Below are 105,860 nucleotides of genomic sequence, written 5' to 3' on the forward strand. Positions count from 1 at the left end.
TGAAATTTAAAAGAAGATTGTTCGAATCATTAACCTTTTTAATTACTTTATCAATAGCTATATATGCACTAGCCCTTATAATAATCTTGTAATTAAATTTAATAAAAAATATTATGAAAAATAAAAACAACATACAAAGACCTGGATTGAGAAAAAAATTCTTCGGAAGTAAAGCTTACTTAAGAAATATTCAAAAAAAAGTAAAAACTAGCCTAAGACCTAAAAAAGCCAATATGATTTAGTTCTTACTCAATAAACTTCGTTATAAAAAATTAAAAACATAAAAGAATAATCTCATGAGAAAAAAGAAGAAGAAATATATTTTTAAAGCATTGTCTTGGGTTGAAAAAAGACCTACAACAATTGTAAAATCGATAGCTGAAGGATACGAAAATCCAAAAACATTTACCAGCAAATCAACTAATGAAAAAATACAAGCAGATTTAGCATTTACTACCTATGGTGGAGCTAAACATTATTCGATTATTGCGTTAAAAAATAACAATATTAAAAAATTAGTGGTAAAGTGGAAAGTTTTAAGTTTTATGGCAGGAATTAAAAGAGGGAAACTTCACTTACTAGCCCCAAAAGGACATAAAGCTTTCACGAAAAGGTTAATAGAGCGCCATAACATAAATGCAGTAGTATATACTATTTAAATAACGTGTATCTGCAAACAAGTACTACAATTATTTAAATAATATATTTCAAATATGTCCTTTATAACGGTAAAAAATTCTTAACCTAGGATAAAAACAAAAATTAAACTGAAATAAGTTATTAAAAAACTCAAAATAAAAAAATACACTAACTACTGAGAAATATTTTATTAGGAAATCTTAAGCACAAATACAGCTTTCAATAATCTTAAACCTAAATAGTAAAAAAACTATCTTTTTTTTAAAATAAAAACATGATATCAATAGTACTGAAAGGCTTTTATTTCAGAAACAAAAAACCATCCCTTATCAAAAACATATAGCATATGAGTTAATCAATCTACTGTTATGACACGCGTTTCATACTTTCATAACCTATTTTTACAAAATAGTTTTAGATTGAGTGAAGATGAAAAAACGACAAGCAGATAAGATTATTTTACTCAGCATTTCAATAATACTTGCATTTGCATATACAAGTTACACCGTAAAATCATCCAAACTTGATTTAACTGGATGCTGGATTGAATCATTCAAAAATAAGAACTATAAAAAAGATTCAATAACAATCTACACACCTTGTAAACAGAATTCTTTATTACCAACTGAAAGATTTCGCTTTAAAATAAATTTAAGAAAAAATGAATCTTGTAATTATTATTTATTAGATAATAATAATTCGCATAGTATGCAATCAGGCACTTGGCTGTATAACAATAAAAACTTTATGCTCATAATCAAAAATTCAAATAATGAAATCGTAAAACTTTTTAAAGTGATAGAGATCAAAAAAAACATGCTTTATTTAGAGCTCAAAAAGTAATATAGAATAAGAAAAGTATGATAGAATCTCAAGAATTAAAAATTGATAAAACTACAAAAGACGAAGCGGTTGAAAATTCACCTATGTCACATTCTGAAATTTTGAGAGAGCAAGTATCAGAAGCACTAGATATATATGGTAAAACACATTCTAGTATTCTGTTAAGTTCTTTCTCCGCAGGCTTAGAAATCGGGTTTAGTTTTCTATTAATCTGTGTAATGACATCTTTTTTTAGTAATGAAACAAATGAGGCTGTAATATGGAAAATAAATTCATTTATATATCCAATTGGATTTATTCTCGTCGTTTTAGGTAAATCTATGCTGTTCACCGAGCAAACATCATTACTAACGTTACCTGTGTTAAATAAAAAATCAAAAATAACAGATCTTTTTAGATTATGGGGATTAGTACTTACTGGCAACATTTTTGGAGGAATGCTAATAAGTATTTTGTCCATATGGATCGGTCCTCGATTAGGTATCTTTACTATAAACATTGTTGAAAAAATTGCAGAACACGTACTTCATGAAGATCTAACAGTGATTTTTGTAAGTTCAATTCTAGCAGGTTGGCTAATGGGACTATTATCATGGTTGCTCACTTCTTCTGATAGTACAATTAGTAGGATTCTAGTAATTTATATAATTACAGCGGTAATAGGCGCTATGGGCTTACATCATAGTATTGTAGGAAATATTGAGGTTTTCTCAGGATTAATGGTATCCAAAAAAATTACAATACCAGAATATCTTTCCTTTCAATCAATTGCTATCGCAGGAAATGCAATTGGTGGAGTTGTATTTGTAGCTTTTTTAAAACACAAAGCTTTTGCCTATAACGGAAATAATTAATAATCATAGAAATAAAAATTCAATGAAAACAGTTTTTGAATACACTAATGTAAATGCAAGTGACCGATTAGAATCTCTTGCGGAAGAAAAATTAAACAATCTAAGTAACAAATATCCTTTTGTTATTCGAGCAGATATTTTTTTTAAAAAAGAAAATACAAGTGATCAAAATGGTCATGTATGTGGTATCCGTTTAAGTGCTCCTGGTCCAAGATTATTTGCATCATCAGACGAAAAAAGCTTCGAAGAAGCTATATCAAAAACTATACGAGATCTTAATGATCAATTAGAAAAACGAAAAGATAAAATGAAAACTTACTAAAAACACACACTATGAAACTATTATTTGTGCTAACATCACATGATGAATTAGGTGATACAGGAGAGAAAACAGGATTTTGGATTGAAGAATTAGCAGCCCCATATTATTACCTTGTTGACAAAGGCGCTAAAGTAACTTTAGCTTCTCCAAATGGAGGTCAACCCCCAATTGATCCAAGTAGTGATAAACCTGAAAATCAAACAGAAGCTACTAAACGATTTCATGATGATGAAAACCTACAGAAAAAGTTAAGTCAAACAATACAACTCTCTAAAATAAATGCACAAGACTACGATGCCATTTTTTACCCAGGAGGTCACGGGCCGTTATGGGATTTAGCAAATAATAAGGACTCAATTAAACTATTGCAATCATTTTATGAAAGCAATAAACCTACTGGGTTAGTATGTCATGCACCAGCAGCCTTAAAGAACGTAAGAACTGCCGATGGTGAATTTCTTGTAAAAGGAAAAAAAGTAACTGGATTTACGAATAGTGAAGAAGCTGCAGTTCAATTAACAAATATTGTCCCTTTTTTGGTAGAAGATATGCTTAAAGAAAATGGAGGGATTTTTAGTAAGGCAAATGATTGGGAATCATATACAGTACAAGATAAGAATCTTGTTACTGGTCAAAACCCAGCTTCTTCAGAAGAAGTGGCTGAAAAATTATTCAACATGTTGAATAATTAATTTTTAAAAAAATATGTACTATTTAAAAATGCAGGATGAAGTTTTCCTGCATTTTTTTTCAATAAAACACATTAAAACATAAACCAAACATGAAGTATATATACTATGTTTTTTTTAACATTTATAATGTTTTTTTCTGCAATATCTTTTCTTTTTTATGAATCTAGTTATCTACTATCTAATCATATGAAAAATGAATTTATCAGGTTTGGTCTCGATAACAAAAGAAATGTAACAGGCACACTACAGATACTTGGTGGTTTAGTAATGATTATTGGGTATTTTTATTTTGCAGGAGCCAAACGTTTAATATACTTATTTCTGCTATAATTTACATTGTAATGATTATATAATTCATCAAAAGTAATTTTAGATATTATCATTTAATACATTCATTTTTTTTCACTTGCATTTAACTAATTTATAATGATAACTTTTGATAATATGTTTGTTTAATCCACAAATACCAATTGAGATTCAAAAGGTTCTGACCATTTTGATACTCTATCTATAGCTGGTATTAGCGTAGCAAATACTTCGAATTTTCTAGTATATATAGAAGTGTTATCCTGTAGTTTACCTAATTTCATTGTCATTGGTGTTTTGATAATTTTACTTGTCTTGTTCGCTTCATCTGATTTTATAAGTACACTTTGCTTACACAAAAAATCATCTTTTCTTTCATTTCTTGCGACTCTAAACACTTTTGTATCGTCCCAATTAGAAATCAATACTGGAATATCCTTTTCTCCATGTACATCATATACAAAAAGATGTAATAGATATTCCATGTTTCCTGAGATATCTAAAGAATGAAATTCAATTTGAGTCTTAACTATTATTGTATTGGTCCTATGATCGTCTACTTGAACATATTCTGGAATCTTGTCAAGGGTTACTTCAACTATTTTTGCCATATTATTATTTTATAAGGTTAAAAAAGGAACCAGATTTTACCCAGTTCCTTTTTGAAAAATCACTCTCACTTCATCACACGTATCAAACCACTATTGGCTCGCCATAAATATTGCTTGTCTATATTCTTTAGATATTACTAAATAGAGTGATCCTATTTATTTAATTAGGTGTATACGCTAATAAATACTCTATGATTAAAAAACGTCTAAAAAAATTCCAGATGCAATCACTCCTGTAATTAGTAAAATTAGTACAGCTACAATAAACTTAGTTCCTAATTTCGTTTTAGTATTTTTTTGAAAAATATAATCTCTACGTTCTTCTTCTTCTTCTTTTACAAATTTCATTTTTATGTTTTTTAAATTAAACGTTACTTATTTTATATATACTGTCTTTTTATTAACGAATTCTAAAATTCCTTCTCTGGAAAGTTCTCTTCCGTATCCCGAATTTTTAGTTCCGCCAAAAGGTAATCTCGGATCTGATTTCACCATTTCGTTAATAAACAATGCACCATCTTCAACATTTCCTATTTGTTTTCTAGCCTCTTCAATATCATTTGTGAATAGCATTGTACCAAGTCCAAAAGTAGAATTTGCTGCCATGTTGATAGCTTCTTCTCTAGTTTTTACTTTTATTATCGAGGCTACTGGTCCAAACACTTCTTCATCAAAAACTGGCATCCCAGGAACGACGTCTACTAAAATCGTCGGCTCAAAAAATGCTTTATCCCGTTTATTACCTATTAAAACCTTAGCTCCTTTTTGAACAGATTCATCTACTTGACGTTGTATTTCTTCAGCAAGATCAACTCTGGCTAACGTTCCTAGTTCTGTTTTAAGATCTAATGGATCTCCTATTCTAATATCACTTAGTGCTCGTTTGAATTTCATCAAAAACTCTTCGTAAATACTCTCTACGACAATAAATCGTTTAGCTGCTATACAACTTTGTCCAGCATTTTGTAGTCTTGATTTGATCATGCTATCCATATAAGTTTCAAGATCAGCATCTTCCCAAACCACACAGGCGTTGTTACCTCCTAGCTCTAATACTGTTTTCTTGAGGTTTTTTCCTGCTATTGCGGCTATAGCCCGACCAGCTTTCTCACTACCTGTTAGGCTTACTGCCTTTACCCAATCGTTTTCTATAATGGTTTCTACTTGTTTATGAGTAACAAATAAAGTTTGAAAACAACCTTTAGGGTATCCTGCTTCTTCAAAAAGACCTTGAATAGCTAGAGCACATCCAGATACATTATTTGCGTGCTTAAGCAATATTGTATTTCCGGCAGTTATTGTTGGAATAGCAAAACGTATTACTTGCCAAAAAGGATAATTCCAAGGCATGATACCTAAAATTGAACCTAGGGGATCATAACTAACAAAACTTTCCTGTCCTTCGGTTTCGATTAATTCATCCGCCAAAAATAGTTCTGTATTCTTTTCATAAAAATCAATCAACCAAATACATTTTTCAATTTCAGCAATACTTTCCCTGTAGGGCTTACCCATTTCCATAGTAATAAGATTTGCATATTGCTCTTTTTGCTGATCCAATATACCAGCCATTTCTGTTAAAAATTTAATTCGATTTAGCAAAGGTTGTTTTCTCCAATCTAAAAATGCTTCTTTAGATGTTTTCAACATAAAATATAATTCATCATCATCGTACATTTCATATTCTTTCAAAACCTCTTCAGTAAAAGGATGTATAGTCTTTATTATATTATCCATGGTATATACCTTTATTTGTTGTACAAATATAAATTCGTAACCATTCTTACATTAACGCTATTGAAATAAATGTTAATTCGTTTACGAAAATTCATTTACGTTAACATCCCTATGATTTGAGTCAAAAGCAATACTTGTTTTTTAAGAAATTTGTAATGAACAATTAAAAAATATAAACAATGAGCAATAGTAGTAATACATTTTTAGGAATTTTGGCAGGAACAGCAATTGGTGCTACCTTGGGTATTTTGTTTGCTCCAGATAAAGGGGTTAATACAAGAAGACGAATAGCAGATGAGGCTCAAGCAACCAAAGAGCAATTGGCTAAGGAAGCATCTAATTTACAGCATACAATTGCAAATACAGTTTCCAATCAAAAAGAGACATTAGACACAAAAATAGAATCTTTGGTTTCAGATGCGAGTTACAAGGCCGATGATGTGATTAGTTCTCTTGAGAAAAAATTAAATGAATTAAAAGTAAAAAATAAAAAATTACAGAAATCATAATGGGAGTTCTTAATGTCGTAAACGAAAAATCAAATAAAGCCTTTGATTCAGGAGAATCTTATGTAAAAACCTCTCAAGAATATTACAAACTCAAAGCTTTTCAACAACTAGCGAAAGCATTTTCACTCTTGAGCAAGCTAGCCATAATTGGTGGCTTGCTTTTTCTTGGGTTAATATTTCTAACTGTATCTGGAGCAATTTGGCTAGGCCAGATTATAGGTAGTGCTGCATTGGCTTGTTTAATAATGGCCACTACACTTTTTGTTTTTACAGGAATTGCCTATTTAATTCGTAAACAAATTGATAAAAATATAATTAAAAAAATGTCTAAAGATTTTTTTGACTAATCACATGAAAAAAACATATACCTCTTTTAAAGAAATAGAACAAGATTTGCGTAAACTGAATTTACAACGTCAAATACACCTTGAAGAAGTTAAGCTCATAAAATCAGAGTTCAAAGAAGAATTACAACCTTACCAATGGGTTTCTACAATTTTTAGTGCCGTAAAAAAATATGGCACTTTCTACCTGATCAAAAAACTTTTTAAATAGTGATTTTAAGAAACTACCTCTACTTCATCTACAGGCAGCTCTGTTCGACTCTTAAAATCATTTGGGCTTATATCGTACTTTTCTTTAAAAATTTTTGAAAAGTAACTCCTGCTACTAAAACCAATTGAATATACTATTTCCGATATATTCATTTCGGTAGTTCTGATAAGATCTCTTGCAGCTTCGAGTCGCACATGACGTATATACTCTGTAACTGTTCTAGCATATAATAATTTAAAACCTTCCTGAAGTTTTGCTTGCGGTAGACCAGTTTCTTCTGATAACTGATCTAAAGAATAATCTTTTGCTACATCTTTAATTATCCTTTTTGCCAGATTACGTATTAGTTTTAATTCTCTTTTCAATAGTGATGTCGATAAAACTTCTTCTTTCATCGCTCGATCATGTTGTTGTATATGCATGGATAAAATCTGATAGATCATTCCCTCTATCTGCAAAATTCTAATCATGCCTTTTTGTTTTATTTTTCGTAATGCATCTATTTTATCCGCTAATTTTAAGTTAAACGTACCAAAGTAAGCGAAGGCATTTTCATGATCCTCATCAATAAACACTTTATAAAGTTTTTCATTGAGTTGAGAAACATTGTTTAAACGTTTTTTTAAGTATTTTTTTCTAGAAATCTGAATTACATTAATTTCTAATTTCTCTTCTTTAGGAAAATAACCGTAATTATATCCACCATCTCTACTTGTTATAATTACAGATTGAAACTGTTCTAATGTATGTATATCTTTTTGATAGCCAAAACGATGACCACAACTACCAGATAAACAATACGCAAAATGGATTGGATTATACTCAGAAGCATCCATAACTAGAACATATTCTTTATGAAATATAATATCATATTCTAGAAGATTTACACCCCAGTCAAATGTAATAAAACGAATAGTCCCATGAGCATTAAGGTTATTAACAGTAAGTATATACTCTCCCCATCGCTCTTCAATTTTACCACCTATTACTTCTTGAATTTGCCTAACAGTTCCTTCTGTATCTTTGGCAGTTATATTTATTTTATGAGCTATATTTGAATCAATGTGCATGAGCAAAAATTCTTAAGATGAATTACTTTTGTTTAACTAAAATACAAAAATAATAAACAAAATTAATTATTGATCTTTTCTTATCGATATTTTAATAAGATACGTAGAAATACGTTAAAAACTATTAGAAATCAATTATATATAAAAAGCTCCCTGAAAAAGGAGCTTTTTATATATAATTGAAAGTCTGTTTTTAGATAGAATCAAATGCATCTACAAAAAAATAGTCCCTGTCTTCATTATTAACAAAATAAAGTCCTTCTCCAAAAATATATTCTACGTTTTTTTTATCTACAACAACTTTAAATCCTCTATTTGTTGGTTGTAATTCAAAACTATCATTACTATCCTTATTATACCTTAGTACTATGTATTTGTCATAATCATCATATTGATCATTATCAATATAAATTAATTTTGTTACTTGTGATAGGCTTTTCTTTCTCTCCTGATTTAACTTCCCTTCTTCAGTAGACTTTAATTTTATAGGTGTTTTACTTGTTTTATATATTGTTATCTTATAAGGAATAGATTTTCCATCTTTCTTGAATTCGAAAGTCTTGGTAGTTGTAGTTTTGATTATTTCTGTATTACTTTGGGCGATAGCTCCTTGTAAAGTAAATACAATTAATAATGTTGTAATAATTTTTATTATTTTCATAGTGTAAATTTTAAATAGTTTTTCTTTTTATTATGCTTGGCTAATCATACTGGTATCCAAATGATCTGAAGTATTTTTTGACCAAGCGTTTAACATCCAACTTGATTTTTCTAATTCTCTTATATAAGCTCCTATCAAATCTATAGTTCCCTCATCCTCTGATTCGTTTGCATGTCTTAGAATCACACGCATCTGAGTCAATAGTTTTTTATGATCCCCTAGAAGTTCTTCAACCATTTCTACATCTTTCATCAAGGGTGTAATTTCTTCTATACTAGCCATTTTAATATATTCTTTAAACTGACTTACCGGATGGTGTTGTAAGGTTAAAACACGCTCTGCGATTTCATCTATCTTAACTTTAGCATCATTATATAATTCTTCAAACTTTACATGTAAGTCAAAGAAATTCTTTCCTAAAATATTCCAGTGAAACCCTCTTAATTTTTGATAATATATATTGTAGTCCGCTAACAAAATGTTTAGCTCTAATACTACAGGTAAAAGCTTTTTCTCATTCATATTCAAATAATTCATAGCAATTTTTTTAGATTAATAATATATTTAATTGAACAACAGGATAATCATATCCCTTATTATTCATTACAAAGATACCATGCATAAGATGTCATCTTTTGCTCATATACTATTTATCTTAACTCTATCGTAAGGAAAGAAAATAATGGATAAGAGTTTTAAAAAACAATTCTAAAACTTCAAAACAATACATGTGAAAATTTCTACAAGATTAAATGTATTATTATAAAATTGTAGCAACACCATTGTTATTCAACTAAAGGTTCTAGGTTAATATAGCTGTAATTGATTTCGCCTATATGTTTATATTTGGTTTCGCGATCATGAAGTTCGCCCCAGCCAAAATTTCGATCAATAGTTTCATCTCTAAATTCTGATAATAAATCTTCTGAAAGCAATATATATTCATCTATTGGAATTTTATTTTTTAATAGTCTGTGAGCAATTATAACATCTTCCCCCATAAGTTTTATGTTTTTACCTATAGGAACTGCACTAATCTCCTGACCATAATGTAAAACAATTTTTAAACCAAGAATTTCTGGAATATTGATTCCTTCATTGTGATTTTTATATTGTTTATGGAGTATCTTTAATTGGTCATAAAACTCAGTATAAAATAACCTACATTGATAAACTAACTCTGCGAACGTTGGTAATGGTCCTGTTTTGTAAAATAAAATTGCATCTCCTTCAATTTCTGAAACTTTAAGGTCTAATTTATTGGCATAGATTACTCTATTTAGTAGTGAAGGTATCACTTTAGCACTTAATTCTATATTAGTAGTGCTCATAAACTGAGTAAAACCACTAATATCAGGTATACATAATAAGGTAGGTGTTGCTTCCATATATTGAAGAAATAGAATTATTTTTCTAATAAGTCTAAGATACGTTTTAGATCATGATTATTACTTATATTATTCTTTAAATCGTTTTTTAAAGCTATAATTTCATTTTGTATTGCTTCTTTATGCCTCGGATAAATTTCTTTGCTATTTCTAATAAAAATCAAAGCGTTCAAAAGTTCATATGAAACTGCACTATCTGCTTTTGCATAAATACGAATTGGCTCAATTACAATACGCATTAATTCTAAAGCACTAATTTTATTATGAATAACTACAATTTGACAATCAAAAATGTCTTTTATCGTTTTTGGCTTAATTTTTAATGCTTGGTGTACTAACTGTCCTAATTTAGAAATAGCGTTAATTGCTGTTCCTGGGTCATTAACACCTGGTGACAATGCTTTTACAGCCACTTCCGTCAATTTTATCATATTACCTACTCCGCTATCTTTATCATGCCTGTTAGACAATATATAAAGAGATGTATAGAGTGATTTTAGTTCTTCTTGAGAAATAGGTTCTTTAATACGAATTACAGGGTCTCCTTTCCAAATATGTTGATCTATATATGGAACTATCTCTAGTATATTGTTTTTACTTTTCAAAGAATCTTGTGCCAATGCGATATCAAAAGATCGATAATAACCTGTTGTCTTACTACGAATGATTTTCCAGTGCTGAAATGAAGTATTTTGATTTTTGAAGTTTATGTCCTCTTGTTCTTGTTCTTCTTTTTTTAATAATTTATAACCTGATACATAAATCTTATCTATAATATTATGTATTTGTATTGATTGAGATATACTATGAATAAAATAGACAAACAACCCAATACAAAACGCTCCCAATACTGCTGCTATCATTACAGAAAAACCCACTGCATTTTTAGAAGAACCATAAGCACCTAAAGACATTAAAATAATTATCGTGTATAATATTGTTCCTATATAAAAACCTAATATGATTTGATGTTTTTTATTTGAAATTAATCCTGGTAAGAGTCTTGGAGAAAAGTTAGAAGAAGCCTGATTTAAAACCACCATAACCATTGTGAAGCTAAAAACAGTTAACGATAATATTCCTCCAAACAATGTAGAAAGAATTGTTCTAGCCGTTTCGTTGCCTTGAACCAGAAGGAAAGGCACTTGTTTTTTAAATGTATTGATTATTTCTAAATTCTCTAAAAACAATAAAATGATTGCTAAAAAAAAGAACCCTACACTTATTAATATTGGATAAAATGCAATACTATTTACTATTCTACTCTTTGTTTTTTTAAAAAGTTTCAACGTTGATTTCATAGTAGTCTATCTGTTTTCTAATAATAGTTTACCGATACTCTGGATTTTCAAAACCCCATCGAATATCGCCATCTCATTCTTTTCAAGAGTTTTCACAATACGAATATCCGTTTTGTTGTTTTAACAAACTTAAAAGATGTAACGGGTTGTATAAGTACAATAATGAACCATACCTCTTTTTGCTTTTTTATCATTTCGCATTAAAGCACAATTCATATACAAGCCTTTAGGGCCCGAAAAATCAGGTTTTAAAAAAAACTCATACTGTATCAATTTAAAGAATTGTTTCAAATACAAGGTCATAAATTAAAATCTAGTTTAAGTGCCCAATTACTATGTTTATTACCTCAATTACTATTAGTAGATCTTTGACAATATTTCAATCTAACGATCAAAACAGTCAATCAAAATTGTATATGCGCACAACTTATCAAAACATCGGCTATACTTTTGTGATATTAAAAATAAGGGCTGCTGTCTAAATATGAAACTCATAAAATATTTTACTAGAGCAAATGTAATCTGTTAATACATGGTAGTCCTTATCATTATTTAAACTAAAAAACCTTTTTTATTATGAAAAATTTTATAGGAATAACTATGATTATTCTTTTATTAAGTAGCTGTGATGTACAACAAAAAAAAGAAGCAAAATTACCCGATGTAGATATAGATGTAGAAACTAAAGCAGGTCAACTACCAACCTTTGATATTGATTGGGCTGATGTTAATGTTGGTACAAAAACAAGAAAAGTAACAATTCCTAAAGTTGTAATTGTAATGGAGGAAGAGGAAATCGAAGTACCTTACATTGATGTTGATATGCCAAATACTGGAGAAAAAGAAGAATTAACATTAACTGTAGAAGCTGAAGTTACAGATAAAGAGCACTCTATTGATATCAAGGAAATTATAGCGTCTAACGATAAATTATATGTTATTTCTGAATTAAAAGAATTAGATCAAGAGTTAGGTGATAAAAAATTAAGAGTATCCGATCGCATCATTTTGAATGCTCCCGATCTTAACGTAAAACATATTATCATGGGGGAAAAGCCAGATAGAGTGTTTAATGATCAATTTAAATATGTAAAAGATATTGATTCTTTTAAATCAAAACTTAAAAAATCTAAAGTGATTTTCTCTAAATAGTATATCTAATTCCAGATAGATATGGTTAATTGAAGAAATGGCCTCTTTATATTTAATTTAAGAGGCCGTTTTTGTTTTAAAAGACATTATAATGAACGCAAATTTTACAGACACAAAATTTATACTTCAGATTATCAAAATACCTGAAATGGTAATTGATAAATTAAATTTAGTTTACACAAATGATAAAAACTTGATTACAAGTGCATTAAAGCACACTGAAGGTTTTCAATATTTCTTAAATGATTTCACTAATTCAGAATACTCTATTTTAAAGCTATTAGAGAGTTATGCATCTACATTTTTAAAAACCATCAAACAATAAAAATTAATACTAATGAATAATAAACTAATCAATGCTTGGAACAAGATGTATGAAAAACTAGAGTCTTGGCTAGATTCTATAGTAATAAACTTACCTAATATTTTGATTGCTATTTTTGTATTCATTGTCGCACTTGTTGCCTCTAAATATATTAGCAAATTAGCAGAAAAAATACTTAACAAAAGTAAGCTGCAACCATCGATGAAAAACCTAATCTCAAAATTTATTTCTATAGCTGTAGTTATAATAGGGTTATTTTTGATTTTAGGCATTCTTAATCTAGACAAGGCATTAAATACTATTCTCGCTGGTGCCGGAGTTGCTGGTCTTGCGGTAGGTTTAGCTCTTCAAGGAGCATTAGCTAATACTTATTCAGGTATTATTCTTTCTTATATCAAACATATTAAATTTGGAGACTGGATAGAAACCAATGACTACCAAGGAGAAGTTATTGATATTGATTTACGTGCAGTTACTATAAAACAAGTAGACAATAATTTAGTATACATACCCAATAAACTAGTAGTAGATAACCCCATTAAAAATTACTCAACTACAGCACAATCACGTGTTATTTTAGAGTGTGGAGTCGGATATGAATCAGATTTACGATTTGTAGAAAAACTAACAAAAGAAATTATAGTATCAAATTTTGAAGCAGTTCAAGAAAAAGATGATGTTTTATTTTTGTGGAGAGAGTTTGGAGATAGCTCAATTAGTTATGAACTTCGCTTTTGGATTAACTCTACATCTGCTTTAGAAGTTGCTAAAGCTAAAAGTGAAACTATGATATTAATGAAAGAAGCATATGATAAGAATAATATTAATATTCCGTTCCCAATACGAACGTTAGATTTTCCTAAAGATTTTAATTTCAAAAAAGTAACTCAAGAAACATAAAAACCTATTTAATCAATCAAAAACAATAAATGAAAAGTATTAGCCCAAACATCATACGCCAGATATTTGTATTACTACTTATCTTCTTAATTGGAGGACTTATTTTTAGAGAAATTTTACCTTACCTGTCTGGTATACTAGGTGCAATTACTATCTATGTGATCTTACGTAAGTGGATGGTAAAATTAGTGCAAAAAGGTTGGAATTCAGACCTTGCAGCACTCACATTAATGTCTGGTTCTTTTGTTGGTATATTAATGCCAGTTATAGGGGTCTTATTCATGTTAAGTAATAAAATTGGTGATGTTACTGAAAATTCTAAAATAATTGTTATTGCATTAAAAAAACGTCTAGATACCTGGGAAAATCAATTTGGTTATGACATTAGTTCACAAATGGATCCAGAAGCGGTTTCTTCATGGATTACAGAAAATTTGCAAAATTTTGCTGGAGGGACATTTAATGTATTTATCTCTATTGGAATTATGTATTTTTTACTCTATTATATGTTTACTAATCGACGGAAATTAAGAGAATCTCTTTTTGATTACATCCCTATTAATGATCATAATTTGAAAATTATAGGTGATGAAAGTCAGAAAATGGTTAGATCCAATGCTATTGGCATCCCATTGGTCGCAATCATACAAGGCGTAGTGGCTCTTGCTGGTTTTTTGGTTTTTGGCATAGAAGATCCGTTTTTTTGGTTTGTAATTGTTACAATTGGATCTATGATTCCTTTTGTTGGAACATTAATCGCTATTATACCTGTCTTTATAATTACCCATTCTATGGGGCAAGTTTTTGAAGCATGGAGTATTTTAATATATGGTCTGATCGTTGTTGGCTCTTCTGATAATTTAGTTCGTTTATATGTTTTAAAAAGGTTAGATAACGTGCATCCAATAATAACTCTTATTGGAGTAATCGTTGGTGTTCCTTTATTTGGTTTTATAGGACTCATTTTTGGACCACTACTCATGAGCTTATTCCTAATAGTCGTTCAGATTTATAAATCCGAATATGGTAAATCAAACATTTTGGGAGATGAAAAATTATAAGAGCTCTATTATATACTAGTAACTATCGGTGAGATAATAGAAATATAACTGATCAGTAGCTCTCTATTGATTTTTCAATTCTCTTTTGTCTAAAATTTCAATCCCCTTTTGTATAACAAGAGAATTGGGCAATGTAATACTTCTGTTATCATCTGTATGTAAAAAAAAATAAAAACCGGTAATGTCTTTAACCTCTCCTGTCCAGTCAAAATCTTTATCTAAAATCCTAATACGATCCCCTATTCTTACGGGATGACTGAAAAATAAAATTACACTAGCTGTTAGATTTGAAAGAATTGACCATTGTGCAAAAAAACCGACACCTAAAACAGCTAAAATAGAAGAAACAAAGACTATAAATTGTTTATGGTCCACTCCCCAAATAATAGCCAAAAAAGAGATTCCTGTGATATAAAATATAAGATAACTTAAATTAAAAATAACTTTTCTGCGATTAGCATCTATTGATTTTACAAAACTAAATTTCCGTATAGCTCTTTTAGTAAAAAAAACTATTATTACCATTATTAAAACGAAAATTAAAGTGTAAAGTAGCTGCTGCTTATATATTAACATACGAGTAATTTATTATGAATACACATAAATTTATTTTTACAAAATAATAGAAACGCAATTGTACTGCTGAATACTTGTTTTTTTGATAAAGTAACAACATTAGACTAAATCAATACTATTTTTATTTCTCTCAAATTATCATTCTTTTCATCTCCACAATATTAATAAATATTGTTAATTCTTATTTGAAACAAATTGAAAAAAATACTTCAAATTAATATCTCAAATTATCAATACCATTAAACTAAATTGCAAATGCATTAACCCTCTTTATAGACTTATCCTATATTCATAATACCAATATAGATATACTATGGAAAAAGAGAACATTATCAATGCACTTGTAAAATGTGCTATTATCTGCAGAAAATCAGGATTTAATTGTTTAAAAGAAGATAATATAGACCCACTAAAAAGCTGTATTGAGATAAATGTACTTACTGCAGAAACCTGTGAACGTATTGTCGAGATAATGATTGTTTCTAACACTGTTAAACTAAATAAACTCATAAAACAATGCGAAAGACAACTTTTATTGTGTATGTCTGAATGTAGTAAACATGACAATGAACATTGCTTAATATCAGTCGAAGCCTGTAAAGAATGTGCAATAGCATGCCAAAATTTTATCCAAAACCAAACATTATGACTGATGTTAAAAGGCTATTATTACAGTAAATTATTTTTAAATTGAATTACTTTAGTTTTCTTTTTTTGGTTATCCTTCTCTTTTAGTTCTTCAATAATTTGACTACCATCTATCCCTTGAAAAATTAAAAATGTCATCAATCTAGTCGTTACTTCTAAAATATCCACAGGTATCACCTTATCTCTAGCTATAAGAGCACATTTATCTATAATATCTTCATCATACGACATACATTTCCTCACAACATGTATGTATTTAGAATTTTCGAGAACTATTTTTAGATCAAGCCTATTAAGTTTTTGAATTCCTTTTTTTACAAACAACATATCGGGTTCAATGTTATTAAAAACTAAAGATTCTGTTAGTTCATTTGCATATTTATTACGTTCTACACTTTGATGATTTAAAAATCTTTTTAGTTCCACAATCTGTAAAATCTCGGCGGCTTCATAATACATTTTTTCAGACTTAAAAGTCATTTTTAATAGTTCTTGTATTTCCTGATAATTTATCTTCATATAATTTCTATTTACTTATTCACAATAAATGCATGTATTACACCAGGGAGCCAACCAATTAAGGTAAGTAGTAGACTAATAAAAAAAGTACTGCTAATGCCATGCTTCAGAAAAACTGCTAATGGAGGTAAAAGAATATTTAAGATAATATTGAGTAAAGGCATATTGGTTTTATTTTATAAATTTATTTATAGAAATTTAATTAAAAAAAACTTATTAGGCTATTCTTTGATATGATTGAATACATAAGATCTGTACGTCAGTTTTGTAAGAAATTAATTTAGCTTAAACTCATGAAAACAGAACCCCCATCAGTCTATTTTCATATAGAACACTCTGTTTTTTGCTTCTACATTTCTGGTAACATTGTTCCTTTTAATTATTCTAATTAGTTTCTCTGCATATATTTCTTTTGCTATGCAAGAAGACACATCTAAACTCAAAATGTGTGTCATTCTAGCTATATTAAGAGGCCTGTAGCAAATTATATAACAAGATCTTTATATTAATTCATATTCATTAATCCTATTGAAATTATTCTTAACTCAAAACCATTATCAAATGCCTATATATCAGATAAAAGTAAAATCTCAAATGAGTTAATCTTTAAATTATCTGAGCAAATAAAAGCCTCTTTAGAAAGCTATTTTTGTGTTAAACTTTTAAATCAAAGAATTATGATACTTCAATATCTATTGCTTCTCGTAAGCGGATTTGCATCTGGAGTTATTTTGAAAGTTACCAGAGGAATTATGAAGGATAAAAATAAAAAATAGCATATACATATAGTAGAAGGAAGATTATTTCTACAAAAAGAAGATGTTAATCGGTAAACATCTATAAATAATTACTGTTCACTAAAAAAATATAATATATGAAAACGTATTCTGAAAAAATCGGAAACAAATTAAATGATTTACTGGAAAAAACTTATGATGCAGAAAAAGGTTTTAAAAAGGCATCAGAAAATGTTCAGCATGTAGGATTGAAAAGTTATTTTGAACAAAAATCACAAGAAAGACGTAGCTTCGGTCATGCCCTAAAGACTGAAATTAGCTCTTTTGGACAGGATGTTGATAAAGGAGGTAGTATTACAGGTAATCTACATCGTACTTGGATGGATGTTAAAGCTTTTATATCGCCAGAAAACGAAGAGTCTATGTTAGAAGAAGCAATACGCGGTGAAAAAGCAGCTCTCGATGAATATAGTAATGTTCTTTCTGAAACTACATTACCTCCTAGTACACAAACAGTTCTTGTTGAACAAAAAAATAAAATTTCAGACGGTTTAGCATCTATAAGTAAGTTGGAAGATCTAAAATAAAATGGACTATTCTTAAGAAAATTTTTAAAGACCATAGTTTGGAAACTATGGTCTTTATTATTATTTTACAGCTTTTCTTGCTGCTTTTTGAGCATCTTTAAAATCAATAGAGTCATCCGTCATTTCTTTAAAAGCTTTAAACCAAGCATTTTCAAAAATACTAAGTATAGTCATCCAAATATCGCCTTCTACCTTTTTCAAATCCCCTTTTAAGGGTATTTTAGTGGCTAGAGTATTATTTTTATGGTTCTTTACTATAAACTTAAAAAAACCAACAAATCCTTCCCAAAGTGTATCTAAAAAACTGTCTTCCTTCCCTATAAGTTTTACATCTACAAACATTGGTTTAACATATCCTTTTAAGAACCCATTAGCAATAGCGACTTCACTATAGATATTATATTTACCTTCTTTAAAATCAATACCTACATAATGATTTGTAAAATCATTTAAGGATTTAACTTTTGCATTTTCTAAAGAAAAAGACATGTCTATATCAGGAATTGTTTTTACGAGATCCATTTTTCCTTCTAACCTAACATGACCTTGCCCTATAGAAACTGCACTTGCCTTTAACACAGAAGGTAATTCTTGGTCAGGACGTACTATATTACGTAAATTGTCTGCTTGTAAATTTACTTGATTAAAATGCAAATCAATATTGGGATCAGCAGTTAATTGTAGAAATGCTATTTTACCGTTCTTAATTTTCAAATGATTTATCTCAATAGGCGCCAAGCTAGTTAATGCATTTGTCCAATCGTTTAACTGAGTTCTTTTTAAATTATCTTTTTCTTGATCTTCAAAAATATAAGTTAACTTTGGGCTAGTCATTATAATTTCACTCACAATTTTACCATGCAACAAAGATTTCCACTCAATAGAAATGTCGGTTTTTTCAAACAATAAGAATGGCACTTGAGTACCTGCATCAACTTTGTTAAGGTATAAACCATCAATTACATAAGCTCCTCTTAGTAATGCTATCTCTATATCATCAACATGTCCATAATATCCAGGGATGTTCTCCAATACATTATTTACGTATTTTTTCACATAATACGGTAACAAGAGTCTAGCTACTATCAAAAAACCAATAATCAAAACTGGAATAGATACTCTTTTCTTTTGATAAACATGCCTATTTTTATTGCGTTTCATCACTTACTTTATTAAAAATTTAATTATTAAAATCAAAAAAGAGGTTGTATGTAACAACCTCTTTTAAAATACTATTCAAAAAAACGTTTTAATAATTTTCAGCCAATAAGCAATCCTCATATAGCGCTACTTTTTTGTCTAATAATGCTAGACCTTCGCTACGTGTCGTATTAGGATTAATTTTAACTTTTTCCCCATCAGGAAGATGAACAACAAAAAAACCTTCTTCAAAAGAAGAAAGTTTAATTATTTCTCCATCAGATTTTACAGCACTCCACGACTTTTCAGAAGGACTGTAGACTAAATCAAGCTTTTCTCCTTTTCTTTTACCATCTATAATATTGATTTGCAGTCTGTTTTTGGTGGCAGTCATTTCAAAAGTACTTCCGTCGCGTTCAACGATTTGAGTTTCTATATCCCCTTCATCCATAGCTAAAGGATTTGAACCACTCCAAAACTCAATTAAGTTAAAAATAATTGCGTCTCCTAAAAAGAATAAACCATATACTGGTACGATATTTAACCCCCAGAACACAAGATTATTCACAAACCTACTGTCGGTCAAGTCGTTATTCCAATCCTTTAATCCGTTAAAGGCACTAAAAGAGCCTAGACAGCTTGTAAAAAGAATTGACGTAGATAACGCTAAACATATTGTTATTTTTTTCATGGTGTGAAATTTAAAGTTTACACAAAAGAAAAAAACATCATAACAATTGTTTAACTCATATAGATATTTGAGTAACTCATTTACCAATCACAAACAATTTATCTTATTGTGACCGATTTTTTTTGGTCTCTATACCAAATTGATTTAATTTGTTCTTGTATTTTTTAATTTGTACTCCTTAGGGCTATAATGGTACTTTTTTTTAAAAATCTTACAAAAGTAACTTCTACTGGTTAACCCAACCGAGTATACAATCTCGGAAATAGTTAAATCTGTTGACTGAATAAGTCTTTCTGCCTTTTCTAAACGTACATTTCTAACAAAATCAGAAACGGTTCTTTCAAACATAAATTTAAAACCTTCTTGTAACTTTGCTGGAGATAGGTTAGATTTATCGCATAAAGTTCTAATGGTGTGTTGTACTTCGGGATGTTTTTTAATAAAATCACTTAATTCAGAAATCAACTTCAATTCTACTTTTAACAAACTACTAGTGTTAGAGTTATTATCAATTTCTAAACAAAATTTTTCAATTTGTTTTGCCAGAATTAAATAATACCGTCCTTTTTGAGATAACGATTCAGAGATCTTATTCATATATTCCATACCGATAAGTAATTTAAGCTGTTCTGCTATTTTCAGACTATAATTCCCAGAATGAAAGTATCTTGGCTTATTATCTATATGTTGTAATAATCTTTTAAGTTTTTTATTAAATTGGTTTGAATCTTTAGAAAATTTAGCAAAATACTCTTCTTTATTCACGAAAATAATATTTAAAATCAATCGTTTCCCTCCTGATATTATAAAGCGATTTTCAAGTTCATTATCATTATGCACAACAGCTGTTTGAAATTGCTCTATTAAATGTGTTTCATTACTATCTTGAAACTGATGAGAACAAGAACCTTCAAGACAATATAAAAACTGAAGAGAAGAAGACCCTAAACAATTTATTGGAAACGTAATATCTCTTGTTGCCAAAATATTTAAATCAAAAGTCTTCAACCCTTTTTGTAGAGTTGTATATCGAACTTCTCCCGTACCAAATTGTTTTTTAATTTTAAATACATATATATCTTGTTCTTCCTTGACTTCTTCGTCAAAAAAGTATTTTAGAGTATAAAATTCTAAAGGAATAGAATCAAAATTTTTCATTAAACTATTCATAAGCCCATTTTTTATATGTTAAATTTTGATTTTCAAATAATTAACCAAACTAATCATACAAAATTAGTATGTATTAATTTGTTTGTTTAACGTTTTCGAGTATTTGCTTATCTTTTTAGGGCAAAACTTTAAACAATTTTTATTTCTGTCTTATAACTTATTGAATGCGTTAGTATTTAAACGATAAGAGACAATTTTATTAATCAAATTTTATTTACTTGCCATCCCAAAGTAAAATTCATGTACAAGAAAATTTCAAATATTGCAGAAAGAGAACTTATAGAAAAGGAATTGGGCGTTAGTTATAAATTCCCCAGACTTTACACTCCTAGTTCTGTTATAGACGGTTCACAAGAAACTACTTTGTCGGTAATTACGATAGATCAACCAAATCATATATCTTACGCTATTTGGGGACTTTTACCTGATAACTACGAAGAAGAATGGTCTAATTTTCAAAGGGCATTAGATACTTTAAACGTTTCCAAAGAACGTCTTACTGTTAACGGCATTTTTAAAGAACCTTATCAAAAAAGAAGGTGTTTGATTATTGTTACAGGATTTTTTATATATCATTTATATAAAGGGGCTTTGTACCCCTACTATGTATATATTGATCAAGAAAAACCTTTTTACATTGGGGGCGTTTATAATATATTAGAAGATGGATTTATAACCTGTTCAATGATAATGACTAAAGCAACCGGTATTGTAGGCCAAATTCAAAATTTAAATGAAAACATGCCAATTTTCGTATCAGACGATAACACTAGTACATGGTTAAATTCAAAAGCTGATATGTATGATATTAATGTCATTACCAATAGTGACAGCTCTTTAAATTTGAAAGCACATCCTATTGCTAAAGAGTTTTTTAAAAACAGTATTTCATTTGAATCTATGCTCGAACCTGTTTTTTATAAAGGTATACCTAAGTTTTAGTATTTCTATCATTATCTATCTCCAACTATTATTTCATCTTTTAAACAACCGACATCTATTTTCAAGGTCATAGGAATCACTCCATATTCTGGACCAACACCTTTTGTCAAAAATTCACCTAAATATTGATGTGCCAATTGTAAATTTTCAAAAATGTAAGTCCCGCCTATTGTATTAGTTTCCTCATTAGTGTAACAAAACAATGTAATTAAACCTTTAACATTTTGTAATATGCTCTTACGCCTTTTGGCGATTTCACATAGTTCTTCTGTAGATAAATCAGATTTAAATTTTAAGTTCACAATAGCTTTTGAATTCTCCATTAAAATGAATTTTGTTAAGTAAAACATCATTAAAACCTAACAGTGTTATTATACATTCTGTCAGGAGTAAGTTTTGGGGTAATTTTAATGTGTAGAATAGCTTTCGTTTGCATCAGAAAAACGAAATATTGACGTTACTACTCTTGTGTTTTTATTTTTTTTCTGTAATCTGTAGGCAAAATCCCGTATCGTTCGAAAAAAATTTTCGAAAAATAGCTTCTGCTCTTAAAACCTATATTATATACTATTTCAGAAATAGAATCATTTGTGTTTTTTATATAATCTCTTGATATTTCGAGTTTTAACTGTCTTATATATTCATTTACAGATTTAGAATACAATACTCTAAATCCTAACTGTAATTTTTTTGAACTCATACCAGCTTTAGTCGCCAATGATTGTACAGATAATGGCTCTGAAATATTATCAATAATAAATGCCGATAAATTATGAATCTTTTTAATATCATCTTTAGAGAGTGATTCTGGCAATGCTAAACCATTTTCATAATTATTATGTTCTAAAATTTGCATAGCAAGGATCAAATTAAGTTGCCCCTCGATTGAAAGCGTTCGTACTATCCCACTTTCATGACTTTCTTGAAGTTGTTTAATTTGATCTGCAATTCGTAAATTGTAATTGCCATAATGCTTATAAGGCGGTTTTTCGTTTTCTTCCGTAAAAGCCGAAAATAAACTTTTACTTAAATATGATAGATTATTATTTTTTTTCTTCGAATATTCACCAGATAGCACATAAATAAAATTAACTTTAACAGCTGCTGTTTTAGGAAAAATATAAGTCTCTTTAGAAAATTTTTTAGTAGAAATTATAACATTTTGATACCTTTCAAACGTATACGGTTTGTTTTCTACCGAAGTAGTATAATTAAGTTTTCCTTCTGATATAAAAATAAACTCTATTGGATTTGCGTCTTTAATTGTAAAAATAATACTAGTATCTTGTACAAAGTTAACATTGTAATCAACCAAAGAAACTCCCCAATCAAATGCTATAGTCCTTATAACACCTTTTCCTAGTTTATTATCAAACTCTAAAACATGCTCGCCCCAGTTATTAATAAGTTTTCCTTCTAAATATAAATTTAATTGCTCTAGTATTTCTGCACCGTCTATACTATGTATCTCAATTTTTTGCATTCTATAACTAAATTCTATACTGTACTTTATGTTTTGTACAAAGAAATTAGTTTTACGTTAAACAGATTAGCAATTTTGAAACATTTAATAACACTATTGATCAGTTTCAGGACTAGTAGATTGTTAAATTTTCACTGTAAATGTATTTAGTATACTGGTTTACAAGATCTAATTATGCCGATTTTGAATTTTTCTTTTTATTACGCACTTGATCTAAATATTGTTTTGGAGTAATACCGAAACGCTTTTTGAATAATTTTGTAAAATAACTTCTAGAATTAATACCTACTTTATAAGTTATCTCTGTAATATTCAAGCTAGTAGACTCTAATAAATCTTTAGCAGTATCAATCCTATATCCCTTGATATACTCATTTACCGATGTTTTATAAAGTTGTTTAAAACCATTTTGTAGGGTGTTTTGATTTAACCCTACACGCTTTGATAAGGTCACTATATTACCAATACTATCTACTTCATCTTTAATAATTGATACTGCTTGTTCAATACTTTCTATAGTTGCTTGACGTAAAATGAGTCTTTTATCTGGTTCATTAAGGTCATCCAGGTATTGTTGTAATTGGTGCGTTAAAATTTCATACATTTTACCCTCAAGATATACTTGACGCATGAAACCGGTAAGCTCACATTCTGTAAATTCAGAAATAAATTTAGAAATCTCTAAACTATAATAGTTTTTATAATAAAATTGATTAATCCCATTAACGTCCCTAAATAATTCAATAAGATCTTCATTCATATTTGGTAAAAAAGATTCTATCTTTTGTTCAAATAACTTTCTATTGATTTCTATACTTAGAATACAAATAGGAGTATTGGCGGGAATCCTAAACAAATGGTTATTTTTAGATGTACTTGAAATCATAGCATTTTCTAACCTACGTATTTCATGAAACTCTTCGTTATTTTCAAACTTATGATAAAACCCTGACTCTCTATTAAATAGAATTTTTAATGGATGAACTACTCCTTTTTCTAATTCAAAATGAAAATCTTTTTTCAATAAGTAATCAGTCTCAACAACTCCAATACCAAAATCAAATTGAAAAGATCTCATATATCCTGATCCTAATTCTTCTGGTATTTTTATACAATATTCATGATGCGACTGTTCATACTCAACACCCAAACTATTAGCCATATCTATGACTATATTTTTTACATTATGATCTTGAATCTGTATTTTTTTACTCATAAAATTAAATGTTGCCCAATGTTTGTCTAAAGATACCTCTTATTTTATACAATTTATGTAAAAACACATCACACATGGTAATGGAGTTAACAATCTTAGTGATACAGTTAATAAGTTCTTTCCTGTTTTAGGACATTTGTAGTGTAAGAATTTGACAATCAAATCACTCGTGCAAAAGAGTAAACATTAATTTTTAAACCAAAACATTATGTTACGTTACACTATCATTTTTATCATATTGGCAATTGTTGCTGGAGTATTTGGATTTGGAGGTATTGCGGCTGGTGCGGCAAGTATAGCTAAAATCCTATTCTTCATTTTTATAGTTTTATTTATTCTATCACTTTTATTTGGTAAAAGATTCAAAGCCTAATTAACAAAAAACAAAATTTATGAAAAAAATATTTTTATTATTCACAACAGCTTGTCTAATTATTATAACTACCACAAGCTGTAGAGAAAAGAAAACTACAGGAGAGAAAATAGAAGATGCCATAGAAGAAACCGGAGACGCAATCGAGGACGGAGCCGAAGAAGTTAAAGATGCAGTTGAGGATGCCACAGATGATAATTAAAATGAGAAAAGAATCTTTTTAATTGAATATAAAACGGATAATATCGGGTTGGACTCATTATCCGTTTTTTTTAAATCAAAAAAATTATATAATCAATGAATGAGAATAAATCACTTTTTTTTAAAAACTCTAAGTACTTTAAAGTTATTAAAATTGTAAGATTTTTCTTTTTTACATTATTTCTTTTAATGTGTCTCTATCTTTTTTTTGTTTTTGAAGCCATCGTGTAACATTATTTTTAGATTGATGAAATTAGATTTTAAAAACAATGAAAAGAAATACATCAATATTTACCGCCAGAAAGGGTATCTAGAAAATTATCGGATACATAAAGATCAATTGGTAGAAATATCAAATCTAAATACCTACTCCTCAAAACAAGTATATGTAATAGCTAAATATATGTTTGAAGATGTAAATAATCCTAATGATAATTCTATTTTATACATTTTGAAAACGAGTAGTGGCTCAAAAGGACTATTATTAGAAGACAAAGCAACAAAAAACTCATCTTTGACCAATTTTTTTGATGCTATACCAAATGAAAATATACAATACAAAGAAAACTTGTTTTAACAGTATTTATAGATTGTAATCGATGTTGTCCTTCTAAGAAACATCCGCTTCATTAGTCTTACAAAGTATTTAATAGGCTCGTCAGCATAAATACTTCAATCATTTCTGAGTTACTACCTGTACATCAAAAATCTTCTTTAATACAATTTAAAAATAGATTTTAAACTTTAAAATAAACAAGAACATCCGCTTAATCAATTTTATATATTTACATATAAAAACAATCATTAAATTTTAATAGATACTAAAGAAAAAATAGTACTATATTTATTTAAACGCATTTATAGTAAACTATATACTAAAATACATAACAAAATCCCAAAATGATCTTAACTATTATTTTATATAGTATACTAACTGTTTTATCTATACTACACATTATCCTTTATGGTTCTCGACCTACAAAATCCCTAAGCTGGCTTCTTATTGTATTAGTTTTTCCCATTATTGGTATTATTTTTTATGTAGTTTTTGGAATTAATCGAAGAAAATTTAAGTTTTTCAAACTTAAACAGACCGTTAGAAGGCGCTTATATGATGAAAATTTTCGAAATCGATTAGTCAAAAAACAAAAAATCAATTTTGAAAATAAGAAAAGTTCTAAGTTATCTAAATTATTACGAAATAGTTCAAATTTTGCTACCCAACCCGCAAATCAAGTTAAAGTACTCCAAAATGGGAAAGAAACTTTTGATTCTATTTTTAAAGAACTGCAAAAAGCTGAAAAATTCATACACCTACAATACTACATTTTTGAAGAAGGAGAATTATTTGACAGACTTTATTCTTTATTGAAAGAAAAGCTGGAAAACAATGTCGAAGTACGAATTTTATATGATGCGATAGGTAGTTATTCGTTACGTAAAAAAGCCATTAAAAAGTTTAAAGATATAGGAGCAAGTGTATATCCTATAATGCCATTACATTTTGGTAGTTTTTTGTTTACTTTAAATTATCGCAATCATCGGAAAATTATAATTATAGATGGTAAAGTTGGTTTTACTGGAGGTGTCAACATCTCTGATAAATATATTAATCCTAAATCAGAACTTGGTATTTGGGATGACACACATTTATATCTAAATGGTCCTGCAGTAGATAGTTTGCATCGAGTGTTTATCAAAGATTATTATTTTGCCAGTAATGAGGAGTTACTACTAACAAATAAATACCTTCCCGAAATTGAAAAACAAGGAGATGTAGCGGTTCAGATTGTAGCAGGTGGGCCCGATGCAGATCATCCCTCGATTATGCAGCAATACATTACCATGATTAATCTCGCTGAAGAATATATTTATATTTCTAACCCATATTTTATTCCAAACAATGCGATGCTTGAAGCTCTTAGAATAGCGGCTCTAAGTGGAGTAACCATTAAGTTATTAGTGCCAAAAAAATCAGATTCCTGGTTAGCTAAATATAGTATGCTATCCTTTTTTGAAGAACTATTGTTTCTAGGAATTGAGATCTACCAACAAAAAGATGATTTCCTGCATAGCAAAATTATTATAATGGATGGTGAAATTGCTTCTGTAGGTTCTGGTAATTTTGATCACCGAAGTTTTGAACATAATTTTGAAACTAATGCCTTGATTTATGACTCCCCTATTGCAGAAAGCATTTGTCAAGATTTTATTGCAGATTGCCAAGAGAGTGTATTATTGAAGTATGAAATTTATAAAAAAAGGGGGGTAAAACGAAAATTATCTGAAGGTATTGCACGATTCTTTAGCCCTTTATTATAATTAGCATCAAAGTATTCTTTTCTAATTTCTAAAATTCTGTTAAACCTTATTTAAACAACGAAATGAGTCAAAAACTGTGTTTTTTGAGTCAACGTTCCCTCTAAGCTCATTGTAATTTTGACCCAACAAATAATAAAAACAAAACATACAATGATGAAAAAAACAACTTTATTTTTAAGCCTTATTTTTTGTAGCATAACTTTACTAGCACAAGAAGTCGAAAACAGATTTCAACTAGGAGCTCGTGCCGGTGTCAATTTTGCAACCATCACAGGAGATGATTTTGAAGACCCAAATTCAAGGACTAGTTTTTATGCTGGTCTGGTTGCAGAAACTTTTGTAACCGAAAAATTTGCACTACAAGCAGAAGCTTTCTATTCTGGACAAGGATTTGATATAGAAGAAACAACCATTGCTGGGGTAACGGTAACACCAGACGCAGAATTTCAAATTGATTATATCCAAGTCCCTATTTTAGCCAAAATCTACTTGATAGAAGGACTTAATATCCATGCAGGACCACAATTTGGTTTCAAAATTAATGAAGAGATTGATACCGATCCTACAGGAGATGGTGGTGATTTTAATACAGATGCTATCAAAGATTTTGATTTTCAGTTGGCTGCTGGTGCAGAACTTAAATTAACTCGAGGCTTTTTTATACAAGCCAGATATACATATGGGTTTTCTGAAGTAGTTGAAGATACAGATGCGCATAATTCTACCTTTTCTGCTGGAGTAGGATTCATGTTCTAAAAACTTTATTTTAACACAACTCAACTACCAAAAAGACCTATCACTAGTTTGATAGGTCTTTTTATTATTCTAATTCAGTAGGATTAAGAAACCTATTATTTGAGTTAACCTATACACTTAGTTAATGTTAACTTGAAAAATACAATTACAACTTCATGAAAACAAAACAAAAGTTTCTATCATTAATAATGATCATAGTATCATGCACAACTGTCTTTGCTCAAGATGATCCTTTACAATCTGCTCTGTTAGGTTTCAAAGGAGGAGCAAATTTTGCAACAATTAGCTCTAGAAATCTAGAAGATCCTAGCTTTAGAAGTGATTTCTATGTGGGGTTAGCTATCGAGGCGATGCTAACTGATAAATTTGGTTTCCAAGTAGAAGCAATATATTCTAGACAAGGGCTTAAAATTAACCAACAATTAAGCAAAAGAAAAGAAATAGTTAGACTTGACTATATCCAAATACCTATTTTAGCTAAGGCTTATATAATTGAAGGGTTTAATATACAAGGAGGGTTGCAATTTGGATTTAAAGTAGATGAAAGTTCCCCGGTTACTTTCCCTTTAGAAAACGGTGTAGATTTTAATATTGATACTATTAGAAGCTTTGATTTTCAATTAACTTCAGGAATTGAATATAAATTTAAGAACGGATTTTTTATGCAAGCTCGATATAGTTATGGTTTTTCGGAAATTGTTGACGATTCAGAAGCTCATAATTCTGTGTTTTCTACTGGTATCGGGTTTATGTTTTATTAACTTATAGTTTTAGTTTCAACCCTGCCCTAATATATAGGCTATTTTGATCATTAATTGTTAAGATATCTTCTTGATTATCATTTCGCAATCGTATATCATTTATTAACGTAAACCCTGTGTAAGAATATACGACCAAGTGATTTGTCAAATATCGTTCATATCCCAAACCAGCAAGGGCTATTGTCATAGAAATATTATTGGCTACTTTTTCTTTTTGAGCTATTCCATCTGTTAAACTACGATTGTTTTGGATATTAGCAAAAAAACCATCTAAAGTTACAAACCCTTGAAAAGCATTTTTCTTTTTAAAATAGTACTTAATATTAGACTTAGGTACACCTACTGAAAATGACCAATTGGGATAAAATTCTCTGTAATAGTTGATAAAAGGTAATGGAAATGGTCTACCTGCTGTAGTAGAGTAACGTAATCCTAGAATAAGTCTCCAAGGTTTTATTCGTTTGTCATTAGTTTTGTCCTTTAAAAATAAAAGAGAGCCTGTAAATAATGCATCGTCTTCCTCTATTCCTTCTCCTTCAAAATTCGATGCAATAATTGCTCCTGCTTGTACGGCAATTCGCCAATTATTCTTTAACTTAAAGGTATATATCAAACTGCTTTCAAAAGAACTAAAACGTTCTAAATCACTAGTATCAAAAGTAGTCTGATCTCTAAAAATAAAATTTACATTTCTATACTCGATCCCTGGCACAAGATAAGCGCCTTTATCATTTAGCTTAATTGGATATTTTGTAAATATCCTAAGCCTTCTAAAAGAATTTTCGCTATTACGTTGTGGAAAAAAAGTATATTCTACTCTCGCCAAATCTGACACTTGAGAATGAGCAGGTATAATAAAAATTAGAATTATTATAACTATGAGATATTTCTTAAACATTGGATAATTTTAAAATTTAAAACCAAATGAAAATGAAAACCTGGCTCCGTCTTCTCCAGTGAATAAGTTAAAAGTACCACTCATTGCATTTGCACTATTAATCCAAAAACCACCACCGTAATCACTATGCCATTTATCTGAGGTATCATTTTTGGCAATCCAGACTCTACCAGTATCTCCACCAACAAATACACCAAGTTGTAATGGCAAAATTCTTGTCTTAAATTGTTTAAAGCTATATCGAATATCCGCACTGCCAGCTAATGAGGATTGTCCGGTAAAACGTTCTGTTCTATATCCTCTTAAAAGATTTTCATCACCTAATTTTGCTGCTTGGTAAAACTCATAATCCTTGCCTATATTAAACTGTCCTTGAGTAGCAGTTTTCAAAACTAATTTACGATTACGCGTTAAAGCATTGTAAAAACTAAGGTGTGGTTTAATATACCCGAAAGTACTATCTATTTCATCTACATTAGCTCTTCCTCCCAAATTAATCTCAAACCTCATTCCACTTGTGGGATTTACTGCCACATCATAACTTTCATATCGATAAGTTGCATCCAATCCTGCAAACCACTTCCGATTAAAAACTTCGGGATCTTGCAAGTTAGCTTCTTGGGTTATAAAACGACCAGGAGTATTGTCTACTTTTATACCTTCCATAGTACCTTTATATTCAAAATAACTTCCTAATCGTCCATTTTTAATTACTCCAAGAGATATTCCGTAGATACTCAATTTCACTCTATTAAAATCAAAATCTAACTCATCTTGATTATTTTCAGTTTCATTACCAAAACCAAAAAAGTTTTCAGCAAAATTGGGACTTGTGTATGTTGCATCGACCAATAAATTATAATTTCCTAAAATACCCGCAAACTCGCCACGATATCCTAAATCAAAACCTTGCGTAGCAAAATAATATCCTCCAGAAAAACTATGACTGCTTGAAAAAGGATTACGATGAAAACCATTAATCGTATATACCGCCATTGGTCCTATACGGACTCCATCATCTGGATTAAAACCAATCACAGGCAAAACAGAAGATGTAGTTAATACATTTTGATTTTTATCAAAATTATTGATTTGATAATTATCTGTGAATCTAATTTTAGCACCTCCTTTTTTATCTATTGTATTTGGTTTACTTTTATGGTCATACACCGCAATTTTTCGCCCTTTTTTGAGTCTATATACATCATTATTTTGTCCTCCAACAATATTTATTTTGATAGGGTTATCTGCTTTACCTCTTGATTCAAAAACATCGTCATCATCTAAACCATAAATCCATATTTCTTTTGTATCTTTTTTATCGAATATCTTATCACTTACTACAATTCCTTTTTTTCCGTTTTTAATTCTTGAAACAATTATTCTTGTTTTTCCATTTTTCATTCGCTCGATATCAATAAAATCATCCTTATCTGTCCCCATAACAATAGCTAAGTTTGTCAAGTAATTATAATATCTATCAGCAATATCTACTATATTTGCTCTTCTTCCTTTAAGATTTTTCATGATCAGTTTAAGGTCTTCACCTTTTGCTTCAGGAGGTATATTTTTAAAAGCATTTAAGATCGCTTCATCAGTTAGGTTTTCTTGTATGTATTTTGCTTGATTAAGCCACTCTCTTCTTCCACTATTTCTTATCAATGTTCGATCTAATCTAGTAGCAGATGCATTAATCCATTTTACATCTTTTAATTCTTCATCATAAATCTGAAACTGATTTGCAAACCCTAAAAGTCCTCTTAATGTACCAAGAAACCCTCCATCAAAATTAGAGAAAGCTTGATCTCTGTCTCGAGGAATAGGCTTAAAAACATGATCCCCATTCTCTAATTTATATTCGGCCCATCTCCATTGATCTTGATGACGATCCCAATCACCTATTAGCATATCAAAAACTCTTGCTCGAATATAAGAAGGTTCATCAATTTTATATTTTTCATCTCTACGAAGTCTTTCGTAAACATCTGCCGTACTTTCTATATCATCAGGTTTTCCAAAAGAAACTAAATCTTTATGGTGTTTTTCTGGTCGTTCTTCAATCATATATAATTCATTACCATGTTCACTATTATATTTTCCTAATGCACGCTGCTTAGGTACATAATATACTTTAGGATTTGTATGAAGAACACCGATTGCATCAGACAACTCGGGAATAACTGTAAATATATAGGGGTGCGCAGCAGTATAAAAATCGAGTAATATATCTTCTGAAATAGTATTCTCAAGCGACTCTTCTATGTAATTGTTTTGAAAAACTGTAGATTGTAGAAATTTAATACCACTTTTTTTTAATGCTCGCATATTGTATTGCTTGCCGTCTTTACTTCTAAGGCGCAAGGATCTTGTTTGATGTCCACCACCCTTTCTCACCACTTCTAATCCACCATATAGTGTATCTAAAATAGCAACTTGGGCTTGAATTTTTTTTCCATATAAACTACGATAATGATCTCCCCAAATACTCTCATAAAACTCAGTTTTCTCTGTACCTTCTTGTTCATAAACTGAAGCAGCTATAGTTTGCTTTTTTATTTCTGGTATAGCACTCACATCAAACTCAGGAATTACTTTATAAATTTCTTTTCTAAATAGTAATTTAGGTTCATTATTTTCACTCGCATAATACGATGCCCAAGAAGAGCCATTTTTAAGAATATCTAATTTCACAAAACCTTGTCCGCCATATGCAAAAAGTCCATCATTACTTAGCGTGGCATATGAATTTTTAGCACCTGATCCAGAAACAATTTGTTTGATTCCTTTGTGCTCTATATACTGCAAAGAATGTTCGTGACCTGATGCGAAAATGATTCGATTTGAACCTTTGGCCAATGTTTCTAATCTTTTTACTAGAGATTTATATTGTTTATTTTGTTTATCCTGTGTAGATATGCCTCCTGTCGTACGAATTTGCATTGCAAGCGATCCCAAAATAGGCACAGGTACTTTTTTTTGTGATGGATATAAATGTTTAACTGGTGCATATTTCCCTCCGTGTACACCATTTGTATACAGAGGATGATGAAGAGCAAAAAGGATTGTCTTATCTTGGTTTTTCTTAAATTCACTTTCGATTTCAAGAAACATTGCTTCTCTTGTCTTGATTTCAGGGCAATTATCATTAATAGTTGGATGTTTATCCCAATCCTCAAGATACCATTGAGAATCTAAAATAATTAGCTGTATATTCTCTGTGATCTCTATACTTTCCAGAGCGCACCCTTTAGAAGGGCGAAACACTTTTTTATCTTTCAATTTTTTTTCAAAGTATTTTTCTTCACGTTCAAGTCCCTTTAACCCTTCATTATACCAATCATGATTTCCAGGAATAAAATAAACTTGTCCATCAAAGTTTTTCACTGCATCTATTTGGGCATCCAAACGATGCTCTGCAATAGCACGGTCTTTTTTATCTTCTTCAGGCATTCCATCAGGATAAATATTATCTCCTAAAAAAATAGTATAATTTCCTTTTTGCTTATGGGTATCTAAATATTTTTCTAGTGCTAATAATGCCGGAGTGCTTTTTCCTTGGTTTGCGTATCCTGCATCGCCAATAAGGTAAAAAGTTTTTTCTATTTCTTGATTCTCTGATGTAGTAGATTTATCAAAAGGCTCTCGGTATTTCGGCTCGTAGAGAGCACAACTTGAAACTAAAATAGTAAGTATTATTAGGGTAATATATTTATAGGTCATAAGTTTGTTGTTTTAGATTGAATGGTTTTCTGAAACGAAATTTTCCCACTCGACAAACTTATCTTCAGACATCACGCGTTCCATTTTCACCTGTCCTCCTTTTTTCTTTTGTGCTCCGCTCCATTCCGAAAAAATTGATGATGGAATGGTAGTTACTTTAATTCCTTTTAGTGCTTTATTTCTGGCTACTTTATAATTTTTATTAGCTTTCTTGAGCACCTCATCCAAAGTGTCTGCCAATACTTTATTTTCTACTGAAGTTTCTGTTCCCAAATACCAATGGTGGTGAAACTCATCATTTATTCGAGTAGCGGCTAATGTAAATTCTGGAATTTCGATATCAAATTTTTCTTCTATTTGACGTAAGGCTGAATTCATTTTATTTACTGATAATTGTGAACCTACAACATTTAGGAAAAACTTAGTACGTCCGGTAATTCTAATTTCAGCTTTAGCTACATCGGTAAATTCTATAGTATCGCCTATGATATATCGCCAAGCCCCAGAAACAGTACTTATAAGCAACACATAGTCTTGATCGATTTCTACTTCGGCTAATGTAATTGAAGGCGCATCTTGTTTCAAAGAACCATCTTGATTAATATATTCTGGTTGAAAAGGAACAAATTCAAAATACACACCATTATCGGTAATAAGTTTCATCGCATCGGTTTCAGGACGTTCTTGATAGGCTATAAATCCTTCTGAGGCGAGATACGTATCAATAACCGTAATAGGGTGTTTTAATAAGTTATTAAAGCTTTTTTCGTAAGGTGCAAAAGCTACTCCTCCAGAAGTATAGACTTGCAAGTTTGGCCAAATATCATGTATTGTTTCAGCATTGTGATATTCTATAACTTTCTGAAGCATTAACTCCATCCAAGACGGTATGCCACTTAATGCTCCAATATCCCAATCCTTTGCTTTTTCTGCAATACGTTCTACACGTTTATCCCAATTATCAATTTTTGCAATGTCACGACCGGGTTTATAATATCCTTCAAACCAAAAAGGAATATTGCTGGCACTTATACCACTAATTTCTCCTTCAAGATGCCCATCTTTTTCTTGTAAATCTGTAGAACTACCTAACATCATTATTTCTTTTTCAAAGAATTCTGCAGGTAAATCAAAATTAGATAGCGCTTCTACTTGCTTAATTCCGGCATTACGAATTGATTCTATCATACTATTAGTTACAGGAATACGTTTGCTTTTTTTTCCTGTCGTGCCCGAACTTAACGCAAAGTAATCTGGACTTCCTGGCCAAGTAATGTTTTCTTCTCCATCAATAACTTTATGCCACCATTGCTTCTTTAACTGATGATAATCAAAATAGGGTACTGTCTCTGCATATGTTTTTTGTATATTTTTTGATTCAAGAATTTTGTTAAAATCATATGTTATCCCAAAATCTGTATTCGAAGCTGTTTTTAATAACATTTCTAATACTTTTTGTTGTTCCTCTATATGATTTGGTTCAGAAGTTAATGCTCCTTTTATCTCAATTGCTCCTTTTATAATTGATCCTATAATTGCCATGATTATTCTGTGATTTTTTCTAAAATTTCTGGATTACCTACTTGTTCTACTAAATCAATTCCTGTAAAAGCCACTATAAAAGCTACTACTGATAAAATAATCCCAATAGTAAATACGATATATGTAATTTTAAGTAAAGTGTATTTTTTTTTCAATACCAGCCCTAACAAATAAAGGTCTTTGGTAAGCATATTATATACGTAAGACTTATCATTAATAATTTCATCAATTGCCCATTGATATCGGTCATAAGGCATTTTATAGAAATTCCCAAAAAACAGTAAATTTACTTTTCTATTTTTGACCTGTTCTTTTGTAAACTCACCCCCTGTTACCTTTGGTTGTGTAGACATTATTGACAAAATAATAGATACTACGCTGAAGAGCACCAAAATTAAACTAGGAATCATTAAATGACGATTACTAACAGCGTCAAGCTTAGGAATTAGATTTGCTAATGCTAATGAAATAATAATTGCGTTCACCGAAAGCAAAATATTGGCTTTAGTATCTGCTATATCACTTAACTTGATATGGTTTCTAAGCGTTACTCTAAACAAGGTTTGTATACTTCTCTCTGGACTTTCACTTTTATATTTTGCTTTAAGTCTTGCTTTAACAATTTCTTTTTTTTGGTTCTTTTTATTTTTTTTCTGTTTTTTTAGAAGACTCAATAAGTTTTTGTTTTTTTTTGGCCCCCAATGTTCAACAGCATATCTCGTATAATATTGATGCTGCTCAGAAAATAATTTTACGTTTTCTGCTCTCCATTCTTTTCCTGACTGCTTCGATTTACCTTGATGCTTTAATTCTTCTAATAGTAATTCACTAACCTCTGTAAAATAATCCTTAGCTAAGTGTGAACTATCTGCATCTTTAATAATTTCTTCAAGAATAGTATTTGGTCTTTTTCCAAACTTTGTTGCTAGGATACAATTTTGTATACTCTCTATTTTTTTATCGCTTATTTGATATTTAGATAAGAAATCTGCTGCTATCAAAGCACTCTCTTTTTCATGGTTTTCTTCACCTTTAATGTATCCACTATCATGAAACCATGCAGCTATCTGAACAACTTCTGAGTCTTCATTACTAATATCTGTTTTTTCAATAATTTCTCGTGCACTTTTTACGACTCTCTGAGTATGAAGAAAATTATGATATAAACATGTTTTGGGTAATTTTTCCTTAAAGAGTTCGAATATGTAATTTTCCGCTTTTTCCAGTATAGCTGTCATTTGTATTCTTTTTTAATTAAATAATGGTTAATTGAGTATGTCCAAAAATTTTAACTAGCTTACTTCTTGTTCTTTAACTAAAAGCAATATTTCATCAGGAGATAAATATAATCTTCTAATACGTGCTTTATATTTTTCTGATAAGGAACTGTGATTAAGTATAAACCGTTTTGTTGCCAAAATATAATCTTGCATCGAATGTTTTATTGCATAAGTATCGGCTATTCGCTCTGCTTGTCGTATATAATTTGGAGAAATCAAATACTGTATCCCAAAAAGTACCAGATTAAAACTACTCTTTGTAAGATAATCCATAATATGACCTAACTCATGCCCTAACCAGCCTATTAATACATTTTCCGGGATGTCTTTTATATGCAACTCCATATTATCAATTTTAAAAGTCGTACTCATCAAAATGACATAAGCCCTTTTCTCTTTTGATTTGAAGATTGAAGACAATTTAGGTTGTGCCTTCATAAATGATTTTTTTAAAGTTGGTTTCAACTTAAATTCGATTGAAATTTCTTCTAATTCGGGATAATGCGACAAAGCTGTCCCTGCTTCATTGATAATTAGTGAAGGAATAATTTTATTTTTAAAGTGTATAGTATCGATTGAACCCATAATATGGTTTATAGTCACTATGTATAGACTAATAATTAAAATCGTTTTAAAAGTTTGCATTACTGTTTACAATATAGATTAGATCACATAGAGACATTAATGCATATGATAAAAAGGGTAACTCTTTTGATGGATGAGGCTCTTTTTCATTAAAAAAGAACTCATTTTTGTAAATTAGTTATTAAGACTAAGGCAAATCACTAAAAAACGTATCTAAATATTGAAGGCGATCGGTTAACCAGGATTCTATATAACGCAAATGTTCTGTTAACTTTATATCCGAAGGCCAAACTAATGCTTCTCGCTCGTAGACTTTGTTTTTTTCAAAAAAATCATATGTAGCGCTAACATTTCCCAATAGGGAATCGTTACTAAATTGTTGTTTTCTTAAAGAAAACCATCGGTCTTTTAGCCGTTGTCGATAATTACTGGGGTTTATTCTAAACAATCTATCAAATAGCCCATTACTTAAAATATCATTTGTAGTAGTAATTCTTTTTCCATCCTGAATAGTTCCTAAAACACCATCTAAATCCCAAGGTACATTAAAATAAGGCATTTTTCTGTTATATCTGGCTACATAAAAATTTTTTCCCAGATTATCTGTAGCTCGAACAAGATTAACGAATAAGAAATAATCAATAGCGTTATTTAAATCAAACTTTGTAGCAACTTTCTTTTTAAATACAGAATCTTTAGATTTAATCACAAATCTGGTAAACTTGCGAATATTTTTCCATTGCGCTCTATAATTTACAAAAGGGTATTCTACTTCGTAACCTGCCCAATGCGGAAAAATATTTTTATATTTTGGAGCCTTCATATATGCAGGAGCTCCATTATGACTTCCTGCTTTAAACAATTCGCCCCTAACCTTTCCTTTTTTGTGTTTTTTAAGTTGTAAAAGCTTCCTATCCACCTGTTCTGTTAGTGCATGAATCCCTATATATTCTGAATTTAAAAATACTTCTGTAAACATTAAATCAATACCACTTTTGGCATCTTTTTCAAGACTACTATATTGAAGATTATTGATCGACAACCATAGTTTATTACAAAAATAGGAACGTAAACGAAGTGGTTCGTTATATAAACCATCCAAAATCCAATCATCATCATCTCTTAAGTTTCCGAATTGCATATCTACAGGAGTTTCTTCTTCTGAATTTTGCCAAAACTCCAAGTCGTAGGATTTCTTTGGGAATTTTAATGAAATATTGCCTCGCAATTCAACACCTACTACAGCACTCTTACGACTATAATGATGAGCAAATGTAAATTGAGAAGGAACTTTTGGATCATCTTTCACCTTTTGATTAGTTATTATTTTAATAAGAGGTAGTTTTGTTATATATAGTTTAAAAATTTCATTGTTAATTTTCACATTATAATTTTTTGTAAATAACAAGGTGTCAACTGATGAATAGAAGTCAAGTTCCTTTCCAAACGTGATCTTAAATGTATCTGTATTAGATTTTAAAGAATCTGGCAACTTAAAATTCCAAACGATAATTTTATGTTTCTTGTCAATACCATAACTTTCCTCTTTGGGAATTATCTCACCTATATTTTGGGATTGTATTTGAGTATAACATAAGAAAGTAAATATGTATACAAATAATATGTGTGTGCTTAATTTCATTTTTTGTTAAACATTATTTTTAAAATACAAAGATCAAAACATAAAGTATTAAAATGTAACGCAATCCCTATAAGTTTTGCCCGAATCCATAAATCAAAGATCGGTTTATCGGTTTTTTTGTTACTTTAAAATTTATAATATACCTCTCTTTTATCTTGAAAAACCTAATAATAAATTAAAAACTACAAAAAGAACATTTAATCAATTACAAATCAAAACCACTGTCTTAAAAAAGGCATCATCAAAAACACCAATGTATCTGATAATCAAACACTAAAAAAACTTCAAATAACAGTAAAAACATACTGTAAAGTAGCTATTCGAATCCTGCCACCCCGACTAAATAAAACCGTTTAATATCATATGATATAAACGGTTTTTTTGATTCTGAATCTTTAGACATTGTAAAAGTATTGTTAATCTTTACTATTTTTTTAACTATTAGTTTAATACACTCACTCAATATAAGTACGAATTTAGAAATCAAAATATTTATTTAGCCCCCAAAAAATGTTCTTAATCGTGTTTTTATTGTCTTTTATCTAAAATCAAGGATGTTCAATAGTAAATATAACTTATTGATTTTGATGCATTAAACTTTTTAAGTAAGTTTGTTATTGGCATTGTTGCCGTTATATAAAAATTAATCTGGTAGTATTTACCACAAAAACAAATTTATTATGTCTTTTAAAGCTAAATTAAAAGTAGGAGGGAAAGAGTACAACGTACTAAGTTGTAGCTACGACCTAAATCAAGAAGTTGATGCAACAGGAAGACCTTCATCGATTACTCGAGGAGGTAGAATTAATCTTACTGTAGAATCTACAGGAGAAACTGACCTGTTTGAATGGCAATGTAGTAGTTTCGAGCGTAAAAATGGTTCTATCACATTTAGCAAAAGAGATACTGATGCTAAAATGAAAGAACTTAAATTTGATGAAGGATACCTAGTAAAATTCAAAGAACAATTTGATTCTACAGGTTCAAATCCTTTAGTAACGTCTTTTACAATTTCTGCTAGAGAAATTGAATCTGGACAAGGTAAACACATAAATGAGTGGAAATAATTGTCAATAAATCTTTTGACGATTATGATATATCTGTGAATTTTTAACATTTATAATAATTTAAAAAATATAAACCTCAAGATCAATACAATTGTATTTTGATTTTTGAGTAACAGATAATTCTCATAAAGAGGGTGTTTGAATTTTTCAATCACCCTCTTTTATGTTTTTTCAATAGTTTTGGATATATTAGCAGTATACTCGAAACTCAATAATCTTAAATTTTAAACATATGGCATCAAATAACGTAGGTATTGGTGGAAATGTATTAGATAATGATGCTAGCGAAGCATTAAATGAAATACCTCAAAATAGAACACTTGTAGCCGGGAAACTAACTCCAAATACTCCTATTAAGCCAGAGGCAATAGAAGGTCTACGAACTGTTGATGAAGTTTTTGATCATTTTTCTCCTGAGTTAAATCTTCAATTTGAAGATAAAGAAGGAGGTAGTGTTAATGAAACAATTCAATTTGATAATCTTGGAAGTTTCGGAAAAAAAGGAATCACTCAAAAAAGTGATTTTCTAAAAGGCCTTGAAATTGAAAGTGAACAATACAAAAAAATCATAAAACAACTTAAAACGAATAAAGTACTTAAGCAGGCATTACAAGATAAGGATGCAAAAGAATCATTGGTCACCACATTAGAAATGTTGATCGCTGAACTTAGTGCTGCTAAATAATTTTATATCCGTAGTTATATATGGCAAACACAGAAAAAAGTCAGGAAAATTTACAGGAAAGATCGTATCTAGAAAGGATTAAAGAAAAATCAGATGCTCTAGCTAAATATGGAGGATTTGATCTTTTAGAATCTGCTATAGATGATGTTCAAAATTTAAACCCTGAGCGAAAAGCTAGGAGAAAAATTTTTCTTACTGAAAATAACAAAAAGCAAGACAGAAGTGATCTGCTTAAAGTTTTGGAATTATGGAAAGACACACTTAAAAGTGATGGGGATGTCTTAGATATGATAGAAAAAGCAGAAGATAGTGCTCAACAATCCAAGACTGTATTAAAGAAAAATCTAAAGATTGCATTAGATGAAACGAGAGAATTAGAATCTTCGTACAGATCTGTAGCTCTTTTTTATAAAAATACCGACATCGCTGCTATTAAGAATGTGACTATTGTTAATGCAGAACTCGAACAATTAGCAGATTTAGATAACACCCGCTTTTTCGATTATATAAGAGAAGAAATTGTTTCAAAATATGATCGTTTAGATTTAAGAGAAAATTACTCTCTTTTGGTTATCCCAGGATATCTGGGATCGAAATCGGTAGTCGATAAATGGGGTAAAATGGCCTATGGAAATAAACTAACCTTAGTAACCGATTTTGCACACTTAGATGAGCCCGATGATGTTATGGAAATGTTTGAAAGTGCAAATCTAGCTAGTGGTGATGCGTATCTCTCTAATACTATTATGACTTGTAATTGGTTAGTAGGAAGAGAAAAAGAAGAGGAATTAGGTGAAGATGAAAGTCTGTATGTACCGCCATCAGGCGCACTTGCAGGAACGCTTTACAAAACATTAATGTCTCAAGTCGCTGCAGGTAAAAAACATGGTGGTCTAAGCGAGGTTGATGCTGTTAGATTTGATCTTAAAAAGAGTGAAATTGCAACACTAGAAGGACTTGGTCTAGTACCTATGGTTAATGAGTACGGTAAGGTTATGGCTTTTTCTGCCAAAACTCTTTTTAATGGTGATAATATAGGACTACAAACCTACTCTGTGGTACGTGTATTTGACTATATATCTAAAGTACTTATGGATTTTCTAAATAGAAGAGCTTTTGAGAACTTTAATACAACAACTAAAAATGAAATATTAAAACAAATTATAAAATTTTTAGATGGTGTAACTGGTCCTGGTAAACTTATAGAAAACTTTGATATTAAAAGGTTTGCTCAAGATGATATTGAAAAAGATAAAATCCATGTTGATATTCGCTTAAAGCCCTATTTTCCTGCTAAAAACTTTTTGATACGTATGGACGGTCAAAAAGGAGATGAAGGTACCGAATGGGACACAGATTACGAAGAACAATAGTAAAATGCAACTATTTTTTGGCGTAAAAAACGCCGTTAAATGACATTTTACATTATTTTATAGAAAAACCACTATAACCTATTTAATGTTTTCAAAAAGAAAACGAAACTGGTTATAGTGGTTTTTTTATATTGTATATTAACCTTAAAACCTATCTCAAATAACAAATTAAAATAGAAATACTATACTATAAAGATTGATTATTAAGATTACTTTTAGTCACTACTAAAATTATATTCTTTCAAGCTAAAATTCTTTTAAAGTGTAGTAAATAAACATCTTTTAATTTCACATATTTCATCTGTCTTACTCTTATACTACAGGCTTATTTACTATACTAGAAAATGTTATTAAGAACTTTGAAAATAAAAAGACTCCCAAACATTTCCTTCCCCACCTACTTTTCCATCCATACGTATCAAAAAGTTTTTAGCAGGAAAATAAGGTTCCATGTGTACATCTAGATGAATACGTCTTTTATCCTCGGTATCGCGTTCTAGTCTTTTTATTGAAAAACTTTCTATAAGCTTATCCGGCCCCGTATTATTATCTAGAAACTTCACTATTTCATTCATGATTTCTCTTCTAGTTTGCGTATTGAAATTTTCAAAAGTCCTCCTATTTAGATAGTCCATAAGTACTTTGGATACATAATCAAATACACGTACCACAGAATACGTTTGCAAACCAAGATTATCGCCGTTAAAAAGAGTTTTGGCAGAGAAGGCTATAATTTCTCCATTTTCATAAAACATAGGAATCAGTCCTAAACGCTCTAATACTGCTAAATCATTCTTTTTTAAGGCAAATCGAACACCATCTACACGATTTAATACTCCAAATTTATTTCCAGCCGATGCTTGTGATATTTGAGCACTATAAATTTTACCCGCCAAAGAAGTAGAAGGAGGAATATATAAATCATCACTCTCATTAATATTATCATATTTACTTCTTCCTACCAGCCAATTACAAGTCATAATAGTATTGGATAAAAATACATCTGATTTTATATGATTTGCAGATTCAAAAAACTCAACAATGTCATCAGGTGTATCAAGATGCTCAAAATCTGTAATTAGAAGAACTTTATTATTATGCACCATTCCTGACCACTTCTCCAAAACTTTATTATCCCCTAAGTACCCAGGTATAACCAAAAGAGAGTAATTTTCTCGTAAATCGAGACGATCATAAGCAGAATTAATTTCATTTTCAACTGCTTCAAAATAAGAGGTATCGTCTAAATCTTTAATTTGGTCCAGATCCGCATTAAGAATCGTAAGGTTATGAACTTCTTTTTCCTTAGCATTGTCATAAAATAATGCCGTTGACGTATATGATTTTTCGAGATCTCTTATAGATGTTGCGGTTATCTCAAGGTTTTTATTATAATTAACCGAAACATCCGTCATTCTACCAGATATATAATTCAAAACCTCTGATACACTCTTATTGCTTTCAAGGGCTTCTTCCCAAAGATCTAGAATAACCAGAAGATCTTCTCTAGAAGCTTTATTAGCAATAGAATTTAGAAAATTAGCCTTAATCTTCTTTTGACTTGGTCTAATCGAAGATAATTCTGGAATAATCATCTCCAAAAAATCAAAATCTATCACATTAGATTTCGGGGTTTCTACACCTTCAATATTTATATTATTTGAGATTTTATTATGCATTATAAGTTGTACTAGCTAGCGTCTTTAATTTCCTTTTTTAACTCCTTAATCATCTTCAATAAAGTTGTTTTTGATTCTGTATCTTCTATTATTTCGCCAAGAGATTCTTGTTTTTTAAAGGTATTAGCTATATTAAAATATGCTGTTTTTTTATATTCTAATCTTTTAAGATATTCACTTCGTTTTGCTATTTTCTGTATATCAAAATCACCAAGACTTTTAAATGCTATTGTCTCGCCAACCATATTTCCATCGATACCTTCAAAAAGAACATTTACATTAGGCTTAAAATATTTAAATACCGCTTCTATATCCTTAAGTTGATAAGTCATCTCTGGTCTTAAGGGTGACACATCGGTCAACTTCTCTATTAACAATGTTCTATTTGGAGGGACTTCCTGAACTCCTTCTTTATTTTTAGAATCAAAATTGATTGCCATGCTTTACTACTTTAATATTCTCTAAATATAATTGATTTGACCTAATAAAAATCCGTTATCTATAAAATATCTATCAACATATTTTAGTCGATTATTATTGTAAACGAATGAATTACCTAAGTTACTAAGCAATCTATTTTTACTTTGAAATGTACATGTAGAACTGAAATCAATTCACTATTTTTAGTGGCAAAAAAGTTTTTTCATTTAAAAACAAGTTAAATCTCATCTCAAAGATTTAAAAATCAAATGACTAAAACAAAAACGTATGGTTAATTTAGTAACAATCAAATAACTAAATTGTTTCCATATCATAAAAGTAGAAATTAATTTATTGATTCACACACCATCCACAATGCAAGAAATAGATAAAGCATTACATATTGCTACGCAAATTGCCACTGAATATCAACATGAAAATTATGGAGCTGCTCATCTCATAAAATCTGTTTTACATAAAGACTTTGCACTAATGCGTTTCTTATTTAATAATGACATAGATGTTCATTTTATTGATGAATGGGCAGATGTTCATTTAGAAAGTTATCCAAAGCGATCGCATCACCATAAAGATATCACTGCCGATACTTATGCAAATACTATTTTAGAAGAGGCTGAGGATGTAAAGTTAAAACTTAATAAGGACGAAGTAGATTTGTTATGCATTTTTATTGCTGCTATTACTCCAGGTGTGGGGTTTAGTTTTGATCAATTAAAATCTCTTCCGGTTTCGCATTCGCAATTAACCGCAACTCTTAGTAGTCAAAAACCTGTATCGAAACTTAAGAATTCAAAAAATGAAAATTCCTCATTAGGAAATGAAAATTTAAGTAAGTTCACAACGAATAAAGTTACAGAGGCTACAGAAGGTAAATATGATTTTATTATCGGTAGAGATCGGGAATTAAAACAGATTTCTGAAATCTTAAACCGAAAGTCAAAACCCCATGTCATTATATTAGGTGAATCAGGTGTTGGAAAGACTGCACTTATAGAATACTTTTCTGCCGCTATACATAATAAAAATATTGTGAGTAGTCTTCAAGAAGCTTCTATTTTTGAAATTAATACCGCTTCATTATTATCTGGAGCCTCTTATAAAGGTGAAATTGAAGATCGAATACAAAATATCTTTAAAGAAGCTAGAGCCTATGAAAAGCCTATTATCTTTATTGATGATTTTCATACGCTTCTCGAAGATAAATCTTCTAATAAAAGTATAGCCAATAGCATTAAATCTGAACTTAATGCAGGTGCTGTTACACTAATCGCAGCAACTACCTCTGAAAATTACAGAAAATTAATTGCTGTAGACGGCGCTTTGGAAAGAAGAATGGAAGCCATTCATATCGAAGAACCTAATGATGAGTTAGCCTATCGAATTTTAAAAAATAATGCCGAGATTTATACAGAGCATCATGACCTTTCAATTTCTGAAGAAGCCATAAAGGAAACAATACGGTTATCTAAACGCTATCTTAAAGAAAAAAGTCTTCCAGATTCGGCAATAGACTTAATCGATAGAACAATGTCTGCTATCAAAGTATCTCAACAATCGTTACCCGGCGATATAGAAGCACTTAAAAAAGAGTTTGAAAGCTTACAAGTGGCATCTGAAAAAAAGTCTACAGAACAATTAATTGAAGAAATAGATTGGTTCTTTATATCATTAACCAATAAAATAAGTCCAATTGTATTGGATCAATATCTAGACGAAAACCCTCTTGATCATAAAAGCTTAGATAAAAAGAAAGAAAGTATTATTGCCGTATTAAAAAAGATTAAAATACATGCCGAAAAAGATAAAAATGAAGTAACTGAAGAAGATCTTGCCGCTATGGTATCAACTATAACTGGGATTCCAGCAGGAAAAGTACAGACTCAAGAAAGAGAGCGTTTGCTTGAAATGGAAGATACCTTAAGAAAACGAGTGATCGGACAAGATATCGCAATCAAAACAGTTGCTGATGCTATAGTTGAATCAAGATCTGGATTATCCAAACCCGGACAACCCATAGGTTCTTTCTTTTTCTCTGGTCCAACAGGAACAGGAAAAACTGAACTTGCAAAATCGTTAGCAGAATTTTTGTTTAATGATGAACATGCAATTATACGCTTTGATATGTCAGAGTTTAAAGAAGAACATTCTGCTGCATTATTATATGGCGCGCCTCCGGGTTATGTAGGGTATGAAGAAGGTGGTGTACTGGTAAACAAAATAAGAGAAAAACCATATTCGATTGTTCTTTTTGATGAAATCGAAAAAGCGCATCAGTCAGTTTTTGATGTTTTCTTACAGATATTAGACGAAGGAAAACTAAATGACCGTCTCGGAAAAGAAGGGGATTTTTCTAATGCTGTGATTTTATTTACTTCTAATATTGGTTCTGACTTCATTTCAAAGACTATGGAAAAAGGAGAAGTACCAACATCTAATCAACTTACCGAGATTATGGCCGATTATTTCCGTCCTGAATTCCTAGGGCGTATTACAGAGATTGTTCCATTTGCCCCTATTTCTGAAAAAATAGCTGTTTCTATATTTAACCTTCATTTAAAGAAAGAATTACTTAATATGGCAGAACGTCTAGGCATAACCTTAAGTATAGATGAAGAAACAAGAAAACATCTTGCACTTAATGGATTTTCTCCAACATATGGTGTTCGCCCGTTAAAAGGAGTGATACGAAACCAATTAAAAAGACCACTAGCTAAAATGATTATTTCTGATGCTATTAAACCACCACAGACAGTACAAGTAAAACTTAAAGATGAAACGATAACTTTCGTTCCCGAAGACTAGTATGTCAATAAAGTATTTACTAATTTATAATTTGTTTTTTCTAAGTACGCACATAACAACGTATACTTGAAAGAAAAAACCGATTGATTATGATAAAATACAACAAATCATGTTTTAGTTTTTTTACACATTACAAACACCTAATAAACAAATAAGTATATTAAATTAAGGTTGCTTAAATTTATAAATATCAAGAACATTACCTTGTAACACATTACCCTTTTTTGTAAATTTAAAAAGCAAAAGTAAATCCTCTAATCAAGGATTTATTTTTGTTTTATATCTATAATTTTAAAAAGTAATATGGTGATGTTGCAGCAAACTTAATATACATACTCTATAGAAAAGTTCAGACGATATCTTATTCTATAGCTGTCTAAAAAGAGATAATAATATTAATAATTTACCAAAAAGTTGAATACTACTTATATCATACCTACGTTTATTTTAACTGAAGGTTCTGGGTATAAACAGATAAAGTGTTCTATATTCATATAATCATTTCAAGTATATTGGGAATTACAACGCATACGGAAGACATTTTTCTTAATTTTTAAGCATCTTTATATATGGCTACAAATACAAACGTACAAATCTATATAGGAAATAAATCTATACCTGTATTTAAAAGCTTAGTACTACATCAAGAAATAGATGCGCATCATGATTTTGAACTCATCTGCAGAAAAGACGTTTTAGAAAATACTACTTCAGAATTTTCTGGTGAAAGCATTAATTTTCTCGGAGAAATTTTCTTGTTACAAATTGAATCCGTCAATGGGTTTTCTGACAATGAAATCTTAGAATTTAAAGGTATTGTAACCTCTATAAATACCGTAAAAGGATTTTATCAAAAAACAGGAGATCTAATACACATTCTAGGAAAAAGTTCTAGTATTATTACCGATGATGGTCCACATTACGCATCTCATCAAGAGATTGATCTTTCTGAAATTTTAGAAAAAACTTTTCAAGGATATAATCAAAAGGCATTACAATTTCAATTTTCGCCAAAAAAATTAGCTCCAATACACTATAGTGTACAGCAAGAAGAAAGTTCTTTTGAATATGCAAGTAGATTGGCAGCTCAACATGGAGAATGGTTTTACTATAATGGGACTCAATTAATTTTCGGAAAACCAGAACAAAAAGATCCAGTTACCCTAAAATACGGTTATGACCTCTTAGAATTATCAACGCATTTAGAAACGATCCCTAACAGCTTCAAATATTTCACTAATGACTATTTAAATGACACTTTTCACGAGGTCAAAACAAAAGAAATAACTTCTAACATTAAGGGTTTAAATACTATCGTTAGCAAAAAAAGTGCGCAATTATATCATAAAGAAACACAGGTTTTTGTGCGGGCTCATGATGACCCCCAAATGAAATCAAGAATTGATGAGCAAGTATATCAACAAAAGCAAGCTGCCGAGATCAATCAAGTAAAAGTAAAAGGAAGAAGTAGTAACCCGGCTATTCATATCGGTAGTATCGTACAGATAGAGGGAGAAGTATCCTCTTACGGTAATTACAGAATTACTAAAGTAACGCATACTTGTAAAGAAAATGGTAGGTATGAAAACATATTCGAAGGAGTTACAGCTAGTATAGATGCATACCCAAAGACCTCGTTAGAAGCATTTCCTAAAAGCAAATCACAAACAGCAGTGGTTGTAGACAATGTTGACCCAGAAGGAATGGGGCGTGTAAAAATTCAATATGCATGGCAAAAAGAATCAGGAGAAACGTCTCCTTGGATACGACAGGCGAGTCTTGCAGGAGGACCAGGACAAGGAATGTACTTTGTGCCAGAAAAAGGAGATGAAGTTATTGTAGGTCATGAAGGAGGAAATGCAGAATCACCTATTGTACAAGGAAGTGTAACCAACGCGTCATCTGTACCAGAGAGTTTTAAAAGTGGTAACAATCATTTAAAAGCTATAAAAACACGAAGTGGGAATCAAGTAACGCTTAATGATGCCGATGGAAGTGTCACTATAGCCGACCCTAGTGGCAATACTATAATTATGGGAGGTAATGGAGAGATTACTATCAATGCGCCTAATAAGATTACCTTCTCCTCTACCAATATTGCGATTGAAGCTAGTAATAATGTGACTGTGAATGCAGGAAGTAATATTAATGCAAGTGCTAGCAGTACATTTAACACAAGTTCTGGTGGCAGTACTATTATTAATGCCGGAAGTAGTCTAAGAGCCAGTGCTAAATCAACAGCATCGTTAAAAGGGAAATCTGCACGAATTTCGGGTAAACATGTTTCCATTACTGCATCAGTTATGGCCAATATACAAGCAACAATTGCTCTAAGTTTAGCTGCTCTTGGTATAGGAGTAGTTGGATCACAAACAAAAATAGTTGGAAAAGACAATTGTTCGGTTAAAGGAAGTAAGGTTACTGTTAATTAAGAGGAGAATGGCACGAAAATATGTATTAAATGGAGAAGAAGTAACTTGTAGTTATGGCGTAGGAATTTCTGAAATCGTTGTTGTAAAACCTCTAAATGTATCTGTACTAGACGAACAAATTGCTACAGAAAAAAACTGCATTGTAAAAAGATTTGAAAGCTGTACATGCCCTGCTAACTATTCTAAAACATGTTTTCCCATAGTAAAAAAATGGGAAAAAGACAGCCTTACTGATACTGTGAGCAGTGAATCAGGAAAATTTTTGATTACACCCAGTCAAGCTATTTGCGAAATGTATAAAGGAGTGATTAAAGTGGAAACCACGGAAGATCTAGACGGTACAGAATGTAAAGATCCATCTGCCAATCAGGAAAATTCAAAAGACAAAAACACAGGAGCTCAAAAATCAAGTTCTAGTACTAATTCGAATACTCCCCAAGGTGCAGGAGAAAAATCTAACGATCCAAATGAAAAATCAGAAGAGGAGTTAAGAGCTGAGATTCGCAGAAAATTAGAGTCTGGTGAAGATATGACTGAGGAATTGACATTGCTAGCCAATAAAAAAACTGAGCGAGATAAAAAATTTGAAGAAGATACTTTAGCCTCGGCACAAAAGAAAATCGATGAAGGAGAAGAAGTAAAATTACTTTCAGCTGAAGAACAAAAAAGAAACTTTGAAAATAATCAAAAACTAATTGATAAAGCAAAAAAAGATGCAGATGATCTAGAGACTAAAGTAAAAAACACTGATGCTACACCATACCTAGAAGAATTGTATTCAAGAGAAGAAATGAAATCTTTTGAGGAGAAATTTAAAGAAAATATAAAACTATTTGGTGAAGATCTGGCAAGGCATTCAAATCCAGTCGATATCGCAAAGAACACGTTTCACTACTTTACAGGAGTTGGAGGACAAGTATGGGATGACGCTAAGGCTAGTTTTAACACTTTATTTGCTATGGGAATGGCCGCCGACGATGTTGCGGTGTTATTGTATGAAAGACATCCTGCTTACTTGGCGTATCTCTACAACAAAAAAGATAAAACAGATTATATCAATCAGATAGCCAAAAATAAAGTAGTTGATGAACAAATTAGTTTAGCTGTTGGTAAATGGGTGGAAAAACAAAAAAACTTACCAGAAAACATTGTGAATTCTGTAGGCAAAACACATGATGAGATATTAGCAGCTACCACCGATCAGGCTATGCATAAGTTTGGGCGATCTGTAGTGCAAGTGATTGGTGTTGGTAAAAAAGCAAAGGCTATTGGGCAAATTTTTAATAAGAAATTCTGGACAAGTCTAAACTTAAAGACAAGTGCCAAGAATTATGTTGCTGGTAAAGTTTTTGGTGAGATGGCCGCTAAATATCCTATTGCCAGAGATGTAATGAAGATCACTTCAAAATACGCTAATGCTAAAGACAAGGCTTTAGCCAGTAAAAAAGCATTGAGAGAACTTAAGGCTCTTGGTAAAAGGATCAATAATGGGACTGTAGCTCCTATGTTTAATGAAAGTCAAAAAACAAGTACTTCAACAAAGAAACCTCAGACAGATCAACAAACAGACCCAAATAAAAAACCTACAACACCGCAAAAAACTACTGGAACTGCACAAAGTACTAAGCAAAAAACGGTTGGTGATCCTGTAGATGTAGTTACTGGCACAGTAATTAACGATTATATAGATTTTGAAATTCCAGGAATTATTCCCCTGGAATGGAAAAGAATATGGTACTCAGATTCTGCATATCAAGGCCCCTTAGGGTATGGATGCCATCATAGCTATGATATTCAGTTAGTACAAAGACCTGATGATCTATTACTAACACTACAAGATGGTCGACCTGCCTTCTTTCCTAAATTATCAAAAGATAGTATTTCAACCTATAATGTCACAGAACAATTAACGCTTACTTTAATAGAAAATAATAAGTATGAATTGTTTGATCATCAAAAACAACTCACCTTTGCTCTTGAAAATAGATCGGGAGTATATCGCCCCACCAAATTGTTCAACACAGACGGTATTACTGTTCAATTTCAATACATCAATTCAACATTACATCGAATAATTGATACCGCCGGACGTGTTATCAAATTACATACTGATCAAAAGGATCGTATAATAAAAATTACACTTCACCATAAATCCAAAGATAAAACATTGGTAAATTATGGATATAATGAAGCAGGTGATATGATTTCCATGACGGATCCCTTAGGACAATCTACTCTTGCTAAATTCAAAAACCATTTGATGGTTTCTAAAACCGATCGTAACGGTTATACTTATTATTGGGATTATGACAAATTTCAAACTGGAGCAAAGTGTATTCATACATGGGGAGAAGGTGGAATGTTAGAGTATATTATTACCTACGGAAAAGAATATAATACCGTAACCAATGCTTTGGGACATCAATCTATTTACTATTACGAAGGAAACTTAGCTACAAAAATTATAGACCCTCTTGGTGGTGAAATCATAAATGAATATAATGAGGATCAAAATCTGGTTAATTTCACCGATGAAGAAGGGCTTCAAACGCAATATGAGTATGACAATAGAGGAAATATAATTGAAATAAAGTCCCCTGATGCTTCATCTATAGGATATGTTTTTGATGATAAAGGCAGATTACAATTAAAAAAACTTCCAGAAGGTGGACAACTTATCAAATCATATAAAAATAATCGTTTAGACACCATTGTTTCCCCTGATGGAATGATGACTTCTTTTGCATATAATGACAAAGGATTAATATCTACAGTTTTTGATAATCAAGATAATGAAACTCACCTCTTTTATGATGAGGACCACAATCTTATGCAAATACAACTTCCCAACGGAGCTGTTTCTTCATGGGAGTATGATGAGTGGGGACAGTGTATTGCCGCCATTAACCCAGAACAACATAAACAACAATTTCATTATGACATATTAGGACGGGTAACTCAAGTAAGATTACCGGATAATAATAAAATAAAGTTGAAATATGATGGTTATGAGCAGATTATTGAAGCTATTGATAATCAACGTACAGTAAAATTTGAATACACCCCCGTTGGAAGTCTAAAAACAAGAGAAGAAAATGGTAGAAAAGTATATTTTGGATATAATAAAGAAGATCAACTTAGTTCAATAATTAATGAAAAGGGAGAATCTTATCAGTTTACCAGAAATGCTAAAGGTGATATTATTAAAGAACAAGGGTATGACGATATCACACGTCATTTCTTACGCGATAAAGCAGGGAAAATTATAAGAGTAAATCGCCCAAACGATAAATTTAGCATTTACGAATATAATAATGGAGGGAAAATTTCTAGATTAGAACATTATGATGGTAGCTGGGCTACTTATGGATATAATAATGATGGGCTATTAGTAGAGGCTATTAATCACAATAGCCGTATAAAAATCGATCGTGATGATGCGGGTAGAATCATATCAGAAAAACAAGATGACAATAGTATTACCAGTATATATGGTGAATTAGGACTACGTACAGGGATTAAAAGTAGCTTGGGTGCCAACATCTCTTTTGAGCATTCGGCTATTGGCGAAGGCACAAAAACAGTAGCAAAAACTGGAAACAGCGCCCCTTGGGAAGCCAGCTATAAGTATAATAGCCTGGGTATGGAAACAGAACGTATTCTTTCTGGTGGTGTGATAAGTTCTTGGAGTTATGATACTGCAGGGAGACCACTACAACAAAAGGTAATCAATCATCGCGGAGAACAACGAAATCGTTCCTACCAATGGGATGTTAATGATAAACTAAAAAAGATTCATAATAATCTAACCGGTAGAACTGTTCGATTTACATATGATGATTTTAATAATCTAGCTTCTTCACAATACGAAGATGGTAGTTATGATTATAAACTTCCAGATAAAGTAGGAAATATTTATCGCTCAAAAGATCAGCAAGATCGAGAATACGGTAAAAATGGTAAGCTTTTAAAAACAAAGACTTCAACTTATACCTATGATGAAGAAGGAAACTTGATAGAAAAAAACACTTCAAAAGGAACTTGGAGATATCAATGGGATGCTAGTGGTATGTTACAAAGTGTCTTAAAGCCTGATAAAACCAAAATACTATTTGAGTATGACGCTTTAGGAAGGCGTACTGCTAAAATTGAAGATGTTACATTAAAATCAGAACACAATAGACCAAGCACCATTACTCGTTTTCTATGGGATGGCAATATACCATTACATGAATGGAAATATGACTTAAAAGATAGACCTAAAACTATTGTAGATACATCAGGAAAAATCTCTAAAGATGGTACAGAACCTGTGCAAGGATTAATTACCTGGGTTTTTGATCAAGGTACATTTAGACCATCTGCTAAAATTACTGAAGAGGATACTTATTCGATTATTACCGATCATTTGGGAACACCCATAGAGATGTACAATTGCAAAGGAGAGAAAACTTGGCAAGCAGAATATGATATGTATGGAAAAGTTCGTAAACTTGCTATTGGTTCATTAGCTGATTGCCCATTTAGATTTCAAGGGCAATATGAAGATCTTGAAACGGGATTGTACAACAATCGTTTTAGGTATTATGACCCAGAAACAGGGACTTATATATCACAGGACCCAATACGACTAGGAGGAAGTAATCCTAATTTTTATGCCTATACTCATGATACTAATGATTTTGTGGATGTTTTTGGGTTAGCAGAAAAAAAACGAACAGTTCTAAAAGAAAATCAAAAGGATTCAGTCAAATCTGAGAGTGAAGTTAGAGATAGATTAGAGAAACAGTATGATGATAATCATGAAATTTTAGAAAAGCCTAGAATATATATAAATGGTCAGTATACAGATAAAGGAAACCAAAAATATACGGTACCTGATTATATGATCATTAACAAAAAGACTAGTGATATTGTTGATGTAGTTGATGCAAAAAATGGTTTCGCTAATTTTACTACAAATCAAAAATTATTTTATCAATATGGAGGATATTTCAATGGGTCGTCAAGGAGTAGTACCTTACCAAAAGGTAGCGGAACAACAGATTTATCACCAAATAGTTTGAGAATAGTGCGAACAGATGTAGGTTCAGAATAACTACAATTATGATACACACAATTGCAGACTTTAAAAAAAGTATAGCTTTAAGAATAACTAAAAAGCTAGAGAGTGATGGTTTTAGATATTTTAAGACTAAAGAATTGTTTCAATCATCTAATAAGGAAGGTACAAATAAAATTTTCATATACCCTACCGCTAGAAGTAATTATCTATCTATTGAAATCAAATGTTTTTATGAATCAAATGAGATAAAAAAAATATTTAAAAAAGTTAACCCTGATCTTCAAAATCCAAGATTAAAAATGGGAACGGTTGGAGGTACGCTGAAGTTCATTATTGAAAAAGAATTTAATGAAGTATGGAATTTTTCTCACTCTACTATTACTTTTGATTTACCCAACTCTTTCGATATATTTTTAAATGATTTTATGAAATTATATCAAGAATACATTGTTGTTTTTTTTGATAAATGTAGAGATTCAAAATACATTCATTCATTGCTAAATACATATGATGCCAATTCTGTAGGTTTTGGAATCAATTATGAAAATAGAGTTTTAAAAGGGTTGCCTGCTGCTATTAATTCAGGAATCTCGTTATCAGAGTTTTCAGGTTTATCGGAAAAATATGAATCTGCTTTAAGAAATGATTCTTTAAATTATTTAGAAAATTATCTTACCATTAAAGACACATTACTTAAACAATTAAAAAAAGAAAACTAAAAAACGAACTATTTTATAGTGCGCTGTGAATGATGATATTATTCATCTATTGATCATTAAAAAATCAAAACGATGCAAACTTATTACAATGACATTCCAAGAAATATAAAATTCGAAAATAAATCGATGGATTTCTCTTTAATTACCGATCATTTTTTGGCATTGTCTGATCATGAGGCTTCCTATCTTAAAGTAATAAACATTTACAATAAGATACTTTCTTTTAATTGGAAAGCTAAAGACAAGTGGTTATTAGACATCCCTATTATACCTGGCAAATTTCATAAACAACGATACGCTACCAAAAATGAATGCGTGGCAATAATTTACGAAATGGATCAAGAAAGAAATATTGATGATTTTGAGAGATTTCTAGAAGTTCCTGTAGAAGAATTTACTCTTGACGAAATGTTAGTTTTTAAAGCAGAGGATGAAGCCTTATTACGAGAAGAAGAGCTACCTACAGAAATGCCTCCTATTTCTGAACCAATTAAACAACAAAAACAACTCTCTACCCAACCCAAGAAAAATCAAAAACAATCTTTTGTTATCGGTAAACAACTAGGATCTAAAAAAAGCCCCTCGTCTCCTACTCCTATTGACTCTAAACCGATGCATGCTAATTCAAAAAAAACAAAACCGTCTGATGATACTAGTTTTTTTCAGCTTTAGAATTCTTTCTTTTAATGATTTATTGCCCTAATCAAAATAAATTATAACAATTTAATCAGTTTTATGTATTAAAATAGCGTATTGTAACGTTTATAAAGTTCAGGGAATTATTTTTTAAACATTAAAACATTTTTATGAGCATCAAAAGTATTTATTATAATGATTTTTATATATTTAACCCCGTTTTTGGAAACCACTATTCTACCCTACTAGTTTTTAAAAAAAGCGTATACCAGCGTTGTGAGCTCGTATACTAATTACAACTATTTTAAGTCAATTAATTTTCACTTATTTGATTCACACAAAATAAAAAAAGCACTTAAATGACAAGATTTTTTTACTCACTTTTATGTATTAGTATTTTTTGTTCAGGTTGGTCTCAGAATGCTTCCGTAAAAGGAAATGTAATCGATAGCAAAACCAGAGAACCTGTTGCAGATGCACTCGTAATGATTGAAGGTACCGAGACACTTCAAAAAACCAATGTTCTGGGGGAGTTTTTACTAGATGAAAATGTTCCGATAGATAAAATAGCAATAACCATTACAAAAGATGGGTATAAGCTAAGAAGATTTAAGGTTCAAATTGTAGAGAATAAAGCTGCAACTATAAAGGATATAAATCTATTTCTTGAAAAACCAGGGGCTTCTAAAAAAGGAAAAAAAGAAAAAATAACATTCTCTGGCACGGCACTTACAGGAATTATTACAGATAGACAATCAGGAGAAGTAATCTCTGAAGCACGAGTAAGTATTGTAGGAACTTTTAAGACTACAAAAACAGATAGTGAAGGACGTTTTGCATTTGCCAGTAATGTACCTCCTGGGCCAAGATTGATTGAAGTCTCTAAAGATGGGTATGGTTCTAAAACTTATGATGTATTTATTGCCAATGGAAAAGTAGCAAATATCGATGGGATAACTTTAGGTAACGATATATATGATATTGAGAACTTACAAATCAACACCTTTTCTGAAGACCAATTACTAGCAGAAAATGAAGCGATTCGCAACGGTTCAAGATTTTACCAATCGTCTAATGATATCTTCTTAAAAACAGCTGCATACCAGTTTAGTTTATCTTTTTTTAATGTTAGAGGACAAGACGCTTCTTCTGGAGAAGTTCTTATTAACGGTGTTTCTTATAACAATGCTTTTGATGGTGCTCCAGAATGGAATACCCTAGGCGGATTAGAAGAAGTTACTCAAAATACAATGCTAAACTATGGATTAACGGCATCAAAATATGCCATTGGTGGAACTTTAGGAAGTCTAAACATTAACACTAGAGCTTCTCAATATCGTAAAGGTGGGAAATTATCATATTTTTCTTCAAATAGACGTTTCTCACATGGCGTAAATGCTACATATGCCACCGGAATGACAGAAAAAGGATATGCAATTGCAGTTTCTGCAACAAAACGAACAGCATTTGATGAAGGTTATTTTGATGGTACTCCTTATGATTCTAATTCGTTTTTCATTAGTGCAGAAAACAAAATAGATGGAAGTAACACCATTAATTTTACTGCATTTTTTACACCAACCGAACGAAGCGGAAGATCTGCAAACACTCGTGAAGTTTTTGGGCTTAAAGGTAATAGGTACAATAGCTTTTGGGGATTACAGAGTGGAGAGATTAGAAATGCCAGAAAACAAAACGTATCACAACCTCTTTTAATGTTAAGTCATTATTTAAATGCAGGAACCAATCTAAAATTATCAACAAACCTGGCTTATAGTTTTGGTACTAAAAGAAGAAGTCGTATCGATTTTCAAGGAGCAAATATAAATAATACAGGCGCTATTATTCCTTCTCCTGGCATAAACCCGGATCCAACACTTATTTCAAGATTACCGAGTTTTTTCCTTCTTGATGCTGATAATCCGGATTTTGAAGGCGCTTTTACTGCGAGAGAAAATTTTCAAAATGACGGACAAATTGATTGGTTCAACCTTTTTGACACTAATAGAAATAGTGGTTTAGAAAACGCTATCTACGCATTATACGAGGATGTTCAAAAACAATCTAATCTCACCATTAATACTATTGCCAATATTACTGTTAATCAAGAATTAACCATAAACGGCACATTAAGATATTCGCGACATACACTGAATAATTTTGCCGAAATTAAAAGTCTATTGGGCGGTCAAGGATATCTGGATGTAAACACTTCAGAAGGAACAGGAAATAGTATACAGTCGGATTTACAAAATATTAATCGAATTGTAAGAGAAGATGATGAATTTAGATACAACTATGACCTCAACAAAAGTACTTTTCAATCTTTTGTACAAGGAGTATATAAAACAGAACAGTTTAGTGGTTTTCTAGGCGTAGATGTATCTTACTCTAAAAATCAAAGAGACGGAAAATTCCAAAATGGTGCCTCTCCTAATTTATCTTTGGGGCCTGGTGAAAATTATAACTTTTTAGACCTGGGAGTAAAAGGAGGATTAACGTATAAGATAAACCCTATACAAAAAGTAAGTTTATCTGGACTATATACATCAAACGCCCCAGAATTAAATACTATATTTCTTAATGCAAGAGAAAGTGATAACCCAAGAATGCTTCAGGGGTCTATTGCCAACAATGATTTAGTAATAGGGTCAGAACTTATTGACATTAATAAAGCTAATACCATAGCCATTGAAGGTCGATATGAATTTAACAACTCTTTTCTAAAGGCAAACGTTTCGGCATTCTATACCACAGTATCCGATGCTAGTGCAAATAATTTGTTTGAAGGAAACACCATTAACACTACTTCTTCATCATCTATCCAAGAAGTACTAACAGGTATTGATACAAGATCTATGGGTGTCGAGGTAGGAATACTTTATAAGGTACTGCAAACATTAAGTGTAAAAGGTGCGGTTGCCATTGGTGACTATACGTATACAAACAACCCGCAATTACAATATGTAATTTCAGAAACTAATGTTGTTGATTTAGGCGAAACTTTTTTAGAAGGACTTAATTTTAGTAACGGCCCATCCAATGTTTATTCCTTAGGATTTGAATATCGAGCCCCTGATCAATGGTGGTTTGATGCAACTGCTAATTATTTTTCTAATCAATACATTGCTATTAACCCATATTTTAGAACACAAGACTTCTTTTTGGATACTGATGGTATTGTCTTTGAAAATTTTGATACTGAAAGTGCTAAATCACTCTTAAAACAACAACAACTTGATGATTACCTAATGATTAATTTATCCGGTGGAAAAAACTGGGATATTAATGATAATGGTACTTATATCGGTTTTAAACTAGGTATAAACAATATATTAGGAGAAAATCACGATATAAGAGGATATGAACCTACAGGACAGTTAAAATACAATACCCGCTTAGAAGATTCGCAACGTGAACGACCAATATATGGAAATCGATTTTGGAAAGGATACGGAGCCACATACTTCGCTAACATTTATTTTAGATTTTAAAAACACACAAATAAAAAACGCTTCATTATGAATAAATATTTTTTAAAACTCTTACCTTTACTAGGTATTCTGATCATTACCGTATTTTCGTGTAAAAATGATGAGGATATAACCATCCCAGATACTGGTATTGTGACACCACCGGATCTAGAACCTAATGTTGACCTAACTTTTGTAAAAAACCTGGACGACGGAACAATTATTGATTTTAACACCGTTCAAAACAATGGTGAACTTATTACTTCAGGTTTTATAATCTCTAGTGATGTTGCTGATAATATTAATAACCAAATATACATACAAGATAAGGCTGACAATGCAGAGAGCGGTGTTGTAATAGACGTTGCTTTAAACGATATTTATCTCACTCATGCGATCGGGAGAAATATTATCCTTAAGCTTAATGGCTTGGGAATGCAAAAAATTGATAATGCATTACACATAGGAGTATTAGAAAACGGAACCCTAAGTCCTATGGACAGTGATGATTTTAAAGAATTTGTTTTTCGTACTAGCACATTAGAAACTATCGTACCTAAAAAGTTAACTATTAATGAAATTCTACAAGCATCAGAATCAACAGATGAAGATGATGATATCTCTACTATCTTAGTAAGTATTGATGAAGTACAGATAGTAAATGATGAACTAAGTTCTTCCTATGCTAATCCAGATAATAATGAGACAGTATTAAGAACGCTTATAGGTTGTACTGATAATAAAAACATAGTACTACAAAATAGTGGTTTATCTAATTTTAAAGCCCTTCCCTTCCCTACTGAAAAAGGAAAAATAACAGGAATTCTTACTAAGGATGTCTTAACCATCAGAGATACCGATGATGTAAACTTCACAGAATCTCGTTGCGGTACTGGGCTAGAAACTACAACAAACATTACTATTGCTGATGTTGTTGCAGAAGCAGATGGAACTAATCTTGTAAAATTTGATGATGTTACTTTTGCTACTGTACAATCTGGAGATGATCCGGTATTTACTGGTTATGCCATTTCTAGTGATGCAGAAAAGAATATTGTTAATGAGTTATACTTACAAGCAAGTCCAGAAAATCCAGATGCTGGAATTATAATTGACTTTGCTGCGGTTAATCTTTTTGAAACGTATCCTATTGGGCAAAAAGTAAGTGTAAACCTAAGCGGATTAGGGATGCAAATGGTAAATGGTAATTTACATATTGGAAAACTGAATACTGCAGAGGATGCTATAGAGCCAATTACACCATCTCAAACTACTTTTAATGAAGTAGTTGCTCCGTCAGATGATCCAGCGTTTACAATAGTTCCTACTACAGTTACTATAGAACAAATTGAAGCTGGCACTTTTATCCCACTTACATTAGTACAACTAGTAGATATGCAAATCGCAGCCGATAATCAAGGGCAAACTTTTGACGGTGATAAAGAATTACTTAATTGTACTACCAAAACAAAAGTTACACTTAGAAATAGTGCTACTGCCAATTTTGCATCAGAAACATTACCAAATCAACAAGGGGTTGTTACAGCTATTATTGCTCAAGACCCAAGTATACCTTACTTGGTGATAAGAGAAACAACAGACCTTAACTTCACTGCGGCTCTTTGTCAAGAAAAAGAAATTTTGATCGATGAAGATTTTCAAGGCATAGATACGGGAGATATCGGATTTGATATCGCACTAGATGGATGGGTAAATGCCAATAGTAATTCTAACATTTTTATTAGATGGACAAGTAATAACAATAGTGATAATATTTTTGCTGAAATCCTAAATGGAGGTCCCACAGATCAATATAATGCTTGGTTGATTACTCCAGAACTTACTATAGTAACCGAGAGAATACTTACGCTTTCGTTTGACATTAATGTTAATGATAGAAATAGTGACAATCTAGAAGTACTTATTGTAGGACTAAATGGTAATGTTATCACCGAACAAACTATTATAAATGATATTGTTCCGCAAAACAATACAAGCGGATTTACTCCTATTGAGACAACTATTACCATACCCGATGGTCAAGATACCTTTAGAATAGGGTTTAGATACAGAAAAAGTTCTGGAACTCCTTCTACAACAGAATATCAGATTGATAATCTTAAGATCGTAGAGCAGTAAAGTACTGATACAAATCTCCCCCATGTGTAAACTTGGGGGAGACTTGTTATAACCATCAACCTATGTATAAAACCAACATCTAAATGTCTTTTAAAGCAGTACTCTATATCGAAAATCAAGAACGTATACTCATTAACAGTGAGTTGGTCTATTCTCAATTGGCAGATATTAATGGTAGACCCACACAATTACCAATGGGTGAGCCACTACATCTTGTATTTCCTTCTAATGCACAAGACGAGCTGTTTTATGAATATATGTTTGCACCAAATCGTATGTGTAAAGGTTATATTCGTGTTTTTAAACGTGATGGCTTGCAAAAAGATTTTGATATTGAATTTGCTAACGCACATATTATTGGATTAAAAGAACACTTTTCATCTACTGGCAAGGAACCAATGAGCATGGCACTTACAATTTCTTACGGAATTAGTAGAGTTAAAGGAGTTATTCATGAAAAAAAATGGAATCCTAGTAATCCGTTTAAAATATCTAGTGCTACTCCAATACAACGAAAAACAACACTAGAACCTACTTTAGAAGATGGATATTTTACAACACTAAAAGGAGATAGAATTCCTAAAAGTGAGTTAAAAACAGGTATCGAAGTGTATTATGTGCTAGAGACTCAAAATGCTATAGGAGAATTTATAGACCTTGACCTTGCTGATGCCGAAAATGATTTTAAATATAATGGTGAGATAGTACCTAATGATGTTCTAGAAGATCTACAAATTACCGGCAATAGCCAAAAAATAAAATTAGAAGTAATCAGACAACAAAACTAAGCTATGCCTATTGTAAGTTTTAAAAAGTATCCTCATGTTACCTTAACTACTCCTCCATTAAAAATCTTACGGCCCAAGATTAACAATGCTTATTTTGCAGAAGCCAAAATCGAAAATGTAGAAGTAACTAGTACTACAAAAAAGAAACCCGAAATTTATACCGTTAAAAGTGGTGATACACTAGGTAAAATTGCTACAAAAAAAGGAGTTACTATAGCCGACATTATAAAAAGTGATACGCAAATTACTGAAGCTAATAAAAATGATATCACCATAGGGCAAAAAATTACTTTACCCACTAATGTTGCCTCTAAAGAGACTAAACAAAAAATCACTTTCACTAAAACTAACACAGGTACTATAGGCAGTGATCTATACGTTATTGTAGAAACAGAAGATTTTCAAGGTTACAATGTGAGTATTAATATCAAACAAGGTAAAGAAAAAGGGATCGAGGAGCAAGACAAAGCAATCATGCTTAAAGATGATCAGGGTGCATATAATACCAAAGTCATTACCACTGTTGGTGGGATGTGTGACACCGAGTATACCAACAAAGATGACTTTGCCGATATGGCTATTTTTAAAATAGTAATTGATAGTAGTGATGATACCAAGAAAAAAGCATGGACTGATGCATTAGAAAAAGCTAAAGATAAAAAAACACCTTTATATATTCTTGCAGATGCCCATACCCTAGATGGTCAAGAAGAAATGAATATCAATTACTTTGGCGATACCGAAGAAGGCGAAATACGAGGCGAAAAAATAACAAATCGTTGGTTAGATGTAGATGGAAGTTGGTTTGAGTTAGAGCCAAAAAAGTGTAATTGCAATAACGATTTAACATTAAAAGACTTATCTGATGTTTTTCAAAATGCTTCAGAAGATAGGAAAAAGGCCATATTATTAGAATTTAACAAGAATTATACTACTAATGAAGGAAATAAGAAAAAGCTCTATGAAATTTTCGAGTTAGATACATGCTTAAAAAGAGCTCATTTTTTTGCTCAAACATATGTTGAAAGTTTATCAAACTTATCTGGCGCTTTTAATGGAGAAAGTTTAAACTATTCTGTCTCAAAATTAGTTTCTGGCTACCCTTTCAAATGCTTTAAAAATAACACTATACTTAAACAAAAAGCATATGAAATTGGACGAGGACCCTACACTTATTATAAAGAAGTAAAAAAAATAGATGAAAAAAGTAAAAAAGAGATTATAGTAAAAGAAAAGGTGAAAATTCCTTCAAATCAAAAAGCTGATCAAAAAGCAATTGCAAATATTGCGTATGCAGATAAAAACAGAGGAAAGGGATATAAACTCGGAAATACTAAAGAAGGAGATGGATGGAAATTTAGAGGTCGAGGTCTTTTACAAATAACTGGAAAAACAAATTATACGAATTCCCAAAAAATAATTAACAACAAGATTCCTAACTCTGGAATAGATTTATCAAAAGGTTCTGACAAGTTTACTGCAAAAGAAGCTGTTTTTGCTGGCTTAGCTGATTGGTATGAAAAAGGCTGCTATAAAATAGCTTCAAAGGGTGAGAAACCCGAAAATGTTGATGCCATTACAAAAAAAATAAATCAAGCTACAAAATCTTATGACGATCGAAAAAAAGCTTTCCTAAACACTAAAAAAGTTTTTAAACTTGATGAATGCCAAACCAAAAAACAATAATGATGAAGAGTATTTATAAGTATTTATCTTGTATGTTATTTTTATTCCTTTCTTGTAAAGAAACTACTAAAAAAACTTCTGTTACTACTATTGAAAATAAAACTGATACTATTATAAATAGTAAGTTAGCCATAAAACAAGATCAAACAAACATTACTTACATTAGAGAATTTGATGAAAATATTGAACCATTTGTAAAAAAAATTCAAAATAAGTTATATGGTTTTGATAGAAATATTAAAATTAGTCATCAGATAATAGAAACAAATAAATGGATTGACGGTTATTCATTTGTGATAGTCTTTTTTGATCTGTTTGATAATGATGAAAATTCCGAAAATGTCGAGGGTTTTATTTTATGTTCTTTGGATAAAAAAAAATACCACCTTATTAAAATTGACACTTTTTATCCAGAGGGAAGAAAAGCCAATATAGAATCTGTTTTTTTTTCAAATGCTGATCAAGATGATTCTAAAGAACTTGTAATACTTTGTTCTTGGATACAACGACATAAAAATACTGCCGAAGGAAAGCTTTATCAAACTTTTATTTATGATGATTATAAACCACAAACAAAGGTAAATAAACTAGTTTTTTTACAGGAAATAAGTGATCATTTTAGTATTGAATTTGAAGGAATTCAGGAAGGAGAAGAATCAATTGCTAAATTCAAGTCTTCTTTTTCAATAAAAAATGAACTTAAAAATTTAGGATTCTAAAAAAACACCTTTATATATTCTGGCAGATGCCCATGTCCTAGATGGTCAAGAAGAAATGAATATCAATTACTTTGGCGATACCGAAGAAGGCGAAATACGAGGCGAAAAAATAACAAATCGTTGGTTAGATGTAGATGGAAGTTGGTTTGAGGTGAATAATCTAGATTGTTGTCAAAGAGATATTACAAAAGAACAATTAAAAAAAATAGCAACTTACTCTACAGATTCAAATATTGATGAACACTTAAACGGTATAAACCAAGCTTTTAAGGATAATAAAATTAATAGTTGTTTGAGAAAAATTCACTTTTTAGCACAGTTAATTCACGAATCTGGAAGTTTTCAATATACCGAAGAAATAGGAGCGAGTGAAACAGACTATGGAGGCTTTAAAGGTAGAGGTTTGATTCAATTAACTTTTAAGTCTAATTACAAAGAGTATGGTGAATTTGTTAATGAAGATGTAACGTCATCCCAAAAAAACAAAGAGAAATTAGAAACGGATCCTCATGCGGCAAAATCTGGTGGATGGTATTGGGGGCAAAAAGCTAAATTAAATGATGAAGCAGATGAAAATGATTTTATAAAAATCACCTACTCTGTAAATGGTGGATATAATGGCTATAATGATAGACTTAAATGGGTAAAAAAAGGCTTTAAAGAACTATTTGATAATTGCTCAAACGATAGTGGAAAGAACTTTACCTATAACTTTTCAGATAGTAAAGCTTATAATATTAAAAAAGCTTCTTTTGGTTGGGGATTATGGCATGATCCAGATTTAAATAAGTCTGGTTGCACAAAAAGTAAAACTAAAGCTATTGAAGGCTATGAGAGATTTATAAGTTTGCATGATGGAGAAGGAGCTCCATCATTAACTAAGAAATGGTATGGATATAAGGGTAGCGATATTAGAAGCACGGTAGAAGCTAGACTTGCTGACCTAAAGGAAGAAAGTCAAGAAAATAATGACTCACTAGAAAACTCTAATAGTATTAACAACAATAGATCATGAAAAAAATAATAATCTTTCTTGTTATATCAATTCTTTCTTGTAACAAAGAAAAAAACACAATTAACATCACTAGTAATCAAGATGTTACTAGTCAAATAAAAAACACTAATCTTTTCCTAGACTTGGACGGTTTTTATCAACTAAAGGAAAAAGATAACTGCGGACTATCGATAACTATAGAAGGAGTTAAATATAAATTTAAAACTATAGATAGAGAACAAACTGGAACTATTGAAATTATTAAAGAAAAAAAGGAAGTATTTTTAAAATTTAATGGCCTTTTTGGAGATGACCCAAAGGAAATCATTATTGCTAAATATCGAGAAGATAATTCATTTATTATTCAAAATTATGGAAATAGTATGAACCCATATACTAGGTTTTCAGAATGTGAAAGCAAGTTTTTATTAATAGAAAAAGTAAATCAATAGTACTTTCTAATGCATGGTTAAAACCTTATAGTAAGCCCGCAAGACAAAGCAATCATGCTTAAAGATGATCAGGGTGCATATAATACCAAAGTCATTACTGCTGTTGGTGGGATGTGTGACACCGAGTATACCAACAAAGATGACTTTGCCGATATGGCTATTTTTAAAATAGTGATTGATAGTAGTGATGATACCAAGAAAAAAGCATGGACTGATGCATTAGAAAAAGCTAAAGATAAAAAAACATCCTTATATATTCTGGCAGATGCCCATACTCTCGATGGTCAAGAAGAAATGAATATTAATTACTTTGGCGATACCGAAGATGGTAAAATTATATCATCAGGCCATTTAAAACGTGCTGATATCGAAATTTTGAAATAACCAAAAACTATAAAAGCTATTGGTTATTTCAAATATTTATCTTCTTTATTATTTTAAATAACCGTGAACCCATCTCCTTTTTCCTTACGTTGAAAACGAAAATCAAGAAATATCACATCTTTAGGGTCTTTCTTATTTTTTAATCGTATCACACCTTCACTATCGGCTTTGTGTAAAAACATCACCAACTTGCCATAGGCTTGATATTCTAATTTAAAAGTTTCAAAGAACAGTGGCTCTACTTCATAATCTTCATTAGTCAAAAGATTTACAAACTCCTTTTCTCGTTTTGGTTTCTCATCTTCTTTATATAGTAAACAAGTTGTAATCAGTTCTTCTCGTTCCTTAACTAGTTCTAAATATCCCGCTACATCCCTTTTTTTAATGATCGCGTGTACCTTTTTATAGGCATTAAATAATTCGTTTTCTAAATCCTCTTCTTTATCCTCGAACTCCTCTTTAAGATCAACAGATTTTCTCCAGCCGACTATATCAAAAGGAACCTCGGCAGTAAAGGTACTACGCCATTCATAAACCGGTAACCCCTCTAATGGTGCTGGTTCTTTGGGTTCATATTTACCGTCAAGAGCTACTTGATCTGCATAATCATATTCAGAAATCCATTGCTCATCACTTTGACTAAGCTCTATCCCATTATTCCCATTCATTTTTTCATTATATCGTTTGGTTCTTAGATCTCTATTAAGAAAATAATAAAATTCTAATCCCATATAACCTTCTTTTGCAGGGAAAATTTGCAATCCATGCCTAGGATACATTAACACCCGTACTTCATGCTCACCACTAGTTAATAGTAATTGATTCATATCATGTGCTCCCGTGGCACCTCCTCCTCCTTTGGTTATTGGCCCCATTAACTTGAATAAAGAAACATCATTAACAAATACTTCATATTGACAATTTTTACTTCTTAAATAAATACGATTGGTACGATGTTCTGTAATGGTCGTATCGCTTGGTATAGGAAATATCTTTTCCTGGGTTATATTATTCTGCATGGTTGTTCTGTTTTTCCAAAAAGGTTCTTGTTGTTGTATTCTGGCTTTTATATCTTTTGATGGGCTTTGTTTACACGAAATAAACACCAGTACAGTGTATAACATTATCCATCTTGCAATATGTTTCATTTTATATATATAAAAATTTATAGTATGTATATTTTATCTGTTTTTAAGGGTTCTGGTTTCAAAAAAGGCTCTTCTTTATTGCCAAACTCAACATAACGCTTAAATCCTCCTACAGTTGCTTCTGCTTTAAAGGTGAAAATTAGTCCTGAAAAACCAACTTCGGGCTCAGCATATAATCCTTTATCATCTGCATCAACCTTTACTTTAGCAGCAAAATGGGCATCTGCCTTTGCTTCTGCTCTTAACTCAAGTTTTACTTCCATAATTCGATATTCATAAGTTACTGCAAAATGAATTTCTGCCGTAACTTCTATTCCCATCTTAGCTCCTAAATCTAACACACCACCTTCAATTCCGGACAAACTATTAATTTTTAAAGCCTGAAAGTCAAAAGTCAATTCTCCATAAAATTTAGCTTCAAACGTCATTCCGCCATTTGCTAAACCAAGAACTACATCTGCACCCGCAATCATAGCCCTAATAGCAGGATGCATACGACTAGCAATGGCCAGCAGATCAAGAGTAAAGCTAGCCCCTATGAGTGGTGCTGCTTTAAACTTTAGTACTCCAACAGTCGCTACCTTAGTTTGATGCGGGGCTTTACCCTGTTCTAAAAACCACTCGATATTTGCATTTAATGCCGGTGCCTTGACCTCAAACATAAAAGGAGGACGAGAAGCCATACCTTTTGCTCTTCCACCTAACGTATCTTTAACTTTATCTGCCATCTCCTTGTATTTTACCATGGCATTGATAACAGTTCTTAGTTTTTCTGCAAACTCAGTACTTATTTCTACATTTTGTTTGTCTTCATTCCATTTTGCATCAAGTTTTAACCCAAATTTACTAAGCATCTCCGGACTGTTCTGCATCCTTCTACTTTCAATACCAGATGCAGTGGCTCTAGATTGTGCTTGCCTCATTTCGCGTCGTATGGTCTGTACATTGTTATCCATAGGATTACTCCTACTGTACTCGGGTAAATTAGCATGTGTATATGCTGCCGCATGTGAAAAATTAAATGATAATTGAAAATTCCATTTAATATCAGGATAAGCTTTTAGAAGTATGGCAGCATCATTCTTATCAGAATAATACCTACAGCTATGAATATGAACTTTATAGACAGCGGCAGAATCCATTTTTCTTTCTGCAGTTCCCACTTTAATCAAATTCCATTTTGGCCAAATATACTGTATGGGGCCTGGATTTGCAGCAGATAATGTAGATTGTATTGGAAATTGCAATGATGCTCCAGAGCCTTCAAATTTCCTTGCATCTGGGGATTTGATCATGATTTTGTTTTCATGCTTATCATCTTCTCTATAACAATCTGTTGTATCTAATTTTATCGTATCAAGAGTAATCATTTTATCACTACTTGGTGCTATTGTTTCAAACACAACAGGGTTTGCACCATGTCCAGCAAAAGAAAACGAAATATCGACTCTACGAGAGTTTACATACTCTGGATCATTTTTTCGACTAATATCATCAGGACTCTCTGCATTTAATTCTCCTAATCCTAAACTTATAATTCTACCCGCTTCAAGTCCTCCTTGTACAAAAAAGTCTTTGACTGCATCACTACGACCTTGTGATAATTCTTGATTAATTTCTATGCTACCTATGGCACAGGCATAACCCTTCATAGTAATTTGGGTACCTCTATTATCTAACAAAAACCCTAAAACATTATTGACAATATCTTCTGCTGCAGGATTAATACTAGCATCATTAAAATCAAACAACACGCTACGTGTTATGTCTTCTGTAGTAGTACTAGGATTCTCAAGAATTTGACCATCTTTAAAAACAGGTATCGCATCAGTAGTTGTTTTTCCATCTTTAACAACTGGTATTGTGATTTGAATTTCTTCAAACTTACACGGTTCAAAACGTTCTGCATTAACTTCTGGTTGATAAATTTTGGTAGGCGTAATATTGGTAGAGGGTTCTGCTACATTACGAGCCATTTCCTTATCTATTCTTAAATAACGTGCGTGTACATCATCGTCATGCTCATCAAACACAAGGTTTCCCCCTCCATCTTTTACTTGTATATAAAATTCTTGTTGATCTCTCCAACTAGACACTTTAGCCATCCACTCGTTGGTGTTTCCTATAAAATACAGTGCTTCTCCGTTGACTACTCGTATATTTTGTTTACCTCCTATAAGTTGATCATATCCTAATTGTCTACTATAGATCTCTATCGATACTGTTCCCCCATTAAGTCCTTCGGTATCTAACCACAAATACACTTTGTTCCCATATTTTATTGGGGTTTTTCTAATATCACTTCCTTCTGGTTCTGCTCGCCACTCACTTTTTTTAATTAATGGCTTAGTATACCCATTAACATATATCTTATCACTGATACTATCAGCTCTTAAAATATCAGAAGTACTGGCTTCAATAACATAGGAATATGGCCCACACAACTTTTTTTTCATGGTATACCCAAATGTACGCCCTGGCCTTCTCGAATCTATTGCCGTTGGAACTACTCTAAGAAACCAATACAATTGCTGATTTAATGCTTCTTCTGCAGTTGCATCTGACCATTCTACAACTCCAAAGGTTACCTCCTCATCTGGTTTTACAGTAACAGAATTTTCGGTAATGTTATAACAGGAATCAGTTCCTCCTATTACACTAATTTTATTTACGTTTGCTGCCATTGTATATTATTTTGCTCTTACCGTTATACCTTCGCTTGATTGTTCTGGGTTTCCTATATCGGCTGGATTGACCATAGGATTAAGTTGTGCTTGCGTATCTTCATCTGCGTTATCCATATTTTGTTGACTTGGTTGTGCTATTTGCCCATGATTTGAAATCTTTACACATGGTGCCCCTGCAATGGCACAAGTAGCTTTACTATCTTCTGTAATAATGTTTCCTCCATTTTTTAGAATCACATTTTCATAAAAACCTGTCCATTGTGTAATTGCGGGTTGACAAGGTTTATAACTACTTCCTGTGGGTTGTAGTTTACATTGTCCAAAAGTTTTATTTTGAAAAGGTTGTCCTAACTCTAAGGTAGTACCAATTAGTTTTTGGCTGCCATCTTTATCATTAGCATATTCATATTGGTGAGAATCCACCTTTAAGGTATCCGGAACAAAACCAAATTGACACTCGCAAAGTGCTCCTTGTACTACAACATGTTTTTCACTCATAATTTATATGTTTTATGAAAATAATGACTTCCAAAATGATTTCTTTTTATCGTCGTTTTGATTTTCTTCTTCGATAAAATCAGATTTTTTGTTATTATTTATGTTTGGTTGGTTATCTAGCATTGATACACTTATAGATACAGATTTAGGAATATCTAAATCTAAATTACAATTAACATAAGCCGATTGTATGCTATGTGTATATGGCTCTAGAAAATACAACGCTCTATATTGTCCTTTTGTTGATTCATTACGTTTTGTAAACGAAGGGAAATTAGCTTTATTTCTAAAATCAGCTTTGCTTCTTTTATCAAAACACTTTCCTTTCATTTCTATTTTTATACGTTTATTTTGAATGAATTCTATTGCTTTTTGATCTACTTCATATTGCACTGGTTTCGTATTAGGCACAATAGGAAACTCAACTGCATTTTTTATTCCGGATTTGGTATTATACGATTTGTAAATTGCATTAAAATATGTAGCAAATAACCAATCATTTTTAAGAGATTTTAATAAATAATCTTTAGTTAGTAATGATGCCTCAAAGAGCTGAAAATATTTTTCTACGACTTCTCCCTTATAATATTCTAATTTTTTACTTTTTTGTTCTTCCCATCTTGTTAAAATCTCTTCATGATTATAAATATCAAGTATCAAACGATTCGCATTCACTTTTAAAATCAGCGGATATAATACCTCTGAACAGCTTAGTGCTAATTCGTCTGCAATCAAATCTGGTTCTTGATCATTTATATATGTTTTTGAGAAACGGTCTATAGTAACATATCTATTATTATCTTGATCTATTGGGTGAAAATGAATACTCACTTTATAGCTTATTGTCGTATTTTCTTTAGCACCCGATTCTATTGTTTTTAATACACCATAAGTAATCTGTTCATCTTTAATTTCGTAATGAAGTCTTCCTCCAAATGGAGTAGTCAACAATTCAGGATCTGCTTCATTTTCATTCAACCAAACTTCTTTTCCATCTTTAACTCCATATCCTTTGGGTGGCAAAATAATTTCTAATAAAAAATCTGGTAACCTAGTATCTATTTGATCATAGCTATTGGCTTTTTTATTATGATATTCTTTTAATTCTTCAATATCAAGACCATTTTCTTCAGCAATAGACTCTAAAGTATCTTCGTGTTTAACCTTATATGTTCTATAGATTGTGTTCAAGATGGTTATATTATTTATTCTAGATTTTTAAAATATTTGTTTATTATAGAGTCTCTACTATTAATCTTTATACTTTCAAAATTTTCTTTAAAGTCTTTTGGAGATAGTGCTTCACACATAGAATATACTTTCGTAGAATCTATACCTAATGGTATCCCATTTACTTTAATAACCTTAAACGTGGAGACAAAATCAGTTTCAATTTCTTTACCATTTCTAATACAATATATTTTATTTCCATCACTCAAATATTCGTTAGTATCATCTAATATTTTTGAATTTCCCGAATTTAAATCTAGTACTCTTACCGAGGGTATGTATGCATCATTAGAAATGTAATAGATATTGCTTTTATCTTTATAAAGTGTATGATCCAAAATTGGTTTATACGATTTTATATCTATTATTTGATCAATTGGTTTTTTTAATAATACATCATAAAGGAAAATACCTTTCACTACCTTTTTAATCTTATTATCGACTAGCTTTGACTCATAATAATTTACCCCTAAATATGTAGTACTCTTATAAGAATATAAGTTGTTTTGTATAGTACTAACTTCATCAGCAGGTATTATTTTAGAGTCAGATGCATCATCGTTTTCAATAAAAAAAAGAGGTGTCTGACTAGCTAGATTCATGCAATTACTTGAAAAGCATGTTATAACCAGTATACCTATTATTAATAATTTATTTTTTAACTGTTTTGCTGCCAATTTATATGATTTTTTATTGTGTCATTCCATTTTTATACAGTCTATATTTATCTTTTAAACTAAATGAATCTATAAGTTTCGCACTTTTCTTATCTAATTCAATCTCATAAAAATTAGGATATGTAGCTGTTGTTGTATTGTAGGTATACACTCTATTTTTATCATAAAAATAAATATCCGTTCCCACAAATCTGGAAAATGATTCGACATCAATTATACTTGAAATTGTTACAATAGAATCATTTTTTAAAGCTAAAACTTCTATAAAAGCATAAGGTAACTTTTGACACTCATTTAGGTCTGGATAATCTTTAGGAAATTCATTTCTTCTCTTCAGATAAACTTTATTTAAGTTGTTTTTATACAAAAGATCTGTATTAACAGAAGTATATAAACGTTCATCATTTTCACATTTCTGAATAATGTTTCCAGATACTAATTTATCTGTATCCCCTAAAACTTTATTTTTACAACTTGTAAAAACAAGAGTAAAAATAAATAAGAGTATTATTTTTGTTGCATTTTCCACATTAATATATTTTTTGCATGTTGGTTTTTGTTATTCCAGAATCGTACTGCTAGTTCTAAAAACTTTTCATCAATACTATCGAAATCTAAATCAAGTTCTCGTACATATCCTTGATCCAAAATACTGTACTTTCTATTACAAGGGTTGCGATTATCCATTAAAAGTAACATTACATGATACTCCCCATGCATAGAATAATAATACACATGAAAACCTGGTTTTTTATCAATATCTTGTTCTATTCGTTCTTTAAGACTGGATGCTAATCTTGTAGGTTCATTATTGGTGTAATAATTATCAGTTCTAATCTCGAAATGATCTTTAATATATCCATGATTTTGAAGTGCTTCAGACCTTGTTGAGGAGTTTCTTAGACTAACACCATTACCTCCTTGACTAGTCAGATTAGGTTCTGTATAAAAGTTTTCAGTATCATTCAATAATGCTCCTAACCCTCTATCAGCGGCCATAATACAGTATCCATTACCAGGAACAGTATTATTTCTATTAAATTGTATTGCTTCATTATTTTCACTCATCAAGTTATCCACCTCATCTTGTAAGAATATATCCTTTTCTCTCTCTTTTGAGACTACCTTTACTCTTCCTGTTTCTTTACCATTCATCTTTGTAGTGATAAAAAAATCTCCTTCACTTTTGGCGGTAATATTTGTCAAAATAACGTCTCCTCGTTCTACACTCCATGAAGATGTAGTTAATTCCATTTCTTCTTCAGAATATTCAAACGTTAAGTCATATGATGTTTCAAATTTAAGCCAACCTCCCGCTTCTCCTTGTATTTTAAGACGTGCTAACATTCGTTCATTTGGATACACTATTATTTCTGTGATTTTATCACATTCGAAAATAATACATGGTATTCTATCAATTTCTGTTACTTCTCCAAACTGAACATTGCACTCTGCCATTGCTTACAATACTTATATTGTTATATGAATTTTTATATTGTTATTAATAGAATTATTTACTTTCAATCATCGCTAAAATCTCATCTTTTTTTGATTTATAAAAAACAGTGTCATTTCTTATCTGTTTAGTATAAGTTTCAAATTGCTTTGTATCATTAAAAAGTGTATCTATTTTATATTGGTTTAATAACAAAATATCATTTCTTAAATCCTCTATTGTATATTCTAAAAAACCTTCTGATCTATTTTCTAAAACTATCTGTAATCGTTTATTTTTATAAAAACTGTGTGTTTTTATATTTATTCTTCCAAAAGGTGACTGTATAAATCCATTAGGGTTGTACATATAGTCTTCTGATACAAGATGGCCTTTTATTATTTCCGCATTATTAATAGACTTATAACTATAAAAAGTTATACTAATAAGAACGAGGATGTATAATTTTATTTGGATTCTCATCTCCTTCAGATTTTCTAAGCTCAATTAATATGTAATTGTCATTTCATTAATTTCTTTGTTTTCAAAATATTAACCACATATTCTTCCATTTTTTCTGTCATTTGCCCTAAAAAAAGACACGGATCTTTTTCTATTTCTTCCTCAAATACTTTCTCGCAACCTTCTTTTTTAAGTTTTATATTCTTCGTGTTTAAGCTAATTGAAATATTCTGTATGATTAAATCATTAGCATAGAAGTTAATAATCACATCGGTATTTGTATCGAGTGCATAAGAATTAGTGAATTTCTTTTTAATAATTTTAAAAAGTTTACAAGTTTCATTTTTAGTTAAAATTGCTTCTCCTATTTTTTTAGAAAGAGTCTTTTCATTATCATCTAATGCACTTTGATTAGTAGTAGTCTGTGGATTCGTTAGAGCATCAGATAGCGAAGACTTTGGCATACTAGATGTTTTATCTGAAACTTTGTAATAAGAAATAATAGCTTTATCAAACCCTTCGTTTTTGAAAAAACTTAAATCAGAAAATTGTTGTGCACAAACCTGAGATAAAATCGAAAATAAAAATATAGTAGTTAAAACCTTTTTCATTATTTAATATATCTGATTTTAAGGGTTCATATCAATAAAACCTTGGATTGTTGTTTTATCGTAAAGTCCATAATCACCTGCGTCAACAGTAACATTTAGATGATTTTTATAAAAATTCACATTCTGCATAGTATTTGAACTAATTACAAAAGAAGGTGTTATTTCTGCATATGTAGCTGGGAGAGCGGCATATACATTAATACCTGCTCTGTAGGCTAAAAACGCAGCATATACACCATTAAACTCTTTAGCTGCAAGAAGTTTTATTTCCTTAAAAGTTAAATCTATTTTTGATGTAACATTAAAACTTTTTCCCAATCTATCATTTAATATTCCAACCAAGTCAAGGGACTCTCCACTTGACGTTACAAAGTTAAAATGATCAGGAGGGTAGCTAAAAACAACATCATCCTCAATTAAACTACTACTGTAATTAGAGTTTCTTCGTATTCTTGAGAATAAAGCATTAGCCGCTATAGGGAAACTACAACCCCAAATTTTTAAATAACCAATTGAATTCATTGCTATTGTAAAATTACTACTTACACTAGTTGTATCATCTATTCGCATATCTATATCAACGGCTCCTGTAGAATAAGTATTAGCTAAAATTGGTCCATTCCAATAGGCATGCGAAAAAATATGCATTTCCATCAAAGATTTTGGATGAGTTGTTCCAATTTCAAGAACTACATCATAAATTGTATTTTTGGTTATGTAATTAGTTTTTCCTAAATCGTCAAAAGTATGATGACTTGGGTAATTAGATTTTGTTATTTCGTCGTATTGAGTAACAGTCTCAGTAACTGCACCTTCATCTTTTTCAATTTTGGTAATTGTTCCTGGTAATATATCTATAACATAAATGATTTGAATTTCTAAATCATTAGCTAATCCATCAATTCTTTTTTTTTCATCTAAAGCATAACTATTAAATGACCATATATCATGATAATCTAATCCAGAAACCAAAACATAATGTTTTACTGGTTTTTTGACCACTTGCTCTCTGTCAAAATTTTCAACTTGCCCAAAAACAACATTATGCCCCGCCATTACCGATCACTTTTTTATTACTACTTAAGTTTATATCACCACTTAAGGCATCAACAATGACCTTGTTTGCATTTTTATACAGCTTACCTCCTACTACTGCATTATAGCTATCATTAACTATTACTTTATAATTTTTTGCTTGTCTTGTAATAGCCATATCCTAAAATAATTTACTTTTCTCTGTACTATTAATATTTACAGTTTTTGAACTTTGTAATGTCATATTTTCTTCTGCACTAAATATAGACACCTCTTTAGCGTATTCATCTGAGGTTCCTGATTGTCTGCTATAATCCTCATCTACAATATCATTTCTGGTATCCGACATTTCGGTCATATCACCTGCTGCATTAAGGAGCATATCTTTATTTGCCACAACAGATACATTTTCACCCGCCGTTTCGCTCAAGTTTGCTCCCGCACTTACTGATATATTTTTACCTGCTGTAATATTTATATTTTCTCCTGCATTAATATTAATATTTTTTAACGCATTAATAGTGATCGTTTCTCCTACTGTATCTATAGTAAAATGATTTCCTTTTTTGTCTGTAATGGTAATAAATTCTCCTCCATCGGCATCATTCATTTCGATTGTATGTCCGCTACGTGTGCGTATAGCTTTAATATCATTTACATTTGTTTTAAAGCTTCCTGCACTGGCATTACCATGATATAAACTTCCCATCATATAAGGACGTTCTGCATTTGCCCCTTCAAAACCTACCAATACTTCTTCACCTAATTCAGGAATAAAATGAAACCCCTTATCACCTCCACCATGCGGTGTTACAACTCTAATCCATGGTGTTGTGTTACCTGTAGATTGTTGCCACGGAAATTGTACTTTTACTCTTGCCAGTCCATCTGGATCTGCATTATCTGTTACTATAGCTGTTTGGGTATCACTCTTTGGAATCGCCTCAAAATTCGTATCCGGAAATACATCCATATCAGCACTTACTGCTTCAAAACTATTATGGTATTGCCCATTTTCGTTATTATGGTGACACACCTTAATAACCCTATATCGTCCATGATTGGCTTGGTCTCCTTTTATGTTAATAATACTACCTATATTAACTCCTGGATTATCGCTATTTCCTTTAAGACGTACTTGTTGTGACTCTACAGCTTTTTTCTGTTGTTCTACATGCGTATCCATTCGTTGTTTGAGCTGCGGATCATTAAAACCATTAATCCAAACATTGGTTTCCTTGGCATATAATCTCTTACTACGTTCGCTTACAAAACCATTAAATCCATTTACTCCAGTAGCAACTTCAGAGGTTCTTTTCTCATGCTTCTCATCGGTGAGATAGTCATTAGTAAAGTAGTTGAACTTATTTGGTAACGGTATCAAATCCAGAGAAAAGCTCTGTAAATCGTGACCATAGGTCAAAACAATATCTTCTCCGTCTTCTGGGCTACCAAATACTATTTTTTTACCATCATAATATAACCACTCGCTATATTGCATTGCTAACCTACTCGCATACTGCCAGTTACTTTCTTTATGTTGTACGGAGTAATGTATAGTACTTGTATTTTGCGGGCTTATTGTTGTACTTAATTTTGAAGTATCATAACCTTCCAACGTATCTGATAAAATGTCTGATAAAGACTTGTCCAGATGTGAGCTATAATGTGGGCCGTCATCACATAAAACTGTTGGACTCTCGGCTTTTACGATGACAATATGCTCACTATTCGCTCCTTTTTTATTTGCGACCGAAGTAACAACTCCTTTAAATTCTAGCTCTTTATATCCAGAAAATTCACTTAAAGAAGCCACTTGTATTGTTAGCACCTCGCCTAAGTAATTTTTGGTAGTACTTGATAATTCACCTCCTAAATTTTCGAGAACATCAGTCCTACACTCTAATTGCAGGAAATGATGTGCATTAATCCCTTGATCTAAAACAAAACGTTTAAAAGACGTAATAGGAGTGTTTCCTATAAAAATCTGTGTGTGTGATTGTAATGCCATAGGTCTATTATTATTTTATAAATCTACGTTCTTTGTAGATTAACGTTATTGTTTATTCTGCTACTCTTAAAAACCCCATCTCTTTATCTTTTTAGTATTCTAAGGACGTGATTTCTTTTTTTCGTCTTTTCAGTTAGTCTTTACAAATGTTCCATTTTTATAAACTAATTTTTTGTATTTACCAGTTGTTTTCATGACACCAGTATCTTCTCCTTCATGAACTAATGGCGTAAGTTCAGGGTAAAACAATTCTTTAGTAACCGAATCAAACTTCAAATTTAGCGTGTCCCTTCTTCCTATATTAGTATAAAATCCTTTGGAATTTTCAAAGCAGTCTGAGCAAATTCCTTGAGATTTATTATTAAAATGAATCACATGAGATGACAAAAGCCTACTAGATGCACAAACTAATTGCGTATTAAGTGTTATATACGCCTTATCGTTTAGTTTATGAACCTTATATGGGTATGCTCCGTTATCTTCTGAGAACTCAATATTTTCTTTACCAACAAAGTAATTTACATATAAACTATCTTCATACTTATATCTGTAAAAAGATTTGTATGAATGGTGACAGCCATTGTCTAATATCTCCCATGAAATTAAAATGAGCTTATTATCCTCTGATTTAACTGTAAAGAAATCATTTTCATTTAGTGCATTAAATAGTTCGTTATTTAAGTACTGTGAATTTTCTAAAATTTCTATTAATTTTTTTTCAAAAGTAAAAAGTGTATGACCTCCTTCTTTATGTTGTGCTCTCTTTTGTTTATAATCGTCATGAAGTTTTCTTAAAATAAGAACATCTTCATTAAGGTTCAAAGTATGAGGTAATACACTCTTTTTTGTAGTACAGAAATTTACCCCAGTAAAAAGTATCATAAATAAAACGAGCGCACTTTTCATTTTGAAAAAATATTATAATGTTGAATATACCTCCAAGCCGCTATTCTTTCTAGAGCTTTAGTTCTTATTTTAGTTCTATCGGACGTTTTCAAATAGAAAATATCATAACTTTTTAACTCTTTTATCTTCTGAAATGCTAATTCAGGTCTTTGATAATAAAAATAGATCCAAAAACCCCATTCATCCTCTGTTGGTTTTATATATTTTAATTTTTTCCAATCTTTTTCAAATCGGTCAGCTCTTTGCTTTAAAACCGCTGCCATGGCCCATATAGCGCTTTCTAAGTTTTTAAAATTAGCACTATAAACTGTTTCTTTACCAAAAGCTTCATCACGTACTTCTTTAACGCTTTCAAATTCATCACCTTCATTATACGTTTTAGGTAAATATCTTTTTAAGTTTGGCCATTCTTGAGGATCTCCAAAAAAATCTAAACCAAGATTTTGAAAACCACTCATTTTTTTATCTGTAATTACTTTCCCGTTTTTATAGTTATTTAAATCACTTAAATAAATCCATCCTAAACCCTCTCCAGCAGCTATAGTAAATAAATATGAAGGAGGTAAATCTACATCTTTTGCTATTTTCTCTATTATCTCAACTACAGGGGCTTCCTTAGGTTCATCGGCATAACCTCCCCAAGCATTTACATAAACATCATATATCTCTTGTATTTCCTTTTTCCGCTCAAGTTTAGATTTTACCTTACCCATATTGCTATAGTTTTAAGCTATCTCTGGCCAATTATTTTTAAAAACTGTTCCTTTAATTTTCATTTCTTTTGCAGAAATTAATAATTGCGTCTGCATAGGTTGAGAGTTCTCTGCATTGAAACGTTCCTTATAGTTTAGACAATAAGCATCCTTAAATTCTACTTTTTTAAGGCTTGCCATATTCTCTCTTTTAAAAAAGGTAATTGTTCCGCTTTTAGTCATGTTCGGTGAAACCATCCATTCAAGAAAATCAACTCTTCCTGTAGATTCAATTAAAATTTTAATTTGCCCTCCTCTTGGATTTTCAGCAGGGCGTCCATTATAATCAGCACCTTGAGTGAATTCAAATGTACAATCTAGTACATTCATTTCAATTTCTTCTATGCTCAGTTTCGATAAAAATGACATGGTCTATAGCTTTTTAATTAAAATATTATTTTCAATAATTAAGATTTTACACGTTGCACAACGATATTATTATCTTCTCTTATTTTATTCCATTGCACAGTTTTATTAGCATCAATATGTCTAATAGAATTCCACCAACGTGGTTTAAAGTAAAAAATCCAACCTGTTACGCTTCCATCTTTTTCTAAAATATCTATTTTATCCTCGGGATGTAACTCATTATAATCATCTACAAAAAAGTAGAAAAGTCTACCAAACTCCATCTCTTCCGGTGCCTTAACTTTAAAACGGCTAATTTCTTTGTCTCCATATTTTTTCTCAAACTGAAAACTAATGACTAGTGGATTATTAAGTTCACTACTTTTAGGTTCTTTAATATCTTTATTTATAGGGTAAAACCATTTTTTATAAACAGGAACTGGTATTAACGCTGCAAATTCATACATTTTTAATGTTAGTAATGGAATTATAAAAGTAAGACCAGCACTGGCATATAGAAACACGAACGGTTCCCTAAAGCGACCTACAACATACACAAAGGCAAGCAAAGCAATACCTACAAAAACTAAGGTACATACTACTTCTCCGAAAAAATCAGATTTCGTTTCCGAGAGTTCTTTAAAATATGTTCTTAAGACAAAAATGTGTCCAATACCTAATATAAAGAAAATCAATTCTGTTCCTACATAACTATTTAAAGGAGAATCATTAAGTATTTTATCATAGTTTAATAACCCTGTTAATGCAAATAGCACCAAGAGTATGATTATATAAATAATAGCTTGTACTTTATTCTTAGAAAAAGTTTTACGCACTTTTGAAACCAAAAGCATTAGTAAAGAGCTTACCAAAAATAAGATGATACTTAATTTAAAAATATTACCACTTAATAAACTTGTCATAGCAATTATTATATTTTTATTTATAACTGGGTAGACATACCCAAAAATGATCCTTTTGTTTGATCGATTATAAATCCTTCTTTTTTATTAACTTCAAAATTAGTTTCGATTTCAAACTCTACTGGAATGAAATATTTGTAAAAAACCAATACAAAATCAAGCAGGCCTTGTTTTTGTAAAAATTTTTGAATTTCATTTTTATCATTCGGCATTATGGTAACAACTAATAATGGTTGTTGTATTCTTAATTTTTCTTGATGTAAAACAAAGTCTACTCCTAATCGGTTGTCAGAAAAAGCATTTGTTTTTATTGTTCTAGTTCTAAATGTTTTTTTAAAACGAATATTCGTTTCCAATATTTTCTCTAGTCCTAAAAAAGTTAATTCCAAATTTCCTGAAATTTGGTGCGCATACGGAAGTAAGCGTATTAATTTAGATGCATATTTCTTTGGTATTGACGAGTCAATTTTCCAAAAATCTAATAAAAATTTATCTTTTAAACTGGTAAAGTTTTGCTCTATAGCTTTCTCATTTTTTTCTATTTTCACTCTTTGATGAAATAATTCATTTTCTATTGGTGAAAATAAAAGCCGTGCATCTGTTTCTTCTTTTTTTTGTTGTTTTCTAAAAGAAGGATATGAACTACTATCTGATGTAGGCGTATGAAAAACACCTTCAGGAAGAAGGTCGTATATTCCATTTCTAGCTAAATTAAACTGCAGTAAATCTTTATGCTTTTTAGGATGCACCAATTTTATATCGGTTACATCTCTTCTATATGATCTATTGAATGTGCTTTGATTTGAAATTACTATATCCTCTTCAGAAACAGAAGTTTTTTCTTCTATTTCCGACACTAAAACTTCTGCTTTTAAATCATAAAAAGCATTGTTTAGTTCTTCATGTATATCGTAAATTTCATTCTTCATTTAACTTCTTTATATTTTTGAGGTATTTATAAATCCACTCTTTTTCCTCCTGCTACAAAATATTTAGACCAATGTGGATCATTAATATTACTTACTTTCACTCCTGACGAGCCAACTTTTCCTTTATAAGAAGTCGAATGCACGAACTTATTATTTTTCAAAAATATACCTACATGGCTTATTTTCACTTCATTTTTACTCTGAAAAAAAACAAAATCCCCTTCTTGTAAAAACTCTTTACCTCTAAATCTTTTAATAGCTCTAGATTCAAACTGTTTTTCTGCTGTTCGTTCTATATATTTATCAAATACTTCTGTATATAATAACTGAGTAAAAGATGAACAATCAATACCATCACTAGTCTCTCCTCCTAACCTATACGGTGTATTAATCCATTTATCAATAAAATGATAAAGCTCTACATTTTGTAAAGAATCTGGTTTAATATTAAGTAATTTACCATATTTAATCTGCACTGGCAATAATGATTTTTCTACCTTAACATCATCATAAACGACCACAATATCATCTACTGAAGATTTTGAACCTCCACAACTTGTAAAAATGAAAATTAACGATACGACTCCCACTAATAACCTTATACTCATTTTTAAAAAAAATTAAACTATTATAAAAAAACGTTTCTTGATATTTTACATTAAACTATCCAACCAATTGATAGATTTAATAAAACATTATTTCTTAATCTTTTAAGAAATTAAATATCAAAAAAGTAATTTTAAAATTATATTTCACAAAAACACAGAAAAAAACTTAGAAAAAGCTTATCAAGCATTTATTCTAATTTTCTTTAAGCAAAACCAATGTTTTAACACAACCTCTCATTATTACTTAAAAAGAGTTAGAATCACTAGTGTTTGCGCACGTCAATAATCTAAAATTACATGTGGGGATAGAAATGTACAAATCAAAAATACGAATTTCTATTTTATATACAATAGCCTCTTATTGAGTTATTTCAATTAACATAAAAATTAAGTTTTTTTTTAGAGTTATTAATCTACATCCCTACAAAAGGCGAGATATTTAACTTAATTTTCACATTATCAAAAATGAAGATAATTTCTAAAAAGAAAAGACCTTAATCTTATAAGATTAAGGTCTTTTCTTTTTATGTGTTTAAAACTATGAATCTACAGAAATTTCTGTCTAATCATAGCCTGAATTTTTTACATATCTAATCGCTTTCCTCCTGCTACGAAACGTTTTGTCCAATAAGGTGAATCTAAATTACTTATTTTAACACCTCTTGCACCGCTTTCACCTTTATAGTATGTGGCATGAACAAAATTATTGTTTTTAAGAAATACTCCTACATGATTAATTTTTGCTTTGTTCTCGGCTTGAAAAAATATAAAATCTCCTTCCTGTAAAAATTCCTTACCTCTAAATTTCCTTATAGACCCCGATTCAAATTGTTTCTCTGCAGTACGTTCTATATATTTATCAAATACCTTGGTATACAATAGTTGTGTGAAAGATGAAGCGTCTATTCCATCTTTGGTTTCTCCTCCTGATTTGTATGGAGTATTTATCCAATCATCTATAAAAGTATAAAGCTTTACATTTTGTAAAGAATCTGGTTTAATATTTAACAACTTACCATATTTAATTTGAACTGGTAATAATGCTATTTTTGGAACAATTGAATCATAAGTTACTACAATATCACTATCCTGAGTGGGTTTTACTCCTTTACAATTTACTGATGTTACTATTACTAATACCAACATCAATCCTAATAAGCGTGTAATCATAATATTTTGTGTGCTAAACATATACGGCTTTAGGTAATATCTAAAGCCATTTTAATCTTTATTTTTAATTCTAAAACTTTTTAAAAATACAAATTTATACTTTATCCAAAGCAAACAAATATTATTTGATATAAAACCCTACCGAAAAGTTTATTTCAGATTCTAGTTTTTCTAACGGCGTCGATTTGAGGTAATTCTTAAGATTTGTAAATCTCTTTCTGTTTCCTTGAGTTTTTGTTCGGTTTTTTCTAACTGAATTTTACATTCTTCGATATTCTTTTTATCGTTTTTTCTAGAATACAACTCTTCTTTTGTTTCTTTGATTTTAAGGAATGCTTTTACAACATTTGTATACATATCATATCGATATGTTGAATCTTTTCTTGGAATTGACTCTTGCATTCTCGATAACTTACCATTTAATTGAGAACCTAAAAAAGATACATTTTGCCCAGGAATATCAAGAGAATCGAGCATGTTCTTTATAACCTTGATTTCACTTGCAAAACCTTCTTGAAATTTGACTTCTTGTTCTGCTATTTTTACTCGTTCTCTTAGTAATTCTATTTCTTTTTGTGGCACTCGATAATTAAAAAAAACAGTAACCATTATAGTCGCTGTTACTAAAACAAATAGAAGTATAAATTTTATAAAGCTAGATCGACGTTCTTTTGTGTTTTTTGGTTTCATAAAAAGTATTATCTTTTTTTAAAATATGAAAGATTATTTTATACTGGTCCGTCAAAAAATCGACGGCGTTTCTTTATAGGTTTTTCTATATTCTTGTCTTCTTTTACGAACACATCTGCCATATTTTTTTTACCTATATATTCCAGTTCACTTAATTTTTTAAACAAGGTATTCATAAGCATTGTAAATTCTGATGCTTTTTGAATTGATGTACTAATATCGATATGAATATATTCTAAATTAATAACTTCTTGTAAAACATTTTCAAACTCCCCCTGATTGGTACCACACCATTCCGTAAGGTAATTTAGAAATTCTTCTTTACCAGCATTAATATGAACATCAAGACTTCCTTTTATTATTCTTGCTAAATTCATAACTTTTAAAATCATTCCTACCGGAGGCTCATATTTATCTTTAATACGATATTCTGAAATAATTCCTTTTAAGTATACTAAAACATCATTAGACAATATCAGCGCCATTTTTGCTAAATCATTGTTTTGCTTATTCTGATAAATCTTCTGAACGATATGAGTATTATACAATTCCATTGCATTAAAGAAAGCTCCTATCTCGGTAAAAGTATAACGTAATTCTGGATGGCTTTGTATTGATGTGCAAGGAGGAATAAAATCATCTACCAAAATCAACTGGTTATTCTCTAGGATCACTTTTCCCACAGTAATAGAATTATACCCCACTTCATTTACATTCATTGCACTTTCTGGCACGAGTGAAATATTATATTCTGATATTACATAAGGTTTTCTTGCAGGTTCTTCATCAGGGTCTGCAAAACCAATAGCAACTCTATTATATGGATTAACTGATACTACAATATACCATAAACTGTGCTCTTGATCAATATTAAATCTATTTTGAATAATGTAACCAGATTGTTCTAAATAAGCATTTACGGCTTCATTGATTATGATTTGCCCACCTCCTAAGGTAACGGCAAAACACTTATTTAAAACTACAACAAGTGTTTCTTGTCCGTCCATAGATACCGAGAGATTTACAGGCTGCTCGTTATTGCTCTGATCTGGTAATAGTCCAAAATTATTTTGATGAATATAATTACTATTAATCATCATAAGTTGCTGAAGCATGGAGTTCTCTAGATCTATAAAATGATCTTTATTGATTTTCATTCCATCTGCCCAATGCACTCTATATTTATGTTCAAATCCCATCTTTTATCTTTTTTAGCAAACTCTTTTTTGTAATAATACTCATGTTTTGGATGCAATTAGATCCTTCATTTCTAAAAATAGTTAGTTGCAATATCTTGGTTCTTTTTCTTTGTATTTTATAACAAAACTTTAAAAAAGTTGTGCTTTCGCCGTTAACAAGTATTGGCTTATTAATTTCATCACAGAAATAATCCATAAACTCTTTTACGTCTGCTTGTTTTTTTGAGAGTAAAACTAATTTTTGTTTAAAAGCCGATTCGCTTATATATGGTGCTTTCTTTAATTTATCTTTATTTTTTTGATCTTTATCACGTTCATACTCTATAGTATCCCACATTGCTATTTCTATTTCACCTCCTCTAGTAGTCCTAATTTCTTCTTCTTCTACTTTAGCATATACTTTTATTATTTTATTGGCTATATGAGTCGTATCCTTATTTATAATTAAAGAAATTGTCCTTGGCCCAGGCTCACCCTCGTAAGTATAAGAGGCTTTTTGTGTAGTTGCATCTGCTTCTGCATTATCACCAAATCGCCACTCCCAACTGTATGCTCTTTTTGTACTATCAACTACTGTTAATAGTTGTCCAATTTCAATACTTTCAGGAATATGATCTAGATTAGGAATTTTACTGGGATCTCTTATTATTTTCTTTGCTCGTATTGTTATTTTCTTTATTGTTTCACAACTATTGTTAACCTTTAATTTAACAACATATTCTCCAGGAGTTTTATAATTATGAACTACTTCTTTTTCATTTGAAATCAAAGTACTATCGCCTAAATCCCAATCCCATTCTTCTGCTTTTTCTGTAAGATCAGTAAATCTAATAAATTCTCCAACGCGATATTCTTTCCCTTTTATATCCATCATAACGCTTTCGCAAGGAAAATCAGCATAAAATCTATATGCCAATGCAGTAGAAGAAATTAAAAATATTATTACCAATAAGTAAATAACATTTTTATCTATATACGTTGTCAAACTTTCATTTTTATTTGCTTCCATTTGTACTCGGATTATTCGTATTCATCTTTGATAACAATCTTAAAAGGAAAAATATTAACTGCTTGTTTTTTTAAGGTAGTTAATAAATTCACATTCATATATTCCCACTCATATGGGTACAAATTTACATCTTTACTAGGTGTCATAATAATTTCTATACATTGTATTAAACCTTTATTAAGTGAAATACTTGTAGTAAAACCTTTTTTAACCTCTACTTTTTCAATATTCTTGCCATATAATTCGTAACATACCGCCTTAATATCTTCTTCTGTTACTATTTTATTTTTTGTTAAAGATATTCTCCTATACGCTTGTAAACGTTCTTCCATAGTAAGATTACTACTCCCTCCAAAACTTGAAGTAACTAAATAGCTACTTTTAGACTTTAAATTTGAACCTTTATAAATATCTAGATTTTTACCCGACTTGATATGATTGGCGTCTTCTCCGTTAGTTGTCCAATAGGTTAATGAAATACTTTCATTTTTTGAAAATGGATTGAGATACACATAATTCTTGTATACTGAATCATCTGATATTTCCTCTATTTTTTTTTCTAACAGCGCTATCGTTTGATTTAATGAATTAAGGTTGTTCTGTAAAAACTCATGATTAAAAAAGGTAAAAGCAGCACTCTCATCTTTTAACAATTCTAAAAGATTTATAATATACTGTCGGGCTTCTCTAGAGTCTAGTTTACCAACATTAGAATTTCTAATAGAATAACTTCCTTTATATCCATTATCATTATTCATATGCTCTAACTTGTAGCTCTCCCCGTTAGAATTTTCTATAGATTTTATTTCTAAAAAAGGATCTTCAGAAAGTACCGGAATAATATTTATGAAATTCTTTAATTGGTACGTCAAGTTATTAGACTTTCGATTAAGTACAGGAAAAGTATTAATGGAGCAAAATAATTGTTCTAAAGACTTTACTCCTAGAACACTTGAAAATTTTATTTTTATCCATTTTAAATCTTCTTCTATGTCTATATCATTTTGAGCTTTTTTAAGCTCATGTATTTCTGGAAAATCTGGGAAATCGCTAATTTTCTTTTGAGACTGAATTGTTACAAAATGTTTTTTATAAAATTCATTTACTTCAACACATATATTATTAGTCTTGCTAGCGGTTCCATTAAAAATAGCATCAAGATCAATTTGATCTATCTCATTGCTATTATAATATCCATCAATAACTTCTAGTTTTTGTTCTCCCACATACCACGATGCATTGCGCAAATGATGATAAAAAAGTTCACCATCTGTAATTCCTAAATATTCAAAATAGAACGACACATCTTTAATATCAACATTTTTATGATCAGCCTCTATTCCTAAATATAAAGTATCGTTTTCTAGGGTTAATTTACTATCAAAAATTTGAGCAAGTTCTTTGGTCTTTTTCTCTGGAAATGAAAAGATTTTATTACTGGTAATTATAGATTTCACTCTAGCATCAACGAGCTTGGTCTTTTGAGTCGGCGAAAAGAAAATATTCTTTTGCTTTCCTGATTTACTTTCAACTTGTCTTTCTTTATAATATAATTGGTTCTCTGTAGAAATGATTGTCTCAGGTTCTATTGATTCGCAGTACGCTATCCCGTGTGCTGGCTTAGTCGTATATGCGGTAAGAGGAGTCATTAATTGAATGAGTCTTTCTGTAATGCGAATATGTGAATCATCAATTTCTCCTGAAAGTTTTTCTAACTCTGAAGCACAAGCTGAAAGCAGAAGAGATATTAATGGGTCAAAAGAATCACCTATCTCATTAACAGGAACATCCCAAAGGCTAGCTGCCTTTTTCATCATACGATTCTTTATATACTCTTTTGTATTCTTACTCATGTTTTTAATAGGATAATGGGGCTATATAAAAGTATTCATTATAATTAAAGTCTTCATTAGTTTTTCGCACAACCCCCTTAATCAATACATATACTCGTTTTTTAATTCGACTCTTTTTCTGTTTATTATGAATTTCTTCTTGTTCTATATCAACCTGTATCTCAATTCCCATAAGTCTTTTTTCATATTGTTTTATAGACTTTACTAGAGAGTCAGAGATAATCACCCTTAGTTTATTATCAGAAGCAATATTATTAAAATCGACATTCCAAATAGCACATCCAAAAAAAGAGTCAAAACTACATTCACCAAATCGTGTTGTCATTATAAGATGAATATAATTAGCAATAGAATCTTGAATACTACAAGTATCAATAGGCTTATTTTTAATAAGAGAAATTGAATTTAATGGAAGAGTATAATATTTATATTGCATTTTCATTTAGATATAACAAATACATTATCAAAAAGATATTATTTGCCGATAATATAAAACACTAATTATTTAAGAAAAGCAATATAAAACTATTTTCTAAAATCAACTAAATCAAAACTTACAATCAATGAAATTTAATTTAATTTTATAGTTTTTGTGCTATTATCTAAAATAGTAATGTATAAAGTTCTTGACCTTCTTTTATGAAAACATAGATCAATGCTATTTATCTTGTTTTAATCAAATTTAAAATTGCATTTAACTCTGTATCGATATTATTCAAATAATCCTGTGGATTTTTATCAATTTCAATATCTGGTTTTACACCGCCATCAATAGCTATTGTTCCTGTTGGTACATACATATTTATCACAGGAATATCTAACTCTATTTTAGTATTTGGTAATCGTAAAAAGAACATATAACTTCCATTTGTACCCAATTGATTACCTCCAGTTTCCTGACCTACTAAAGTTATATTATCTATTTGTTTAGCATACATAGCCATTAGGTGTGTTGCAGAGCTGTTTGAAGCATCTATCATTAAAAAAACTTTACCTTGATAACCATTTTTTTTAGGTTTCATTGTGGTTTCTGCTAAAGAATATTTTTGCTTTAAAAAATATCTACCCTTTTTTTGTGATGCTATTTTACCATTGAAATTATACGGAAATTCATCCCAAGTATTCATGTAATTTCTAAATTTGGGAGGGATTTTTAGATAACGTACCGAAGATTGCATCGCATTTACTTTAAATGGCTTTTGTATAACGCGTTCTAAGAGATATTGACCAACAATTCCTTGTCCTCCTTCATTACCACGAATATCAATAATAAAATTTGAAATCGACTTTTTATTTAATTGTTCAAATACATTATCAATAAAATCTTTCCAATCAAATTCATTACGGTGTACAGCAAAGGATTTTATAGATAGCTTTGCCGTTTGATTATTAATGATTTCAAAATTCCATCCATCTCTTAAAGATGTATTTATTTTCCCGTAACGTGCTATAAGCTCCTTAGTTCTATTAGTTTTAGATGTAGCTTTAACTGTAGTCTTTATTTCTCTACCTGTATTTGTGTCTTTTAATACAAGTTCGAATTCTTTTTTGCTTCCAAATTCTATTGAATAAAAAATATCAAACATAGAAAACTTTTCTTCTCCTGTGACAGTTAATCTTTCTAGTTTTTTTTCATAATTATTACCATCTGATGTAACATATGCTGCTAGTTTTGAGAGTATTTGGTTAGTAGTCACATTATTTATACGTATAATTTCTAAACCTTTCTTTACTTTTAAGTTTTCGGAAGCATTCTTATCAATAAACAAACGATTTTCTATTCTATTAAAAGTAAAAGGAATTTTATCACGTTGGTAAAAATTCACTTTTTCCATAAGTCCACCTTGATTCCAAGGATTTGTAAATGTATGACTACATTTAATTTTTGCAGCAAACTTAGATATCTCGCCATAAGAATTAGTTAGTGTTGGCTTGCTTTTTATTGCCATTTCTAGACTTTTAAAATCCTTTTGTAGCGCTAAAGAATCCCTATATTTATATACATTAGGATGTACATACTGAATAATCTCTTTTAAGATAGCTATATCCTCATCGATTTGCGCTTCTGTATAGACTAATTTATTAATTTGCTGTTGATTATAACAGGTAAACTCATTGTAAATATAATTTTGCACTACGGGTTCATTTTTAAACCAAAGCACTCTGGCATCTGAGCCTTTCAGTTCCATATTGCCATTAACTAAAAACTTAAATTTCACATTATTTTTTGAAGTCTTAAAATGTATCGAGGTTTCATACACACCATCTCCATCATTATCATTAAGCGTATAATCTTTAATTTGAGACAATGGCTTTACATTGCCCCTTACTGTAACTGTTTTTACATCTTGTATTTTTTTAGTGTCTAGCCTTAAGGTCACTATCCTTTCTTGTGCTGTACCTGTAAAAATTGTTAATCCTATTAGAACATGAATAATAGTTTTTTCTTTACTCTTAATTTTAGTAATTGTTGTAGTTAACAACCTATCATTCTTAAGTTTTCTAGCTATAACATAATCAAGTCCTAATCTACCAGATCCCATAATTAAACAGTAAAGAGCAACCCAAAGAAAACCTATCGCTGGTAACATTGCCCATAAACCATTATGCCACTGTTGAAAGAAAATAGCAACAAGCATAGTACACATTATAAAAAAAGAAGAAACTCTAGTTTTAAATCCAAATACCAAGAATAATGCTCCTATGGTTTCTGAAGCTGCTGCTAACCATGCAAAAAGTAAAGGAAAAGTAGCAAAAATACCTCCAAATTTAGACACATCCTCAACAAACCAATCAGACACTTGAAAAAGAGTAAGATTAGATGCTACTGGTGACCACGGCACACCAAATTTTGAGGCTCCAAAATCAAACGCTAGAATAAGACCACAAAATATTCTAGGTATTGTAATGATTATATCATTTAATAGATTTGATTGTGTATTTGTTTTTGTAAGTTTTTCTAATAAAAATCTCATAATATATGTTTTTGTCATTTGATAGTTCAAAAGTCGTGAGAACATATATTTAAGACGTTTCAAATCGTACTGATAGGGTATCACCCACGATTTGAGACGTGTCATTTTATTAAAAAAATAGACTTATACCTGTGTTTTTAGGTATTCTGAAGGAGACTTATTCGTCATCTTTTTAAATGCCCTATTAAAGGTAGCTTTACTATTAAAACCGCATTCATATGCAATTCCAAGAAGAGATAATTGTTTATGATGACCTTGGGCTAATTTGGTTTTAAATTCTTCTACTCTATATGCATTAATAAAATCGTTGAATTTTAAATTAAATCCTTTATTAATTGTTTCAGAAAGTTCTTCTCTTGAAATGGCTATCTTTTTAGAGAGACCTATTAAAGTTAAATCAGGTTCTAAAAAAGGTTTATGTGTTGCAAAGTACTCCTCAATAAACTCTTTTCTTGTTTTTAATTTATTAGATAATTCTATATTCGTTTGAACTATGTTATCTTTTTTAACCTCAAGTTTATTTTCTTCTTTTAAGAAAGAACCTATTTCTACCCCCATTAATTGTGTCAAATCAGTATAATATCCTTTAATGCCAACATAAATTATCACTAAACCGGATAAAAGATAATACCACCATTCTTGAATCCAACTAAGGTCTACAATAGTTGAATTTACAACCGTTTGAACACTATTGTATACATAAAGAATCGTATAAGCTATCAAAAAATTATATAACCAATTAAGCTCTATTTTATACGTATTAGAGAAAAAATGATTTATTTTTTCTTTGTAATTATACAGTAATTGAAAAGAAAGAACTAGATAAATCAACATTTGAAACATTGATAAAAGTCCAACTATAGGATCTAAAAATTTCCATTGAAAATTAACAACTAAATACCCGTTTTGAGCAGCATTAAATCCAGGTAGATTTGCATCATAAACTAATATGATAGTTTTAATTACTATCAACAATATAATAGGTGTAAAATGTAATAAATGTTTCTTACCAAATACCTTTTTAGGATTAGTTATGGATACAAAGTAGAAATATATCAATGGGGCCAATGCTAATAATAAATTTATAAGATAGTAGTTAATCTTTGTGTTTTTAAAAGTATCATACCACCCAAGAAAACCAATTGTATACGTAGTTTGATGATAACACGTCAAAAATAAAATAAGCGCTAAAAATAAATCCGAAACATTTCTTTTTCTATAATATCTATTCAATAAAAAAAATGTAAAAGCTACTCCTTGTATAGAAAGCAATAACAATGGTGTACTATAAATATTAAAATCCGGAAACATTAAATTATTTTCTATCAATTTAATGTATAAAATTAACATTTAGAAATAAATACTATCACCTCCTGCATATTATTAAAGATAATTAGAGTATTAACTAACTAATCGCCTTTGTCCAGTTTTTGTCTAGTTGTTTCATCATGATTTACATAGACAATTTGTTAAGTTAGAAACTTAGATCAGTCAGAAACTAACTTAAACACAAATAATCATGAAAACAAAGCAATTATTTAAAATGCTAATGTTATTACCTCTATTTACAGGTACATTTGCACAAGACTGGAAAAATGTCCCTATTCCAGCAAATCCAGGAACTGGTAAAGTATGGCAAATTCAAAACCAACATTCTGACGATTTTAATTACAACGGAAAAAATGCTGCATTTAATTCCAAATGGTTAGATAACCATAGAGCAGGATGGTCTGGTCCAGGCGAAACACAATTTAGTGCTAATCATTCAGCTGTTACTGGTGGAAATTTACAAATCAAAGCAGGTAGAGTTACTAATATTCAAGGAAAAACCACATTTTGCGGTCATGTTACTACTAAAACCCCTGTTATTTATCCTGTATTTACAGAAGTTAGAATGAAATGTAGTGGTATTAACCTTTCGTCTAATTTTTGGTTATTAAGTGCTGATGATGTAAACGAAATTGATGTCACTGAAACCTATGGAGCTGAAGATTTTGCTGGTAGAAGAATGGCTACTAATTATCACATATTTCAAAGAAGTCCATTCTTAGATTTGGCTAATTCTCCAAAAAGTTATGCCTCTAATGGCAATGTACCTTTAAAAAATGACTACCATAGGTTTGGACTTTATTGGAAAAGTGCTACTGAGTTTGATTTCTACTTTGACGGGGTTTTAGTACGAACTTTGAATAGATCTAATGATCTAAAAGATCCCAGAAATCGTTTTTTTGATCAGGCTATGCACTTGATATTAAATACAGAGTTACACAGTTGGAAGTCTAATGCTGGAATCCGACCTTCAAATACAGAGTTAAATAATAACGCTATCAATACATTATATTTCGATTGGATTCGTACATATAAGCCTATTGTTGATACTACTAACGATGTTACAATTCCTGATGGTGTATATTATATAAAAAAAGCCAGCTCAAATATCTACTTGAAAGCTACTGCTGCTCTAGGAAATACCATAAGTATTAATAATAATACTGAACAAGCTACACAATGGAAATTTACCAAAGTAGGGAATAGCGAATACTCTATAAATTCTGTAGCGTATCCACAAGGAAGACTGGAAGTACCTTTTGGTAAAAAAGGAAGAGGAGTTAAAATTGCTACAACGAACTGGACTGGTTCTGCAAGTCATATTATTTGGAAAGCCGAAAAAGTAGGTAATAATTATATCTTTATCCCGAAGCATGATCCATTACATGCATTAGATATCTGGGAAGGTAATAGCATCGTTCATACCTGGAACAAGAACCCTGGTAATAGTAACCAAGTAATCTCCTTGATCCCAGTAAATAAGATCTCTAACCAAGAGAATATTATACCCCAAAACCTTATTACTAATCACGAACATACTTCTAGAAATCAAATTACTGTTACAAAAGATAATTCCATCTCAAAAGCTTTGACAATTTTTCCCAATCCAGTAAAGAATATGCTGTATCTAAAAGAAACCCCAAAAGAAACGACTCAGCTTCGGGTAACAAATCTAAAGGGTAAATCAGAAATCATAAAGAAGACCAACACTAATACTCTAGACGTATCCCAATTAAATCCGGGTGTTTATGTTCTTAAAATTACCACACCTTCAGGTGAACAAGAGGTAAAATTTGTCAAGGAATAACTTGATGAATTCGTATATTTAGTACATTCAAAGACCTCATAAAAACATTAAAGTTTATGAGGTCTTTTTTTATTATAATTATTATGTATAATTTTTATTCTTATATCAAAATCGAGAATATTAAAGTGTTTTAAATGAAAAGGCTTGGGACTCTGTCTCATTCCCGAATGTATCTTTGGTTACTACTTTCCAATAATATGTAGTAGCCATGTTAACCGTATTAGGAATTTGTATACTTAAACCTGTAGTAGGTAATAATGTCTCTGTTTCATTTTCTATAAATGTTTTACTTGTGCTAAGGTGTACTGTATAACTCTCAATATCATCTTCATTATTTATGAGCTCGCTTTTTTCCCATTCCAAAAGAACACCCACAATGGTTGTAAGTTCTATTTTATCTTCTGGAGCTATTAGTTTTACAGGAAGTGGAGCAAAGTTTGTTTCACCTTTAGCCGAGTTATAAAAAGTCCATTCATCACTTACTTCTTTTTTTGTTCCTCGAATAGAAGTTACTGTCCAAGAATAATTCGTGTCTTGTTTAAGTGTTATTTCACCTTCATTAGTTGTAAACGTCTTTTTTTCTACTGAGTTCGGTGTTACGCTTGTATTTGTATATGTAACTTCATATGAAGTTGCATTTGGAGCGTTGCTCCATCTAAAGATAACATTACTATCTGTAGAGTTTTCTAAAAAAACACCTGTTGTACATTCTTTACCATTATCAGGAAAGATTAAAGAAACTTTTTCAGGACTTACTTCGTTATCACCATCATCGCTATTACTACAAGAAAGTGGTGTTAAAACGGCTAATGCAATATATATGTATTTAAGAATTTTCATGATTTACTTTTTTACGACCTTATTAACTTTATTAATATTCTCACCTTTAACAGCTATAAAATAGATACCACTTTCAAGAGTAGTAACATCTATTTTAATATTAGAAGAAATACTAGATTCTTTAACTTGCTTAACAACTTTTCCTAATACATTGTAGAACGTTATTAAAACAGGTTCTTCTGTATTTGTCAGAGTAATATTCAAAGTACTTTCAACAGGATTTGGATATATCTCTAATTCGTTTGGATTAATTACTATTTTACTTTTATGAATCCCTTGACAGTCTTTATCTGTTTTTACTATCAAAATATTTTCTCCATAAGCTAAATTTACTGTAAATCTATTATCAGAAGTAAAATAGGTTTTGTCATTTAGATCAATCTGGTAAGAATCTCCACCTTCTAATGAAAGTGATACTTGTTTAGTATTTTGCAATACTCTGGTATTTACTTTCAATAAATCAGGTGTTTTCACCTCTACTGATATACGTTGATTAAAGTCCGGAACTTCATCTATTGTAATTTCAATTGCATATTTACCTTCATCTAAATCTTTAAAAGAAACTTCCTTTATAAAATTATTAGTTTCGGTAAAGTTATCTTTAGTCACTTTTGCGACGTAATTTAATTGGTCATTGATAGCTTGGATAGTAATAGTACCATCATCACTATCCGGGCAACTTTCTCCTGTGACTCTAATTTCAAAATTATTAGTAGGGATTTCTATAGAGGGATTTCCATCTTTCAATACAAAATCAAAGTAATTAATATTAAATAAGAAACCTCCACCTCCAGAATATTCTGCAGTTAAAATCTGTTCTCCAGAAGTTAAATTAACACCCGTAATGGTTTCTGTAACATATGTTTGAAATCCACCTGTATCTCCAAAAGTAATAGCACCTAATTCTGTTGTTCCTATTTTCAATGTTACCGTCCCTCCATTTGTCGCACTGGCTACCCTAACATCAATGTCATATGTTCCTGCAGTTTGTACATCAATATTATAGGTATTACTTGTACCATTTACAATGAATCCAATATTTTCCCCTCCACCTGTATCTTGAGTAGGTTCTGTCATAACACCTCCTGCTTCTGTTGCAAAATCTTCTGCTTCTAATCTTCCTGGAACTTTTATTGCTGTTGGCGGTTCGGGTGGCTCTGGAGCGTCTACTGTAATCACGGCAAAATCACTGTACCTTCCTGCTATTAAAGCTGTAATTTTCACCTGTCCCATCGAAACTCCAGTCACATTACCATTTGCATCTACTGTTGCTATAGAAGGATTACTAGATACCCATGTAATATCAGACTGACTAAATCCACCTCTTATTATTGTGGCTTGTAATACTTCTATATCTCCTGATTTAATATCCATTTCAAAAGGAGAAACGCTTACTACCCTAGCTTGAGTACCTCCAGCATATGATCCTCGATTGAAACCATTACCTAAGGATACTGTCCACAGCGTGTTTTCATCATGAAGGTCAAATTCTACATCTCTAATTTGTGTATTTAAACCGTCTATATTATTTTTTTTCCAAGTAAGTCCGCGGTCTTCACTAAGATAAATTCCAGGATTTAATTGTAAAAACCCAACAGTGGCGACAAGGACATTGTTATCAAATGGAGAAACATCTATTGAAAAAGTTCTATCGTTATCAAAAACACGAGTCCAAGTGGTTCCAAAATCATCTGTATACCAAATTCCTCCCGTTATAGTTTCATTAAAAACAGCTCTATGTCCGCTAGTAATATATAATCTATTTGTACTATCAAAAACCATTCTATTAACACCTGTTACTCCAGGAGCTACATCAATCTTTGTCCAATTTAATCCTCTATTATTTGTAAAATACAACCCTCCTTGAGCTACAGGTGAGGAATTAGACCCTTGACTAAAAGATTGTCTTTGAGCTGCAGCAAAATAAGACGCATTAGTTTGGTCTCTAGGATCTATTTTGATATCATTTATCCTAACATCTGCAGGCAATCCATTATTTCTAGGAGTAAAAGTTTTACCTCCATCGTCAGAAAAATAGAAACCTCCCTCTTTGGTAACGTCTCTATTTTCTTTATCTGTAATCCCAAAAAACATAATATCTGGATTTTTAGGATCAATAGTTAAAGATTGTGTTCTCATTTCTGTTTCTGCTGGTGTTGCCAATCCCCAATCCGAAAATGTTTCTCCACCATCGATAGAACGCTCTATTCTTTCTTTATTTGCTTGTCTATATGAGGTTGTAAAAATAATATTCTTGTTTAATGGATGAGTTACTGCAGAACTTATAGTCTCATTAGAAGTTTTTATTTGTCTTGCTGCCTGTCGACCATCTGTGCCATCATCTGTAAGCAACCACAATCTATGTTCTCCTGATCCCATAAGAGGTCTATCTGGACCTAATCGTTTATCTTGAAATATTGTTTCTCCTGGCAGGTTACTATCACCGCGTCCCATGATATTGCCAGCGGCAGTATAATCCTCATCTACCTGATTAAATGTTTCCCCTTTATCTGTACTTAATAAGGTATTATGCCCCGCAATAATCATAACATCTCCACGACTATTTACAGCACAATATCGTAAGGATCGTAAAGGATAATTTAAACCAAATTGCTGAATAAATGGTTCATGTCCCATAATCATATTATCATTAAAAGGATTACCTCTTGACTCCCAATATGCTCTGTCGTTTTCCCATGCGGGACCAAATTCTCTTGCTATATTGATCCATTTTTGTCCTCCGTTACTGGTACCCCATAATCTTCCTGGAACAATTGAATTCTGTATTTGAGCATCTGCAAATCCAACATACAACGCATCTGGTCTACTTGGGTCTACATTTAGTGAATTAAAATATTGTAATACGTTAGTTGGAATTATTGGGTAAGTAGATTGAGCCGCGGCCAAACTAACCCCAAACCAATTGGCTATATATTGATAATAGTTTCTAGGTACACCGCCCGTTAATTGATTTACATCGATATAAAGATCTCCTGTAATATCTGTAAATGTAGCACCTTCATCTTCTGTTTTATAAATACCTCCTGTATTTATAGTAGTATTTCCTGATGGGAAATAACGAACTTGATCGATTAAATATAAAATAAACTTATTTGAACTAGCGTCATAATAAAAATCCATATCTACAATGGTATTATTCGGTAATTTACCTTCGCCTACATTTAACCAAGTATTTCCTCCATTATTAGATCTATAGAGCCCATCAATTGAAGCTGCAAATATTTGCTGATTGTTTGAAGGGTTTACTATAATTCTACAAAACTGCGCTGATGCATTAATTCCATTAGTAAATTCAGTCCAGCTTGCACCTGCATCTGTCGTTTTATAAATTTTACCTTCATAGGTAACATTGTTAAAACCTCTATTTGTTCTACCTCTTGGATTTGCCGCAGTTACATCACTTTGTGTTGTAAAACGTTGTTCACCTCTAATATGACCACCTTCGCCAACGTACCAAGTATTTGCGTTGGTAGGGTCTATAGCTATTGCAGATACCTTAGAAAGAAATCCTAATCGATCAGAACCATCTGTATCATTATCATACCAAGGTGCATTGGGTACAATGCTCCAGTTTCTTCCCATATCATTGGTCACCCATAATTGAGATCTTTCAATGGCTAGCCCAAAATTTTCATTGCTTTCAGAAAAATATAAATCACGTAATCGTTCAAATTCTCCATTACCATCCTTATCTTTTATATTGAACCAACTTTGACCATTATTCTCTGATTGCCATGCTACGAATAAATCAGGTATTGTAACGACAACATCTGGTTTTGTTGGGTGATATCTCAAGAAATCCGAAAAACCAGCATTTCCTGGTCCAAATTGCTTCCATTCTATATCGTTTTCAGAAGGGACTCTCTCTGTTTTTAATCTTTGAAAATAAGCTTGATCTAATTGTGCATTAACTAAAATGGGCAGTAGTAACAATACAAATTTTAAGTATATTTTTTTTAGTACCATTGATAATTATTTTTGTTTTGACATTATTCTTGTCTTGCGCAATTGCACATATAATTTAAAAAAGTAATATCAGCAGAATGAATAATTCCTTACTTTCAAAATTTAAGACTAGATTTATTATTGATAAAGTTTGAAATTTAACCAATTAACCATGCTAATCTCCTTGAAACAACTAGACAAAAACTGGACAAAGTGAATTATTATTTTGAAAAAAACGAACTACGGGTTTATTTTCTTAAAAAGAAACTACAATTAGTTTAATTAGTACAACGTATTATAAATTTATCAATTACCTCGTATGAAGAATGCACATTCGAATGCTATTTTACAAAACACAAATCCTTTCCTGAGATTATTATTTAATAAATAAAAATATTCTTATCAAGAATCAAAAGTTTGTTATTGATTTTCATTTAAACAGAACAGCAAAACATATCTAAAATGTTTTGCTGTTCTGTTTAAACTATCTCTAAATCTAATTAATTAGATTATTTTATAATTTCAAAAGCAAGAATACCTTTTATACTTAACTTGGATCCTTTACCAGCCGTAAGGCTATTTTGATTATCCTCATTTACCTGTAATAAACCACTGTTATGAGCTTTTAATGTAAATTGTATTTCTCCTATTTTTTGCCAGGTAAATTTTTCCCAATCTTGAGGTTCACCACTATGTGATGCGATAACAGGAATACCGTCTTGATTTAATCGTGCAGAAAAAAGTTTATTCGTAGCCATAGATTTTATAGCTACAACGTTTCCACTTACACTCAATACAGTAAAACGTTCTTTTTCTCCTATTGCATCTGCTGTAGCAGCAATATTTTCTCCTTGCACAGATAAATACTTTCCTACGCCAGATTTTATCGCCATAATTTGACCTAATGGTATTCCTATCTTTTTACCTTTAGCTATATCTCTTAAACGTCTTGCTCGATCTTTAGGAGTTTCGGTACTTCCTCCAGAAGCCTTGGGTACTGCTGCACTAACACTACCACTTTTTTCTAAAGGATGTGCTTTTTTACTAGAAGGAACATCATCACTAGAAAAACGCAGCCAATTTAAGTTATATAGATTTTTTCCTTTTCCTTTAAAAAGACAATATATATCTTTTATTCCTTCTGCTTTTCCTGTTATGGGAGCAGAAACTAGTTTCCATTTTTTCCACCCACCTGTATTTGGTATTTTAATACTTACTAATACAGGACCTGTAAGAGAATCTATACGAATTTCTAATATTCCATCTTGGGATACACCACTACTTGCAAGAGCTTTCATGGTTTTTAATTTTCCTTTTCCGAAATCAACACCTGCGTACTTCAACCATCCACCGTCATTAATATACCCTACTTGGTTTCCAAGAGGCTGATCCCCTTCTACCGGAGTAATACGAGCATTATCAATACCACTATGTTTATCTATCTGTATTATATCTCCCGCTTTAACAATTGGATTTTGTTTTTTATTAGCAACAGGAACTTTCTTTGTTTTTGTGGTTGAGATATTGGTATTTGTATATCCCTTTTCTAATGGGTGGGCTTCAAGACTGCTAGGAACTGAACTTGACGTGAACCGAATCCAATTTATATTGTATAGATTAGCACCGTCTCCTTTAAAAGTACAAACAATATCTTTTACTCCATTGGTTTGCTCTGTAAACGGAACACTTATTAATTTCCATTTGTTCCAACCTCCTGTATTTTCAATATCCATAGAGGCTAGAATAGGACCATCTTTAGCATCCAGACGCAACTCCAAAGTTCCTCCACGTTCTCCGGCTGATACCATGGCTTTAAAGTCTTTTAAATTACCTTCTCCAAAGTCAACGCGATCGTATTTAATCCACCCTTTATCATCTATATGCCCAACCTGAAACCCTTTTGGTTGTGGTTTCTGTGTTGGACTGATTCGTGCATTTTCAATACCATTATGTTCATCAATCTGAATAATTTCTCCAATTTTAGCAATTCCCTCTCCTCTTTTCTTAGGAATTCTCAATAATTCTTCTTCCGTTAATTTATTTTTTACAGATGGTTTTGGGGCTTCTTGTAATTCGTAAGCTAAAGTGTTATTACTTTCTGGAACATCCCCTGCAGAAAACTTAATCCAGTTTACATTAAAAAGATAAGAATCTTTTCCTTTAAATACACAAACAATGTCCTTAACCCCTTGCGTTGTTCCCGTAAATTTACCTGTAAAAGTTTTCCACGTATTCCAGCTACCTGTATTTTCTATAGTTACTGAAGCCAGTAAAGGTCCATCTTGATTACCAGTCCTAAGTTCTAGTACGCCACCACTATTTTCACTAGAGGCACGTACTTTTAACTCTTGTAAGGATCCATCTCCAAAATTAACACGATCAAATTTAACCCATCCATTATTTTCTATATAATCAAGTTGAAAACCTCGAGGTTGATTTCCTTGAACAATAGATACTTTAGCTTTTTCAATACCATTATGCCTATCTATTTGGATAATATCTCCTGCTTTAGGAGTTCCAACACCTCGTAACGTAGGTTTCACAGGAATTATAGTTCCGTCTTCGTTAAATTCCATTTTATCCACGCACATAGAACGTAATCTATTATTATCACTAATAGACCAATCATGATAGAATAAATACCACTGACTTTTATATTCTACAAACGAATGATGATTAGTTCCATTTCCGATATTTTCCATAGCTACGCCCTTATATTCAAAAGGACCGATCGGGTTATCGGCAATCGCATATTCTATCTGATAATTATTATCACCTATTCTGGCATAGGTAAAATAATAAATATCATTACGCTTAAATAGAAAAGAAGCTTCTCGATATCCTTTATAAACAATACCTTCTACATCTTTGGCCTTACCCTTAATTTCAATCATATTATCTTTAAGTTCTACTACTTTAAGAGCTCCTTTACCATTACCGCCTCCATAATACAAATATGCCTTACCATCATCATCTACAAATAATCCAGGATCAATCCCTTGTATACCTTTAATATAATGACTTACTTGTTTAAAAGGTCCTGTTGGACTTTTAGAAGTTGCAACTCCAATGCGCCTAAATGCACTTTTATCTGCAGGAACACCAGGATAATAGTAGTAATATGTACCATCTTTATAAATACAATCTGGGGCCCACATACCATATTGATCTTTTCCTCCCCATGGTACTTCATTTTGATCCATGATTACTCCATGGTCTTTCCAATTCACCATATCTTCTGTAGAGAACATGTGATAATCTGGCATACAAAACCCATTAGAGCCTTGTAATTCATTGCACACATCAACGTCATGAGATGGGTACACATAAAGTTTACCATCAAAAACACGTGCCGTTGGGTCGGCTGTATACATATGTGTTACTATTGGATTTTGTGCTATTGCAATATTGATAAAAATCATAAAGCATATCACAGGAGAAAACATTTTAAAAAAGAAGTTATTCGGTAATTTCATATGCGCTTTTTTTTGTAAAAATAATATCTTTCAAAGCATACTTTTGAAATGAATATGCTAATCTATATCATAAATGGTTAATAATACTCATCTATAATTAAATAAGAATATATATAAAGTTAGCCTTTTTTTAAAGTAATATTGAATTCAAAAAAATATTTATCAGCTTTAAATAACATAGATTTTTTAACCTCTAGAAATCAAAAAACACATAAACATTAGTTAATTTTGTTTAACCATTTTTAATAAAAGATAAACATTTTATATATTTATAGAAAATTAAGTAGTTATGGAGTTAATATTGGAAGCAATAGAGTTTGAAAAAAGAAAAATGAGTAATATGAGTACGAGTGATCGGGTATCTGCATCAAGAGAAGCTAAATCGCTTATATTACGGATTAATGAAATCTACAAGCAATCAAAAGATTCAAATCTTATGGATTTGATGAAACGTCTTACAGAAAAGAAAAGAAAAATTGAAAAAAGACTTAAAGGGACACCTTTGGTTTGATACGATAAAATATCATATTTATCAAAATAGTTTTGATAAAGCTTTTACATTAAATTATATCTCATAATTTTAAAAAAACGTATAGTCTTAAATGATTTTAGAAACTACCTATACAGATAAAAAAACTGATAAAATCATAAATGAGCTTGTTGGTAAACGTTTTTCATTTTTTCAAATTGTAAAAATGAAAGGTATTGGTTCTAAAAGAATGATTATAGATCAGGTCAGCCCTAATTTAAATACTTATATAAATTCGGTATCAGACTTGAGTTATGCTAATATAGAATTGCGACCAGGGGGAATACTTTTAGCCATCAATAAGGGTTTAAGAAATTTCACTTGGGTGATACCATACTATCAGTTTTATATGTACAAAACAAATGGTATAAGTATTCATGCCCAAGGGAAATTTGTTCACTTTAAAAAGAATCAAACCCATAAAGAAAACACTTCCTTTTTTGAAAAACTACATCAACTTAAAGTAGCATATGACCTAAGATTTCCACATATTGATTCTATTGATATATAGACATCTACAACATCCTATCTATTTATATAAATATATCCTGTTTCTTGTTTTAAAAGGTTATTATTATTTATGTATTCTATAACATAATAATATGTTCCTACGGGTAATTCATCATTTTTTGAAATGGTAGTTCGCCCATTACTAAATCCTTTAAAAAATTCTGATCCAGGTTGCTCATAACTATCTTCTTCAAATACTACAACCCCCCATCTATTATATATCCTTAAAGTATTAGTAGGAAAATCACTTAACCCAATAATTCGAAATTCATCATTCATTCCATCTCCGTTAGGACTTATACCAGTGAAAATGGCTAAATCATCTTTTATTGGAATACGAGTGATTGTTTCATCTTCTGGATCTCCATCATCATCAAGATCTATATCTGTAGTATCAGATCTATCATCTGATAAATCAATCACATCATTACCATTTAAATCTTGCCCAATAACCATTGCTTGATTAGAAACTGTACCTCGAACAATATCATCTTCTGTTAGTTCATATTGCCCCGTAAAAGCCGTTGTGTTTTCTTCTCCTGCGACTAAATCGATTGGACCTCCAATTATTCTAATACCAGGTAGGGGATCTGAAAGAATTATATTTGTAATATCGATATTTCCAGTATTCTCTACTGTAAAAGTATATCGAATTTCATCCCCTGCATTTGGAAGATCGTCATTATTTGCATCAACGTATATTCCCGTTTTTCTTAAATCTAAATTTGCAATACTAGCATTAATCACGGTAATTGTTATTGTAGCATCATCACAAACAACAGGTTCTGCTATACTACATAATGTATAGGTAATACTGTAATTACCAGATGGAGTATTAGGTAAGACTAGTACTTCTCCTGTTAAAACATCAAGACTAACATTATCGTTTGGATTAGTATCTACTATCGAAGTAATTTCAACATCTACTCCTAACATAACACTATTACCATTAAGGAGATCATTATCATCTACTACATTAATAGAGTTCCCACCTATATCTCCAGTTACACTAACATTATCATCATTAGCAATTACAACATCATTTAATACTTCTACGTTAAAAGTACATGTAATTGCATTTCCCGCTCCATCTACCACTTCGAATATATTTGTTGTTATTCCTATCGGAAAAGCTGAACCAGATGGTAAACCTGCTATTTGATTTATAGTGATTACTGAGCAATTATCTGTACCTATAGGAGAAGCATATGTAATTACTGCTGTAGATAATCCTGAATCAACATTCTGTGTGATATCTTCTGAACATGTTATTATTGGATCAATCGTATCATTAATGGTAATGGTTTGGGTAACATTGATGCTGTTTCCTGCGGCATCCGTAACACTATAGGTTCGGGTGATCTCTTCCGGATTACTGCTTCCATCACTCACATCACTGACAAAAGCTACTGTAGGGGTACCACAGTTATCTGCCTCATCAGTCACTACAGTAATATCAGGTGTAGGTGCAGTACATTGGGCAGTAATTGCTGCGGGATTACTCGCGGTAGGATCAGTTGTATCATTAATGGTAATGATCTGAGTTACATTGATACTGTTCCCTGCGCCATCGGTAACACTATAGGTTCGGGTAATCTCTTCTGGATTGCTGTTCCCATCACTCACATCACTGACAAAAGCTACTGTAGCCGTACCACAATTGTCTGCCTCATCAGTCACTACAGTCACATCGGGTGCAGGTGCACTACATTGTACATTGATTGCTGCCGGATTACTAGCAGTAGGGTTGGTTGTATCATTAATGGTAATGGTTTGGGTAACATTGATACTGTTCCCTGCGGCATCCGTAACACTATAGGTTCGGGTAATCTCTTCTGGATTGCTGTTCCCATCACTCACATCACTTACAAAAGCTACTGTAGTCGTACCACAGTTATCCGCCTCATCAGTCACTACTGTCACATCAGGTGCAGGTGCAGCACATTGTGCATTGATTGCTGCGGGATTACTAGCAGTAGGATCAGTCGTATCATTAAT

At 30.9% G+C, this 105,860-nt stretch carries 97 protein-coding genes; 42 read left to right on the forward strand and 55 right to left on the reverse strand.

The window, feature by feature from the left end:
- Positions 1–113: 113 nt before the first annotated feature.
- From AWE51_RS27160 to AWE51_RS26730, 7 genes are all read left to right on the forward strand, one after another.
- Positions 114–242, forward strand: a complete 129-nt coding sequence (locus tag AWE51_RS27160; RefSeq protein WP_262482912.1) for a hypothetical protein — start codon at positions 114–116, stop codon at positions 240–242.
- 54 nt (positions 243–296) lie between these two features.
- Positions 297–659: a hypothetical protein gene (locus tag AWE51_RS22835; protein ID WP_066318695.1), complete on the forward strand. Its 363-nt coding sequence runs from the start codon at positions 297–299 to the stop codon at positions 657–659.
- A 409-nt stretch (positions 660–1,068) separates the two neighbouring features.
- The gene (locus tag AWE51_RS22840) at positions 1,069–1,482 is read left to right on the forward strand and encodes a hypothetical protein (protein ID WP_066318697.1); all 414 of its coding nucleotides are present in this window, start codon (positions 1,069–1,071) and stop codon (positions 1,480–1,482) included.
- A gap of 17 nt (positions 1,483–1,499) precedes the next feature.
- Entirely contained in the window at positions 1,500–2,336 is an 837-nt protein-coding gene (locus tag AWE51_RS22845; protein WP_066318699.1) for a formate/nitrite transporter family protein, read from the forward strand.
- A gap of 22 nt (positions 2,337–2,358) precedes the next feature.
- Positions 2,359–2,658 (forward strand): HPF/RaiA family ribosome-associated protein, encoded by a 300-nt coding sequence (locus tag AWE51_RS22850; RefSeq protein WP_066319002.1) that lies wholly within the window; start codon positions 2,359–2,361, stop codon positions 2,656–2,658.
- Between the two features lie 11 nt (positions 2,659–2,669).
- Positions 2,670–3,350 (forward strand): type 1 glutamine amidotransferase domain-containing protein, encoded by a 681-nt coding sequence (locus AWE51_RS22855; protein WP_066318701.1) that lies wholly within the window; start codon positions 2,670–2,672, stop codon positions 3,348–3,350.
- A gap of 186 nt (positions 3,351–3,536) precedes the next feature.
- A complete protein-coding gene (locus AWE51_RS26730) occupies positions 3,537–3,680 on the forward strand; it encodes a hypothetical protein (RefSeq protein ID WP_157766203.1) in 144 nt (47 codons plus the stop codon).
- A 122-nt stretch (positions 3,681–3,802) separates the two neighbouring features.
- Here the strand turns inward: AWE51_RS26730 and AWE51_RS22865 are convergent, their stop codons facing one another.
- The 3 genes from AWE51_RS22865 to AWE51_RS22870 all read right to left on the reverse strand — a co-directional run bounded on the left by AWE51_RS22865 (position 3,803) and on the right by AWE51_RS22870 (position 6,004).
- Positions 3,803–4,267, reverse strand: coding sequence for a hypothetical protein (locus AWE51_RS22865; RefSeq protein ID WP_066318704.1), 465 nt, complete (start codon positions 4,265–4,267; stop codon positions 3,803–3,805).
- A 195-nt stretch (positions 4,268–4,462) separates the two neighbouring features.
- The gene (locus AWE51_RS26920) at positions 4,463–4,615 is read right to left on the reverse strand and encodes a hypothetical protein (protein ID WP_198403859.1); all 153 of its coding nucleotides are present in this window, start codon (positions 4,613–4,615) and stop codon (positions 4,463–4,465) included.
- A 27-nt stretch (positions 4,616–4,642) separates the two neighbouring features.
- Positions 4,643–6,004 (reverse strand): NAD-dependent succinate-semialdehyde dehydrogenase, encoded by a 1,362-nt coding sequence (locus tag AWE51_RS22870; protein ID WP_066318706.1) that lies wholly within the window; start codon positions 6,002–6,004, stop codon positions 4,643–4,645.
- Positions 6,005–6,183: 179 nt separating this feature from the next.
- On the opposite strand from AWE51_RS22870, the gene AWE51_RS22875 reads away from it, so the two are divergent.
- From AWE51_RS22875 to AWE51_RS22885, 3 genes are read left to right on the forward strand one after another with little or no spacing between them, the layout of a single operon-like run.
- Positions 6,184–6,513, forward strand: a complete 330-nt coding sequence (locus AWE51_RS22875) for a YtxH domain-containing protein (protein ID WP_066318708.1) — start codon at positions 6,184–6,186, stop codon at positions 6,511–6,513.
- Positions 6,513–6,860 (forward strand): phage holin family protein, encoded by a 348-nt coding sequence (locus tag AWE51_RS22880; RefSeq protein WP_066318709.1) that lies wholly within the window; start codon positions 6,513–6,515, stop codon positions 6,858–6,860. Before AWE51_RS22875 ends, AWE51_RS22880 begins: the two co-directional genes overlap by 1 nt.
- Before the next feature lie 4 nt (positions 6,861–6,864).
- Positions 6,865–7,068, forward strand: a complete 204-nt coding sequence (locus AWE51_RS22885) for a DUF6327 family protein (protein ID WP_066318711.1) — start codon at positions 6,865–6,867, stop codon at positions 7,066–7,068.
- Between the two features lie 5 nt (positions 7,069–7,073).
- Here the strand turns inward: AWE51_RS22885 and AWE51_RS22890 are convergent, their stop codons facing one another.
- The 5 genes from AWE51_RS22890 to AWE51_RS22910 form a co-directional block, all read right to left on the reverse strand.
- On the reverse strand, positions 7,074–8,138 hold the full coding sequence (locus AWE51_RS22890) for a helix-turn-helix domain-containing protein (RefSeq protein ID WP_066318713.1): 1,065 nt from the start codon (positions 8,136–8,138) through the stop codon (positions 7,074–7,076).
- A 193-nt stretch (positions 8,139–8,331) separates the two neighbouring features.
- Positions 8,332–8,799 (reverse strand): hypothetical protein, encoded by a 468-nt coding sequence (locus tag AWE51_RS22895; protein WP_066318721.1) that lies wholly within the window; start codon positions 8,797–8,799, stop codon positions 8,332–8,334.
- Between the two features lie 30 nt (positions 8,800–8,829).
- Entirely contained in the window at positions 8,830–9,336 is a 507-nt protein-coding gene (locus AWE51_RS22900) for a Dps family protein (RefSeq protein WP_066318724.1), read from the reverse strand.
- Positions 9,337–9,584: 248 nt separating this feature from the next.
- Positions 9,585–10,187: a DUF2652 domain-containing protein gene (locus tag AWE51_RS22905; protein WP_066318726.1), complete on the reverse strand. Its 603-nt coding sequence runs from the start codon at positions 10,185–10,187 to the stop codon at positions 9,585–9,587.
- Between the two features lie 17 nt (positions 10,188–10,204).
- The gene (locus tag AWE51_RS22910) at positions 10,205–11,488 is read right to left on the reverse strand and encodes a DUF2254 domain-containing protein (RefSeq protein WP_066318728.1); all 1,284 of its coding nucleotides are present in this window, start codon (positions 11,486–11,488) and stop codon (positions 10,205–10,207) included.
- Between the two features lie 576 nt (positions 11,489–12,064).
- Here AWE51_RS22910 and AWE51_RS22915 point away from each other — a divergent pair.
- The 4 genes from AWE51_RS22915 (at position 12,065) to AWE51_RS22930 (ending at position 14,926) form a co-directional block, all read left to right on the forward strand.
- Positions 12,065–12,640: a hypothetical protein gene (locus tag AWE51_RS22915; protein WP_066318731.1), complete on the forward strand. Its 576-nt coding sequence runs from the start codon at positions 12,065–12,067 to the stop codon at positions 12,638–12,640.
- A 91-nt stretch (positions 12,641–12,731) separates the two neighbouring features.
- Positions 12,732–12,965, forward strand: coding sequence for a hypothetical protein (locus tag AWE51_RS22920; protein ID WP_066318734.1), 234 nt, complete (start codon positions 12,732–12,734; stop codon positions 12,963–12,965).
- A 12-nt stretch (positions 12,966–12,977) separates the two neighbouring features.
- Positions 12,978–13,865 (forward strand): mechanosensitive ion channel family protein, encoded by an 888-nt coding sequence (locus AWE51_RS22925; RefSeq protein WP_066318737.1) that lies wholly within the window; start codon positions 12,978–12,980, stop codon positions 13,863–13,865.
- Positions 13,866–13,894: 29 nt separating this feature from the next.
- The gene (locus AWE51_RS22930; RefSeq protein ID WP_066318740.1) at positions 13,895–14,926 is read left to right on the forward strand and encodes an AI-2E family transporter; all 1,032 of its coding nucleotides are present in this window, start codon (positions 13,895–13,897) and stop codon (positions 14,924–14,926) included.
- 63 nt (positions 14,927–14,989) lie between these two features.
- Here the strand turns inward: AWE51_RS22930 and AWE51_RS22935 are convergent, their stop codons facing one another.
- On the reverse strand, positions 14,990–15,451 hold the full coding sequence (locus AWE51_RS22935; RefSeq protein ID WP_232517439.1) for a mechanosensitive ion channel domain-containing protein: 462 nt from the start codon (positions 15,449–15,451) through the stop codon (positions 14,990–14,992).
- 364 nt (positions 15,452–15,815) lie between these two features.
- On the opposite strand from AWE51_RS22935, the gene AWE51_RS22940 reads away from it, so the two are divergent.
- Positions 15,816–16,151 carry a hypothetical protein gene (locus AWE51_RS22940; protein ID WP_066318745.1) on the forward strand — a complete coding sequence of 112 codons (336 nt, stop codon included), beginning with the start codon at positions 15,816–15,818 and terminating at the stop codon, positions 16,149–16,151.
- 20 nt (positions 16,152–16,171) lie between these two features.
- Here AWE51_RS22940 and AWE51_RS22945 read toward each other — a convergent pair whose 3' ends face one another.
- Positions 16,172–16,669, reverse strand: a complete 498-nt coding sequence (locus tag AWE51_RS22945; protein ID WP_066318748.1) for a hypothetical protein — start codon at positions 16,667–16,669, stop codon at positions 16,172–16,174.
- A gap of 11 nt (positions 16,670–16,680) precedes the next feature.
- Entirely contained in the window at positions 16,681–16,833 is a 153-nt protein-coding gene (locus tag AWE51_RS26250; protein ID WP_082832574.1) for a YqaE/Pmp3 family membrane protein, read from the reverse strand.
- Between the two features lie 710 nt (positions 16,834–17,543).
- Here AWE51_RS26250 and AWE51_RS22950 point away from each other — a divergent pair.
- The gene (locus AWE51_RS22950; RefSeq protein WP_066318752.1) at positions 17,544–17,993 is read left to right on the forward strand and encodes a ferritin-like domain-containing protein; all 450 of its coding nucleotides are present in this window, start codon (positions 17,544–17,546) and stop codon (positions 17,991–17,993) included.
- A 60-nt stretch (positions 17,994–18,053) separates the two neighbouring features.
- Here the strand turns inward: AWE51_RS22950 and AWE51_RS22955 are convergent, their stop codons facing one another.
- The 3 genes from AWE51_RS22955 to AWE51_RS22965 form a co-directional block, all read right to left on the reverse strand.
- Positions 18,054–19,154, reverse strand: coding sequence for a DUF748 domain-containing protein (locus AWE51_RS22955; RefSeq protein WP_066318756.1), 1,101 nt, complete (start codon positions 19,152–19,154; stop codon positions 18,054–18,056).
- Positions 19,155–19,242: 88 nt separating this feature from the next.
- Positions 19,243–19,824, reverse strand: a complete 582-nt coding sequence (locus tag AWE51_RS22960) for a DUF3332 domain-containing protein (protein ID WP_066318762.1) — start codon at positions 19,822–19,824, stop codon at positions 19,243–19,245.
- A 144-nt stretch (positions 19,825–19,968) separates the two neighbouring features.
- Complete coding sequence (locus tag AWE51_RS22965) at positions 19,969–20,994, reverse strand: helix-turn-helix domain-containing protein (RefSeq protein WP_066318764.1); 1,026 nt, start codon at positions 20,992–20,994, stop codon at positions 19,969–19,971.
- 240 nt (positions 20,995–21,234) lie between these two features.
- On the opposite strand from AWE51_RS22965, the gene AWE51_RS22970 reads away from it, so the two are divergent.
- Positions 21,235–21,936, forward strand: a complete 702-nt coding sequence (locus AWE51_RS22970) for an SOS response-associated peptidase (protein ID WP_066318770.1) — start codon at positions 21,235–21,237, stop codon at positions 21,934–21,936.
- An 11-nt stretch (positions 21,937–21,947) separates the two neighbouring features.
- On the opposite strand, the gene AWE51_RS22975 is transcribed toward AWE51_RS22970, so the two are convergent.
- The 3 genes from AWE51_RS22975 to AWE51_RS22985 all read right to left on the reverse strand — a co-directional run bounded on the left by AWE51_RS22975 (position 21,948) and on the right by AWE51_RS22985 (position 24,635).
- The gene (locus AWE51_RS22975; RefSeq protein ID WP_066318773.1) at positions 21,948–22,259 is read right to left on the reverse strand and encodes a YdhR family protein; all 312 of its coding nucleotides are present in this window, start codon (positions 22,257–22,259) and stop codon (positions 21,948–21,950) included.
- 137 nt (positions 22,260–22,396) lie between these two features.
- Positions 22,397–23,419 carry a helix-turn-helix domain-containing protein gene (locus tag AWE51_RS22980; protein ID WP_066318774.1) on the reverse strand — a complete coding sequence of 341 codons (1,023 nt, stop codon included), beginning with the start codon at positions 23,417–23,419 and terminating at the stop codon, positions 22,397–22,399.
- Positions 23,420–23,591: 172 nt separating this feature from the next.
- Positions 23,592–24,635 (reverse strand): helix-turn-helix domain-containing protein, encoded by a 1,044-nt coding sequence (locus AWE51_RS22985; protein ID WP_066318777.1) that lies wholly within the window; start codon positions 24,633–24,635, stop codon positions 23,592–23,594.
- A gap of 208 nt (positions 24,636–24,843) precedes the next feature.
- On the opposite strand from AWE51_RS22985, the gene AWE51_RS26255 reads away from it, so the two are divergent.
- The 6 genes from AWE51_RS26255 to AWE51_RS23010 all read left to right on the forward strand — a co-directional run bounded on the left by AWE51_RS26255 (position 24,844) and on the right by AWE51_RS23010 (position 29,048).
- Positions 24,844–25,008, forward strand: coding sequence for a DUF1328 domain-containing protein (locus AWE51_RS26255; RefSeq protein WP_082832575.1), 165 nt, complete (start codon positions 24,844–24,846; stop codon positions 25,006–25,008).
- A gap of 19 nt (positions 25,009–25,027) precedes the next feature.
- Entirely contained in the window at positions 25,028–25,210 is a 183-nt protein-coding gene (locus AWE51_RS22990; RefSeq protein WP_066318780.1) for a hypothetical protein, read from the forward strand.
- Between the two features lie 246 nt (positions 25,211–25,456).
- Positions 25,457–25,786, forward strand: coding sequence for a hypothetical protein (locus AWE51_RS22995; protein ID WP_066318783.1), 330 nt, complete (start codon positions 25,457–25,459; stop codon positions 25,784–25,786).
- A gap of 323 nt (positions 25,787–26,109) precedes the next feature.
- A complete protein-coding gene (cls, locus tag AWE51_RS23000; protein WP_066318786.1) occupies positions 26,110–27,531 on the forward strand; it encodes a cardiolipin synthase in 1,422 nt (473 codons plus the stop codon).
- Between the two features lie 153 nt (positions 27,532–27,684).
- Entirely contained in the window at positions 27,685–28,287 is a 603-nt protein-coding gene (locus AWE51_RS23005) for a porin family protein (protein ID WP_066318789.1), read from the forward strand.
- Between the two features lie 155 nt (positions 28,288–28,442).
- Positions 28,443–29,048 carry a porin family protein gene (locus tag AWE51_RS23010; protein ID WP_066318791.1) on the forward strand — a complete coding sequence of 202 codons (606 nt, stop codon included), beginning with the start codon at positions 28,443–28,445 and terminating at the stop codon, positions 29,046–29,048.
- 1 nt (position 29,049) lies between these two features.
- On the opposite strand, the gene AWE51_RS23015 is transcribed toward AWE51_RS23010, so the two are convergent.
- The 6 genes from AWE51_RS23015 to AWE51_RS23040 form a co-directional block, all read right to left on the reverse strand.
- Complete coding sequence (locus tag AWE51_RS23015; protein WP_066318795.1) at positions 29,050–29,946, reverse strand: DUF6268 family outer membrane beta-barrel protein; 897 nt, start codon at positions 29,944–29,946, stop codon at positions 29,050–29,052.
- A 9-nt stretch (positions 29,947–29,955) separates the two neighbouring features.
- The gene (locus AWE51_RS23020; RefSeq protein ID WP_066318804.1) at positions 29,956–33,666 is read right to left on the reverse strand and encodes a metallophosphoesterase; all 3,711 of its coding nucleotides are present in this window, start codon (positions 33,664–33,666) and stop codon (positions 29,956–29,958) included.
- Between the two features lie 12 nt (positions 33,667–33,678).
- Entirely contained in the window at positions 33,679–35,208 is a 1,530-nt protein-coding gene (locus tag AWE51_RS23025; RefSeq protein WP_066318807.1) for a GH3 family domain-containing protein, read from the reverse strand.
- Between the two features lie 2 nt (positions 35,209–35,210).
- Complete coding sequence (locus tag AWE51_RS23030) at positions 35,211–36,446, reverse strand: Pycsar system effector family protein (RefSeq protein WP_066318810.1); 1,236 nt, start codon at positions 36,444–36,446, stop codon at positions 35,211–35,213.
- Between the two features lie 54 nt (positions 36,447–36,500).
- Positions 36,501–37,073, reverse strand: coding sequence for a hypothetical protein (locus AWE51_RS23035; RefSeq protein ID WP_082832576.1), 573 nt, complete (start codon positions 37,071–37,073; stop codon positions 36,501–36,503).
- 187 nt (positions 37,074–37,260) lie between these two features.
- Entirely contained in the window at positions 37,261–38,715 is a 1,455-nt protein-coding gene (locus tag AWE51_RS23040; RefSeq protein ID WP_066318814.1) for a CotH kinase family protein, read from the reverse strand.
- A gap of 680 nt (positions 38,716–39,395) precedes the next feature.
- Between AWE51_RS23040 and tssD (AWE51_RS23045) the strand changes: the two genes are divergently transcribed.
- The 3 genes from tssD (AWE51_RS23045) to AWE51_RS23055 all read left to right on the forward strand — a co-directional run bounded on the left by tssD (AWE51_RS23045) (position 39,396) and on the right by AWE51_RS23055 (position 41,840).
- Positions 39,396–39,782, forward strand: coding sequence for a type VI secretion system tube protein TssD (gene tssD / locus AWE51_RS23045; RefSeq protein ID WP_066318816.1), 387 nt, complete (start codon positions 39,396–39,398; stop codon positions 39,780–39,782).
- Between the two features lie 232 nt (positions 39,783–40,014).
- Positions 40,015–40,467, forward strand: coding sequence for a hypothetical protein (locus AWE51_RS23050; RefSeq protein WP_066318818.1), 453 nt, complete (start codon positions 40,015–40,017; stop codon positions 40,465–40,467).
- A 20-nt stretch (positions 40,468–40,487) separates the two neighbouring features.
- Positions 40,488–41,840: a DUF5458 family protein gene (locus AWE51_RS23055; RefSeq protein ID WP_066318821.1), complete on the forward strand. Its 1,353-nt coding sequence runs from the start codon at positions 40,488–40,490 to the stop codon at positions 41,838–41,840.
- 350 nt (positions 41,841–42,190) lie between these two features.
- On the opposite strand, the gene AWE51_RS23060 is transcribed toward AWE51_RS23055, so the two are convergent.
- Positions 42,191–43,519 carry a type VI secretion system contractile sheath protein TssC gene (locus AWE51_RS23060; protein ID WP_066318824.1) on the reverse strand — a complete coding sequence of 443 codons (1,329 nt, stop codon included), beginning with the start codon at positions 43,517–43,519 and terminating at the stop codon, positions 42,191–42,193.
- Between the two features lie 11 nt (positions 43,520–43,530).
- Positions 43,531–43,959, reverse strand: a complete 429-nt coding sequence (locus tag AWE51_RS23065) for a hypothetical protein (protein WP_066318827.1) — start codon at positions 43,957–43,959, stop codon at positions 43,531–43,533.
- A 355-nt stretch (positions 43,960–44,314) separates the two neighbouring features.
- On the opposite strand from AWE51_RS23065, the gene AWE51_RS23070 reads away from it, so the two are divergent.
- The 13 genes from AWE51_RS23070 (at position 44,315) to AWE51_RS23130 (ending at position 66,249) form a co-directional block, all read left to right on the forward strand.
- Positions 44,315–46,762, forward strand: coding sequence for an AAA family ATPase (locus AWE51_RS23070; protein ID WP_066318828.1), 2,448 nt, complete (start codon positions 44,315–44,317; stop codon positions 46,760–46,762).
- Positions 46,763–47,331: 569 nt separating this feature from the next.
- Positions 47,332–49,194 (forward strand): type VI secretion system Vgr family protein, encoded by a 1,863-nt coding sequence (locus tag AWE51_RS23075; RefSeq protein ID WP_066318831.1) that lies wholly within the window; start codon positions 47,332–47,334, stop codon positions 49,192–49,194.
- Positions 49,195–49,201: 7 nt separating this feature from the next.
- Positions 49,202–54,292 (forward strand): DUF6531 domain-containing protein, encoded by a 5,091-nt coding sequence (locus AWE51_RS23080; protein WP_066318835.1) that lies wholly within the window; start codon positions 49,202–49,204, stop codon positions 54,290–54,292.
- 8 nt (positions 54,293–54,300) lie between these two features.
- Positions 54,301–54,978 (forward strand): hypothetical protein, encoded by a 678-nt coding sequence (locus AWE51_RS23085; protein WP_066318839.1) that lies wholly within the window; start codon positions 54,301–54,303, stop codon positions 54,976–54,978.
- A gap of 72 nt (positions 54,979–55,050) precedes the next feature.
- Positions 55,051–55,650, forward strand: coding sequence for a hypothetical protein (locus AWE51_RS23090; protein WP_066318841.1), 600 nt, complete (start codon positions 55,051–55,053; stop codon positions 55,648–55,650).
- Between the two features lie 323 nt (positions 55,651–55,973).
- Positions 55,974–59,108, forward strand: coding sequence for a carboxypeptidase regulatory-like domain-containing protein (locus AWE51_RS23095; RefSeq protein ID WP_082832577.1), 3,135 nt, complete (start codon positions 55,974–55,976; stop codon positions 59,106–59,108).
- A gap of 27 nt (positions 59,109–59,135) precedes the next feature.
- Positions 59,136–61,226, forward strand: a complete 2,091-nt coding sequence (locus AWE51_RS23100) for a DUF5689 domain-containing protein (RefSeq protein ID WP_066318845.1) — start codon at positions 59,136–59,138, stop codon at positions 61,224–61,226.
- An 83-nt stretch (positions 61,227–61,309) separates the two neighbouring features.
- Positions 61,310–62,014, forward strand: a complete 705-nt coding sequence (gene tssD / locus AWE51_RS23105) for a type VI secretion system tube protein TssD (RefSeq protein WP_066318848.1) — start codon at positions 61,310–61,312, stop codon at positions 62,012–62,014.
- Positions 62,015–62,017: 3 nt separating this feature from the next.
- Positions 62,018–63,700 carry a LysM peptidoglycan-binding domain-containing protein gene (locus AWE51_RS23110; RefSeq protein WP_066318850.1) on the forward strand — a complete coding sequence of 561 codons (1,683 nt, stop codon included), beginning with the start codon at positions 62,018–62,020 and terminating at the stop codon, positions 63,698–63,700.
- Complete coding sequence (locus tag AWE51_RS23115) at positions 63,679–64,419, forward strand: hypothetical protein (RefSeq protein WP_066318852.1); 741 nt, start codon at positions 63,679–63,681, stop codon at positions 64,417–64,419. The genes AWE51_RS23110 and AWE51_RS23115 overlap by 22 nt, the downstream gene beginning before the upstream one ends.
- Positions 64,420–64,474: 55 nt before the next feature.
- Positions 64,475–65,434: a glycoside hydrolase family 19 protein gene (locus AWE51_RS23120; RefSeq protein ID WP_066318853.1), complete on the forward strand. Its 960-nt coding sequence runs from the start codon at positions 64,475–64,477 to the stop codon at positions 65,432–65,434.
- A complete protein-coding gene (locus AWE51_RS23125) occupies positions 65,431–65,865 on the forward strand; it encodes a hypothetical protein (RefSeq protein WP_066318855.1) in 435 nt (144 codons plus the stop codon). The genes AWE51_RS23120 and AWE51_RS23125 overlap by 4 nt, the downstream gene beginning before the upstream one ends.
- A 54-nt stretch (positions 65,866–65,919) precedes the next feature.
- Positions 65,920–66,249, forward strand: coding sequence for a hypothetical protein (locus AWE51_RS23130; RefSeq protein WP_066318856.1), 330 nt, complete (start codon positions 65,920–65,922; stop codon positions 66,247–66,249).
- Positions 66,250–66,302: 53 nt separating this feature from the next.
- Here AWE51_RS23130 and AWE51_RS23135 read toward each other — a convergent pair whose 3' ends face one another.
- From AWE51_RS23135 to AWE51_RS23255, 26 genes are all read right to left on the reverse strand, one after another.
- Positions 66,303–67,397, reverse strand: coding sequence for a hypothetical protein (locus AWE51_RS23135; protein WP_066318858.1), 1,095 nt, complete (start codon positions 67,395–67,397; stop codon positions 66,303–66,305).
- Positions 67,398–67,414: 17 nt separating this feature from the next.
- Entirely contained in the window at positions 67,415–70,081 is a 2,667-nt protein-coding gene (locus AWE51_RS23140) for an OmpA family protein (RefSeq protein WP_066318859.1), read from the reverse strand.
- Positions 70,082–70,087: 6 nt separating this feature from the next.
- Positions 70,088–70,582, reverse strand: coding sequence for a DUF4280 domain-containing protein (locus AWE51_RS23145; protein WP_066318860.1), 495 nt, complete (start codon positions 70,580–70,582; stop codon positions 70,088–70,090).
- A gap of 12 nt (positions 70,583–70,594) precedes the next feature.
- Entirely contained in the window at positions 70,595–71,773 is a 1,179-nt protein-coding gene (locus AWE51_RS23150) for a LysM peptidoglycan-binding domain-containing protein (RefSeq protein WP_066318861.1), read from the reverse strand.
- Positions 71,774–71,787: 14 nt separating this feature from the next.
- Positions 71,788–72,414, reverse strand: coding sequence for a DKNYY domain-containing protein (locus AWE51_RS23155; RefSeq protein ID WP_066318864.1), 627 nt, complete (start codon positions 72,412–72,414; stop codon positions 71,788–71,790).
- An 88-nt stretch (positions 72,415–72,502) separates the two neighbouring features.
- Positions 72,503–73,018, reverse strand: a complete 516-nt coding sequence (locus AWE51_RS23160) for a hypothetical protein (protein WP_066318867.1) — start codon at positions 73,016–73,018, stop codon at positions 72,503–72,505.
- Positions 72,997–73,947, reverse strand: a complete 951-nt coding sequence (locus AWE51_RS23165; RefSeq protein WP_066318869.1) for a hypothetical protein — start codon at positions 73,945–73,947, stop codon at positions 72,997–72,999. Before AWE51_RS23165 ends, AWE51_RS23160 begins: the two co-directional genes overlap by 22 nt.
- Positions 73,948–73,999: 52 nt before the next feature.
- Positions 74,000–74,407 carry a hypothetical protein gene (locus AWE51_RS23170; RefSeq protein WP_066318872.1) on the reverse strand — a complete coding sequence of 136 codons (408 nt, stop codon included), beginning with the start codon at positions 74,405–74,407 and terminating at the stop codon, positions 74,000–74,002.
- A gap of 38 nt (positions 74,408–74,445) precedes the next feature.
- Positions 74,446–74,997 carry a hypothetical protein gene (locus AWE51_RS23175; protein WP_066318874.1) on the reverse strand — a complete coding sequence of 184 codons (552 nt, stop codon included), beginning with the start codon at positions 74,995–74,997 and terminating at the stop codon, positions 74,446–74,448.
- 18 nt (positions 74,998–75,015) lie between these two features.
- The gene (locus tag AWE51_RS23180) at positions 75,016–76,053 is read right to left on the reverse strand and encodes a hypothetical protein (protein WP_066318877.1); all 1,038 of its coding nucleotides are present in this window, start codon (positions 76,051–76,053) and stop codon (positions 75,016–75,018) included.
- The gene (locus AWE51_RS26735; RefSeq protein WP_157766204.1) at positions 76,040–76,210 is read right to left on the reverse strand and encodes a hypothetical protein; all 171 of its coding nucleotides are present in this window, start codon (positions 76,208–76,210) and stop codon (positions 76,040–76,042) included. The genes AWE51_RS23180 and AWE51_RS26735 overlap by 14 nt, the downstream gene beginning before the upstream one ends.
- Positions 76,211–76,213: 3 nt before the next feature.
- Positions 76,214–78,043, reverse strand: a complete 1,830-nt coding sequence (locus tag AWE51_RS23185; RefSeq protein ID WP_066318879.1) for a type VI secretion system Vgr family protein — start codon at positions 78,041–78,043, stop codon at positions 76,214–76,216.
- A gap of 129 nt (positions 78,044–78,172) precedes the next feature.
- Positions 78,173–78,949 (reverse strand): hypothetical protein, encoded by a 777-nt coding sequence (locus AWE51_RS23190; RefSeq protein WP_066318886.1) that lies wholly within the window; start codon positions 78,947–78,949, stop codon positions 78,173–78,175.
- Positions 78,946–79,662 (reverse strand): hypothetical protein, encoded by a 717-nt coding sequence (locus AWE51_RS23195; RefSeq protein WP_066318889.1) that lies wholly within the window; start codon positions 79,660–79,662, stop codon positions 78,946–78,948. Before AWE51_RS23195 ends, AWE51_RS23190 begins: the two co-directional genes overlap by 4 nt.
- 12 nt (positions 79,663–79,674) lie before the next feature.
- Complete coding sequence (gene tssD / locus AWE51_RS23200; RefSeq protein WP_066318893.1) at positions 79,675–80,070, reverse strand: type VI secretion system tube protein TssD; 396 nt, start codon at positions 80,068–80,070, stop codon at positions 79,675–79,677.
- A 38-nt stretch (positions 80,071–80,108) separates the two neighbouring features.
- Positions 80,109–80,972 (reverse strand): TssN family type VI secretion system protein, encoded by an 864-nt coding sequence (locus AWE51_RS23205; protein WP_066318894.1) that lies wholly within the window; start codon positions 80,970–80,972, stop codon positions 80,109–80,111.
- Positions 80,973–80,992: 20 nt separating this feature from the next.
- Complete coding sequence (locus AWE51_RS23210) at positions 80,993–81,901, reverse strand: hypothetical protein (RefSeq protein ID WP_066318896.1); 909 nt, start codon at positions 81,899–81,901, stop codon at positions 80,993–80,995.
- Between the two features lie 26 nt (positions 81,902–81,927).
- Positions 81,928–82,509: a C40 family peptidase gene (locus AWE51_RS23215; protein ID WP_066318898.1), complete on the reverse strand. Its 582-nt coding sequence runs from the start codon at positions 82,507–82,509 to the stop codon at positions 81,928–81,930.
- A 582-nt stretch (positions 82,510–83,091) separates the two neighbouring features.
- Positions 83,092–83,679, reverse strand: coding sequence for a C40 family peptidase (locus AWE51_RS23220; RefSeq protein WP_157766205.1), 588 nt, complete (start codon positions 83,677–83,679; stop codon positions 83,092–83,094).
- A 171-nt stretch (positions 83,680–83,850) separates the two neighbouring features.
- Positions 83,851–84,369 carry a type VI secretion system transmembrane protein TssO gene (locus AWE51_RS23225; RefSeq protein WP_066318901.1) on the reverse strand — a complete coding sequence of 173 codons (519 nt, stop codon included), beginning with the start codon at positions 84,367–84,369 and terminating at the stop codon, positions 83,851–83,853.
- Between the two features lie 38 nt (positions 84,370–84,407).
- Positions 84,408–85,568, reverse strand: coding sequence for a hypothetical protein (locus AWE51_RS23230; protein ID WP_066318904.1), 1,161 nt, complete (start codon positions 85,566–85,568; stop codon positions 84,408–84,410).
- Positions 85,558–86,577, reverse strand: coding sequence for a PKD domain-containing protein (locus tag AWE51_RS23235; RefSeq protein WP_066318907.1), 1,020 nt, complete (start codon positions 86,575–86,577; stop codon positions 85,558–85,560). Before AWE51_RS23235 ends, AWE51_RS23230 begins: the two co-directional genes overlap by 11 nt.
- A gap of 11 nt (positions 86,578–86,588) precedes the next feature.
- Positions 86,589–88,430, reverse strand: coding sequence for a type VI secretion system baseplate subunit TssF (locus tag AWE51_RS23240; RefSeq protein WP_066318909.1), 1,842 nt, complete (start codon positions 88,428–88,430; stop codon positions 86,589–86,591).
- Positions 88,431–88,434: 4 nt separating this feature from the next.
- A complete protein-coding gene (locus AWE51_RS23245) occupies positions 88,435–88,866 on the reverse strand; it encodes a GPW/gp25 family protein (protein ID WP_066319006.1) in 432 nt (143 codons plus the stop codon).
- Positions 88,867–89,092: 226 nt separating this feature from the next.
- Positions 89,093–91,405, reverse strand: coding sequence for a S41 family peptidase (locus tag AWE51_RS23250; RefSeq protein ID WP_066318912.1), 2,313 nt, complete (start codon positions 91,403–91,405; stop codon positions 89,093–89,095).
- A 123-nt stretch (positions 91,406–91,528) separates the two neighbouring features.
- Entirely contained in the window at positions 91,529–92,734 is a 1,206-nt protein-coding gene (locus AWE51_RS23255; RefSeq protein WP_232517440.1) for a helix-turn-helix domain-containing protein, read from the reverse strand.
- A gap of 190 nt (positions 92,735–92,924) precedes the next feature.
- Here AWE51_RS23255 and AWE51_RS23260 point away from each other — a divergent pair, with 190 nt between their 5' ends.
- Positions 92,925–94,541, forward strand: coding sequence for a T9SS type A sorting domain-containing protein (locus AWE51_RS23260; RefSeq protein ID WP_066318919.1), 1,617 nt, complete (start codon positions 92,925–92,927; stop codon positions 94,539–94,541).
- Positions 94,542–94,661: 120 nt separating this feature from the next.
- Here AWE51_RS23260 and AWE51_RS23265 read toward each other — a convergent pair whose 3' ends face one another.
- From AWE51_RS23265 to AWE51_RS23275, 3 genes are all read right to left on the reverse strand, one after another.
- Entirely contained in the window at positions 94,662–95,381 is a 720-nt protein-coding gene (locus AWE51_RS23265) for a hypothetical protein (RefSeq protein ID WP_066318922.1), read from the reverse strand.
- A 3-nt stretch (positions 95,382–95,384) separates the two neighbouring features.
- Entirely contained in the window at positions 95,385–99,368 is a 3,984-nt protein-coding gene (locus AWE51_RS23270) for a carbohydrate-binding protein (protein ID WP_066318925.1), read from the reverse strand.
- Between the two features lie 488 nt (positions 99,369–99,856).
- Positions 99,857–102,823 (reverse strand): carbohydrate-binding protein, encoded by a 2,967-nt coding sequence (locus tag AWE51_RS23275; protein WP_082832579.1) that lies wholly within the window; start codon positions 102,821–102,823, stop codon positions 99,857–99,859.
- Positions 102,824–103,112: 289 nt separating this feature from the next.
- On the opposite strand from AWE51_RS23275, the gene AWE51_RS23280 reads away from it, so the two are divergent.
- Together AWE51_RS23280 and AWE51_RS23285 are read left to right on the forward strand one after the other, a co-directional pair.
- Positions 103,113–103,334 (forward strand): hypothetical protein, encoded by a 222-nt coding sequence (locus AWE51_RS23280; protein ID WP_066318930.1) that lies wholly within the window; start codon positions 103,113–103,115, stop codon positions 103,332–103,334.
- 91 nt (positions 103,335–103,425) lie between these two features.
- Positions 103,426–103,863, forward strand: coding sequence for a hypothetical protein (locus AWE51_RS23285; RefSeq protein ID WP_066318933.1), 438 nt, complete (start codon positions 103,426–103,428; stop codon positions 103,861–103,863).
- A gap of 14 nt (positions 103,864–103,877) precedes the next feature.
- On the opposite strand, the gene AWE51_RS23290 is transcribed toward AWE51_RS23285, so the two are convergent.
- The coding region (locus AWE51_RS23290) for a T9SS type B sorting domain-containing protein (RefSeq protein WP_157766206.1) at positions 103,878–105,860 on the reverse strand (1,983 nt) is incomplete at its 5' end.

Source organism: Aquimarina aggregata, from assembly GCF_001632745.1.
Taxonomy (GTDB): domain Bacteria; phylum Bacteroidota; class Bacteroidia; order Flavobacteriales; family Flavobacteriaceae; genus Aquimarina; species Aquimarina aggregata.

Excerpts from the sequence above, each read along its gene's own strand:
- AWE51_RS27160 (WP_262482912.1), top strand. The coding sequence starts at position 114 with ATGAAAAATAAAAACAACATACAAAGACCTGGATTGAGAAAAAAATTC.
- AWE51_RS22835 (WP_066318695.1), top strand. The coding sequence starts at position 297 with ATGAGAAAAAAGAAGAAGAAATATATTTTTAAAGCATTGTCTTGGGTT.
- AWE51_RS22840 (WP_066318697.1), top strand. The coding sequence starts at position 1,069 with ATGAAAAAACGACAAGCAGATAAGATTATTTTACTCAGCATTTCAATA.
- AWE51_RS22845 (WP_066318699.1), top strand. The coding sequence starts at position 1,500 with ATGATAGAATCTCAAGAATTAAAAATTGATAAAACTACAAAAGACGAA.
- AWE51_RS22850 (WP_066319002.1), top strand. The coding sequence starts at position 2,359 with ATGAAAACAGTTTTTGAATACACTAATGTAAATGCAAGTGACCGATTA.
- AWE51_RS22855 (WP_066318701.1), top strand. The coding sequence starts at position 2,670 with ATGAAACTATTATTTGTGCTAACATCACATGATGAATTAGGTGATACA.
- AWE51_RS26730 (WP_157766203.1), top strand. The coding sequence starts at position 3,537 with ATGAAAAATGAATTTATCAGGTTTGGTCTCGATAACAAAAGAAATGTA.
- AWE51_RS22865 (WP_066318704.1), bottom strand. The coding sequence starts at position 4,267 with ATGGCAAAAATAGTTGAAGTAACCCTTGACAAGATTCCAGAATATGTT.
- AWE51_RS26920 (WP_198403859.1), bottom strand. The coding sequence starts at position 4,615 with ATGAAATTTGTAAAAGAAGAAGAAGAAGAACGTAGAGATTATATTTTT.
- AWE51_RS22870 (WP_066318706.1), bottom strand. The coding sequence starts at position 6,004 with ATGGATAATATAATAAAGACTATACATCCTTTTACTGAAGAGGTTTTG.
- AWE51_RS22875 (WP_066318708.1), top strand. The coding sequence starts at position 6,184 with ATGAGCAATAGTAGTAATACATTTTTAGGAATTTTGGCAGGAACAGCA.
- AWE51_RS22880 (WP_066318709.1), top strand. The coding sequence starts at position 6,513 with ATGGGAGTTCTTAATGTCGTAAACGAAAAATCAAATAAAGCCTTTGAT.
- AWE51_RS22885 (WP_066318711.1), top strand. The coding sequence starts at position 6,865 with ATGAAAAAAACATATACCTCTTTTAAAGAAATAGAACAAGATTTGCGT.
- AWE51_RS22890 (WP_066318713.1), bottom strand. The coding sequence starts at position 8,138 with ATGCACATTGATTCAAATATAGCTCATAAAATAAATATAACTGCCAAA.
- AWE51_RS22895 (WP_066318721.1), bottom strand. The coding sequence starts at position 8,799 with ATGAAAATAATAAAAATTATTACAACATTATTAATTGTATTTACTTTA.
- AWE51_RS22900 (WP_066318724.1), bottom strand. The coding sequence starts at position 9,336 with ATGAATTATTTGAATATGAATGAGAAAAAGCTTTTACCTGTAGTATTA.
- AWE51_RS22905 (WP_066318726.1), bottom strand. The coding sequence starts at position 10,187 with ATGGAAGCAACACCTACCTTATTATGTATACCTGATATTAGTGGTTTT.
- AWE51_RS22910 (WP_066318728.1), bottom strand. The coding sequence starts at position 11,488 with ATGAAATCAACGTTGAAACTTTTTAAAAAAACAAAGAGTAGAATAGTA.
- AWE51_RS22915 (WP_066318731.1), top strand. The coding sequence starts at position 12,065 with ATGAAAAATTTTATAGGAATAACTATGATTATTCTTTTATTAAGTAGC.
- AWE51_RS22920 (WP_066318734.1), top strand. The coding sequence starts at position 12,732 with ATGAACGCAAATTTTACAGACACAAAATTTATACTTCAGATTATCAAA.
- AWE51_RS22925 (WP_066318737.1), top strand. The coding sequence starts at position 12,978 with ATGAATAATAAACTAATCAATGCTTGGAACAAGATGTATGAAAAACTA.
- AWE51_RS22930 (WP_066318740.1), top strand. The coding sequence starts at position 13,895 with ATGAAAAGTATTAGCCCAAACATCATACGCCAGATATTTGTATTACTA.
- AWE51_RS22935 (WP_232517439.1), bottom strand. The coding sequence starts at position 15,451 with ATGGTAATAATAGTTTTTTTTACTAAAAGAGCTATACGGAAATTTAGT.
- AWE51_RS22940 (WP_066318745.1), top strand. The coding sequence starts at position 15,816 with ATGGAAAAAGAGAACATTATCAATGCACTTGTAAAATGTGCTATTATC.
- AWE51_RS22945 (WP_066318748.1), bottom strand. The coding sequence starts at position 16,669 with ATGAAGATAAATTATCAGGAAATACAAGAACTATTAAAAATGACTTTT.
- AWE51_RS26250 (WP_082832574.1), bottom strand. The coding sequence starts at position 16,833 with ATGCCTTTACTCAATATTATCTTAAATATTCTTTTACCTCCATTAGCA.
- AWE51_RS22950 (WP_066318752.1), top strand. The coding sequence starts at position 17,544 with ATGAAAACGTATTCTGAAAAAATCGGAAACAAATTAAATGATTTACTG.
- AWE51_RS22955 (WP_066318756.1), bottom strand. The coding sequence starts at position 19,154 with ATGAAACGCAATAAAAATAGGCATGTTTATCAAAAGAAAAGAGTATCT.
- AWE51_RS22960 (WP_066318762.1), bottom strand. The coding sequence starts at position 19,824 with ATGAAAAAAATAACAATATGTTTAGCGTTATCTACGTCAATTCTTTTT.
- AWE51_RS22965 (WP_066318764.1), bottom strand. The coding sequence starts at position 20,994 with ATGAATAGTTTAATGAAAAATTTTGATTCTATTCCTTTAGAATTTTAT.
- AWE51_RS22970 (WP_066318770.1), top strand. The coding sequence starts at position 21,235 with ATGTACAAGAAAATTTCAAATATTGCAGAAAGAGAACTTATAGAAAAG.
- AWE51_RS22975 (WP_066318773.1), bottom strand. The coding sequence starts at position 22,259 with ATGGAGAATTCAAAAGCTATTGTGAACTTAAAATTTAAATCTGATTTA.
- AWE51_RS22980 (WP_066318774.1), bottom strand. The coding sequence starts at position 23,419 with ATGCAAAAAATTGAGATACATAGTATAGACGGTGCAGAAATACTAGAG.
- AWE51_RS22985 (WP_066318777.1), bottom strand. The coding sequence starts at position 24,635 with ATGAGTAAAAAAATACAGATTCAAGATCATAATGTAAAAAATATAGTC.
- AWE51_RS26255 (WP_082832575.1), top strand. The coding sequence starts at position 24,844 with ATGTTACGTTACACTATCATTTTTATCATATTGGCAATTGTTGCTGGA.
- AWE51_RS22990 (WP_066318780.1), top strand. The coding sequence starts at position 25,028 with ATGAAAAAAATATTTTTATTATTCACAACAGCTTGTCTAATTATTATA.
- AWE51_RS22995 (WP_066318783.1), top strand. The coding sequence starts at position 25,457 with ATGAAATTAGATTTTAAAAACAATGAAAAGAAATACATCAATATTTAC.
- cls (WP_066318786.1), top strand. The coding sequence starts at position 26,110 with ATGATCTTAACTATTATTTTATATAGTATACTAACTGTTTTATCTATA.
- AWE51_RS23005 (WP_066318789.1), top strand. The coding sequence starts at position 27,685 with ATGAAAAAAACAACTTTATTTTTAAGCCTTATTTTTTGTAGCATAACT.
- AWE51_RS23010 (WP_066318791.1), top strand. The coding sequence starts at position 28,443 with ATGAAAACAAAACAAAAGTTTCTATCATTAATAATGATCATAGTATCA.
- AWE51_RS23015 (WP_066318795.1), bottom strand. The coding sequence starts at position 29,946 with ATGTTTAAGAAATATCTCATAGTTATAATAATTCTAATTTTTATTATA.
- AWE51_RS23020 (WP_066318804.1), bottom strand. The coding sequence starts at position 33,666 with ATGACCTATAAATATATTACCCTAATAATACTTACTATTTTAGTTTCA.
- AWE51_RS23025 (WP_066318807.1), bottom strand. The coding sequence starts at position 35,208 with ATGGCAATTATAGGATCAATTATAAAAGGAGCAATTGAGATAAAAGGA.
- AWE51_RS23030 (WP_066318810.1), bottom strand. The coding sequence starts at position 36,446 with ATGACAGCTATACTGGAAAAAGCGGAAAATTACATATTCGAACTCTTT.
- AWE51_RS23035 (WP_082832576.1), bottom strand. The coding sequence starts at position 37,073 with ATGGGTTCAATCGATACTATACACTTTAAAAATAAAATTATTCCTTCA.
- AWE51_RS23040 (WP_066318814.1), bottom strand. The coding sequence starts at position 38,715 with ATGAAATTAAGCACACACATATTATTTGTATACATATTTACTTTCTTA.
- tssD (WP_066318816.1), top strand. The coding sequence starts at position 39,396 with ATGTCTTTTAAAGCTAAATTAAAAGTAGGAGGGAAAGAGTACAACGTA.
- AWE51_RS23050 (WP_066318818.1), top strand. The coding sequence starts at position 40,015 with ATGGCATCAAATAACGTAGGTATTGGTGGAAATGTATTAGATAATGAT.
- AWE51_RS23055 (WP_066318821.1), top strand. The coding sequence starts at position 40,488 with ATGGCAAACACAGAAAAAAGTCAGGAAAATTTACAGGAAAGATCGTAT.
- AWE51_RS23060 (WP_066318824.1), bottom strand. The coding sequence starts at position 43,519 with ATGCATAATAAAATCTCAAATAATATAAATATTGAAGGTGTAGAAACC.
- AWE51_RS23065 (WP_066318827.1), bottom strand. The coding sequence starts at position 43,959 with ATGGCAATCAATTTTGATTCTAAAAATAAAGAAGGAGTTCAGGAAGTC.
- AWE51_RS23070 (WP_066318828.1), top strand. The coding sequence starts at position 44,315 with ATGCAAGAAATAGATAAAGCATTACATATTGCTACGCAAATTGCCACT.
- AWE51_RS23075 (WP_066318831.1), top strand. The coding sequence starts at position 47,332 with ATGGCTACAAATACAAACGTACAAATCTATATAGGAAATAAATCTATA.
- AWE51_RS23080 (WP_066318835.1), top strand. The coding sequence starts at position 49,202 with ATGGCACGAAAATATGTATTAAATGGAGAAGAAGTAACTTGTAGTTAT.
- AWE51_RS23085 (WP_066318839.1), top strand. The coding sequence starts at position 54,301 with ATGATACACACAATTGCAGACTTTAAAAAAAGTATAGCTTTAAGAATA.
- AWE51_RS23090 (WP_066318841.1), top strand. The coding sequence starts at position 55,051 with ATGCAAACTTATTACAATGACATTCCAAGAAATATAAAATTCGAAAAT.
- AWE51_RS23095 (WP_082832577.1), top strand. The coding sequence starts at position 55,974 with ATGACAAGATTTTTTTACTCACTTTTATGTATTAGTATTTTTTGTTCA.
- AWE51_RS23100 (WP_066318845.1), top strand. The coding sequence starts at position 59,136 with ATGAATAAATATTTTTTAAAACTCTTACCTTTACTAGGTATTCTGATC.
- tssD (WP_066318848.1), top strand. The coding sequence starts at position 61,310 with ATGTCTTTTAAAGCAGTACTCTATATCGAAAATCAAGAACGTATACTC.
- AWE51_RS23110 (WP_066318850.1), top strand. The coding sequence starts at position 62,018 with ATGCCTATTGTAAGTTTTAAAAAGTATCCTCATGTTACCTTAACTACT.
- AWE51_RS23115 (WP_066318852.1), top strand. The coding sequence starts at position 63,679 with ATGCCAAACCAAAAAACAATAATGATGAAGAGTATTTATAAGTATTTA.
- AWE51_RS23120 (WP_066318853.1), top strand. The coding sequence starts at position 64,475 with ATGAATATCAATTACTTTGGCGATACCGAAGAAGGCGAAATACGAGGC.
- AWE51_RS23125 (WP_066318855.1), top strand. The coding sequence starts at position 65,431 with ATGAAAAAAATAATAATCTTTCTTGTTATATCAATTCTTTCTTGTAAC.
- AWE51_RS23130 (WP_066318856.1), top strand. The coding sequence starts at position 65,920 with ATGCTTAAAGATGATCAGGGTGCATATAATACCAAAGTCATTACTGCT.
- AWE51_RS23135 (WP_066318858.1), bottom strand. The coding sequence starts at position 67,397 with ATGAAACATATTGCAAGATGGATAATGTTATACACTGTACTGGTGTTT.
- AWE51_RS23140 (WP_066318859.1), bottom strand. The coding sequence starts at position 70,081 with ATGGCAGCAAACGTAAATAAAATTAGTGTAATAGGAGGAACTGATTCC.
- AWE51_RS23145 (WP_066318860.1), bottom strand. The coding sequence starts at position 70,582 with ATGAGTGAAAAACATGTTGTAGTACAAGGAGCACTTTGCGAGTGTCAA.
- AWE51_RS23155 (WP_066318864.1), bottom strand. The coding sequence starts at position 72,414 with ATGAATCTAGCTAGTCAGACACCTCTTTTTTTTATTGAAAACGATGAT.
- AWE51_RS23165 (WP_066318869.1), bottom strand. The coding sequence starts at position 73,947 with ATGGCAGAGTGCAATGTTCAGTTTGGAGAAGTAACAGAAATTGATAGA.
- AWE51_RS23170 (WP_066318872.1), bottom strand. The coding sequence starts at position 74,407 with ATGAGAATCCAAATAAAATTATACATCCTCGTTCTTATTAGTATAACT.
- AWE51_RS23175 (WP_066318874.1), bottom strand. The coding sequence starts at position 74,997 with ATGAAAAAGGTTTTAACTACTATATTTTTATTTTCGATTTTATCTCAG.
- AWE51_RS23180 (WP_066318877.1), bottom strand. The coding sequence starts at position 76,053 with ATGGCGGGGCATAATGTTGTTTTTGGGCAAGTTGAAAATTTTGACAGA.
- AWE51_RS26735 (WP_157766204.1), bottom strand. The coding sequence starts at position 76,210 with ATGGCTATTACAAGACAAGCAAAAAATTATAAAGTAATAGTTAATGAT.
- AWE51_RS23185 (WP_066318879.1), bottom strand. The coding sequence starts at position 78,043 with ATGGCATTACAATCACACACACAGATTTTTATAGGAAACACTCCTATT.
- AWE51_RS23190 (WP_066318886.1), bottom strand. The coding sequence starts at position 78,949 with ATGAAAAGTGCGCTCGTTTTATTTATGATACTTTTTACTGGGGTAAAT.
- AWE51_RS23195 (WP_066318889.1), bottom strand. The coding sequence starts at position 79,662 with ATGGGTAAGGTAAAATCTAAACTTGAGCGGAAAAAGGAAATACAAGAG.
- tssD (WP_066318893.1), bottom strand. The coding sequence starts at position 80,070 with ATGTCATTTTTATCGAAACTGAGCATAGAAGAAATTGAAATGAATGTA.
- AWE51_RS23205 (WP_066318894.1), bottom strand. The coding sequence starts at position 80,972 with ATGACAAGTTTATTAAGTGGTAATATTTTTAAATTAAGTATCATCTTA.
- AWE51_RS23210 (WP_066318896.1), bottom strand. The coding sequence starts at position 81,901 with ATGAAGAATGAAATTTACGATATACATGAAGAACTAAACAATGCTTTT.
- AWE51_RS23215 (WP_066318898.1), bottom strand. The coding sequence starts at position 82,509 with ATGAGTATAAGGTTATTAGTGGGAGTCGTATCGTTAATTTTCATTTTT.
- AWE51_RS23220 (WP_157766205.1), bottom strand. The coding sequence starts at position 83,679 with ATGATTACACGCTTATTAGGATTGATGTTGGTATTAGTAATAGTAACA.
- AWE51_RS23225 (WP_066318901.1), bottom strand. The coding sequence starts at position 84,369 with ATGAAACCAAAAAACACAAAAGAACGTCGATCTAGCTTTATAAAATTT.
- AWE51_RS23230 (WP_066318904.1), bottom strand. The coding sequence starts at position 85,568 with ATGGGATTTGAACATAAATATAGAGTGCATTGGGCAGATGGAATGAAA.
- AWE51_RS23235 (WP_066318907.1), bottom strand. The coding sequence starts at position 86,577 with ATGGAAGCAAATAAAAATGAAAGTTTGACAACGTATATAGATAAAAAT.
- AWE51_RS23240 (WP_066318909.1), bottom strand. The coding sequence starts at position 88,430 with ATGAGTAAGAATACAAAAGAGTATATAAAGAATCGTATGATGAAAAAG.
- AWE51_RS23245 (WP_066319006.1), bottom strand. The coding sequence starts at position 88,866 with ATGCAATATAAATATTATACTCTTCCATTAAATTCAATTTCTCTTATT.
- AWE51_RS23250 (WP_066318912.1), bottom strand. The coding sequence starts at position 91,405 with ATGAGATTTTTATTAGAAAAACTTACAAAAACAAATACACAATCAAAT.
- AWE51_RS23260 (WP_066318919.1), top strand. The coding sequence starts at position 92,925 with ATGAAAACAAAGCAATTATTTAAAATGCTAATGTTATTACCTCTATTT.
- AWE51_RS23265 (WP_066318922.1), bottom strand. The coding sequence starts at position 95,381 with ATGAAAATTCTTAAATACATATATATTGCATTAGCCGTTTTAACACCA.
- AWE51_RS23270 (WP_066318925.1), bottom strand. The coding sequence starts at position 99,368 with ATGGTACTAAAAAAAATATACTTAAAATTTGTATTGTTACTACTGCCC.
- AWE51_RS23275 (WP_082832579.1), bottom strand. The coding sequence starts at position 102,823 with ATGAAATTACCGAATAACTTCTTTTTTAAAATGTTTTCTCCTGTGATA.
- AWE51_RS23280 (WP_066318930.1), top strand. The coding sequence starts at position 103,113 with ATGGAGTTAATATTGGAAGCAATAGAGTTTGAAAAAAGAAAAATGAGT.
- AWE51_RS23285 (WP_066318933.1), top strand. The coding sequence starts at position 103,426 with ATGATTTTAGAAACTACCTATACAGATAAAAAAACTGATAAAATCATA.